Consider the following 115,343-nt stretch of genomic DNA (forward strand, 5'->3'; position numbering starts at 1 on the left):
TCATGCGCAGCGTCGACAACTTCCAGCGACTCCTCGACCTCGTGCCGAGCCCGGTGAACGGCATCACGCTGTGCCAGGGCAACTTCCGGCTGATGACCGACGACATCCCGGCCGCGATCCGGAAGTTCGGCGAACAGGGAAAGATCTTCTTCGTCCACTTCCGCGACGTCCGCGGCACCGTGGAGAACTTCGTGGAGACCTGGCACGACGACGGCCCGACCGACCTGTACGAGTGCCTGCGCACCTACCGCGAGGTGGGGTTCGACGGGCCGATGCGGCCCGACCACGTGCCGACGGTGGAGGGGGACAGCAACGTCAACCCCGGCTACTCGCTGTACGGCAGGCTGTTCGCGCTCGGCTACATCCGCGGGCTGATGGAGGGCGTGGGGCGCGACGGCCGGGTCGGTCAGAACAGCGCCGCGCCGGACCAGGCCGGCGTCGCGTCGGCTCAGGCGGATCAGGACGGGGCCGTGTCGGTGGGCTGACCCGGCCCGCCGGGCACGACCCGGAACAGGTCGCCGGGCTGGCAGTCGAGTGCGTCGCACAGGGCGGTGAGCGTGGAGAAGCGCACCGCCCTGGCCCGGTTGTTCTTCAGTACGGACAGGTTGACGACGGTGACGCCGACCCGGCGGGCGAGCTGGGTGACGGTCATGCCGCGCCGGGCCAGGAGTTCGTCCAGCCGGCACTCGACCCGATGCCCCTCACCAGCGCCACCATCACGGTCGCCGTCACCGCCGCGGGCCGCCCTCACGCCAGCCCCTCCACGTCCCGGCTCATCAGGCGCCCCCGCCGGGGAGGACGGAGACCGTAGCGCGGGTAGTGGGACGTTGGTCCGGCTCGGTGCTTCTGGCACGGATGTCGCGAACACGTTCGGTCATGCTGATCCCCCGTCGGTCGAGCATGGGCGGACCTGTCGACGCTTGCCGTTGACTGGTCGCGGCTGATCGTGACTGGGTGATGCCCGTCGAGACGGCCGGATTGCCGGGTACGACGCATCGACAATCGATAAGGTACGCCGGGAACTGCCCCACCGCCAGACCGCGCGGGGGAGGCGGGTCCGGCGCGCGGGGGACGCCGGGATCGCCGATCGAGCTCCCGTACGCGAGGATGGGGCCCGATGACTGTGCCTTCCCATGTCCACCCGACCGCCGACGCGACCACCACCGTGGCCGTCGTCACCCTCGGCTGCGCCCGCAACGAGGTCGACTCCGAGGAGCTCGCCGGCCGGCTGGCCGAGGGCGGCTTCACCCTCGTCGACGACGCCGAGTCCGCCGACGCCGTTCTGGTCAACACCTGCGGCTTCATCGAGACCGCGAAGAAGGACTCGGTGGACCAGCTGCTCGGTGCCGCCGACCTGAAGTCCGACGGCGGGCGTACGCAGGCGGTGGTCGCCGTGGGCTGCCTGGCCGAACGCTACGGCGAGGAGCTGGCCCGGGAGCTGCCCGAGGCGGACGCGGTGCTGAGCTTCGACGACTACCCCGACATCGCCGACCGCGTACGCACGATCCTGACCGGCGCCCCACACGTGCCGCACGCCCCGCGCGACCGGCGCAAGCTGCTTCCCATCTCACCCGCCGCGCGTGGTTCGGCCGCGGCGGACTCGACCGGTGCCGGCGGCGCGGTCGTCCCCGGCCACCGGGTGGTGACGGCGGACTCTCGCGTGGGAGAACCCGACCTGCCCGCGGGCATCGCGCCGGCGTCGGGTCCTCGCGTACACCGGCGGCGGCTCGGCGGCGGCCCGGTCGCACCTTTGAAGGTCGCGTCCGGCTGCGACCGGCGCTGCGCGTTCTGCGCGATTCCTCGCTTCCGGGGTGCGTTCATCTCCCGGCCTCCCGAGGACGTCCTGGCCGAGGCGGGCTGGCTGGCCGGGCACGGCGTCCGCGAGCTGTTCCTGGTCAGCGAGAACTCCACGTCCTACGGCAAGGACCTCGGTGACCTGCGGCTGCTGGAGACCGGCCTGCTGCCCGACCTGGCCGCCGTCGACGGGATCGAGCGGGTCCGGGTGTCCTACCTCCAGCCGGCCGAGATGCGTCCCGGCCTGGTCGAGGCGATGGCCACCGTGCCGGGCGTCGCGGCGTACTTCGACCTGTCGTTCCAGCACTCCAGCCCCACCGTCCTGCGCCGGATGCGGCGGTTCGGCGACACCGAACGCTTTCTCGGCCTGATCGAGCAGATTCGCGCCGTCGCGCCGGAGGCCGGCATCCGCAGCAACGTCATCGTCGGCTTCCCCGGCGAGACCGAGGACGACGTCGAGGAGCTGTGCGGGTTCCTGGAGGCGGCCCGGCTGGACGTGGTGGGCGTGTTCGGCTACTCGGACGAGGACGGTACGGAGGCGCTGGGCTACGACGGCAAGCTCGACGAGGACGAGATCGCCGCGCGGGCAGCCCGGGTCGGTGAACTCGCCGAGGAACTCACTGCGCAGCGGGCCGAGGACCGGATCGGGGAGGTCGTCGACGTCCTGGTCGAGTCCGTCGACCCGGAGGAGACCGCCGACTCCGCCGAGCCGGCCGGGTCCGTCGAGGGCCGGGCCGCGCACCAGGGGCCCGAGGTCGACGGCACCACCCGGGTGGTCGGTGCGCCCGGCGCCCGGGTCGGCGATTTCGTCCGTGCCCTCGTGGTGGACACCGAGGGTGTGGACCTCGTGGCGGAGGCCCTGCCAGGTGCGGGTGCAGGTGCGGGTCGTTGAGGTCTCGGGGAGGCGTACGGTGACCGAAGTTCCGAAGGCCTCGCCCAGTGTGTGGAACGGCCCCAACGTCCTGACCGCGCTCCGCGTGGTGATGGTCCCGGTGTTCGGCTGGCTGCTGCTGAACGAGGGCGGGGCCAACACGACCTACCGGTTCGCCGCGCTCGCGGTCTTCCTGCTCGCCGCGCTGACCGACCGGTTCGACGGCGAGCTCGCTCGGCGTTACAACCTTGTCACCGACTTCGGCAAGATCGCCGACCCGCTCGCGGACAAGGCGCTGATGGGCATGGCCCTGGTCGGGCTGTCCATCCTCGGTGAGCTGCCCTGGTGGGTGACGGTCGTGGTGCTCGTCCGCGAGGTGGGTATCACCCTGCTGCGGTTTCTCGTGATCCGGTCGCAGGTGATCGCGGCCAGCCGGGGCGGCAAGGCCAAGACCGTGCTGCAGACCGTGGCGATCGCGCTGTACCTCCTGCCCTACGACGGGCCGGTGCGGATCGTGGCGATGGTGGTCATGGCCGCGGCCGTGGTGGTCACCGTGGTCACCGGGGTGGACTACCTGTGGAAGGTGCTGCGGTCCCGCCGGTCGCGGTCCGCGTGACGCTCGACGTCGAGGGGGTTGTCCGGTGGTGTCCGAAAGCGGAGTCGGAACGAGTGCGGCCGGAACGAGCGCGGCCGGAACGAGCGCGGCCGGAACGAGCGCGGCCGGAACGAGCGCGGCCGGAACGAGCGGGTTGAGCGCGGCGTCGGCCGAGGACCTGGCCGGCCGGTGTCACGAACTCCTGAGCCGGCAGCACGCGACCGCCGCCACCGCCGAGTCGCTGACCGGCGGACTTCTGGGTGCGGCGTTCACGCACCAGGCCGGTTCCTCCTCGACCTACCGCGGCGGTGTCGTGTCGTACGCCGTGGATCTGAAGACGTTGCTGCTCGGCGTCGACGCGGACAAGCTGGCCGAACACGGACCGGTGCACCCGAGCACCGCCCGGGCGATGGCCGAGGGGGTACGCGACCGGCTCGGTGCCACCTACGGCCTGTCCACCACCGGAGTCGCCGGGCCCGAGCCGCACGGCGACCAGCCGGTCGGCACGGTCGACGTGGCCTGCGCCGGACCTGGGGGTACGCGGGGCGAACGGCTGCGGCTCCGGGGCGATCGGGAGCAGATCCGCCGGGCCACCGTCACCGCCGCTCTGGAGCTTCTCCTGGACGTACTCCGGGCCACGCCGCGCAACAGCTGATCAATCCGTTCCGTGTCCCGGGCGTGCGGAGTCGTCACCGGGGTACGAAGGCGGGTACGGTGGGTTCAGCCCACAGCCGGATGTCCGGTGTCAGATCATTCGACGCCGGACACCACACCAAGGGGACACCGAGGGGAGCCACCAATGGTCCTGGTTCGTCACCTGCTGGGTGGCGTACTCCGCCGCCAGCGCCTACGCCGCGGGCTCACTCTCCGCGAGGTGTCCCTCGACGCCCGGGTGAGTCTGGGCTACATCTCCGAGATCGAACGCGGCCAGAAGGAAGCCTCCAGCGAGCTGCTGGCCGCGATCTGTACCGCCCTGGACGTCCCGCTGTCCGACGTGTTGCGTGAGGTCAGCGACGAGATCGACAAGGCACAGACCCGCAGCGTCCTCACCGCCGCGCCCCGCCAGCAGGTGATCAGGAAGGTCACCTCCAAGCGGATCGCCGCCAACCGGATCGACGGGCCCCGACTGGACACCTCGAGGATCGAGCCGACCGACGCCCACCGTGACGTCGTCGTAGCCGCCTGATGGCGGCCGGCCCCGACCCAGCCGACCCACCGCACGAGGATCCTCCGCGCGAAGCTCCGTCGCGGGAGGATCCTCCGTACGCCGCGGACGAGCGCGGCATGCTCGACGCCTGGCTCGCCTTCCACCGCGCGACCGTCGCGGTGAAGTGCGCCGGCCTGACCCAGGACGGCGCCCACAACGCCCCGGTGCCGACGTCACCGACGATGACCGCGGCCGGCCTGGTGTCCCACCTGAGGTGGGTGGAGAGCTACTGGTTCGAGCGCGTGCTCCTCGGCGAGGCCGACGCCGCGCCGTCCGACCCCGACGATCCCGACGCCGAGTGGCGCCCGCCCTACGACGTGCCGCTCGCCGACCTGCTCGCCGCGTACGACAAGCAGGTCGCGAGGTCGCGGGAGATCGCCGCGGTGTTCTCCCTGGACCACCGGGCCGCCCCACGCCGTCCCGGCGAGGAGGGCGTCACGCTGCGCTGGATCCTGCATCACCTGATCGAGGAGACGTGCCGGCACAACGGCCATCTCGACATCGTTCGCGAGCTCACCGACGGCGTGACCGGGGAGTAGCGGCGGCAGGCACGGCGCGGACCTGCCGCGTCGTACGGAGGTCAGCCGGCCTCGGAGCTCGCGGGGTCGGGCTGGCAGTGCGGGCACCAGAACGTCACCCGCTCCTGTCCGGGTGGGCCGAGTTCGCCCCGCCGGATCCGGGTCCGGCACCGTCGGCACGGCTCGCCGGCCCGGCCGTACACCCAGTGCCCGCGGCCCCTGCGCAGGTCGCCGGTGGTGGCCTGTTCGGGATGCTCGCGGTTGACCCACAGCAGTTGCCGGGCCAGCCGGACCATCCGGGTAAGGTCACCGGCCGCCGACACCGGGGCGGTCGGCGGAACCCCGCGCAGGAACAACACCTCGGCGCGGTAGAGGTTGCCGATCCCGGCGAGGTTGCGCTGGTCCAGCAGCGCCTCACCGATGGTGCGGTCGGGTTGGTCGGCCAGCCGGCGTACCGCCTCGGCCTGGTCCCAGTCCGGGCCGAGCAGGTCCGGGCCGAGGTGGCCGACCAGCGTGTCCTCCCGCTCGGTGGGTACGAGGTCGACCCGGGCCAGGCTCCGGCCGATCGCGACCGCCCGGGCGTTGGCCAGCACCACGCGGACCGGTTCGCGTGGCCCCGGGAACGCCGTACCGGCCGGGAACAACCGCCACGACCCGTCCATGCCCAGGTGCGTGTGCAGGGTCAGGTCCGGCTCGATCCGGATCAGCAGGTGCTTGCCGCGGGCGAGGACCTCGGTCACCGTCCGGCCGGTGAGGTCGGCGGTGGCGTGCTGGGGTACGCGCAGGTCGGCGTGCGTCAGCGGCTGCCCGGCCAGCGCCACCGCCAGCCGCCGGGCCGTCAGCCAGACGGTGTCGCCCTCAGGCACCGGGCACCACAGCGGGGGCCGCGGGGGCCGCGGTGGAGTCCAGCCAGTCCCACCAGCCCGAGTCGAGGACCCGCCGGGCGAGCAGCTCGTAGCCGACGGCACGTGGGTGGGCGCCGTCGCCGGTGGCCAGCTCGGCCCGCCACCTGGTGTCCTCGGCGAACGCCTGCGTGAGGGGTACGAACGGGACGCCTCGCCGGGCGGTGAGCTCCCGCATCAGCACGGTCAGCCCCAGCAGTCGCTCGTTCCGTGAATCGTCGGTCAGCGCGGGCGGGCCGACCACGAGTGTGGGCAGCCCCCGCCGCCGGGTCCACTCGAGCAGGTCGGCCAGCACGGCGAGGGTGCCGACTCTCGGCACCCGCTCGGCGCCGTCCTCACCTTCCCCGGGCGCGGTGTCGTTGGTCCCGAAGGACAGGACGACCCGGTTGTCGCAGCCCGCGGCCTGGCGCGAGGCGATCTCGCCGGCGAACCTCGCCTGGATGTCGCGGGAGGTGTCCCGGCGGACGCCGAGGTTGTAGAACGTGAGGTCCCGGCCCCTGCGCAGCGTCTCCCGGGCGACCCGCCCCACCCAGCCCAGCCCCTCGGGGTCGCCCACGCCGGCGGTGTAGGAGTCGCCGACGAAACAGATCCGCAGGTCGGTCATGGCCGCATTCTTCCCGACCGCGCTCCGGGCGGACCGAGACCCCAGGCCCCGCCACTCGCTTCACCGGCGGCCCACTTCGAAACACGCCCTCCCTCGTCCGGCGCGCCCCGGTCCGTGGGCCATGCTGGCGGCATGGACTTCGCAGACGTCGTACGCCGCCGCCGGATGGTGCGCAACTTCGACCCCCGGCCCGTGGACCCGGCTGTGGTCGAGCGCATCCTGGACAACGCGCTGCACGCACCGTCGGCCGGCTTCAGCCAGGGCTGGGGATTCCTGGTGCTGGACCAGCCGGCCGACGTCGAGCGATTCTGGGCCGCCACCACACCGGAGGGGGCCGGCACCGACTCCTGGTCGCAGGGCCTGCGCCGGGCTCCGGTACTGGTCGTACCGCTGTCGTGCAAGCGTGCCTACCTCGAGCGGTACGCCGAGCCCGACAAGGGCTGGACCGACCGGGACGAGACACGGTGGCCCGTGCCGTACTGGCACATCGACACCGGCATGGCCGCGCTGCTGATGCTCCTCACCGTCACCGACGAGGGGCTCGGCGCCTGCTTCTTCGGCATCCCGCCCGAACGCATCCCGGCGTTCCGCACGGAGTTCGGCGTACCGGAGGACCATCTACCGATCGGCGTGGTCGCCCTCGGCCACCGCGCACCGGACCGGCGTTCGCCGTCGCTGCGGCGCGGGCGGCGCGATGCGAGCGAGGTGGTGCACCGCGGCCGGTGGTGACCGCGGCGCAACTCCGCCCTGTCCCGCCGAGGGTCAGTCCTCGTCGTCCACCCAGTCGAACGTCCGGGTGACCGCCTTCTTCCAGCGCGTGTAGTCGCGCTCGCGCATCTTGTCGTCCATCTTCGGCGTCCAGCGCTTGCCCTCCTGCCAGTTGCGGCGCAGGTCGTCCTCGCCGGACCAGTAGCCGACGGCCAGGCCCGCCGCGTACGCCGCACCGAGCGCGGTGGTCTCGGCCACCTGCGGACGGACCACCGGCACGTCGAGGATGTCGGACTGGAACTGCATCAGCAGTTCGTTGAACACCATGCCGCCGTCGACCTTGAGCTCGGTCAGGCTGACGCCGGAGTCGGCGTTCATCGCGTCGACGACCTCGCGGGTCTGGTACGCCGTGGCCTCCAGCACCGCGCGGGCGATGTGGCCCTTGTTGACGTAGCGGGTCAGGCCGACCAGGGCGCCGCGGGCGTCCGAACGCCAGTACGGCGCGAACAGCCCCGAGAACGCCGGGACGAAGTACGCGCCGCCGTTGTCGTCCACCGAGCGGGCCAGCGTCTCGATCTCCTCCGCCTGGCTGATCAGGCCGAGGTTGTCCCGGATCCACTGCACCAGCGACCCGGTGACCGCGATCGACCCCTCCAGCGCGTAGACGGGTGCGTTGTCGCCGATCTGGTAGCAGGCGGTGGTGATCAGGCCGTTCTCGCTCATCACGCGTTCGGTGCCGGTGTTCAGCAGCAGGAAGTTGCCGGTGCCGTAGGTGTTCTTCGCCGTACCCACCTCGAAGCAGACCTGCCCGAACGTCGCCGCCTGCTGGTCGCCGAGGATGCCGGCGATCGGCACACCGGGCAGCGAGCCACCGCGCCGGCCCTCGGCGTACACCTGCGACGACGGCCGGATCTCCGGCAGCATCGACATCGGGATGCCCATCTCCTCGGCGATGTTCTCGTCCCACCGCAGGGTGGCGATGTCCATCAGCATCGTCCGGGACGCGTTCGTCACGTCGGTGATGTGCAGGCCGCCGTCGGTGCCGCCGGTCATGTTCCACAGCAGCCAGCTGTCCATCGTGCCGAACAGCAGCTCGCCGCGCTCGGCGCGTTCGCGGACGCCGTCCACGTTGTCCAGGATCCAGCGCACCTTCGGACCGGAGAAATACGTTGCGAGCGGGAGACCGGTGCGGTCGCGGTAGCGCTCGGCCCCGCCGCCGAGCGCGCCGAGCTGCTCACAGATCCGGTCGGTGCGGGTGTCCTGCCACACGATCGCGTTGTAGACCGGCTTGCCCGTCGCGCGGTCCCACACCAGGGCCGTCTCCCGCTGGTTGGTGATGCCGACGGCAGCCACGTTGGTGGCGGTGAGGTCCGCGCCGGCCAGCGCACCGGCCACGGTCTGCCGGGTGTTGCGCCAGATCTCCTCGGCGTTGTGTTCGACCCAGCCCGCGCGCGGGAAGATCTGTTCGTGCTCCAGCTGGTGCACGCTCACGACCTGACCCGCATGGTCGAAGATCATGCACCGGGTGCTGGTCGTTCCCTGGTCGATGGCTGCGACGTAGTCGGTCATGTGAGCTCCCACTGGGTTGGAAGGGTGCGGGGGTAGCGTACGTAGAACCGGCGTAGGTGGGCCGGGGCCTGGTGGGGAGGTGGCATGTCAGGACGCGACCCGGGCGAGCAGCCCCGCGACGAGGCCTCCGATCAGCGGCGCCACCACCGGCACCCAGGCGTACGGCCAGTCGCTGTCGCCCTTGCCTTTGATAGGAAGAACGGCATGGGCGAAGCGTGGGCCGAGGTCGCGGGCGGGGTTGATCGCGAAGCCGGTCGGGCCGCCCAGGCAGGCGCCGATCCCCACCACCACCAGCGCCACGGCCAGTGGGCCGAGCCCGGACGGCGTGCGCCCGAACACCAGAACGACGTAGACCAGGACGAAGGTCGCGATCGCCTCGGTCACGACGTTCCATGCGTACGCACGATAACGGGGCGCGGTGGCGAACACCGCCAGCTTGTCGGCTCCGACCTCGCTGTGTTCGAAGTGCATGCGGTACGCCAGGAAGCACAGCACCGCACCGACGAACGCGCCCAGGAACTCCCCGACCAGATAGGCGAGGGTGTTGAGGGGCGTTATCGGGATGCCCGGTGCGAAGCTGGGCGCGCCGTCGACGAGGATGCCGAACGTCACCGCGGGGTTCAGATGCGCGCCGCTGGCGTACGCGACGTACACGCCGACGAAGATGCCCAGACCCCAGCCGAGGCTGACCAGCAACCAGCCTCCCCGGTGGCCGAACGTGTTCTTCAGCCGCACGTTCGCCGCCACCGAGCAACCCAGCAGGGTCAGCATCATCGTCCCCAGCGTCTCCGAGACGACGATCGTCCACATCGAGGGACCCTTCCGGGCGGCGGCGTGCGACGGGCGGCGGCGACCGAGCGGTGCCCGGAGACCACGAGCCGGCCGACCGTCCCTGCCCGATCCTGCCCGCCGTCGTACCTGTTGTCGCGAAAGTCCGCGACTTCTGCGATCCTGCGTGATTCCCGGATATCGGGGCCGGCAGGTGTCCGCTTGAGTCCGCTGTCCACGTATGCCTGAGGAGTTGGTTGTGAGTAGTTCCGGGAAGTTGGGCCCACAGGAACGCGCCGAGGCCTGGGACCGGTTCGGTGCCGAGCAGTTCGACGTACTCGTGGTGGGTGGCGGCGTGACCGGTGCCGGCTCCGCACTGGACGCCGTGACGCGCGGGCTGAACACCGCACTGGTCGAGGCGCGCGACTTCGCCAGCGGCACGTCCAGCCGGTCCAGCAAGCTCTTCCACGGCGGCCTGCGCTACCTCGAACAGTTCAACTTCGGCCTGGTCGCGGAGGCGTTGCGCGAACGCGAGCTCATGCTCACCCGGATCGCGCCGCACCTCGTCAAGCCGGTGCAGTTCCTCTACCCGCTGCAGCACCGGCTGTGGGAACGCCCGTACGTCGGCGCCGGCCTGATCCTCTACGACACCATGGGCCGCGGCCGGTCGGTGCCCGCGCACCGGCACCTCAGCCGGACGGGCGCACTCAGGCTCAGCCCCGGACTCCGCCAGGACTCGCTGGTCGGTGCGGTGCGTTACTACGACGCGCAGGCCGACGACGCGCGCCACACGCTGACGGTGGTGCGCACCGCCGTCCGCTACGGCGCCGCGGTCCGCAACTCCAGCGAGGTGACCGGGTTCCTGCACGAGGGCGGCCGGGTGGTCGGCGCGGAGGTACGCGACGTCGACTCCGGTGCGACGACCACGATCCGGGCGAAGGTCGTCATCAACGCGACCGGGGTGTGGACCGACGACCTGCAGCGCCTCACCGGCGGTCGGGGGCGGTTCCGGGTGCGGGCCTCCAAGGGCGTGCACGTCCTGGTGCCGCGGGACCGGATCGCCTCCGAGGTCGGGCTGATTCTGCGGACCGAACGCTCGGTGCTGTTCGTGATCCCGTGGGGCAACCACTGGATCATCGGCACCACCGACACCGACTGGAACCTCGACCGCGCCCACCCCGCGGCCAGCCGGGCCGACATCGACTACATCCTGGCCCACGTCAACGAGGTCCTGTCGGTGCCGCTCACCCACAACGACATCGAGGGTGTGTACGCCGGGCTGAGGCCGCTGCTGGCGGGGGAATCCGAGCAGACCAGCCAGCTGTCCCGGGAGCACGCCGTGGCCCGGCCGCTGCCCGGCCTGGTGTCGATCGCCGGCGGGAAGTACACGACGTACCGCGTGATGGCCAAGGACGCGATCGACGCGGCCCGGCCCGACCTCGGGCACACGCTGCCGCCGTCGGTGACCGAGCACGTGCCGCTGGTCGGTGCGGAGGGTTACCACGCGCTGATCAACCAGGTGGACCGGCTGGCCGAGGATCGCGGACTCCCGGTGTGGCGGATGCAGCGGTTGCTGGACCGGTACGGCTCGATGGTGGACGAGCTGATGGCGCTGGCCCAGGACGACCCGACGCTGCTGGAGCCGCTGCCCGGCGCGGGGGAGTACCTCCGGGTGGAGGCGAAGTACGCCGCCACGCACGAGGCGGCGGTGCACCTGGACGACGTGCTCGCCCGGCGGACCCGGATCTCCATCGAGACGCCGCACCGGGGCACCGAGTCCGCGCAGCCAGCGGCCGAACTCGTCGCGGACGTGCTCGGCTGGGACGACGCGCGCACCCGCAACGAGGTGGAGGTCTACCAGGCCCGCGTCGCCGCCGAACGCGAGTCGCAGACCAAGCCGGACGACCTGGGCGCCGACGCCGAGCGGCTGCTCGCACCGGACACCCGCAAGCTCGCCGTGGGCCGCGCTTTGGGCTGACCCACCTGCTGAGGGGGCCGGCCTGCTGACCGGTGGGTCGCGGGTGTGCGGTCAGCCGCGCATCCGCAAGCCACGCGGCGTGACGTGGAACCCGGCCGCCGCCAGCGCGGTGGCCAGCGGCGTGGTGCCGTCGGGGTGGTTGGCCGGTCGCAGGATCGCCTCGCCGTCGACGCGTTCGACGGTCAGCTTGCCGAGCACCCCGTCGCGGACGGCGAGCGCGAGCGCGTCGACCGCGGGTTGCAGCACCTGGAGATCCTCCGACCAGGTGAGGAACGTGCGGCCGCCGCGTTCGACGTACAGCACCAGCTCACCGTCGACGAGGACGACGAGCGCACCGGCCTTCCGGCCGGGCCGGTGGCCGTGCTGGTCGTCCGGTGCACGGTCGGGTCTGGGCGGCCAGGCCAGCGCGGCGCCGTAGGGGTTGGCCGGGTCGGTGGCGGCGAGCACCAGCGTCCGGCCGGACGCGTCCGCGGACCGGCTACCCGCTCCCTGCCCAACCGGTCTGCCCCGACTGCCCTGCCCAACCGGCCCGCTCTGCTCGGGGGTGGTGTCGGCGTTCGGGTCACCCATGCCGCGCAACCGGTCGACGGCGCCGGGCGCACCGAACTGCGCTGCGCCCAGGCCGGCGACGAAGTAGCCCCGCCGGCAGCGGCCGGACTCCTCGAATGCCGACAGCACCTGGTAGACCGCGGCGAACCCGCCCGGGATGCGCTCGGCGACCACGGCGCCGCGGGTCACCACACCGTGCCGGTCGAGCAGCGCCTCGGCCGCGGCGTGCGCGCGCCGGGTGGCGTCGGGATCGCGTTCGGGCAGCAGCGACCAGCGCCCGGCGGCGGTCGGCGGACCGGTCCGCGACGGCATCGCCGGGCGGCCCCGGCCGCGAAGGCCCGACCGTCCGGCGGCGAACCGCGCCCGGGGCGCGCTGCGCCGGCTCCGGTGCGCCGAGGAGCCGCTGCCCACCAGCGTCCGCAGCGGGGCCAGCGTGTCGCCGGTGACGTGCCCCGCCCACACCAGGTCCCACAGCGCCGTCACCAGCGCCTGGTCGTCCAGCACCGGACTCTCGCCGACCCTGGCCTGGACCGCGCTGGACAGCGGCCGGAAGAAGAACCCTCCGCCGGACTCGAGCACCTCCAGGATCGCCGTGTGCACAGGGCCCGGCTCGAAGTCCGGATCGGGGTCGGGCAGCGTCAGGTCGGCGGTGTCGGCGAGGTGCAGCGACACCCAGCCATCTGTGCCCGGCAGCGTGCCGTGGCCGGACCACACGACCTCGCCGGAGGCGGTCAGCTCGTCCAGCATCGCGGGGGAGTAGTCGGGCACGCGGGTGGCCAGCACCAGGCGTTCGAGCGCGGACGCCGGTACCGCGCACCCGGCCAGTTGCTCGACCACCGACAGCACGCCGTCGGTGCCGCGCTGGCGGCCACCGACCTGCTGCCAGGCGGGAAGGAACCGGGCGAGTACGGCGGGCTCGACCGGCTCGACCTCGCTGCGCAGGACGGCGAGCGAGCGGCGGCGAAGGGTGCGCAGCACCCCGGCGTCGCACCACTCCGTGCCGTGTCCGGCGCCCGCCGACCGGGCGGCCGGGACGACCGGTCCTTCCGTGCTGTCCGTACCGTCCTCGCCAGAAGAGCGGTCAGTGCCGTCCGCTCCCTGTGTTCCACCGTCGGGCACCGACGCCTCACCCGCGGGCCGGAAGGCGCCCTCGACCACCCGCCCCTCGCCGGCCAGTCGGCGCAGGGTGTCGGCGACCACGACGACCCCCAGTCCGAACCGGGTGGCCACCTCCCCGGCGTGGAACGGTCCGTGCGTGCGGGCGTACCGCGCCACCAGGTCACCCATCGGGTCGGCGACCGGCTCGGTGAACGCCTCCGGCACGCCGACGGGCAGCGGAATGCCGAGCGCGTCCCGTAGCCGCGCGGCGTCCTCGACCGTGGCCCAGCGTTCGTCGCCGGCCAGCCCTGGTCCGCGGAACGCGATCACCCGGCGGGCCCGGGCCAGCTCGGCGAGCCAGCCGGCCGCCTGGGTGGGTTCGGTGCAGCGCCGCTCGATTTCTGCCGCGGACAGCGGGCCCAGCAGCCGCAGCAGGTCGGTGACTCCCTCGGCGTCGCGGCACCGGCGGTCGGGTGTCAGCCGCTGCAGCTCGGCCTCGGTCCGCTCGATCACCTCCGCATCGAGGAGGTCGCGCAGCTCGGTGGTGCCGAGCAGTTCCGCGAGCAGCGACTTGTCCAGGGCCAGCGCCGCGGCCTTGCGTTCGGCCAGCGGGGCGTCCCCTTCGTACATGAACGCGGCGATGTAGCCGAAGGTCAGCGACTTCGCGAACGGCGACGGCTCCTGGGTCTCCACCTCGACCACCCGGATCCGGCGGGCGGCCACACCGCGCAGCAGCTCGACCAGCCCGGGCAGGTCGTAGACGTCCTGCAGGCACTCGCGCACCGTCTCCAGGACGATCGGGAACGAGGCGTACTTGCCGGCGACGGTCAGCAGTTGCGCGGAGCGCTGCCGCTGCTGCCACAGCGGTGTGCGGCGGCGCGGGTCGCGACGGGGGAGCAGCAGGGCACGGGCGGCGCACTCGCGGAACCGGGACGCGAACAGCGCCGACCCGCCGAGCTCGTCGGTGACGATCCGCTCGATCTCGTCCGGCTCGAACAACACCACGTCGGCACCGGGCGGGTCCTCGTCGGTGTCGGGGATGCGAAGGACGATGCCGTCGTCGGCGTGCGCTGCCTGGACGTCGACGCCGTAGCGTTCGCGCAGCCGGCCACCGATGGCCAGTGCCCACGGCGCGTGCAGCCCGCCGCCGAACGGCGTGTGGACGCAGACCCGCCAGTCGCCGAGCTCGTCCCGGAAACGCTCGACCACGATGGTCCGGTCGTCGGGCACGTGCCGGGTCGCCTGCTTCTGCTCCTCGAGGTAGGAGACGAGGTTGTCGGCCGCCCACTCGTCCAGCCCCGCCGCGCGCACCTGTGCCCGCGCGTCGCCGGGTGCCTGCCGGCCCAGCTTGCGGACGAACGCGCCGATCGCCTGACCCAGCTCGGCCGGCCGGCCCAGCGCGTCGCCCTTCCAGAACGGAAGCCGCCCGGGCTGTCCGGGCGCCGGCGAGACCAGCACCCGGTCGTGGGTGATGTCCTCGATCCGCCAGGACGAGGCGCCCAGGGTGAAGACGTCGCCGGTGCGCGACTCGTACACCATCTCCTCGTCCAGCTCACCCACCCGGCTGGCCTTCTCGCCGACCAGGAACACCCCGAACATGCCCCGGTCGGGGATCGTGCCGCCGCTGGTCACCGCGAGCCGCTGGGCGCCGGGCCGGGCGGAGAGGGTGCCCGCCACGCGGTCCCACACCAGCCGGGGCCGCAGCTCGGCGAACTCGTCGGAGGGGTAGCGGCCGGCCAGCATGTCCAGCACGGCGTCGAACGCCGACCGGGGCAGGGCGTGGAACGGCGCGGCCCGGCGGACGAGGTCGTACAGCTCGTCCACCGGCCAGGCGTCCACGCACACGGCGGAGACGATCTGCTGGGCGAGCACGTCGAGCGGGTTGGCCGGAACCTTCGTGGCCTCGATCAGCCCGGTGCGCATCCGCTCGGTCACCACCGCGGTGGCGATGAGGTCGCCGCGGTACTTCGGGAAGATCACGCCCCGGGACACCGCGCCGACCTGGTGGCCGGCGCGACCGACCCGCTGCAGGCCGCTGGCCACCGAGGGCGGCGCCTCCACCTGCACCACCAGGTCGACCGCGCCCATGTCGATGCCCAGCTCCAGGCTGCTGGTGGCGACCACGCAGGGCAGTCGACCGGACTTCAGGTCGTCCTCGATCAGCGCCCGCTGCTCCTTGCTCACCGAGCCGTGGTGGGCGCGGGCCAGAACAGGAGCCGCACCTCCGCTCGCACCCGCCTGGCCCATCAGCTCCGCCGGCCGCCCGACCACCCGCGGCCGCACGAGGTCGCCGGGGAACAGGTCGGACAGCTCGCCGGAAACCTCCCCAACCTCCTCCCGGGCACCTTCCGCGGCACGCTCCTCGGCGATCTCGTTCAGCCGCGCGGTGAGCCGCTCGGCCAGCCGCCGGGAGTTGGCGAAGACCAGCGTGGACCGCTGGGCGGCCACCAGGTCGGTGACCCGCTCCTCCACGTGGGGCCAGATGGAGACGCGGCGCTCGGCGCCGGCCGCCGCACCCAGCTGCTCCTCCGGCGGCAGCGGCCGGCCGAGTTCGCTCATGTCCTCCACGGGCACGACGACCCGCAGGTCGAACTCCTTGGCGTACGGCGGATTGACCACCGTCACCGGGTCGGCCCCGCCCAGGAACCGCGCCACCTCCTCGACCGGGCGTACGGTCGCGGACAGCCCGATCCGCTGGGCCCGGCGACCGGACGACGACGGCGCGGTCACGGTCACGGCTCCGGCTACTGCCGCCTTCTCGCCGGTGCCGCCGTCCGCGGCTTCGTCCGTGGTGTCCGTCTCCGGCTCGGTGAGCAACGTGTCGAGCCGCTCCAGCGACAGCGCCAGGTGTGCGCCGCGCTTGGTGCCCGCCACCGCGTGCACCTCGTCCACGATCACCGTCTCCACACCACGCAGCGACTCCCGGGCCTGGGAGGTGAGCAGCAGGAACAGCGACTCAGGCGTGGTGATCAGCACGTCGGCGGGGGTGCGGGCGAACCGGCGGCGCTCCTCGGCCGGGGTGTCACCGGACCGGACGGCCACCTCGATGCGCGGCTCGGGCAGGCCGAGCCGGGCGGCGGTGTGCCGCAGGCCGGCCAGCGGTGCGCGGAGGTTGCGCTCGATGTCGACCGCGAGGGCCTTCAGCGGCGAGACGTAGAGAACCCGGCACCGGCGGGTGCGTTCGGCGGGGACCGGCTCGCGGGCCAGCCGGTCCAGCGCCCACAGGAAGGCCGCGAGCGTCTTGCCCGAACCGGTCGGTGCGACCACCAGGCTGTGGAGGCCCCGGCTGATGGCGTCCCAGGCACCCTCCTGAGCCGCCGTGGGCGCGGCGAAGGAGGACCGGAACCACTCCTGGGTGGCCGGGGAGAAGCGGTCGAGTACGTCGGACACCGCTCCATCGTGCCCCCGCCCACCGACAACCCGGCCCGCGGGCGGCGTCCGCCCAGGTCAGGCGACGTTCACCCCGGTTGGGCCGGTACGCCCGGAACCGGCCCGGCGACAGGGACCGGTGTGCCGTCACGCGGCGAACCAGTCGATCAGCGGATCGTCAAGATCATCTGACCTGGACCGGCTGCCAGGTGCCGCCACCGTCGACGGTGCGGAACAACCCGCCGTCCACGTCGAGGATGTAGCCCACCTGGTCACTGGTGAACCCGGCGTACGTCGGTGTGCCCAGGCCCTCCACCTTCGTCTGCGCCGGCTGGTCCGACCCGCTCACCAGGAGCGCCTTGCCGGGGACGGCCACCACCGCCTGTTGGGCGCTCCGGGCACCGAGCGCGGTCGCGGTACCCGAGATCGCGGGCGTGCCCGAGGACACCGCCGACCAGGATGCGCCGCCGTCTCGGGAGACGTGCACCTGGGCGGCGGTGCCGGTGGGGCAGGTCAACCACATCGAGTCGGCGGTCGCGGAGAGCCGGCCGCCCGAGAGATCCGCGTTGCACGGCGTCGGGTGCTGCTCGAACGTCTTGCCGTCGTCGGCGGAGGTCAGTACGAAGGCGGCGTTGCCGGACCGGTCGGTGACCGCGACCACCTTGCTGGTCACCGCCAGGCTCGCGGGCGTGTGCAGGTCGACGCCGACCCGGCTCCAGGTGTCCTCGCCACTCGGCGAGCGCCACAGCGTCCAGGTGGAGCCGTCGCGCACCAGCGCGTACGTCGTGCCGTTCGCGGTCTCCAGCTGCTCGACCAGCCCGGGCACCGAGCGCACCTGACGCCAGCCCCGGCCGCCGTCGTGGGTGCTCCACAACGCGCCGCCGTACGCCCAGCCGTCCTTGGCATCGGCGGCGAAGCGCAGGTCGTGGACGGTGCCTGCGGTGACCTTGTTGGTGGCGTGTACGACCGGTGCGGCGAACGTCGGCAGGGCGGTGAAGCGGGCTCCGCCGTCACTGGTGACCACGACCGTGGCGCGGCCCGGCCCGGCGGCGGATTCACCGAGGACCCAGAAGTTCTGGTCGTTCGCGGCGGTGAGGGACACCGGGGAGAACTTCGCCGGCACCGCGCCCGCCGCCACGTCGGGCGTCGCGGACTTCCCCGGCGGAGTCGGGGACGGAGGCGCGGTGTGGGCGTCGGTCGTGGGGCGCGGGGTCCGCGTCGAGTTCGGGCGCCGGGTGGACGCCGGTGCGCCGGCGGTGTCGTCATGGGTCGGGCTCGCGGCATCTTCACGTGCGCGCTCGAGTGTCGTGGTGGACTCGCTCTTTCCGGCCACCGTCGTCTGGCCGGGGCCGCGGAAGATGTATCCCACCCCGCCCATCCCGGCGACGAGCAGGAACACCGCCACGGCGGTCACCGCGGCGGTCCGGTGACGCCTGCGCCGCGCGGCGGCGCTGACGCGTACCCGGTCCAGCAGCGCCGTGTCGGCCGGCAACCGCCACGCGTCGTCGCGCAGCGCCTCACGCAGCCGGCCCTCTAGCGGGTCCATCGTGTGTTCTCTCCCTCGCCGGCGGCGGGACGCTTGGCCGGGTGTTCCACGGCGGCGGGGTGGTCGGCCGGGGTCTCCATGACCACGGTGGATTCGACCGGGGACTCGGCGGCGGGCCGGACCGGACGTGGCGCTGGGCCACGGGTGACGGTGCCGGCCGCCTCGGGCAACCGGAGCCGAAGCTTCGCCAGCGCCTTGGAGGTCTGGCTCTTCACCGTGCCGACGGAGCAGCCCAGCATGTCGGCGGTCTGGCGTTCGGAAAGGTCCTCGGCGAACCTCAGCACGAGGACGGCCCGCTGGCGGTTGGGCAGGGAGTCCAGCGCGGCCTGGAGCTCCTGGTCGGGCAGCGGTGGGTCGAGGTGCTGGCCGCTCTCGGGTACGTCGTCGGTGAGGTATTCGCGGCGACGCCGGCGCCAGACGCTGACGTTGCGGTTGACCATCGTCCGACGTACGTAGCCTTCGGGATCGTCGCGGTTGCGCACCCGCGGCCAGGCCGCCAGGGTGCGCTCCAGTGCGTCCTGGACAAGGTCCGCGGCCGCGTCGGCGTTGCCGGTCAGCATGTGGCCGAATCGCAACAAGTCGGACATACGCCCACGAACGAACGCATCGAACGCATCCTCCTCTTCGCGCCGCACGCGGCTCCCCTTCGCCTCTGGCGGTCCGTGCCTTCGGACGCAGGACCGTTCACCGTAGGTTGCCCGGTTCCACGAAATCTTCGCATCCGTCCCGATACTCACGTTGGTACCCATCCCCGCCGAGCCGAGGCGGGCGCTGCCCAGTCCGGACGGCTATGGTGTCGACCCATGCGAGCACTGGTGCTCTCGGGTGGAGCAGGCACACGCCTTCGACCGATCACACACACGTCGGCCAAGCAGTTGGTTCCGGTCGCCAACAAGCCCGTCCTCTTCTACGGACTGGAGGCGATCGCCGAGGCCGGCATCACCGAGGTCGGCATCGTGGTGGGGGACACCGCCGAGGAGATCAAGGAGGCGGTGGGTGACGGGTCGCAGTTCGGGATCTCGGTCACCTACATCCCGCAGGAGGCGCCGCTCGGGCTGGCACACGCCGTCCTGATCGCCCGCGACTTCCTCGGCGACGAGGACTTCGTGATGTACCTCGGGGACAACTTCATCGTCGGCGGCATCAGCTCCCTGGTGGAGTCGTTCCGAGCCGACCGCCCCGAGGCGCAGATCCTGCTCACCAAGGTGCCCAACCCGACCGCGTTCGGGGTCGCCGAGCTGGACGCCTCCGGCTCCGTGGTGGCCCTGGAGGAGAAGCCGCAGCACCCCAAGAGCGACCTCGCCCTGGTCGGCGTCTACCTCTTCACCGACGCCATCCACGAGGCGGTCGACAGCATCGAGCCGTCCTGGCGGGGCGAGCTGGAGATCACCCACGCCATCCAGTGGCTGATCGACAACGGCCACGACGTGCGTTCCACGGTGATCTCGGGGTACTGGAAGGACACCGGGAACGTCGACGACATGCTCGAGGTCAACCGCTCGGTGCTGGAGACGCTCGAGCCCCGCGTCGAGGGCACCGTGGACGAGGTGTCGGAGATCATCGGCCGGGTGGTGATCGAGGAAGGTGCGGAGATCTCCGGGTCGCGCATCGTCGGACCTGTCATCATCGGGGCGGGCACGAAGGTCGTCGACTCCTACGTCGGGCCGTTCACGTCCGTCCAGCACGACTGCCACGTGATCGACTCCGAGATCGAGTTCTCGATCGTGTTGCACGACTCCTCCATCGCGGGCGTACGCCGGATCGAGGCGTCGCTGGTCGGTCACCACGTGGAGGTCACCCCGGCGCCACGCGTACCCAAGGCCCACCGGCTGGTCCTCGGTGACCACAGCCGGATCCAGATCAGTTCATGACCGCATCTCATGACCGCGTCGTGACCAACGTCATGACCGAGCGAGCACCAGGGGAGTTCACCGTGCCTCAACCCGGCGCGACCTCGCGCATTCTCGTCACTGGCGGCGCCGGATTCATCGGCTCCCACTTCGTCCGCTCCCTGTTCTCGGGCGCCTACCCCGGCCTGACCGGCTCGCGGGTCACGGTGCTCGACAAGCTGACGTACGCCGGAAACCCGGCCAACCTCGACCCGGTGCGGGACCGGCCTGGTTTCGCGTTCGTCGAGGGCGACATCACCGACGCCGGGCTGGTCGACAGCCTGCTGGCCGACCACGACGCGGTGGTGCACTTCGCCGCCGAGTCGCACGTCGACCGGTCCATCACCGGTGCCGCCGACTTCGTGGTCACCAACGTCGTGGGCACCCAGACGCTGCTGGACGCCGCGCACCGCCGTGAGATCGGTCCGTTCGTCCACGTGTCGACCGACGAGGTGTACGGCTCGATCGCCGAGGGCTCCTGGCCGGAGACCGACCCGCTCGCGCCCAACTCGCCGTACTCCGCGTCGAAGGCGTCCAGCGACCTGATCGCGCTGGCCTACCACCGCACCCACGGCCTGGACGTCCGCGTCACCCGCTGCTCCAACAACTACGGGCCGTACCAGTTCCCGGAGAAGGTCATCCCGCTGTTCATCACCAACCTGCTCGACGGCGGGAAGGTGCCGCTGTACGGCGACGGCCTGAACATCCGCGACTGGCTGCACGTCGACGACCACTGCCAGGGCATCGCGCTGGTCCTGGAGAAGGGCCGGGCCGGCGAGGTCTACAACATCGGCGGCGGTACGGAGATCACCAACAAGGAGCTCACCGACCGGCTGCTGTCCGCGTGCGGCGCGAACTGGGACAGCGTCAACTACGTCGAGGACCGCAAGGGCCACGACCGCCGCTACTCCGTCGACTGGCGCAAGATCAACGCCGAACTGGGCTACGAGCCGCGGCACGACTTCGAGTCCGGCCTGGCGGAGACGGTCGCGTGGTACCGCGACAACCGCGCCTGGTGGGAGCCGCTGAAGCAGCGGGCAGGTCTCGCGTGAGGTGGCTCGTCACCGGTGCGGGCGGGATGCTCGGCCGGGACGTCGTGGCCCGGCTGCGGGCCGACGGCGCCGACGGCGTTGGTGACGAGGACGTCGTCGGGCTGACCCGCACCGACCTGGACGTGACCGACGCCGCCGCGGTGGCCAAGGCGATGGCCGACCACGCCCCCGACGTCGTGGTCAACTGCGCCGCCTACACCGCGGTCGACGACGCCGAGGAGCACGAGGACGCGGCCCACGCGATCAACGCCGAAGGGCCGCGGGTGCTTGCCCAATCCTGCGCCGAGCGTGGCGGCCGGCTACTGCACGTGTCCACCGACTACGTGTTCGCCGGCGACGGCACCCGGCCCTACGCCGAGGACGACCCGACCGGGCCACGTACGGCGTACGGCCGCACCAAGCTCGCCGGCGAGCAGGCGGTCCTCGCGGCGCTGCCCGAGACCGGGACCGTGGTCCGGACCGCCTGGCTCTACGGCGAGCACGGCGCCAACTTCGTCCGGACGATGATCCGGCTGGAGGGCGAGCGGGACACCCTCGACGTCGTGGACGACCAGCGCGGCCAGCCGACGTGGACGGCCGACGTCGCGGGCGCGCTGGTCGCGCTCGGCGCCCGCCCGCAGGCGCGCGGGGTCTTCCACGCCACCAGTGCGGGGGAGGCTACCTGGTGTGATCTCGCCCGCGAGGTGTTCAGGCTGCTCGGAGCCGACCCGGAGCGGGTCCGGCCGACGACGACCGACAAGTTTCCGCGGCCCGCGCCGCGCCCGGCCTACAGCGTGCTCGGCCACGATCGCTGGGCACAGGTCGGCATCCCGCCACTGCGAGAGTGGCGGGATGCCTTGCGAGCGGCGTTTTCGTCGCTAAGGTGAGGCCACCTTGGTGCGACGCCGAAGAGTAGCGACACGACCGGTGCGCGGTCACAGTCATGGCCGTGTGCGTCACTGTCGGTTTTCAGGCTACGGTCGCTCGCTCAGAAAGCGACCGGCCAGCAGTTCGACCGTCCGTCCGTAAGAGGAGTGTGTTCCTGTGCTTCGCCACGAGTTCCTCCGCACGCTGCACGAGGTCTCCCGGCCGCGTGCCTATTTCGAGGTGGGCATCAACGACGGCCGAAGCCTCGCCCTGTCCCGCGTACCCACCGTCGCCGTCGACCCGGCGTTCAAGGTCGTCAAGGAGCTTCGCTGCGACCTGCACATGGTGCGGGCCACCAGCGACGACTTCTTCGCCCGTGAGCAGCCGTTCGAGCACCTGAACGGCACGGCCATCGACCTGGCGTTCATCGACGGGATGCACCTGTTCGAGTTCGCGCTCCGTGACTTCATCAACGCCGAGCGGCACGCCCACGCGGGCACCGTGGTGGTGTTCGACGACATGCTGCCGCGCAACATCGACGAGGCGGCCCGCGACCGGCACACCGGCGGCTGGACCGGTGACGTCTTCAAGATCGTGCCGGTGCTGCAGCGCTACCGTCCCGACCTGATCCTCGCGCTGATGGACACCGGGCCGACCGGCGTGCTCGTCGTCCTCGGTCTCGACCCGGCCAACACCGTGCTCTCCGACAAGTACGACGAGATCATCGAGACCTACATCCAGCCCGACCCGCAGCAGGTTCCCGACGTGCTGATCGACAGGCGTGTCGCGATGGCCCCGGAGACCGTGCTCAAGGCGGACTTCTGGCCCCGCTTCATCGCCGCCCGGGAGAGCGGCGACGTCGCGGAGCTGGCCGTCGTACGCACCGAGATCGAGAAGGTGCTCGGCGAGGCGCCGGACGTGCCGCTGTCCCTCGCCGGCTGGCAGCCCGAGCCGCGCCCGGCCGCACCGAAGTCGGCGCCCAAGCCCAAGGCTGCCCCGAAGGCCGCGTCGGCCGCCTCCGCGGCACCGGCCGGCGGGAACGGCCAGGCCACCTTGTCCCAGCGGCTGATCCGCGGCGCTGCCGGGCAGCCGGCGGTTCGCGCGGCGGGCAAGAAGGTCGTCGACCGGCTGCCCGACGACGTACGCCAGCTCGTCCGCAACCGCGTACGCCGCAGCCTGCGCGCCGGCCGCTGAGGCGCGCCTGCGCCTCGGCCCACCGGCGAACGCCGAAAGCACCGGGAAGCCCTCATCCGCGTGAAGCCGCGCGGGTGGGGGCTTCTCGCTGTTCCGGCTCAGGTAGGTGCGCTGCCTCCCGGGGCGGTCCGGAGGTCCGCAGGTCCGCCAGCGAGCGGAGTACGTCTGCGGTGGCCCGGTCGGCAGGGAAGAACGTCTCGATGGCGATCTCGTCCAGGGTGACGTCGCGGGGGGACCCGAACACCGTGGCCGTGTAGAGCAGCGCGAGATCGCCGTACGGCGTGGTCATCCGCAGCGGCACAACCAGGTCGTCGGCGGTGGTTCCGTCCGTAGTGGTGATCGGCGCGTCCGGCGGGGGTGGTGGGCCGTAGGCCTCGAGTTCGGCGAGGAGCGCTGAGAGCCCGTCGGCGTCGGTGCGTTCGAGCTGCCGGCGTACCCGCCGCACCACGTGCGACCGCCACTGGCCGAGGTTCGCGATCTGCGCCGCCAGGCCGTCCGGGTGCAGGGTCGCCCGCAGCATGTTGACCGGGGCCCGGCGTAGTTCGCCGGGCAGGTCGCGAAGGAACGCCTCCATCGCCTCGTTGGCGGCCAGCAGGTCCCAGTGCACGTTCACGGCGACGGCCGGGTTGGGTTCCATCCCCGCGAGCACCGCGCGCACCGCCTCCTGGGCCGCCCCGAGATCGGTGAGCGGTCGCTCGCGGTAGACCGGCGCGAAGCCCGCGGCGAGATGGAGGCGGTTGCGCTCGCGCAGCGGCACGTCCAGTTCGTCGCAGATCCGCTCGATCATCGCCGGGCTCGGGTTGGATCTCCCGGTCTCGATGTAGCTCAGGTGCCGAGCCGACATCTCCGCGGCCAGCGACAGGTCCAGCTGGGAGCGGCGACGGCGTTCCCGCCACCGTTTCACCAGCATCCCGATCGTCTCCTCCGGCGCGGTGGCTGTGGCAGTCATGGTGGCCACGATGACGTCCCTCCGTCCGGCCGGGCAATGACGTCTGAGGTTATTGCCCAGCCGCTGCCGGCCGGGTCACCGTGTGGGCGTTGCGACCCGTCGCCGTACGAGCCCCGTGCGGCGACCCACGTCTTTCGAAGCGGAGGACCCTGCACATGACCGAGACCACCGAGACCAACGACACCACCGACTCCACCCACACCGTCGACCGGTACGTCGAGTTCTGGAACGCGGCGTCACCGGAGGACCAGCAGCGGCTCGCCGCGCAGACGTTCGCCGCCGGGGTGAGCTCTCGTACGCCCGTGGCGCTGATGCGGGGAGTCGACGAGCTGGTCGCGTTCCGGAACCAGTTCGCGCAGCACTTCCCCGACTATCGGTTCCAGGCGCGCGAGGTGCCGGAGACCCACCACGAACGGGCTCGGGTGCGGTGGGAGATCGTCGTCGGCGACACGTCGTTCGCCACCGGGACGGACGTACTCCAGCTCGACGGCACGGGCCGGATCACCGAGATCACCGGCTTCCTCGACCAGCCGCCGGAGGGGTTCGGCCACCACGAGCACAACTGAGCGGGGCCGAGCACGACTGAGCGGGGCCGAGCACGACTGAGCCTTGCCGAGCGTGACCGTGGCCGCGCGGACTCCTCCGAGGAGGAGTCCGCGCGGCCACTGGTGAGGTGAAGCGTGTGTCAGCCGGCCTGCGAGCGCAGCTGCTCGCGGTAGGCCTGGCAGTCCGCGTACGACGGCAACAGGCCCTGCTGCTCGGCCTCGGCCAGCGTGGGAGCGGCGGCGTCCTTGTCCGACAGCAGCGGCTCGAGGTCGGCCGGCCAGTCGATCCCGAGGGCCGGGTCGAGCGGGTGGACGCCGTGTTCGCGGGTGGGCGCGAAGCCTTCCGAGCAGAGATACAGCAGCGTCGCGTCGTCGGTGAGCGCCATCACCGCGTGCCCGAGTCCCTCACTGAGGTAAACCGCGTGCCTGGTCTCGTCGTCGAGGCGTACCGCCTCCCACTGGCGGTAGGTCGGCGAGCCGACCCGGATGTCCACGATCACGTCCAGCAGGGCGCCGCGTACGCAGGTGACGTACTTCGCCTGGCTCGGCGGTACGTCGGCGAAGTGGACACCGCGCAGCACCCCCTTGGCGGACACCGAGAGGTTGGCCTGGCGCAGTGCCAGGTCGTGTCCGGTGGCCTTGCGGAACTCCTCGCCGGAGAACCACGGTGAGAACAGGCCTCGGCTGTCGGGGAAGACCGGCGGCTGGGCGAGCCAGGCGCCGTCGATGCTCAGGGGCTGCAACGTTCCACTCCTCGTTCGGTGTCTGCCGTCCGCGCTTCGGCTCTTCGTCGGACTGTGGGGGTTCGGTTCACCGGGGGTGTCAGCCGCGGTTGCGCCTGAGTCGGGTGGCGACCAACCTGCGGGCCCGGCGGCCGAGCCCCTTGCCGGCCCGGCGGCCGAGGCGGCCGCCTGTGCGCAGCCAGGCGAGCAGCTCCGGTCGCAGGCCCTCGACCGATCCCGCGCCCTCCTCGGAGTCCCGGAAAGGCGTCTCGCCGTTCTTCCCGGCCCGCCGGCCGGACTCGTTCAGCACCGGCACGCCGGCACCGGCCGGGACCGTCACGGTCACCGGGAGCGGGACGAACGTGCCGTGTTCGGCCGCGACCAGGCGCACCCGCACCGACCAGCGGCCGGCGCTGAGGGCGTCCCGGGAGAACTGCGCCGTGAGCTGCGAGCAGCCGATCCCGTCGTGGGTGTACGGAGCGAGCCGGCCGGGGACCTGCACCGCCACACCGCTTCCTTCGTGCAGCAGTTGGACGGCGGCCTCGTCGATCTCGTCCGCCACGACGGTGCGCAGCGGGAGCGCGAGCAGGAGCTCGGAGTCACCCGCACCGCCACCGGAACCCGCGTCGGCGTCGGCGGGGCGCAGCGTGGCCGCGCCGGGAATCAGCAGCTGGTTGCCGACGCTGGAGGTCCTCTGGGCGACGTCGATGGACAGGTTGCCCTTGTCGGTCCAGTACGGCGTGATCACCCGCGGCGGTGTGCCCGCCACCGCCGGCGCACGGTGCGCGCCGGCCTGTGCCGTGCGGACCGAGCCCAGCCGGGTGTCCTTTCGCCAGCCGCAGGAGCTGATCCGGGCTACCACGTCCCAGATGCCCCGCTCCAGCGGTGCGCCGCCGGCCGCGGTGCCGGCGTCCAGCGTGGCCTCCGTGCGCAGCTCCAGCGCGAAGGTGGAGTTGCCCGCACCGACCGCGGGCCGGTCGGAGGTGAAGGTCACCGGGAGATAGTGCTCCGCGCCGTTGTCGCGGGAGCGGAGGATGACGTCCACCTTGCTCTGCGTCAGCCGGTCGGTGGCGTCCAGCTCCGTCACGGAGATCCGCTCGGCGGCCTCGGCCGACAGCGGAGGGGCGAGGATGTCGCGCCCGTCGGCGTGCCGGAAGGTCATCGGCTCCCGGCCGGCCAACAGCTGCGAGGTCAACGACATCCGCAGCGCGCCGTCGTGCCAGGCGAGGTCCTCCAACTCGGCGTGGTGCCGGATGCCGCCCTCCCAGTGGGCCAGCCGCACCAGGTCGTCGAGCCGGCGCGCGCGGATCAGGGCAGCGACCACCCGCTGGCTGGGCGGGAGTCCGGCGGCCACCCCGGGCCCGAAGCGTTCGCAGGTGTTCGCGATCTCGTCGAACAGTTCCTGGCGGTAGTCGGGCGGGGCCACCAGGAGCCGGTTGCCGCGCAGGCGCTCGACCATCTCCACCCGTAGCCAGCGGCGGTACAGGCCGTCCCGCAGCCGGCCGGGCTCGGTGTTGGCCTCGACGATGTCCAGGGCCTCGTTGAGATTGGCGAAGTAGCTGTGCGGGTCCAACCGCTGGAAGCCCGCGTTGGAGGAGTCCTCGCGGCGTACGTGGTAGTAGCAGACGTAGTCGCTGAGCACCGAGATCGTCTCGGCGGCGAAGAACGCCGCGGTGACGAAGACGTGGTCCTCCAGCCGCCGCCGACCCTCGGGGAACCGGAGGTTGTTCTCGTCGAGGAACGCCTTCCGGAACATCTTGTGGGGCGTCAGGCTGTCGATCAGCGGCGCGGTGGCCAGAGTCGCCTTGGGGTAGCTACGCCGGAACAGCTCGCGGGGGACCCCGCGCCCCTTGCCGGCCATCTTGCCGATCACGACGTCGGAGTCGTTCTCCCGGGCGAAGGCGTACATGCGCTCGAGGGCCTGGTCGCCGAGCCAGTCGTCGTTGTCGACGAAGAAGACGTACTCGCCGCGGGCCGCGTCGACACCGACGTTGCGCGGCTTGCCGGGCCAGCCGGAGTTCTCCTGGTGGATCACCCGCATGTGCGGATGCTCCGCGGCCAGCGCGTCCAGCCGGGCCGGGGTCTCGTCGGTCGACCCGTCGTCGACGAAGATCGCCTCGAACTCCTGCGCCGGCAGGCTCTGCCGCAGGAGCGACGCGATGCAGTCCTCGACGTAGCGCCCGGGATTGTAGACCGGAACGACTACGCTGACCTTGAGTTCCTCAGCCATCAGCCCCGTCCTCCGCCCCTCTCGCGGGGCCTCGAATGCGTCGGTCGTCACCTGTCGCTGCGCAGTGAGAGGGTAGCCGAGCGCGCTGGGCGCACGGTCCAGGCCGCGCCGGGGGAAATCGGCGTCGACAGGGTGCGCATCCGCCCGATGGCGAGCAGACGACAGGTGGACGGCAGGCGACCGGACACCTGGCGCACCGGCCAACTACCATCCTCGGAACCGTACCTACCGGACCTGGGAGCCGCGACCGGCGGTTCCCGGCCCGCCGGGAGTGGGCGGAGACCCCGCCCGGCTCTGGCAGATCCGGACATGAGGACGCACTGCGTGCGTCGACGGGTACGAAAAGTGACGACCAGAGGGGATGTGACCCGACCGTGGCCGACACGAGGCCCGAGACCACGCCCGCACCAGCGGTGACGGCGCCGGCGCCGGCGACAGGTGAACCACTACGCGCGGTGGGAGTGGTGCTGGCCGGTGGCCAGGGCACCCGGGTGGGCCTTCGCCTCCCCAAACAGCTACTCAAGGTGGCCGGCAAGCCGCTCCTCGAGCACACCCTCGAGGTGTTCGAGACCTCGCCGGACATCGACGAGATCATCGTCCTGATGGCGCCGGGCTGGACCGAGGACGCCGAGAAGATCATCCAGAACGCCGGCTTCCGCAAGGTCACTCGCGTCCTGGAGGGCGGCGAGACCCGCAACGACACCACCCGCCGCGCGCTGGAGGCGGTCGGGCCGGACGAGGCCAAGGTGTTGTTCCACGACGCCGTACGCCCGCTGCTGGACCACCGCATCATCGCCGACTGCGTGAAGGCGCTGGACACGTTCGCGGCGGTCGACGTGGCGATTCCCTCCGCGGACACGATCGTGGTCGTCGACGACGGGCTCATCACCGACATCCCCAGCCGGGCACGGCTGCGGCGCGGGCAAACCCCGCAGGCGTTCCGGCTGTCCACGATCCGCCGCGCCTACGAGGTGGCGGCGGACGACCCGAACTTCGCCGCCACCGACGACTGCGCGGTGGTGCTGCGCTATCTCCCCGAGGTGCCCATCACTGTGGTGGAGGGCTCCGAACGCAACATGAAGGTCACCTACCCGATCGACGTGTTCCTCGCGGACCAGCTCTTCCGACTCGGCTCGCACACCCCGCCCAGCCCGGTGCCGACGGAACACGCCGGCGAACTCCTGGCAGGCAAGACGCTGGTCGTCTTCGGCGGCAGCTACGGCATCGGGGCCGAGATCGGTGACGCCGCGCGCGAGTTCGGTGCCAAGGTGTTCAGCTTCAGCCGGTCCGCGACGGGCACCCACGTGGAGGACCCCGAGCACGTGCGCGCCGCGCTGGAACAGGCGTACGAGGAGTCCGGCCGGATCGACTACGTCGCGGTGACTGCCGGTGTGCTGCACACCGTTCCCCTGGCCGACGCCCCGGACGACCTCATCGCCCAGAGTCTGCAGGTCAACCTGCTGGGACCGGTCTACGTCGCGCGGGCGGCGCACCGCTACCTCGCCGAGACGGGCGGACACCTGCTGCTGTTCACGTCCAGCTCCTACACCCGTGGCCGGGCGGGCTACAGCCTGTACTCCTCGACCAAGGCCGCGGTGGTCAACCTCACCCAGGCGCTGGCCGACGAGTGGGCCGCCGACGGGATCCAGGTCAACTGCGTCAACCCCGAACGCACCCAGACGCCGATGCGCACCCGCGCTTTCGGTGAGGAGCCGCCGGGCACGCTGCTGCCCGCGCGTGACGTCGGCCTGGCCTCCCTCGACGTCCTGCTGTCGGAGCAGACGGGCAACGTCGTCGACGTACGGCGAGACCCCGCCCCGGCGCCGGTCACCACACCGCCCGGTGACCACGACCATGCCCGGGACATCTCGACCGCGCTCGAACACGTGGAGGAACACGCCGCCGACGACGCCGACGAGGTGGACGCGGTGGACGCGGCGGACCCGGCGGACACGGTGAACGGCGGGGAGAGCACACACACGGGCGACGGGAACGACCGGCGCCGCGGATGACGAACCGTCTGGTCCAGGTCACCGAGCGGGCCCCCGCGCCGGACACCGGGCGCCGGGCGCTCGGCCTGGCCGGCGGCCTCGTCCTGGCGTACGCCGGCCTGCTGGTGACCGCGCTGGTCCCCACCGCGGCCGGCCTGCTGGTGACCGCGCTGGCGGTCGCCGCCCTGGAGGTGGCCGGCACGCTGCGGGCGCCGTTCGTCGGCTGGGCCCTGAGCCGGATCGGCCTGGGTTCCCAGTGGCGGGGCCTGCTGCGCGCGGTGGCCGTCCTCGCGTTCCTCGTCCGCACCGAGGCGCCGCGGAGCTGGTTCGTGGTCGCCGTGGCCGGGTTGCTCGCGCTGGCCGCGCTGCGGGCGGCCGGCGCCGGGCTCGGCGAGGTGGTGCACCGGGCCAGGAAGATGCCGGTGCTCAGCCGCGGGCTGGACCTGGGCAGGCTCCGGGTACCCCGCGCGCTGCCGCCGGTGCTGGGCCGGCACGCCGACACCACGCTGGGCTGCCCAGACGTCGCCCTGTCGGCCGGCGCGGCGGTGGCCGTCCTGGCCGGCTCGGCAGGTCCGCTGGTGGCGGGTGCTGTGGTCGCCGCGGCGCTGGTGCTGGCCGGTGTCGCCGTGCTCGCGTACGCCGCGGTGGAGATGCGCCGGCTGAGCCGGGCGCGACTGCGCGCCGCGGTCGACAATGCGCTGGCGAAGGCCGCGCCGGAGGTCGCGGTGCACTTCGGCTCCGGCCCGGACACGCTCTACCAGCTGGAGATGTGGGTCGAGACGCTCGAACGCCTCGACGTGTCGGTCCTGCTGATCCTGCGCGACCGGGAGACCTTCCGCCACCTCGGCCCGACCACCCTGCCGGTGCTGTGCGTCGAGCACGGCACCGTGTTGATGGAGCTTCCACTGCCGCACCTTCGGGTGGCGATGTACGTCTCGCACGCGGTGAGCAACCTTCACCTGCTCCGCCGTCGCGGCGTCCGGCACGTGTTCGTGGGGCACGGTGACAGCGACAAGGCGGTCACCACCAACCCCTTCCTCAAGGCGTACGACGAGGTGTGGGTCTCGGGACCGGCCGCGCGGGAACGGTTCGCGGCCGCCGGGATCGGCATCGACCCCGCCCGGGTGGTCGAGATCGGCCGGCCCCAGCTGGACGAGGTGGCCGGCCGTCCCGACGTGAGCACCGCCGGGCAGCGGGTGGCCGGTCGGCTGACCGTGCTGTACGCCCCGACCTGGGAGGGATACGGCGACGAGCCGCACCAGACCTCGCTCGGTGCCGGAGGACGGGAACTCGTCGAACGCCTGCTGGCCGAGGGCGACGTCCGCGTCCTGTACCGCCCGCACCCCCTGGCCGGCACCCGCGACCCCGGGGTCGCCCGGGCACACCGGGAGATCGTCGCGCTGCTGGGCGGCCACCGGGTGAACCGGCCCGCGTCCCCCGAGCGACTGGCCGTCCCTCGCGACGACCTGGACGCCATGGCGACGCCGGCCACCACCTCGCGGGTGGAGGAGGTCACCGCCCGGGCGGCCTGGGCGGGTGCCCAGCTCGCCGACCGGCCGGGCCCCCCGGTCCACCTCGTGGTCCCCGGACCCGACTTCGACCTGTACGCCTGCTTCACCGCGGCCGACGTCCTGGTGAGCGACGTGTCCAGCGTGATCACCGACTTCCTGGCCCGCGGGCGGCCTTACGCCGTCACCAACCCGGCCGGTCTCCCCGAGGAGCAGTTCATCGTTCGGTACCCTTCGTGCCGCGGCGGCTACCTGCTCGGCGCCGACTGCGCGGGCCTGGACCGGTTGCTGGCGGCCGGGCGCGGGCAGGCTGATCCGGCCGCGACCGAGCGGGCGAAGCTGCGCGCGGAGCTCCTCGGCCCCGCGGAGCCCCCGGCACTGGAACGCATGCGGAAGGCGGTGGCCGGGTCCTGACCACCGTCCTCTGCCGACCGGCCACCAGCCGACCGGCCGCCCACCGACCGGTCGACTGCCGGCCAGCCGCCCGCTGACCAAGCCGCCGTCCACGACCACCTGGGAGAACCACCCGTGCTGCAGACGCTCGTCCGCCGAGGACCGCTGATCGGCGTCCTCCTCGCGCTCGTCGCGAGCTACGCCGCGCTGGTCGTGACCGCGGTCCTGGCCACCCCGCTGATCTTCGCGTTCTTCCTGCTGGTCGCCGCGGTGATGGACATCCTGGTCGAACGCAGGTTCCGCCCGGTGGTGTTCCTGCTGCGCCGGGCGCAGTTCGGCATCTCCCACCGCGCATTCGTGCAGATCTTCCTGTTGCTGCTCCTGATGGCGATCACCGACGCCAACCGCGACATGAGCCGCTCGGAACTCCTGGTGGTCAGCCTGGTGGCGATGCTGGTGCCGATGGGCCGGATCGGCTACCTCGGCCTGCTCACCCTGGTGCGCCGGCGCACCCAGCCGCCGGTGGAGGTGCGCAACGTCGACCTGCCACCGGAGCTCCGGCCGATGTCGCCGCCGGGGATCCTGGTGGACAACCTCACGTTCCGGCTGCTCACCCTGGGCCTGCTGCCGGTGCTCGCGGGTGCGGTGAGCGTACGTCTCAGCGACTTCCGGCCGTTCGGGATGATGATGGTCCTCTACGTCCTGGTCGTCGGCCTGGCCAGCCTGCTGCTGCTGCGGCAGCTGTTCGCGCTCGGCTCCAGGCCGGGGCGCCAGGCGCTCCTGGACGGAGTGAGCGCCGCGCTCCGTGACCAGTACCGCCCCGAGGTCGTGCTGTACTTCAGCGGGTCGGCCACCTCGCTCTACCAGGCCGAGATGTGGCTGCGGACGGTCGAACGTATGCCGCACCAGGGTGTGGTCGTCGTACGGCAGCGGCACGCGATCCGCAACCTCGGGCGCACCACCCTGCCGATCGTGTGCATCCCCAACCAGGTCGACCTGATGAACTTCACGTTGGCCGACGCCCGGATCGCGTTGTTCGTCTCCAACGTCGGCAACAACATCCACCTGCTGCGTGAGCCGCGGGTCAAGCACGTCTTCATCGGCCATGGCGACAGCGACAAGGTGGCGAGCTTCAACCCGTTCAGCAAGGTCTACGACGAGATCTGGGTGGCCGGGCCCGCCGGACGGGAACGCTACGCCCGCGCCCAGGTCGGTGTCCGCGACGACGCGATCGTCGAGGTCGGGCGGCCCCAGCTGGACGTGATCGAACGCCGGACGGGTCCGTTGCCGCCGATCACCCCGGAGCGGCCGCTGACGGTTCTCTACCTCCCCACCTGGGAGGGCTGGACCGACGACGACTTCCAGACCTCGCTGACGGTGATGGGGCTGGAGCTCGTGACCCGGCTGCTGGCCTCGCCGCTGCCCGTCCGCATCATCTACAAGCCGCACCCGCTGACCGGCACCCGCGATCCGCGTGCGGCCGAGGCCGACCGGCGCATCCAGGCGGCGATCACCGCGGCCACCCGGGAGCTGCCGCCGGTGCCCGAGCGGGCCGCCGCCGAGCTTGCCGAGCTGGAGACCAGGCTGGCCGGCGACGACGCGACCGTCGCGGAGGCCGAACGCCTGGAGGCCCGGTGGCACGAGGTGTTCTGGGCGGCGCAGGGCGCGCGGCACGTGCTGGTCGAGGGGATGCTGCCGAACCTGTTCGACGCGTACAACCAGGCCGACGTCCTGGTCGCCGACGTCTCCAGCGTCGTGTCGGACTACCTGGCCACCGGCAAGCCCTGCGTGGTCGCCAACCCCAAGGGTCTGTCCGAGGACGACTTCCGCGCGGCGTTCCCGAGCGCGTACTCCTCCTACCTGCTGAACCCCGATGCGGACATCACCGACCTCGTGGACACGATCGTGCGCACCGACCCGCAGGCGGACGCCCGCGTGCAGGCGCGCGCCTACCTCCTCGGGCCTGACGAGCCGCCCGCGCAGCAACGCTGGAACGCCGCCGCGGACGCGCTGATGGCCGCGGCCGACCTGGAGTGGGACGGCCAGCACGGCGCCGGCCCGGAGCTGGAGCAGGTCACCGCGTTCGTCGAGCCCAGCGCGGCACCGGAGGCGATGGGGGAGAGCCAGCCCGGGTAACCGGCCCGGCCGGCCGCTTCGGCACCCGCTCGGAGCTTTCTCGGAGCCCGCTGTGCACGGGGCCGTGAAACAAAGATCAAAAAGTTCAACTCCCCATGCAACCCGTGGCCGTTTACCGCGGTTTGTCCAGATGAGAAATCGGGAACCTCATCGACACGTGTGCCCTGTAGCGGCCACGGGGACGAGTCTGCACGGGGGATTCAATGATCAAGGCGAGTGTCGTCGTACCCGTCTACAACCCCGGACGGTACCTCCAGCACTGCGCACAGTCACTGTTGGGACAGAGCCTTCCTCCCGAAGAGTACGAAGTCGTCTTCGTGAACGACGGTTCCACCGACGACTCCCCGGCGTGGCTCGACGCGCTCGCCGCCGCCCACCCACAGGTGCGGGTGCACCACCAGGAAAACTCCGGCTGGCCCGGCAAGCCGCGCAACGTCGGCGTCGAGCTCGCGCGCGGTGAGTACGTGCAGTTCGTGGACCAGGACGACGAGCTCGCACCGGAAGCCCTGGAACGCATGTACGCCCTGGGATCGAGCAACGACGCCGACATCGTCCTGGGCAAGGTCGGCGGCACGATGGCAGGCCCCAGCAACGTCTTCGCGCGGACGGTGGCCTCGTGCACGGTCGCGGACGCGCCACTGATCGACAGCGCCACGCCGCACAAGATGTTCCGGCGCTCGTTCCTGCTGGACAACGGCATCCGGTTCCCCGAGGGCAGGGTCCGCCTGGAGGACCAGCTGTTCATGGCCCGCGCGTACACCCGCGCGAAGTCGGTCTCCATCGTCGGCGACTACGTCTGCTACCTCTGGATCCGGCGTGACGACGGCGGCAACAACAGCGGCAACGCCCTCAACCTGCGGGGCTACTACCAGAACCTCCGGCAGGTGATGGACGCCATCGTGGAGGGCACCGAGCCCGGCGAGCTGCGCGACCGGCTTCTCCGCCGCTTCCTCCGGGTGGAGATGATGGGCCGGCTCCGCGAGCCGAAGGTCAACCGCTACTCCGAGGGCTACCGCAACGCGGGCTACAAGGAGGTACGCAAGCTCGCTCTGGAACGCTTCCACGAGGACGACGGGGTGGTCTCCGGCATGCCGCCGATCACGCGGCTGCGGGTGACACTGCTCCTGCGCGACCGGCTGGACGGACTGAGGGAGCTCGCCACCCGGTGCGAGAAGGTGCACGCCGAGCTCTCGGTCGAGCAGGTGGGCTGGCGCGACGGCGCGTTCCGGATCGGCGTACGCGCCGTACTCGTCCATCACGACGGGCGCCCGGTCGTGGTCACCGAACGCGCCGGCAGGTACTACCTCGACGACGAGCTCACCGCCGGTCTGCCCACCCTCCACGACGGGTGGGACGTCGGCGACCCGTGCCAACACGTGCAGGGCGACCTGCGCGTCCACCACCGGGACACCAACACGTGGTGGTTCGCACCCGAGTACCTACACGGCTCGCTGGAGCGCGTCGAGCACGACGGTCCGCAGGTGCGCCACCAGGTGGTCGCCTCGGGCGAGTTCTCCTTCGATCCGGACCGGCTTGCCGGCGGCGGGCCGCTTCCCGACGGCCGGTGCGAGCTGTCGGTGTCGGTCCAGATCCTCGGCCTCGGCCGTCCGCTGCGGATCACCCTGGACGGCGACCCGCGCTGGGAGCAGGCGACGGTGCCGGCGATGGTCGGTGACCCCGCCCGGATCGTCGTACCCAGGCGGACCCTCCCCACCGGACGCCTGACCGTCGAGGTGGGTGACCGTGACCAGGCACTCGCCGGCGCCATCGCCTCGCTGGGGGTGGGCCCGTTGCACCTCCGTGGGTCGCGCCTGCAGTTGTCGCTGCCGGTGCGCACCGGCCCGGGCGTGGGTGCCCACGACGTCGAGGTGGTGGTCGGCCGGGCCGGCAGGGCGCGCACGCTGCCGGGCCGGATCGAGCCCGCGGGGGCGGCGGTGCTGGCGCTGGAGGACGTCCCTGTGCTGCCGGCGGGACGGCACCCGATCGCCCTGCGTACCGACTCCTTCGGCGGGCGGTCGGCCGTCCCGATCGGCGTGGCGGTCGTGCGCGAGGGTCGGATCGTGGCCGTGCGCGGCATCGGCTACCGCGCCCTGCCGCGCCGGCTGCTGACCCGGCTGGCCGGGGACCGCCGGCTGCGCCGCCAGGTGTACCGCCTGCTGGGGAAACTGCCCGACGAGCAGGCGGAGCTGGCGAGGAAGGTGGTGCGGGGAGCGGCTCGCTGGTCACGCCCGAGCTGACACCCGGCCCTTCGTATGACCTCGTGGTTCGAACGCCGATCGCACCGGCCGGCCGAGCGCAGCTGGGCTCCTCGCCGTCGCGGCGGCCGGTCCGCACGTCGGGCGATGGTCGGGCGGCGGTCATACTGGGCCGGTGCGACTGACGGAATTCTGGCAACGAATGGAACACCACCTCGGCTCGTCCTACGCCCGGTCGTGGGCGCGCGACCAGGTCCTGGCGGAGCTGGGCGGTCGCACTCCCCAGCAGGCGCTGGACTCCGGCGTCGACGCGAAGACCGTCTGGCGCGCGGTGTGGCAGGCCCTGGAGCTTCCGGCGTCGGAGCGCTGACCGCCGCGCGGGCGGCCCGGCGCGAGTATCCGGTCCGATCGGCTCGCCTCGGCGTGGCGCACCTCTTCGAACGCGTGTTCGCCATATCGTCGTAGAGTGTCACTGGTGGGCCGCACTCGCCGCCGGCGGGTTTTGTCCACAATGCGGCTCACGGCCGTGGCGTCCACAGGTTTCACCGCCCGGATCCAGGTATGTCGGTGGTCACCTCTAACGTCTCGGGTGTGATGAACGAAAAGACCACGCAGAAGAAGTCCCGGGGCTCACGCCGAGCCCCCGACCTGACCGGGATGGCGAGCATGGCAGCTCAAGACCGCGACAAGTCGCTGGACACCGCGATAGCGCAGATCGAGCGGCAGTTCGGCAAGGGCGCAGTGATGCGCCTGGGCCAGGAGGGCCGCGCCCCGACCGAGGTGATTCCGACCGGAGCGATCGCCCTCGACGTGGCGCTCGGGATCGGCGGCCTGCCCCGTGGGCGGGTCGTGGAGATCTACGGGCCGGAGAGTTCGGGTAAGTCCACCCTCGCGCTGCACGCGGTGGCCAACGCGCAGAAGGCGGGCGGGGTCGCCGGCTTCATCGACGCCGAGCACGCCCTCGACCCTGAATACGCAAAGAAGCTGGGCGTCGACACCGACGCGTTGCTGGTGTCCCAGCCGGACAACGGTGAGCAGGCGCTGGAGATCGCCGACATGCTGATCCGTTCCGGTGCGCTCGACATCGTGGTGATCGACTCGGTGGCGGCTCTGGTGCCGCGGGCCGAGATCGAGGGCGAGATGGGCGACAGCCACGTCGGCCTGCAGGCCCGGCTGATGAGCCAGGCGCTGCGCAAGCTGACCGGTGTCATCAGCTCCTCCAAGACCACCGCCATCTTCATCAACCAGCTCCGCGAGAAGGTTGGCGTGATGTTCGGGTCGCCGGAGACCACGACCGGCGGCAAGGCGCTGAAGTTCTACGCGTCGGTGCGTCTCGACGTGCGGCGGATCGAGACGCTGAAGGACGGCCAGGACCCGGTGGGCAGCCGCGTCCGGGTGAAGGTCGTGAAGAACAAGATGGCCCCGCCTTTCCGGCAGGCCGAGTTCGACATGCTCTTCGGCGAAGGTGTCAGCCGTGAGGGCAGCCTGATCGACCTCGGGGTGGAGCACGGCATCGTCCGCAAGGCCGGCGCCTGGTACACCTACGACGGCGACCAGCTCGGCCAGGGCAAGGAAAACGCGCGGAAGTTCCTTCGCGACAACCCCGATCTCGCCGAGGAGCTGGAGAAGAAGATCAAGGAGAAGGTCGGCATCGGCCCGCGGGTGGACCAGCCCGCGGACGAGTCCGAGCCCGAGCCCGAGGACTTCTAGCGCCGAGGAGCAGACGAACAGGTGAGGCAGAAGTCATCGAGATCCTCGAAATCGAGATCATCCAGGTCGCGGTCGGCTGACGACCAGGAACAGGCCGCGACCGATCCCGAGCAGACAGCCCGCGCCATCGTCCTGCGCCAGCTCACCGGCCAGCCCCGCTCGCGGGCGGAGCTGGAACAGGCGCTGCGACGCAAGGAGGTGCCCGAGGACGTCATCGAGTCCGTCCTCGGGCGGTTCACCGACGTCGGTCTGATCGACGACGCGGCCTTCGCCCGGGCGTGGGTGGAGTCCCGCCACACCGGGCGCGGGCTGGCACGACGCGCCCTGGCCCACGAGTTGCGCCGACGAGGGGTCGGTGACTCCGAGGTAGGCGAGGCACTCGACCAGCTGTCCCCGGATGCCGAGCTGGAAACCGCCCGTGCCCTGGTGGCCCGCAAGCTCGCCGCGACCCGGGGGCTCGACGGGCGCACCAGGGTCCGTCGGCTGGCCGCGATGCTGGCTCGCAAGGGCTACTCACCGGGGCTCGCCGCGCGAGTCGTCCGGGAGGCGCTGGAGGGGGAGTCCGACGAGGAGCACCGCGCCGCCGTAGCCGAGTTCAGCGGTGCCGCCGACTCGATGGAGACCGCGGGTCCGTAGGACGCGCCCGCGGCCTGAACCGGCCGGTGATCCGCCCGGGTCACCGCGGCCGCGAGGCCGGCGCTAGCGTGCGAGCCATGGCGCTTCAGGTGCGGACGGCCCGCGACAACGACCGGCAGGCACTCCACGACCTCAGTCAACTGGCGTTCGCGGCCCGTTCGGCGCCCTACGACGAGGCGAGCGACCGGTCCGCGACCCCGCTCGACCGGCGGCTGCTGGCCACCGAGGGCGCGCGGATCGTGGGACGGCTGGCGGTGTGGGAGCTCGGCCAGTGGTTCGGGGGACGCCGGGTGCCGATGGGTGGCGTCTCCGGTGTGGCCGTCGCCCCCGACGCGCGCGGCAGGGGAGTCGCGAGCACCCTCGTCCACGAGGCCATCCGGACCATGCGCGACCGCGGCGAGGTGGTGTCCTCGCTCTATCCCATGAACCACACCCTCTACCGCCGCCACGGTTGGGAGGTCGCCGGCAGCTATCCGGAGCAGCGGCTGGACCTGCGGGCACTCACCTCCCTGCCCAGGCCGGACACCGAGGTCGAGGTGCGGCCCACCACCGAGGCGGACCTGCCCGCGATCCGCGAGTTGCACGAGGCGGTGTCGCGGGAGGAGCCGGGCAACCTGTCCCACGGCCCCGAGTTCGGCGCCCGCCGACTGCTCGGCCACCCCGGGATCCAGGAGGGATACGTCGCCGAGGCCGACGGTCGCCTCACCGGCCTGCTGGTCGCCGGCCGGACGGACCCCACCGACGACCGCGGCTTCTACACCATCACCGTGCTCCAGTTGCTGGCCGCCGACCTGGCCAGTGAGCTCGCACTGCTGCGCGTTCTTGCCGCTCAGTACCCCGTGGCCGGCACGGTGACGCTGGTGACGCCGCCCCAGTCCGCGCTGCCGATGCTGGTCGGCGAACGCGACCTGCGCCCGGTCGACCGGGGCTGGTGCTGGATGACCCGGTTGGTGGACGCGGCCGGCGCGATCGCCGCCCGCGGCTACGCCCCGGACGCCACCGCCGAGGTCCATCTCCACCTCGACGACCCGGTGGCCAGGTGGAACACCGGCCCCCGCGTGCTGCGGGTCAAGGACGGCGCCGGCCACCTGGAGCCCGGCGGACGAGGTGACGTACGCCTCGGCATCGGCCGGCTGGCCTCGCTCTACACCGGCTGGACGTCGCCGCACAGGCTGGCCCGGCTCGGGCTGCTCACCGGCGCGGACGCGGCCGACCTGGCCGCCCTCGACCGCGTGTTCGCCGGCCGCCTGCCCTGGTCCCGCGACTTCTTCTGAGGGACAAGCCCACTGGTTCGATCAGACCGACTCGGCACGGCATGCCCAGGCGGACGGCCGCCCTTGTCCACCGTCCTTGACCGGCCCCGTACGGCGACTTAGCCTCCAGAGCAGGAAGAGATCACTCTGCGTCAGTCGCCGTCGCCGCCACTCCCATCCGCCGGATCGAGCTTCACCTGCAACTTCCTCGAGAACGCCGCCACCACCACCGTCGAACGGCTCGAAGAGCCGGACCAGTGACAACTCTGCGTCACCGATTCTCGCGCCAGGTGAGATCGGCCGGCGGTAACGACGTGTCACCTCGTCGGCCGATGCCGGGGCCGCGGCAAGGTCGCCGACGGTCCGCAGGCCCACGCGCAGAACGACCTCTTCCGAGGCCAGACCTCCACCCGCGGGTTCGCTGAGCTGGAGGTCGGGGGAAGGGAGTGCTGCCCTGATGTGGTCGCTCGTCCAGGTCGCCCTGCTGCTCGTCGGACTCGCCGTCCTCGTACTCCTCGGTGCCCTCCTTCGTCCCGCGTGGTCCTGGTGGGCCACCGCCCGTGCCCAGCCGGGGGCCCCGTCCGCCGTCGCTCCTGGTACCACCGCGACCCCACCGCCGGAGGAGCTGCGAGCCCGGTCCGACGACCTCGACCGCCGCGAACGCCGTCTCACCGAACGCGAGTCCCGGCTCGACGTGGCCGAACGCGAGCTGGAAACCCGGGCCCGCACGACGTCTGCCGCCCAGGAGTCACTGACCGTCCGCCAGGCCGCGCTCGCCGACCTGGAGACCGAGCGACGGGCGGTCCTGGAACGCACCGCCCGGCTGACCGCCGACCAGGCCAGGGCCCAGCTGGTGAGCTCCATCGAGAACGAGGCCAAGCGCGAGGCGGCGCTGACGGTCCGCGACCTGGAACGCCAGGCACGCGACGAGGGCGACCGCCGGGCCCGGGCCATCATCACCACGGCCGTGCAGCGGCTGGCGACCGAACAGACCACCGAGTCGGTGCTGACCACGCTGCAACTGCCCAGCGACGAGCTGAAGGGCCGCATCATCGGCCGGGACGGGCGCAACATCCGCGCCTTCGAGCAGATCACCGGCGTGAACGTGATCGTGGACGAGACCCCGGAGTCGGTCATGCTGTCCTGCTTCGACCCGGTCCGCCGCGAGGTCGGGCGGATGACCCTGGAGCACCTGGTGCTCGACGGCCGGATCCATCCGCGCCGGATCGAGGAGCTGTACGCCCGAAGCCTCGGCGAGGTCGAGCAGACCTGCCTGCGGGCGGGGGAGGACGCGGTGGCGCAGACCGGGCTGACCGATCTGCATCCCGAACTCGTCCGGCTGCTCGGCACGTTGCGGTTCCGCACGTCGTACGGCCAGAACGTGCTGCGGCACCTGGTCGAGTCGGCGTCCGTCGCGGCCCTGCTGGCCGCCGAGCTCGGGCTGGACCCTGCCCTGCCCAAGCGCTGCGGGTTGCTGCACGACATCGGCAAGGCGCTCACCCACCAGACGGAGGGCAGCCACGCCCTGGTGGGTGCCGAACTTGCCCGCTCGCACGGGGAGAGCGCGGAGGTGGTGCACGCGATCGAGGCGCACCACGACGAGGTGGAGCCATGCACGGTCGAGGCGGTGCTGACCCAGGCGGCGGACGCGATCTCCGGCGGTCGGCCCGGCGCCCGCCGGGAGTCGCTCGCCGCGTACGTCCAGCGACTGGAGCGGCTGGAGGAGATCGCCCGGTCCTACCCCGGCGTGGCCACGGTGCACGCCATGCGGTCCGGGCGGGACGTCCGCGTCATGGTGGTCCCGGCCGAGATCGACGACCTTCAGGCGCAGGTGCTCGCCCGGGACATCGCCAAGCGGGTGGAGACCGAGCTGACGTACCCCGGGCAGATCCGGGTCACCGTGATCCGGGAGACCCGCGCCTCCGAGACCGCGCTCTGACCGGCGACCGGCCGCCGGTCACCGGCGCGCCCCGAGACCCGATGCCCGGCTGCCCGGGGGCGCGGGGAGAGCGGCCGAGCCGCCCGCGGACTCAGCGGGCCGGACCGGAGCCGTCCCCGGACACCCCACCCGGCGCACCGCCGGACACGCCGCCGCTGGGGTCACCGGCGGGGGTGCTGGCCAACGGGACGACGGCGCGGCCCTTCCGCCGCTGCCGTGCCTCCAGCCACTGCGCGATCCGGGACAGCGTGTAGTTGATGACGATGTAGACCGCCGCGGCGATGGCGCCGGCCGCGATCGGGTTGTTGTAGCCGGAGATGACCTGCTTGGTGAACGACGCCAGCTCCTGGGAGCTGATGATGTAGCCGAGCGCGGTGTCCTTCAGTGCCACCACGCACTGGCTGATGATCGCCGGGAGCATCGTGGTGATCGCCTGCGGAACGAGGATCAGCAACATCACGCTGCTCTTGCGCAGACCGAGCGCGTACGCCGCCTCCGACTGCCCGCGCGGCACCGCCTTGATACCTGCGCGGAACACCTCCGCGAGCACCGAGCCGTTGTAGAGCATCAGCGCCAGCACCAGCGCCCAGAAGCGGCCCGTCACATCGCCGAAGCCGAGGAAGACGGCCAGGATCAGCAGCACCAGCGGGATGGCGCGGAAGAACTCGATCACCGCGATCGACGGCCAGCGCAGGATCGCGTGGTCGGACAGCCGGCCGGCGGCGAACACCGCGCCGAACACCAGGGCCAGCACGATGGCGACCGCGGCCGCGGTCAGCGTGGTGAGGATCGCCTCGCCCAGCCCACGCAGGATGTCGGGGTCGGTGAACGGCGCGAAGGCCTTCGGTGTGATCTGGTCGGCGGCCCACAGCTTCCACAGCACGAACCCGAGCAGGGCCAGCAGGACGATCGCGCCGATCACTCCGCCGATGCGGTGCCGGCGCCGGGCGACCGGGCCGGGTACGTCGAAGAGGACTGTACTCATCGGGTCACCGTCCAACGTCGTTCGAGCAGGGAGGCGCCGCCGGCGATCACGAAGACGATGATCATGTAGCCGAGCGCGATGCCGGCGAACAGCCACCACAGGGCGGTCGGGAAGTCGCGTACGAGCGAGTCGAGCTGGTAGCTCGCCTCGGTGACGCCGAACACCTCGGCGATGGCGGTGTTCTTGGTCAGGGCGATGAGAATGCTCGCCAGCGGCGGCACGACGGCGCGGAACGCCTGCGGCAACACGATCAGCCGCAGGCTCTGCCCGAACGTCATGCCGATCGCCCGGGACGCCTCCGCCTGGCCGGCCTGGATGGCGTTGATCCCCGAGCGCAGCGCCTCGCAGACGAACGCCGAGGTGTAGAGCGAGAGCGAGATGATCGCCCGGTCGAAGAAGCTGTACTGCAGTCCGACCGCCGGCAGCCCGGTCACGACGATCAGGAAGACGATCAGCAGCGGGGTGTTGCGGAAGACCGTGACGTACGCCGTGCCCGCGCGCTGCAGGACCGGCACGGGGGAGACCCGCATCCCGGCCAGGACGGTGCCGAGCAGCGTCGCGATCACCCCGGAGACGACGAGCAACTGGACCGTGAGCCAGAAGCCGGAGATGATCTTCGGCAGGTTGTCGATCAGCACGTTCACGTCGGGCTGGTCTCCCTTGGTCGGCGCCCGAAGAAGCGGACGGGTGGGCGACACAGGCCTGCCCGGCGCATGCGGGTGGACCGCGCGCCGGGCAGGCCGGTGCTCACTTGCAGGAGGGGTCCGGCTTGGGCGCCGCCGGCGCCTCCACGTCGGCCTTGCCGAGCGTGGCGTCGAACGCCTTCTTCCAGTCGCCGTCGCTCACCGACTTGTTGATGGTGTCGGTGAGGTACTTGCACATTGCGGTGTCGCCCTTCTTGAAGCCGATCCCGTAACGCTCCTCGGTGAACGGCTTGCCGACGGTCTTCAGGTCACTGTCCTCGGCGGCGTAGCCCTGAAGGATCGCCTCGTCGGTGGTGACCGCGTCCACGGACTTGTTCTTCAGCTGGGTCACGCACTCGGAGTAGGAGCCGAACGGAGCCGGGTTGGCGCCGTACTTCTCCTCGACCTGCTTCAGGGAGGTCGACCCGGTGACCGAGCAGACCTTCTTGCCCTTCAGGTCCGCGCCGGACTTGATCGACTTGTCGTCCTTCCGGATGAGCAGGCCCTGGCCGGTGACGAAGTACGGACCGGCCTGGCCCACGACCTGGCGCCGCTCGGGCGTGATGGAGTACGACGCGAGCACGAGGTCGACGGTGCCCTTCTGCAGGAAGGGCTCGCGGTTCTTCGACACGGTCTCGACCCACTCGATGTTCTTGGGTTCGATGCCCATGCCGCCGGCGATGATCTCGGCCATCGCCACGTCGAAGCCGGTCGGCGTGTCGGTGCCGGGCTTCTTGTAGCCGATGCCCGGCTGGTCGAACTTGATGCCGATCGTGATCTTCTTCGCCTTGGCGAACTTCGCCATCGACGAACCCGCGGGGAACTTGGGGTTCTCGGCGACCTTGACGTCCGTCTGGCCTCCGCCGCTGCCTCCGCAGGCGGTGAGGGCCAGCGCGGCTACCAGGCCGGCTCCGAGCAACCGCAGACTGCTCCTAAGCATGACGTCCCTTTCTTGTGGTGGCCCGCAACCCCGGCTTGCGTGTGGTCCCGGCAGGTCCGGTGGGATCGGCGTTCGGCGTGTGCGGGTTGGGCTCTTCTGCTGCGGGGACGGGGGGCCGCCCCACTGTGGTCGGTGATCCTAGGCGCTCGCGCGGCCTCGGTGCGGCACCATTGACAGTTGAGTGAACAGGTGAGTGCGGCATCGTCACGGTCCGGCGCGGCTCGGATACGGCTGTCAGTGCTGAAGGATCTTCGAGAGGAAGTCCTTCGCCCGTGCCGACTGGGGGTTGGTGAAGAACTCCTCCGGTGTGCGCTCCTCGACGATCCGCCCGTCGGCCATGAACGCGACCCGGTCGGCCGCGCTGCGGGCGAACCCCATCTCGTGGGTGACGACGACCATCGTCATGCCGCCGCGGGCGAGGTCGACCATCACGTCGAGTACTTCCTTGATCATCTCCGGGTCGAGCGCGGACGTCGGCTCGTCGAAGAGGATCACCTTCGGTTCCATCGCCAGTGCGCGGGCGATCGCCACCCGCTGCTGCTGTCCGCCGGACAACTGCGCGGGGTACTTCTCGGCCTGGTTGCCCACACCCACCCGGTCCAGGAGCGTCCGGGCCCGCGTCTCGGCCTCCGCCTTGGGAACCTTGCGGACCCGGATCGGGCCGAGAGTGACGTTGTCCAGCACGGTCTTGTGCTGGAAGAGGTTGAACGACTGGAACACCATGCCCACGTCGGCGCGGAGCTGGGCGAGCTTCTTGCCCTCCTCGGGCAGCTGCTGGCCGTCGAGCCGGATCTCCCCGGAGTCGATCGGCTCCAGTCGGTTGATCGTCCTACACAGCGTCGACTTGCCCGACCCCGACGGGCCGATGATCACCACGACCTCGCCCGCGTTCACGGTGAGGTTGATGTCCTGGAGCACGTGCAGGTCACCGAAGTGTTTGTCGACGTGCTCCATGGTGACCAGCGGGCGTGCGGAGGCCGCGCCGGGAGAGGGCGGTCGCTCGCTCGTGTCTGTCATGACGGGGAAGGTACCTTCCTTCGAGTTCTTACGCGAGACCGACCGGCGGTCTGTAGCCCGACTGGAACATGACGATCACACCGTGGCGGCCGTGATCGTTAGTGGGGCGCTCCGCGGACCTGTCCGGGCGGCGCCGACCGGCCCGGACGTAATGTCGCTTTCGCCACCAATTCCTGGCAGTTACACGCACTTCCGCCCCTGAGGGACGCCTGCCCCCGCCCCGCGGGCACGGTGCGCCGTACCCTTGGACGGTCATGACGCACCGTATCGAATCCCCGGCACCCGACGCTGCCGTCGACGGCTCCGGCACGCGCACGTACGAGCTGCGCACCTTCGGGTGCCAGATGAACGTCCACGACTCCGAGCGGCTGTCCGGGCTGCTGGAGGACGCGGGCTACGTTCGAGCGGCCGCCGGCGACGCGGCCGACGTCGTCGTTCTCAACACCTGCGCCGTACGGGAGAACGCCGACAACAAGCTGTACGGCAACCTCGGCCACCTGGCGCCGTCGAAGGCCAGACGTCCCGGCATGCAGATCGCCGTCGGCGGCTGCCTGGCCCAGAAGGACAAGGGCGAGATCGTCCGCCGGGCCCCGTGGGTCGACGTCGTGTTCGGCACCCACAACATCGGCTCGCTGCCGGCCCTGCTGGAGCGGTCCCGGGTGCTCGGTGAGGCGCAGGTGGAGATCAAGGACTACCTGGAGACGTTCCCGTCCACCCTGCCGTCGCGCCGGGAGTCGCCGGCAGCCGCGTGGGTCGCGGTGAGTGTCGGCTGCAACAACACGTGCACGTTCTGCATCGTTCCGGCCCTGCGTGGCCGGGAGAAGGACCGCCGGCCCGGCGACATCCTCGCCGAGGTGCAGGCTCTGGTAGCCGAGGGTGTCCTCGAGGTCACTCTGCTCGGCCAGAACGTCAACGCCTACGGCGTGGAGTTCGGCGACCGGTTCGCGTTCGGCAAGCTGCTGCGGTCGTGCGGGGAGATCGAGGGGCTGGAGCGGGTGCGGTTCACCTCCCCGCACCCGCGCGACTTCACCGACGACGTGATCGCCGCGATGGCGCAGACTCCGAACGTCATGCACCAGTTGCACATGCCGCTGCAGTCGGGTTCGGACCGCGTGCTGAAGGCGATGCGGCGTTCCTACCGGCAGGCTCGCTACCTCGACATCGTGGCGAAGGTGCGGCAGGCGATGCCGGACGCCGCGATCACCACCGACATCATCGTCGGCTTCCCGGGCGAGACCGAGGAGGACTTCGAGGAGACGCTGCACGTCGTACGCGAGGCGAGGTTCTCCGCGGCGTTCACGTTCCAGTACTCCAAGCGGCCGGGCACGCCGGCGGCGACGCTGCCCGACCAGGTGCCCAAGAAGGTCGTGCAGGCGAGGTACGAACGCCTGGTCGAGTTGGTCGAGGAACTCGCCTGGGCGGAGAACCGCGCGCTCGTCGGCCGCCAGGTGGAGGTGCTCGTCTCCGAGGGCGAGGGCCGCAAGGACGCCGCCACCGAACGCATGAGCGGCCGCGCCCGCGACAACCGGCTGGTGCACTTCTCCGGCGGCCGTCCCGGTGGCGCGGCGCCGGCCGGCGTACGACCCGGTGACCTGGTGACGGTCGAGGTGACCTACGCCGCGCCGCACCACCTCGTCGCCGACGGCCCCTTGCTGGACGTCCGGCCCACCCGGGCCGGTGACCTGTGGGCGGCCCGGCAGTCGGGCACCTCTGACGCGACAGCCATGGGTGCGGCGGCGCGGCAGGCCGGAGCGACGGAGGCCGCGGACGCGGCTGGTGCGCCCGCCGGTGTGTTGCTCGGGATGCCGACCGTCCGTCGCTGACCCGGGGGCTGTCGCAGGACGGACCCCAGGTCGACGACGCCGGCCGCGCCGTCGGCTCAGGGCGCGGGCGCGAGGTTCTCCGAGCGCACCTGCCAGCCGGCGTCCGGGAACCCCGGAGCCGTGCCCGCGGGGGCGCCGTCCCAGCCGGCCGTCATCATCGCCACGGCGTACAGCAGACCGCCGTTGCCGGGGAGGTACAGCGGCAACGTGCCCGGGCGCTGGAAGTTGTGGCCGTTGCCGAGGTAGTGGTTCTTCGGCGTGTCCAGCAGCAGCGCCTCCACCGCGAGGCGGGGCTCGCCGACCCGGCAGGCGGTCATCGCCAGCAGGGGGTAGTCCCAGCCCCACGTGTCCGACCACTCCCAGCGGTCGAGCACGTCGCGCAGCGTGGCCCGCATGCGGTCGACGTCGGCCAGGCCCACGTCGGGCACGAACCCCAGCGCACCCACCATCGTCGGGTGCCCCTCGCGTTCGGTCACCGGGTGTTCCAGCTCGACGTAGCGGCCGTCGCGTTCCGGCAACGGCCCGAGGTGCTTGGCCACCGCGTCCCATGCGGGTACGCGGGCCAGGCCGAGGCGTTCGCGCCACACCTGCGCGGTCTGCAGCCCCCATCGCCAGTACGCCAGCTCGAACGCGGGGTTGCGGGCCTCCCGGCGTAGTGGGTAGGCCTTCTCCTGTGCCGACGCCACCGGGGGGCCGAGGTCGAAGCGTTCCCGGCGCGGATCCCAGGTGGCATACGACGCCATGAACGCCGCCGACTCGAAGACCAGGCGGGCGAACCGCTCGGCCGTACGCCGGGACGGCCGGCGCCGCCAGACCAGCTCGGCGAAGTAGATCGGGTGCGGCTGCTGCCACACCAGCAGGGCGCCGATGTCGCTCGGGCTCTCCCGTGCCTCCGGCCCGACCTGCTTGGGCCAGCGCGCGCCGGAGTAGCCCTGCAGCCGGGCGGTCTCCTGGGCGGCCACCAGCGCCTTGTCGTACCACCCGAGGCTGCGTTCGAGCAGCGCCGGGTGGTTCCAGAGCGCGAAGTGGGCCGAATGCCACCAGTGCATCTCCAGGTGGAACTTCCCCCGCCAGCTGTTGGTGACCAGACCGGTCTCCTGAGGGGGAGTGGAGCCCGCGCAGTTGACCGCGGTGAGGTACTGCGACAGGACGACCCGGCGTTCGAGTTCTCCGGCCCGCGGATCGGTGGAGCCGGACAGGTCGACGATCCCGCCGGTGGACCAGAACTCCGTCCAGGACACCTCGGCCGCGGCCAGGACGGCGGCCGCCGTCGGCGCCTGCTCGATCGGCGCGGGGGAGAAGCCGACGGTGAGTTCGAGGACGCCCACCCCGTCGGCGTGCACGACGAACTCGTGCGGTCCCAGCTGCTTCAGCGCCGCACCGGCGGACCAGGTGAGCGCCGCGTGGTGCACGTCGTCGTCGAGCACCCGGCGGATGTCGGCGCGGTTGCCGCGTACGTGCAGTTCCGAGAGGTGGCTGGTGGGGGAGTCCCAGTCGCACGGCTCGCTCCAGTCGCCCACGGCGTACGGGAAGCGGGTGCCGATCGCGAGCTCACCGCGCGCCAGCAACGGCGACTCGACACGTACGGCGATCAGGTCGAGCTCGGGATCGCAGACCGTCGTCACCTCGACCGGTGTTCCGTCCAGCTCGAACCGGCTCTCGATCCGGCCACGCCACAGGTCCAGCCGCTGGCTGATCGCGCCCAGCTCCGACAGTTGGAGCGGCTGTCCGCCGGGGCGTACGAACCCGATCCGGCCGAGGTCGATCCGGTGTGGGTTCTCCCGCAGCCACTGGCGAGCCAGCTTGGCGCGCGAGTGTGCCGACGGGTCACCGAAGTCCGGGCCGGTGGTGGAGTACGGCACCGAACGGCCGGCCGCCGTCGCGTGGTCCTCGAAGGACTCCTCCAACGCGTAGCTCTCCGGGTTGGGTGCGGTGTGCCAGGCCCACTGCGCCTGGGTGCCGAGGCGCATACCGTCGGCGTGGAACGAGGGGAACGTCTGCAACCCGGTCACGTCGGCGGTGAAGGCGAACTCGCCGTTGCCGACGGTGAGCGGCTCCAGCGGGTCGGCGGAGGTCCGCCGGACGTTGTGGCGCGCGACGATGCGATAGCGGTCCATCAGCATGAGAACGAAGTGAAGTTCCGGTAGTTCGCGAGAGAGAACGCGCGGGTGGGCGTTGCCCAGTCGGCGGCGGCCTCGGAGAACAGCAACGCGTCTCGGGCGCAGCGTTCGATGAGGTCGTCGACGCCCACCAGATGGACCCAGTGCTCGCCGTTCTCGTCATGGACGGTGGTGAAGCGTGGCGAGACGGGGCCGGGTCTGCCTGCGGACTCGTACATGCCGTTGAGGGCGAGGACGAAGCCTCGGGTCATCCTAAGGGCGCACAGGAGCCGATCGTCGTAACCGCGGACGACATTGACCAGATTCGCGAGCAGATCGGGCGACCCTGGGTCACCCGGCGCGCGGCCCGTGCGCTCGGCGTCGGCGGCGAGCGCCTCGACCGCCCGGACGGCCGCTGCCGGCGGTGAGTGGCCGGTGCGCGCGGACTCCAGGGTGAGTTCCCCGGTCGTGTAGTACGCCCGGGCGGTGGCCCGGCTGCCCTTCACGAACACGTACGGCGGAACCTGCGACGGCGCGCACAGCGTGACCGCCGCGACGACGGTGCGGCCCTCGGCGGTGTCGACGCGGACGCTCGCGGTGTCGTCGCCGTCGATGCTGTCCCGGCAGCGGTACAGCTCCGCGTGCACCGTGGTCGGGGTGGCCGGGCTGTCGTCGTGGTCGCCGGCCACGATCAGGGCGTTCATCAGGCCGTGCGCGAACGGGTTGGTGAGCGTTCCGTCCAGGACGTACCTGCCGTCGTGCACGAGCCGGCCGGCCCAGTCGGTGCGCGCGTAGTAGGAGTCGGGACGCGACCAGCGGCCGACCAGCCCCACGTGCTCCACCTCGCCGAGCGCGCCGTCGCGGGCGAGCCGGGCCAGCGCGCGGACGACGGGTGCGCGGGCGTTCTGGAAGCCCACCTGGCACAGCGGCCCGCCGGAGTCCTGCAGGGCCAGCAGCCGGTCGATGTCCTGCACGGTCACCACCGGCGGCTTCTCCACCAGGACCGAGGCGCCGGCGACGAACGCCTCCTCGATCATCCGCGCGTGCAGCGGGATCGGCGTGCCGAGCACCACGATGTCGGGCTGGTCGGCGGCCAGCAGGTCGGTCAGGTCGCCGTGGCCGCGCGGCGTCGGGCCGTCGTACGCCCGGGCGGCGAGGTGCTCGGCGACCACGTCGGCGGCGTCCGGCGCGACGTCGGCGTACCCGACCAGCCGCAGCAGCCCCTGCTCCTGCAGCCGGGCGGCGTTGCGCAGATGGGTGCGGCCGTACCCGTTGACGCCGACCAGTCCGACGCGGGGCGTGGTCAGGGGGTCGGCCAGAGGTGGCGCCTGAGGTGGGGCCTGAGGTGGGGCCTGAGGTGGGGTGGTCACGTTGCCTCCTCGTACCGGCGTGCGAGGTGTGCCGCACACGCTCGGCAGCAATCGTACGAAAGCGCTTTCCCGAGTTCGCCGTCCGCCGGGCGGGCAGAGGCGAAGGGGTGAGCCGGGAGGCCGCGTCAGTACTCGGCGGCGGAGTGCCGCGAAGCTCGATCGGTGCGCTTCGGATGGTCGGCACTGTCCTTGCGGTCGACATCCTCGGTACGGCGGCTTCTCCCGGCCGAGGGCACGGTCAGCGCCGGCACCAGCCGCAGCGTCCGGTGCCGCCTCGCGGGCGATCCGGACAGCGACCGCAGCAGCCAGAACACCGCTCCGAGCGGCACCTCCAGCACGAACGTGAACATCGAGAACAGCAGCACCGCGGCGGTGACCGGTCCGGGCGCCCCGCCCAGGTGGATCATCACCGCCGCCGTACCGGCCTCGGCGATCCCGAACCCGCCCGGCGTGACCACCACGGTGGTGAGCAGCCGGCCGAGCGCGAACGCCGCCACGGCCTCGCCGACGCCCAGGTAGGCGCCGGTGGCCAGGAGGCACGCGCAGAACAACGCGGCCTGCAGCGCGAGGTAGGCGCTCATCCCGAGGGTCATCGGCAGCCACGACGACCTGAGCAGGCCCGAGGTCGTCACCCGCAGCCGGGCGAGCGCGGCGCTGGCCTGGTGCTCGGCGGGCCGGATCCGGCGGGGGAGTGCGCGCAGCGCACGGTCGGCCGCCCGGCCCATGACGTCGGCGGCGCGGTCCCAGCGCAGCGCGACCACCAGCGCGGCGACCAGCCCGAACAACGCCAGCGAGGCGGTGCCGACGGGGACGGCGAGCCAGGCGTCGGGTACGTGCCCCGCGGCCAGCAGGGCGAGCAGCCCCACCGCCGGCAGCAGGAACCGCGCCAGCACGTTGCAGATGCCGGAGGCGACCGTGGACACCGCGATCGCGTGACTGCGGAACCCCCACGACCGGGCCATCGCGAAGTTGACCGCCACGCCTGCCGCCCCGCCGAACGGCATCAGGTTGCTGACCGCGCTGCCGACCGCGTTCAGGGTCAGCGCCTGGCGGTGGTTGAGGCCGGGCAGCGAGGCGGTGAGCACCCAGGTGTACGCCAACAGGCCGAGGCCCCACAGCGCGAACAGGCCCACCACGACCCAGGCGTTCAGCCGGGCGAACTGCGACCAGATGACGCCCCAGTCGATGCCGACGATGTAGGGCAGCGCGACCACCAGTCCGACCGCGACCAGGATCGACACCACCGACAGCGCGGTGCGGACCCACGGCCGGTGGAACGCCGACCTGGTCACCCTCATCGCGCACCGCCGGGGGTGCGGGACGCGGTGAGCCCGGTGAGCCCGGCGAGCGGATGCGTCACGCGGGTGCCGGGTGCGAGGTCACGCTGGACGTACCACTCGGTGCCGAGCACCAGCCGGAACAGCGGCCCGGGCAGCCGGCGCAACGCCGCGACGGTACGCACCGAGTCGCCGCCGGTGGCCTGGGTGGCGTGCGCGGCCAGGCTTGCCCGCTTGGCCCTGGCGTACCGGCGTACGTCGATCCGGTGGGTGATCTCCGCCCGCGGCGCGAACGCACGCTCGAAGCTGGTCACGTCGAACTCCGGCGGGAAGCGGTAGACCCGCCCGACCAGGCGCAGCGCACGCAGCAGCAACTCCCGGTCGACGGTCGCCTCCAGCACCGTCGGTGTTCCGGCGAGCTCGGCGGCCCGGGCGCCCACCTGGTGCACCCGCACGTGGTCGGGGTGGCCGTAGCCGCCGGCCGGGTCGTACGTCGTCACCAGGTCGGCGTGTTCCTCGGCCAGCAGCGTGGCCAGCCGCCCGGCCGCCTCGTCGACGTCGGCGCGGACGAAGGCCGGCGCCCACGTGGGTTCGGCGCGCCCGTCCAGGCCGGAGTCGGCGTAGCCGAGGTGTTCCACGCGAGCGACGCCGAGTGCCGCCGCGGACGCGCGGAGTTCGGCGAGGCGTACGTCGCCGAGCCGGGGAGCGGCGGTGCCGTCACCAGGAGCGGTGGAGCCGTTCGCGGCGTCTCCGGTGGCACCGCGGGCCGTCCCGGCGGTGATCGACTCCGGCGCTGCCAGCCCCTGGTCACCGGCCGTGGCGACCACCAGGACGACACGGTGCCCTTCCGCCGCGAGCCGGGCCATGGTGCCCGAAGTGAACAACGCCTCGTCGTCGGGATGAGCGTGGAAGAACACGCACGTGCGGCCCATCCCCCCACCCTCGCACGAGCGGGTACGGAACCGCCGTGTCCTCAGGGACATCTCCGGGAATCCTCCAGTGGCGACGGCGTGGGCCTGTGCTGATACTCATGGACGGCTCGGATCAGCGCACAGGGCCTGGACGACGTGGACGAAGTGGATTACGCAAACGACATGGCCGACGGAAAACGCGGGGCGGCGGGACGGTTGCACGCCTGCGCGAAGCCCGTCACCGTACACCCGCTGCCCCGCGTCCTCTCCCGAGCCGCACCGGGGGCGGCGTGGATCGCCCCGACGAACGTCGACACGGGGGACGTGTGGTGAAAGTCGTACACGTGAGTGACTGCTTCCTGCCGCGGCTCGGCGGGATCGAGATCCAGCTCGCCGAGCTGACCCGGATGCAGCACCGGGCCGGCCACCAGGTCGAGGTGGTCACCGCCACGCCCGACAGCACCGGTGGGGACGCGGCCTGGGTGGCCGCCGCGGGGGACCGGTCCGGCGGCCCGGGCGTGCCGGTCCACCGGGTGGTGGCTCCGCTGCCGTGGGAGCTGCCGGTTCATCCGCGCACCGGGCGGCACGTCGGCCGGTTGTACGCCGACCTGCGCCCGGACGTCGTGCACGTGCACGTCGGCGCGGTCTCGCCGTTCGGCTGGGCGGCCGTGCGCGCCGCGGCCCGCCGCCGGCTGCCCACCGTGGTGACCGTGCACAGCATGTGGGACCCCGCCACCTGCGCCATGTACCGCGCCCTGGACGCCGGTGCCGGCTGGACCGGCTGGGCGGCGGTGGCATCCACCGTGAGCGAGGCGGCCGCCGTGCCGATCCGCCGGGTCGTCGGCGACCGGGTGCCGGTGCGGGTGGTGGCGAACGGCATCGACACCGCACAGTGGCGGCCCACCGGGCCGGGCGCCGCGATCGAGCTCACCGAGCCGACCGGCCGGGCCGGGCGGCGGCGACCCGGCGTGCACGTGGTCGCGGTCGGCCGGCTGGCCCCACGCAAGCAGCCGTTGACGTTGCTGGCGATCCTGCGGGCCGCCCGGTCCGCGCTGGACCGGCGGGTGCCGATGTACGCCACCGTCGTCGGCGACGGGCCGGCACGTCCGCTGATGCACCGCTACCTCCGCCGGCACGCGATGACCGACTGGGTGGAGCTCACCGGTCGCCTGGACCGTGACCGGGTGCGTGCGGTGCTGGGTTCGGCGGACGTGTTCCTCGCACCGGCGACCCGGGAGTCGTTCGGCATCGCCGCGCTGGAGGCGCGGCTGGCCGGCGTACCCGTCGTGGCCTACGAGCGCGGCGGCGTGGCCGACTTCGTCGTCTCGGAGAAGGAGGGCCTGCTCGGCGGGTCGCCGGCCGAGCTCGCCGCCGCGGTGGCCCGCCTGGCCGGGGACGACGCGTTGCGCGGCACCATCGCGAAGTACAACCGGTCGACGGAGCCGGTGCGCTGCACCTGGCCGGTGGTGCTGGCCGACTTCGACGAGCTGTACGCGCTGGCTCGGCTCCGTGCGGGCCGCTCAGCACCTTAGCGCCCATCCGCAGGTTTCCCCCGCGCCCGCGTTCCCGCACAATGGGGTCCCCACGAACGGCGGACCAGCAGGCGGAGCAGGCGGGAGGAACGCGATGCGTACGACGTTGCGCGACGTGGCCCGGCTGGCCGGGGTGTCACCGAAGACGGTCTCCAACGTCGTCAACGGCTACCTCCACGTCCGGGCGGAGACCCGGGTCCGGGTGGAGGAGGCGATCGTCGCCCTCAACTACCGGCCCAACCTGTCCGCCCGCAACCTCCGCCTCGGCCGCACCGGGGTGATCGCGCTGGCCGTCCCCGAGCTGGACGTGCCGTACTTCGCCGAGCTGGCCCGCCACCTGGTCGCGGCCGCGGACGCGCTCGGCTGGACCGTGCTGGTGGACCAGACCGACGGCGTACGCGAACGCGAACGCCAGGTGATCGGCGGCATCCGCGACCAGCTCATCGACGGCCTGGTGCTCAGTCCGCTGGCGCTCACGGCGGCCGACCTGGCCGAGCGCACCGACGCCACGCCGATGGTGTTGCTGGGCGAGCGGATCCACCGCGGCCCGGCCGACCACGTGCTGATCGACAACGTGGCCGCCGCCCGGGACGCCACCGCCCACCTGCTCGGGCTGGGCCGCACCCGGGTCGCCGCGATCGGCGCCCAACGCAGCGCCGCCGGGGTGACGGCCCGGATGCGGCTGCGCGGCTACCGCTCGGCGCTGACGGCTGCCGGGATCGGCTACGACGAGCGGCTGGTCGCCCCGACCCCGCAGTTCCACCGCGCGGAGGGCGCGGCCGCGATGGCCGAGCTGCTGGACGCCGGCGCCCGCCCCGACGCGGTGTTCTGCTTCAACGACCTGCTCGCCCTCGGCGCCCTGCGCACCCTCGCCGAGCGCGGGCTGGGGGTGCCCGACGACATCGCGGTGATCGGGTTCGACGACATCGAGGACGGCCGGTTCAGCGTGCCGACCCTGTCCACCATCTCCCCGGACAAGCGCCAGATCGCCGGGTGCGCGGTCGACCTGCTGCACCGGCAGTTGCGGACCGGCGCGGCCGGACGCGCCGACGCTGACGGCGGACCGCAGGAGGTGTACGCCGACTACCGCCTGATCGCGCGGGAGAGCACCGGCGCGTCCACACCGCCGGTTCGGTCGGTTCAGGCGGCGCAGGCGGCGCAGGCGGTCCAGACGGTCCAGACGGTCCAGGCGGCGCAGGCGGTTCGGTCGGTTCAGCCGGGTCGGGCGCTCCCTTCCGGGTCCTCGAGCCCTTCGGATCCGTCGACGTCGGCGGTCTCACCGGTCCCGCCGGCGGTGCCCGGAACCCCGTCCATCTGACGACGCCCCGTGGTCATAGGATCGCTGTGCGTCCTTAGCGGTTGCCGTCGGTGGACGCCGCGCGGCGGCTCGGCCAGGCTGGGCTAGCGTCTCTCCCCAGACATTCCTGGCCCGCCGGCCCGAATGTGGGAACGCTCCCATATGTCGGCCTCGGGTGACCGTTCCCGGTTCCTTCGGAGGACCCATGCACGATGACCAGAAGCTGGTGGAGGCCCGGCTGGAACGCGCTCTCCAGCAACGCCTCCGCCCCGCTCTGTACGGCGACACCGTCCCGCTCGACATCGAGGTGTGGCACGCCCCCGGTGAGCCGGTCCCGGTCACCGAAGCCCTCGCGGCCGACTTCAAGCCGGCTGCCCTGGGTGACAAGTGGGGCCCGCCGTGGGGGACAAGCTGGTTCCGGCTGACCGCGCAGGTTCCGCAGGAGTGGGACGGTCGCCGGGTGGAGGCGGTCGTCGACCTCGGCTTCGGCGGCGGTCCCGGCTTCTCCGCCGAGGGGCTCGCCTACACCCCCGACGGTGACCCGATCAAGGGCCTCAACCCCGACAACATCTACCTCCCGGTCAGCGGGCTCGCGGCCGGAGGCATCTCGCCGTCGGAGCACGCGAAGGCCAGGGGTGGAGCGGCGTTCCAGGTCTACCTCGAGGCCGCCGCCAACCCCGCGGTGATCCAGTCCGGCTTCCTGCCGACCGACTTGGGCGACAAGTCCACCGCCGGCACCGAGCCGATGTACGAGATCCGCCGGGCCGAGCTCGCGGTGTTCAACGCCGACGTCTACCACCTGCTGCGCGACATCGAGGTCCTGTCGGAGCTGATGAAGGAGCTGCCGACCGACCTGCCGCGCCGCCCGGAGATCCTGCGCGCCCTCGAGCGCGCGCTGGACGCCCTGGACTACGACGACATCCCGGGTTCGGCCGCGCTCGCCCGCGAGCAGCTCGCCCCGGTGCTGGCCAAGCCGGCGTACGCCAGCGCACACCAGATCTCCGCGGTCGGCCACGCGCACATCGACTCGGCCTGGCTGTGGCCGCTGCGCGAGACGGTGCGCAAGGTCGCCCGTACGGTCTCCAACGTCACCACGCTGGCCGCCGACCACCCCGACTTCAGGTTCGCGTTCTCCCAGTCCCAGCAGCACGCCTGGATGAAGGAGCACCACCCGAAGGTCTGGGACCGGCTGAAGGCCGCGGTCGAGGCCGGCCAGATCATCCCCATCGGCGGGATGTGGGTCGAGTCCGACAGCAACATGCCGGGTGGCGAGGCGATGGCCCGCCAGTTCGTGCACGGCAAGAAGTTCTTCATGGACGAGTACGGCATCGAGACCGACACGGTCTGGCTGCCGGACTCCTTCGGCTACTCCGCGGCGATGCCGCAGCTGGTGAAGCTCGCCGGCAACAAGTGGTTCCTCACCCAGAAGATCTCCTGGAACCAGACCAACAAGTTCCCGCACCACACGTTCTGGTGGGAGGGCATCGACGGGACGCGGGTCTTCACCCACTTCCCGCCGGCCGACACCTACAACGGCCAGCTCACCGGCGAGGAGCTCGCCCGCGCCCAGCGCAACTACCAGGACCAGGGCGGCGGCACCTGGTCGCTGCTGCCGTTCGGCCACGGCGACGGCGGTGGCGGCCCCACCCGGGAGATGCTCGGCCGCGCCGAGCGGCTGGCCGACCTGGAGGCCTCGCCGAAGGTGACCATCGAGCACCCGGCGGAGTTCTTCCAGCGCGCCCACGACGAGTACGCCAACGCGCCGGTGTGGGTCGGTGAGCTCTACCTCGAGCTGCACCGGGCGACCTTCACCTCCCAGGCCAAGACCAAGCAGGGCAACCGCCGCAGCGAGCACCTGCTGCGCGAGGCCGAGCTGTGGTCCGCGGCGGCGGCGGTGACCGGCCGGCTGGAGTACCCGTACGAGGACCTGGACCGGATCTGGAAGGCCGTCCTCCTCAACCAGTTCCACGACATCCTGCCGGGCAGCTCGATCCACTGGGTGCACCGCGAGGCGGAGGAGACCTACGCCCGGCTGGCGGTCGAGCTGGAGGCGATCATCGAGCGGGCCCAGCGGGCGCTGGCCGGCGAGGGCGACGCCACCGTCGTCTTCAACGCCGCACCGCACGACCGGCTCGGCGTGCCCGCCATGGGCGCGGACGTGCAGGCCACCTCGCACGCGCAGGAGGTGTCGGTGAGCCGCGAGGGCGGCGCCGTCGTCCTCGACAACGGCCTGGTCCGGGTGACCGTCGACGAGCGCGGCCTGCTCAGCTCCGTCGTCGAGCTGGAGTCCGGCCGGGAGGCGATCGCCCCCGGCGCTGCCGGCAACCTGCTGCAGCTGCACGTCGACACCCCGAACCTCTGGGACGCCTGGGACGTCGACCCCTTCTACCGCAACAAGGTGCGCGACCTCACCGACGTCGACTCGATCGAGGTCGTGTCGGAGTCGGGGGCCGAGGCCGCGGTGGCCGTGACCCGTTCGTTCGGCGGTTCCACGGTCCGGCAGACGATCCGGATCGGGGTCGGCGAGTGCCAGGTCAACGTCGACAACGAGATCGACTGGCACGAGAAGGAGAAGTTCCTCAAGGTCGCGTTCCCGTTGGACGTGCGCGCCGACCAGTCCGCGTCGGAGACGCAGTTCGGGCACGTGTTCCGGGCCACCCACACCAACACCTCGTGGGAGAACGCGAAGTTCGAGATCTGCGCGCACCGGTGGATCCAGGTGGGTGAGCCGGGTTACGGCCACGCGGTGGTCAACAACTCGACGTACGGCCACGACGTGACCCGCGACGTCCGTGAGGACGGCGGCACCACGACCACGGTGCGGCTGTCGCTGCTGCGGGCCCCGCGGGTGCCCGACCCGGTGACCGACCAGGGCGTGCACAAGCTGTCGTACGCGCTGGTGCCCGGCGCGGGCATCGCCGAGGCGGTCGAGGAGGGCTACCGCATCAACCTCCCGGCGCGCACGGTGACAGGTGCCGAGGGCGTCGCCCCGCTGGTGCGGGTGGACAACCCGGCCGTGGTGGTCGAGGCCGTCAAGCTGGCCGAGGACCAGTCCGGCGATGTCGTCGTCCGGCTGTACGAGGCGCACGGCGGCCGCGCGAAGGGGCGGGTGTCCACGTCGTTCGGCGTCGCGTCGGTCAAGGAGGTCGACCTGCTCGAACGTCCCCTGGCCGACCGCGAGGTGGTCGACGGCGCGGTCGAGGTGGCGCTGCGGCCGTTCCAGATCCTCACCCTGAGGTTCGCTCGCGCCTGATCGACCGGGCGGCTGATCGCCTGATCGACTGATCACCGGTCGTGTCGCCGATCGGCGGTACGACAGCAGAGCCGGTAGGTGGCCGGCCCGGGTTCGCCCGGGCCGGCCACTGTCGTTTCCGCGCCCCTAGCGGTTGTGACACAATCTCGCCCATGAGCGAGGCCAGCCGGGCGGCCGCCGAGGAGGTGGCGGAGGTTCTGCGTGCCCGGCTTCTCGACGGAGCGCTGCCACCGGGCGCGCACCTGTCGGAGGAACAGCTGGCCGCGGAGTTCGGCGTCGGCCGCTACACCGTGCGCGCGGCGCTGCGGGCCCTGGTGACCGCCGGCCTGCTCACCCACGTACGCCATCGCGGTGCGTTCGTTCCCGACCTCACCATCGACCGGGTGGACGAGCTGTTCGGCTACCGCGCCGTCATCGAGCTCGGCGCGCTCCGGCTCGCCCTCGCCGGCGGCCGCGACCTGGCGCCGGTGGAGTCCGCCGTCGCCGCACTGGAAGCCGTCGACCGGCCCGGCGACCCGTCCGCCGCCTGGCACGACGTGACGGCCGCGCACCGGGCCGTGCACCACGCGCTGGTCGCCGCGGCCGGCAACCCTCGCCTGCTCACCGCGTACTCCGCGTGCGAGGACGAGCTGCAGTTCCTGCTCGCCTTCGCCCGGCCGGAGTTCACCCCGGGCCGCCTCGCCCGCCTGCACCGGGAGCTGGTCGCCAACCTCGACCGTGGTGTGGAGAAGGCCCAGCGTGCCCTCGCCGACGACCTGGAGGTCGGCCGGCAGGGGCTGGTCCGCGCGCTCGCCCTGCCCATCGATGCGCCTGCCGATCCGACCGGGTCGCCCACCGACTCGTCCACTGATTCGCCTGTTGATTCGCCCCGACCGAAGAGTCCCGCCGGACAAGGGAGAACACCCCGATGACGACGCAACGCCGACTGCCCCGCTGGTCCGAGCTCCGGCCGCTGGTGCGTACCCGCCGGCCCGAGCTGGACGCCACCAAGCGGCGTCTGGACCGCGCCCTGACCATCGCCGACCTGCGGGCGGTCGCCAAGCGGCGCACGCCGAAGGCGCCGTTCGACTACACCGACGGTGCGGCCGAGGGCGAGGTCACCCTGAACCGCGCGCGGTCGTTGTTCCACCGGCTGCAGTTCAACCCGAGCATCCTGCGGGACGTGTCCAAGGTCGACCCGAGCACGACCATCCTGGGCCGGCCGTCGGCGTACCCCTTCGCGTTCGCGCCGACCGGCTTCACCCGGATGATGCAGCACGAGGGCGAGCCGGCCGTGGCCCGCGTCGCCCAGCGCAGCGGCATCCCGTACGCGCTGTCGACCATGGGAACCACCTCCATCGAGGACGTCGCCGCGGCCGCACCCGAGGCGGACAAGTGGTTCCAGCTGTACGTGTGGACCGACCGGGCCGCCGGCAAGGACCTGATGGACCGCTCCCTGGCCGCCGGATACAGCACGCTGGTGCTCACGGTGGACGTGCCGGTCGCGGGCGCCCGGCTGCGCGACGTACGCAACGGCATGACGATCCCGCCCAGCCTCACGCCGAAGACCATCCTCGACATGGGCATGCACCCGGCGTGGTGGCTGAACCTGCTGACCACCGAGCCGCTGACGTTCGCCTCCCTGTCGGACTGGCCGGGCACGGTGGCCGAGCTGATCAACCACATGTTCGACCCCACCGTGACCTTCGAGGACCTGGCCTGGATGCGGAAGGAGTGGCCCGGATCGCTGGTCGTCAAGGGCATCCAGAACGTCGACGACGCCCGCAAGGTGGTGGACCTCGGCGTCGACGGCCTGGTGATCTCCAACCACGGCGGCCGCCAGCTCGACCGTGCGCCGGTGCCGCTGCAGCTGCTGCCCAAGGTCGTGGACGCGGTGGGTGACCGGGCCGAGGTCTTCATCGACACCGGGGTGATGACCGGTGCCGACATCGTGGCCGCCTGCGCGCTCGGCGCCCGCGCGGTGCTGGTCGGACGGGCGTACCTCTACGGCCTGATGGCCGGCGGCGAACGCGGCGTGCAACGGGCCGTGGACATCCTCGGTGGCGAGATCACCCGCACGATGCAGCTGCTCGGTGCCGCCGACGTCGGCGAGCTGCGGCCCGAGCACGTCACCCTGCCCGCGGTCCCGTTCTGACCCGGTAGCCGCACACGCCTCGGCCGGCCCGGGAGTTCCGCACCGTCGGCGGACTTTCCGGGTCAGCCTGGGGATATCCCCCGTGCTTCCCCGGGGGCTTCGGTGCAGGATGGACGGAGGGCTCACAGCCCATGGGCTGACGCGACGGAAGGTGACTGCGAATGTACGACGACGCGACCTGGTTCCCGGTCTGCGCCGGACTGAGCGCCTTGGGTGTGGTCGCGGCGTTCTTCGCGTTCCGCCGCCGTGGAGCGGCCGCCGGTCTGCGGCTGTTCGGCTGGGCCGTGCTGCCGATGGCGATCTACCTCACCGGCATGGTCCGGCTGCTGTGGACCGTGGGTGCGGCGCTGGTCAAGTGGGTGAGCGGGTTCGCGTTCAGCCCGTACGTCTGGTCCGGGCTCGCGTTGTTCGGTGTCGCGGCGATCTGCCTGCCGGTCGCCGCGGCCATGCGCCGGCGCCAGGCCGGCCGCACGGGCGAGGTCGAGCCCGGGCGTACGGCGACCGGCACCCGCGCCGCCGGTTCGACCGCCGCCGGTTCGAAGGCCGTCGGCGCCAACTCCGCAGGGACCGCCGCGGGCGGCCGGACGAGCACCGCGAAGGGTGCCGACAAGCCCAGGCAGGTCGAGCAGGGCAAGAGCCAGACCAAGGGGCAGGGCAAGGACAAGCCGGAGGACCCGCTCGCGGGCTTCGAGGACATCGACGAGATCCTCAAGCGCCGCGGCATCAGCTGACCCGTGGGTCGGCCGGTCCCGTACAAGCCTGGAACACGTCCCAACCATCCCGCCGGCCCGGAAGCCGACGGCGTTACGCTGCCCGCCGTGATCGCCGCCGCCGTGTGCCCACACCCACCGCTGCTGGTCCCGGCACTCGCCGGCGCGAACGCCGAGGAGCTGGCCGGCCTGCGATCGGTCGCCCGCTCCGCCGTAGGCCAACTGCTGGCCGCCGGCCCCGACGTGGTGGTCTGCGTGGGTGCCGCGCCGGCCGCGCACACCGTGCTCACCTGGGGCAGCACCGCGTCCGGATCGCTCGCCGCGTACGGCGTCGACGTACGCGTGGGTCCCCCCGGCACGGCGGAGCGCTCCGGTGACGAGACGGACCCGGACCTCCCACTCGCGCACACGATCGGCGCCTGGCTGCTGGACACCTGCGGCTACACGGGGGAGCGCTGCTACGTCGGCGTACCCGACTTCTACGACTCCGACCGGTGTGCGGACCTCGGCGCCAACCTCGCCACTTCCCTCACCACCACCCTCACTGGGCAGGCAGCCAGAATCGGCCTCCTGGTGATGGGCGACGGCTCCGCGCGCCGGGGCCAGCACGCCCCCGGAGCCGCCGACCCGCGCGCACCGATGCTGGACGCGCTGGTGGCCACCTCGCTGGGAGCGGGCGACCTCGACGGACTCCGGGGGCTTCGACCCGACCTGGCGCGTGAGCTGCTGGTTGCCGGCCGGGCGGCCTGGCAGGTGCTGGCTGGTGCGGCCGGCGCCGCGGTGGCGAGCGGTCGCCGGCTCGAACCGCGTCTCCTGGCGGACGAGGCGCCCTACGGCGTCGGCTACTTCGTCGCGTACTGGCAACTGCTCGACTGACCACCCGGGGACGCCGGTGTCCCCGGGTGCCGCGAGCGTTCGGCGCAATGGTGGACTTGGGGGTGGTTCCGTGATGGCCCAGGTGATGGTTCTGGTGGTGGTCCGGGGGTGGAACTCGCTCGTGCGAGTCCTACCCGAGGCGAACCAACCGCACACCACGCCGTCATCACGCCGTGCCCACCGGAGAAGGAGACCGAACGCGTGACCAGGCCCTCGGTGCTCGCCGTCGTCGGACCGACCGCGGCCGGCAAGTCCGACCTCGCCGTCGAGCTCGCGCTGCGCCTGCACGGTGAGGTGGTCAACGCAGACTCGATGCAGGTCTACCGGGGGATGGACATCGGGACCGCCAAGCTGCCGCTCGCCGAGCGCGGCGGCGTACGCCACCACGTGGTGGACGTCCTCGACGTCGGTGAGACCGCGACCGTGGCGGAGTTCCAGCAGCGGGCCCGGTCGGCCATCGCCGACTGCCACGATCGCGACGTGCTCCCGGTCGTGGTGGGCGGGTCGGCGTTGTACATCCGGGCCATCCTGGACAGGTTCGAGTTCCCCGGCACCGATCCGGCGATCCGTGGACGACTGGAGGACGAGCTCGCGCGGGCCGGCGCCGAACGCCTGCACGCCCGGCTGGCCGAGCTGGACCCGGCCGCGGCCGCGGGGATCCTGCCGACGAACACCCGGCGGATCGTGCGCGCGCTGGAGGTGGTCGAACTCACCGGGCGGCCGTTCACCGCGAGCCTGCCCGCCTACGAGTACGCCTTCCCGGACGTGTGTCAAGTCGGCCTTGACGTACCCCGGGACGTGCTGGACGAACGCATCCGCGAGCGGGTGGACCGGATGTGGGACGCCGGGTTCGTCGCGGAGGTACGCCGGCTGGACGCAGCCGGGTTGCGGACCGGCCTGACCGCCGCTCGGGCGCTCGGCTACTCCCAGGTGCTCGCGTTCCTCGCCGGTGAGTGCACCGAGCAGGAGGCGAAGGAGTCGACCGTACGCGCGACCCGGCGGTTCGCGCGCCGGCAGGACTCGTGGTTTCGCCGAGACCCGCGGATCCACTGGCTGCCGTACGACGCGCCGGATCTGGTCAATCGCGCCGTCGACCGCGCAGCCGGCCGTGCTGCCGGCAGCACTGCGCACGACGCCGTTGACAACGCCCCCGACCTGGGCTGACACCCTCGCCGCGTAGGTTTGTGACAACCCGCCGACGAGGTGAGCTTCCCCCGGCCGGCGTGCGAATCCCGTGATCCCTGGCATGATCGTCCACCTTCGCCAGCGTGGCTCCGGGCGGGCCTTATCGGCAGATTCGGTCGGAAGCCCCGAGCCGACGAGAAGGGAGCAGTCGATGCGTCGATCCGTCGTCGTCACCGCGGTGGGGGCGCTCGTCGCCGCCACCGCGCTGGGGCCGGCCGCGGCGGCCGATCCGCCGCGTGGTCACCAGCCGAGTAACGAACCGGTCAAGACACCGGTTGCCCGTGGTTACGGCGGTGGTGTCGCGACCGTCGACCTGGACGCGACGCGGGCGGGCATCGACGTCCTCCGCCGGGGCGGCAACGCGGTCGACGCCGCGGTGGCCGCGGCCGCCACCCTCGGCGTCACCGAGCCCTTCTCAGCGGGCCTCGGCGGCGGTGGCTTCTTCGTCTACTACGACGCGAAGTCGGGCAAGGTGCACACCATCGACGGCCGCGAGACCGCGCCGGCGAGTGCCACCGACAAGCTGTTCGTCGACCCGAAGACCGGCAAGCCGTTGTCGTTCCAGGACGCCCGGGTGAGCGGTCTGTCCGTCGGGGTGCCGGGCACACCCGCGACGTGGGACCGCGCGCTGGACAAGTGGGGCACCTGGTCGCTGCGCCGGGCGCTGGCACCGGCCACGAACGTGGCCTCACAGGGGTTCGTGGTCGACGACACCTTCCGTTCCCAGATCCAGGAGAACGCCGACGTCTTCGACGACTTCACGTCCAGCCGCAAGCTCTACCTGCCGGACGGCGCGCCGCCCGCGGTCGGCTCGGTGTTCCGCAACCCCGACCTCGCGCACACCTACCGCATGCTGGCCGGCGAGGGCATGAAGCCGTTGTACGACGGTGAGCTCGGCGCCGAGATCGCGCGGACCGTGCAGCACCCGCCGGTCACCTCCGACGCCGACCGGGTGGTCCGTCCGGGCGCCATGACCACCGACGACCTGGCCGCCTACGACGCACCCCTGCGCGCACCGACCAAGGTCGACTACCGCGGCATGGACGTGTTCGGCATGGGCCCGCCGTCCTCGGGCGGCTCGACCGTCGGCGAGGCGCTGAACATCATCGAGGCCGCCAACCCAGACCACCAGGACAAGGTGGGCGTGCTGCACACCTACCTCGAGGCCGCCGCGCTCGCGTTCGCCGACCGCAACCGCTACGTCGGTGACAGCGACCGGGTGGACGTGCCGCTGCCGCAGCTGCTGTCCCAGGGCTTCGCCGGTGAGCGCGCGTGCGAGATCCGGCCCGACGCCGTACTGAAGAAGCCGGTCGCACCGGGCGTGCCCGACGGCGACTACGGCGACTCCGCCGCCTGTGGCACCAAGGCCGCGGTCGCGCCGGCCGACCAGCGGGAGGGAGTGTCCACCACCCACCTCACCGCGTCCGACAAGTGGGGCAACGTCGTGTCGTACACGCTCACCATCGAGCAGACCGGCGGCTCGGGCATGGTCGTGCCCGGGCGCGGCTTCCTGCTGAACAACGAGCTGACCGACTTCAACTTCGAGCCCACCCAGGGCGACGCACCCGACCCCAACCTGCCCGGTCCGGGCAAGCGGCCCCGGTCGTCGATGTCGCCCACCATCGTCGCCAAGGACGGGCAGCCGGTGCTGGCGCTGGGCAGCCCGGGCGGCGCGACGATCATCACCACCGTCCTGCAGACCCTGGTCAACCGCTACGAGTTGGGGATGAGCCTGCCGGACGCGGTGGCGGCGCCGCGCGCGTCCTCGCGAAACACCGCACTCGAGGCCGAACCGGCATTCCTCGCCTCTCCGGAGGGGAAGGCACTGGTCGCCAAGGGGCACGCGTTCAAGTCCGTACCGGAGATCGGCGCGGAGACCGCACTGCAGTTCGGTGAGCGGGGCGCGGTCGAGGCGGTCGCCGAGCCCACCCGCCGCGGCGGCGGCTCGGCGATGGTCGTCCTGCCCACGGACGGCCGTCACCGCTGACACGAGCACGGGCATCGCGGGCACATTCCGGCGCCGCGGTGATGCGGCCGACCCCGTAGCCTGGGACGGACGTACGTCTGCCCGGCCCGCCGAGGGGCCGGGCCGGGCAGACGTCAGGCGGTACCAGCCGTAGTCAGGCGGTACCAGCCGTCGTACGTCGGGTGAGGGCAGCCGGGTAGAGCCGGTGTCGGGTGCAGGAAGGAACGTTCGCGCGTGAGCACATCCACGGTGGCCTGGGTCAAGGGCCACGGCACGGAGAACGACTTCCTGCTCGTCCACGACCCCGACGGCACCACGTACCCCCACCTGGACGCCGCGGCGGTCCGTCAGCTGTGTGACCGGCGGCGCGGCGTCGGTGCCGACGGTGTCCTGCGGGTGGTGCGCACCGACGCGGTCGAGGACGGCCAGGCCCTCGCCGGTGCGGCCGAGTGGTTCATGGACTTCCGCAACGCCGACGGCTCCGTGGGCGAGATGTGCGGGAACGGCGTCCGCGTGTTCGCGCAGTTCCTGCGCACCCGTGGCCTGGTCGACGGCGCCGGCGAGGTGCCGGTGGCGACCAGGGCGGGCCTGCGGCCGGTGCGATTCGAGGCCGACGGGCAGCTGACGGTCGGGATGGGCGTGCCCGGTTTTCCCGAGTCCACCGGTCTGGTGATGTCGGCCGGCGGGCGTACGTGGGACGCGGTCGCGGTCGACATGGGCAACCCGCACGCGGTGGCGATGGTCGACGACCTCGCCGACCCGGGCGCCCTGCTGGACCCACCGGTCTGGACGCCGGCCGAGGTGTTCCCCAAGGGCGTGAACGCGGAGTTCGCCGTGCGCCGGGGCGATCGGCACGTGGGGATGCGCGTGCACGAACGCGGCGTCGGCGAGACCCGGTCCTGCGGCACCGGTGCGTGCGCGGTGGCCGCGAGCGTGGCCCGTGCCGACGGCGTGACCGCCCCCGCCTCCTACCGCGTGGACGTTCCCGGCGGTACGCTCACCGTCGCCCTGCTGCCCGACGGTTCGGTGGAGATGACCGGACCGGCCGTCCTCACCGCCCGCGGCGAGCTGGACCTGGCCCTGGGCTGAGCGGTGCCGCCGGCGTGGCCGGCATCCGAGCGCTTCCCGGAGTGCTGATCGGACCGCCTTCCCGGGCGCTGCCCCTGAGTGCCGGCACCAGGGTCGGTCTGGGTCACCCCCCTGAGTATCCGACCGGGTTTTCTCCTCCCGAAGACGGAGTCGACGCCCGACCTGTGACGCAGGAGATTGTCGGCGGTCGGGGATACGGTCGAGAGCATGGACACCAGCAGCCCACCAGACGGCGAAGACGTGCTGCGTGCGCAGCGGCGTCGGGCCGTCCTGAGGCAGGTGCGGGCCCGGCAGGCGTCGGCCGTTGCCCGGAGGTCCGCGATCGCCCGGACGGCCGTCCTTCTCCGCTCCGCCAACTACCACGAACGCTGAGGAAGAGCCCGCGCGGCCTCTCCCTCAGCGTTCGGTCATCAGCTCGACCGTCACGGACGCTGCACGGTGCCGTCCGGCAGCCGGGTGCGCGTCCATGCGTCCCTGACCAGCGGCTCCACCGGCGGGAACTTCGCCGCGAGTTCCTCGTCCAGGTCGACGCCGAGTCCCGGCGTGTCGCTCGGCCACAGGTGACCGTCCCGCACCTGCGGGCAGCCGGGGAACACCTCCGCCGCGGTCTCGCTGAAGACGTGCTGCTCCTGGATGCCGAAGTTCGGCGCGGCGAGGTCGAGGGCGAGGTTGGCGGCATGGCCCACGGGGGAGACGTCGCCCGGGCCGTGCCAGGCTGTCCTGATCCCGAACAGCTCCGCGGCGTTGGCGAGGCGCCAGGCCGGCGTCAGTCCGCCGATCGCGGAGATGTGGCAGCGTACGAAGTCGACCAGCCGGTCCCGTACCAACGGCACGTACTCCGCCGGGTTGGTGAACAACTCGCCGATCGCCAGCGGCGTGGCGGCCTGCGCCCGTACCGTCGGCAGCCAGCCGAGGTCCTCCGGTGCCAGCAGGTCCTCCAGGAAGAACAACCCGAACGGCTCCAGCGCCTTGGCCAGCCGGACCGCCTGCGTCGGGTTCAGCCGTTCGTGCACGTCGTGCAGCAGGTGGACGCTCTCACCCAGCTTGTCGCGCAGGTGGGCGAACAGCTCCGGTACGACCCGCAGGTAGGAGTCCGGGTCCCAGGCGTCGGGCACCAGCGCGGCCCGGGTCGATCCGGTGCCCGAGCCCACCGGCCCACGCTCGGGAGCGCCGGGTGCCGAGGACACGCCGTACGTCAGCGCACCGGGCACCGCGACCTGGCAGCGGACGTACCTGTAGCCCTTCTCCGCGAACTCGCGTACGCCGTCCTCCACCTCCGCCGAGTCCCGCCCCGAGGCGTGCCCGTAGACGGGGACCGCGCTGCGGCACCGGCCGCCCAGCAGCTGCCACACGGGCAGCCCGGCCTGCTTTCCCTTCAGGTCCCACAGCGCCATGTCGACGCCGGACAGCGCGTTGTTGAGGACCGGGCCCGACCGCCAGTACGAACTCACGAACAACGAACTGGCGATGTCGGTGACGTCGGCGGGGTCGCGACCGACCAGCTGGGGAGCGAGGTAGGAGTCGACCGCCTCGGCGACCGCGCGGGCACGCTGGGTGAACGTCGCGCAGCCCAGGCCGTAGAGCCCGGGGTCGGAGGTCTCGATCTTCACCACGACGAGGGTGATGTTCTCCGGCGCGGTGAGGATGGTCCGAACCCTGGTGATCCGCGTCCCTCCGCTTCCGGGGGCCTGCCAGGGCGGAGCGGCGAGGGGTTCGGGGCTGTGCTCGGGCGAGGTCACCAGGCTTCCTTCCGTTCTGTCCGTACCGTCCAAATGTCCGTATCGTCTGGGCGGCCTGTCAGGCGTGCTCTCGACCGGACTCTAGGGAGCATGGCCGCGTCGGTGCCACCGAACCGGCCCGGGTCGGTCCGGATGGGCTGGTTTCGGTCAGCCGGGCCACCCGGCGGGCGGGAGGCCGGGGTCCGGGCCCGGCCGAGCGGCACGACTCGCGGGACCGGAATCGACGCAGCCGCGACATATCCGGATGCACGACGGGCTAGGAGGTGCCACGATTGGGGAAGCTACGGCCGACCCGTGGCGTTGACTGGAGTTGTATGACACTACGACGCGAAGATCACACCGACGCCGACCGTCTGCCCACGACGGCCCAGACGGCACCGGCGGACGACGCCGACCTGCGCCTCACGGTGGTCGACCGGGAGTATCCGGTGGACGACCCCGCGACAGGCGAGCTGGACCTGGAAGACCGCCAGGCCCTCCGGCGGGTGGCCGGATTCTCCACCCAGCTCACCGACATCACCGAGGTCGAATACCGCCGGCTCCAGCTGGAGCGAGTGGTCCTCGTCGGGGTGTGGACCGGTGGCAGCATCGCCGACGCCGAAAACTCCCTTGTCGAGCTCAAGCTGCTCTCGGAGACGGCCGGCGCGGAGGTGCTGGAAGGACTGATCCAGCGGCGCAGCCGACCCGACCAGGCGACCTACATCGGGCGCGGAAAGGTCGAGGAGCTGCGCGACGAGGTGATCTCCACCGGCGCCGACACCGTGATCTGCGACGGTGAGCTGAGCCCCGCCCAGCTGCGCAACCTGGAGGAGCGGGTCAAGGTCAAGGTCATCGACCGCACCGCGCTGATCCTCGACATCTTCGCCCAGCACGCCAAGAGCCGTGAGGGCAAGGCGCAGGTCGAGCTGGCCCAGCTGTCCTACTTCCTTCCCCGGCTGCGTGGTTGGGGTGGCAACCTGTCCCGCCAGGCCGGCGGTCGTGCCGGCGGCAGCACCGGCGGTGTCGGTGTGCGTGGCCCCGGTGAGACGAAGATCGAGCTCGACCGGCGCCGCATCCGCACCCGGATGGCCAAGCTGCGCCGCGACATCGAGGGCATGAAGACCGGCCGCAGCACCAAGCGGCTGCGGCGCCGCCGCAACGCCGTACCCTCCGTGGCGATCGCCGGCTACACCAACGCCGGCAAGTCCTCGCTGCTCAACCGGCTCACCGGTGCAGGGGTGCTGGTCGAGGACGCGCTGTTCGCCACGCTGGATCCGACGACCCGGCGAGCCACCTCACCCGACGGGCGGCTGTTCACCCTGACCGACACGGTCGGCTTCGTCCGGCACCTGCCGCACCAGCTGGTGGAGGCGTTCCGGTCGACGCTGGAGGAGGTCGCCGAGGCCGACCTGGTCGTACACGTCGTGGACGGGGCGCACGCCGACCCCACGGGCCAGATCAGTGCCGTACGCGAGGTGCTGGCCGAGGCCGGGGCGGGCGACCTGCCGGAGATCGTGGCGATCAACAAGGCCGACCTCGCCGACCCGATCGAGCTGGCCCGGCTGCAGACGTTGCTGCCCCGGTCCGTCGTGGTCTCCGCGCGCACCGGCGCGGGCGTCTCCGAGCTGTTGGAGATGATCGGCGCCGAGCTGCCGCACCCCGAGGTCGAGGTGAGTGCGCTCGTTCCGTACGCCCGCGGCGACCTGGTCGCCAAGGTGCATGAGCACGGCGAGGTGATCGAGGTCGAGCACACCGCCGACGGCACCCGGCTGCGCGCCCGGGTCGATCCTGGCCTGGCGGCGACCCTGAACGGCTTCGCCACCGCCTGAGCGCGCGGACGTGTCACGCGTACCTACGGCTGCAACGCTCTCGCGTCGCCGGGTGTCCTCGGGGGGTTGATCCCCCGAGACACCCGGCCGGCCCGCTAGCCGGGGTAGCTCGCGACGGACGGCGGCCGGCGCCGGCCGTCGCTGAGCAGGCCGGCGGTGAGGACGCCGCCGATGGCGCCGAACAGATGCCCCTGCCAGGAGATGCCGGCCTGGGGGAGCAGTCCGCTCAGCAACGCACCGCCCCACACCAGGATGACCACCAGGCCGATCAGGAGCTGCCCGAGGCTGCGGCTGAAGATGCCGCGGGCGACGAGGTACGACGCATAGCCGAACACCACACCGCTCGCGCCGATCGTCACCGATCCCGGCGGTGACGTCAGCCAGGTGCCGAGGCCGCTGACGAGCGCGATCAGTCCCGTGACCAGCAGGAGGCGGGCCGCGCCGGCGACCGCGATGATCGCGCCCAGCATCAGCAGCGGGATGGTGTTGGAGATCAGGTGGCCGAAGCCCGCGTGCAGGAACGGTGCGAACGCGATGCCGAGCAGCCCCTCGGTCTCGCGCGCCTGGATGCCGTAGCCGTCCAGGTGATGGCCGAGCAGCATGTCGGCGATCTCGCTCACCCACATCAGGCCGATCAGGCCGATGAGCGCCTTCAGACCCGTGACGCCGGGGTCGGGTGCCCGACCGGATCCGCGTCGGTCGGACCACCGGGAGGTCTCGAAGGCCATGTCCCCACCCTGCCTGATCGGTGCAAGGGCGCGGGTGGACGCCCTCGATTCTCAGCAGCTTCTCATGCCAGCAGCTCGCACGCCTGCAGGCGAGCCCGCTGTGCCCGGTACCCAGCGTCTGGGTGAGCCCGCGGGGTAGTGGCATCCGTGGTTCTTCGTCGGACGAGTCCGTGCTCCGTCAGGGGATTTCTCGTCGCCTCGCAGCGTCCGGCCAGTACTCCCGGGCCCGTGTGGACATTAGGATCATCCGGGTATTTCTCTAACGAACCGGGGGGGCCAGTCGAATGATCGTCGTGGGCGTCATCGTCCTGGTCGTCGGGGCTGTGTGCGCGTACTTCGCGCGGTGCGCGCGTGCCAGGCAGCACGCCATGATCACCACCGAAACCCTGAGCGCGCAGGAACTCGGTGTCCTGCAGCAGGCCGCCGCGCAGGCCGCCGGGCCGGGTGCCTTCCGCTACCGGGTCGAGGTGACCGGCCGCCTGTGCGCCGGTGGGGCCGGGCCGCTGAAGTCCGAGCTCGCGAAGGTCGACTGCGTGTGGCACCGGCACGTGGTGACGCGGAAGTACTCGGAGACCCGGCGCGACAGCAAAGGGGGCACCCGGCGGGTCAGCCGTACCGAGGTCATGTCCGAACACGCCTCCGACCAGCCCTTCCTCGTACAGGACGTGACCGGCGTGGTGACCGTCTACCCGGGCTCGGTCGACGTCGACGGCGCACAGAAGGTGCTCGACCGGTTCGAGCGGGACCCCGGCGAGGGCCCGACCACGATCCAGCTCGGGAAGTTCCGCATGAGCATCCCGAGCGATGACTCGGGCACCGAGGGATATCAGTACGAGGAGTGGGTCCTGCGTCCCGGCCGCCAGGTCTACGTTCTCGGCGAGGCGAGCGACGGGAGCGGCGAACTCGCCCTCATCCGGCCCTCGATCGTCAGCACGCGGACCGAGGCCGAGCTGCTCACCAGGTCACGTTCCCGGCAACGGACGTTCACGATCGCGGCCGTGGTCGCGGCGGCAGTCGGCGTCGCCTCGGCAGTGGTCGGCATGTTCCAGTAACCGGGCCGGGCCACGGTGAGCTCACCATGGCCCGGCCGACCGACGGTTCACATGATCGGCGTACGGGCGACCCCGCCGGTGTACGGCGGGAGCGGAGCGATGGGGGCGAGCCTCAGGACTCCGTGCGGCCGCCGAGATGCTCGGACAGGAAGCGCTCGGCCGCGGCGTAGTAGATCTCGCGGTTCTCCGGCCGGGCGAGGCCGTGCCCCTCGTCGGGGAACAGGAGGTACTCGTGGGGGAGTCCCTTCGCCTTCAGCGCCTCCACGATCTGCTCGGCCTCGGCCTGCTTCACCCGCGGGTCGTTGGCGCCCTGGGCGACCAGGACCGGGATGGCGATGTCGTCGACGCGGGACAGCGGGGAGCGTTCCCACAGCATGTCCTTCTCGGTCTCCGGGTCACCCACCTTGGCGTACATCATCGCCACCAGCGGCTTCCAGTACGGGGGGATGGAGCTGAGCAGGGTGAGCAGGTTGGACGGCCCGCACAGGTCGACCGCACAGCGGAACGCCTCCGGGGTGAACGCCGCACCGGCAAGGGCCGCGTAACCGCCGTACGACCCGCCCATGATGCCCACCCGGTCGCGGTCGACGAGGCCCTGGCCGACGAGGTGCTCGACGGCGTCCAGCAGGTCGGTGTGCATCGTCCGGCCCCACTGCTTGTCGCCGGCGTTGCCGAACGCCTTGCCGTAGCCGGTGGAACCGCGGTAGTTGATCTCCACGCTGACGTAGCCACGGTTGGCCAGCCACTGCGCCTCGGCGTTGTAGCCCCAGCTGTCACGGGCCCACGGGCCGCCGTGGACGTTGAGCACCGCCGGCAGGTCGCGGCGTTCGGACTCGGGCGGGAACGTCAGGTAGCCGTGGATCTCCAGCCCGTCCCGGGCGGTGAACGCGAACGGCTCCATCGGAGCCAGCGGATAGCCCGCGAGGTCCGGCTTGTGCGAGAACAGGAACTTCAGGCTCTTCGTCGGCCGGTCGTACAGGTAGTAGCGCACCGGGCCGTCGGAGGGCACCACCGAGATCAGCCAGGTGCGTTCGCTGCGTTCGGACCGGGTGATCCCGAGCTCACCGTCGATCCCCAGCGCGGATCGCACCTCCTCCACGGCCAGGCCGAAGTCCTTGTCGATGTACTCCCAGACCTCGCGGTCCTTGTCGAAGATCACCGCCTGCGGCGCTCTGGTCTGCGGGTCGAACTCGACCCCGCCGACGTCGTAGGCGTCGTCCCCGGCGAGCACCGTCTGCGTGCTGCCGTCGCCGCCCGTCTGTCCGTTGCCCGGTCCGTCGCCCTGCTCGGCTTCCCGCTCGGCCCCGGCCAGGTCGACCTCGACCAGCCGGGCGGCGTTGACCCCCACCGACGACACGAGGTAGAGAGTGCGGCCGTCGCGGGAGAAGCCCAGCGGGCTGGTGGTGTTGGTGTCCTCGGCGGACACCTCCAGCCAGGGATGGAAGTCGCCCGATTCATCCGCGAGGTAGTAAATCGAGCCGCCGTCCTCGGTGATCGAGGCCGCGCCACGCACCTCCAGGTCGGTGTCGGCCAGCCAGCCCACGAAGCCGGGGTTCTCGATCCGCTTGTGCAGTTCGTCGGTCTCCAGGTCGAGCTCGTAGACGTCGTGCAGCTCGGGCCGGTCCCTGTTGATGCCGAGCAGCATCGTCGTCGGGTGCCAGCGGTTGTGGCCGAGGACGCGGACCTGAACATTGTCGTACGGCGTGACACACCGCTCGCGGCCGTTGGTGAGGTCGAGCAGGTGCAGCCGCCAGTTTTCGTCGCCGTCGGCGTCCTGGAGGTAGAACAACGTCCGGTCGTCGTGGCAGAAGCCGAAGACCCGGATGCCCTGGCCGCGATCGTGGGTGAGCGGCACCGCCTCCTGCGGGCGGTCGACCGGGCCGACCCAGACGTTCAGCACGCCGTCCTCGGGAGCGACGAAGCCGAGCAGTGTGCCGTCGGGGGAGACCGTGGGGCTCGCGTAGGTCGGGTTCCCGAACAGGACCGCGCGGGGGATGAGCGGAACGGCGTCGTAGGTCATGCAGCGATCCCACCACATCCCGGGGACATCTGGCAGGCCGGTACGTGCCCGAGCGCCCGGCCGAACCGAGCCGTGTCCAGCTGGATCCAGATGTGTGGTGCCGTCGGTTCGGCCCGGACCGCCGCCGGTATAGCCTCGCGGGATGGCCGACGCAGCGCGGGGTTCCGCCGACCAGCAACGTCCTGACCACCGCGTGCGAGAGTTGCTCCACGACGCCGTCGATGCCCTCGCCGGCATGGAGCGTCCCGGCCAGTTGGTGATGGCCGACGCGGTCGCCCGGGCGATCGCCACCGGCGAGCACCTCGTGGTCCAGGCGGGTACCGGCACCGGGAAGTCCCTCGCGTACCTCGTCCCGGCGTTCCTGAACCCCGGTGGCCGAAAGCGTCCGGTCGTGGTGGCCACCGCCACCCTCGCGCTGCAGGCCCAGCTGGTCGGGCGCGATCTTCCGCAGCTCGCGGAGGCGATCGAGAAGCGGCTCGAACGCCGTCCGGCGTACGCCATTCTCAAGGGACGCAACAACTACGCCTGTCTGCACCGCGTCCGCGACGGCGTGCCCGACGAGCAGGGCGCGCTACTGGAACGCGTACCCAGCGGTCCGCTCGGCCGGCAGGTGCTGGAGCTTCGGTCGTGGGCGACCACGCAGTCACAGACCGGTGGCGAGGGTGACCGGGACGCCGCACCCACTCACCAGGACCGCGCCTGGGCGCAGGTCTCGGTCTCCTCGCGGGAGTGCCTGGGGGCGCAGCGCTGCCCGTACGGCGGGGAGTGCTTCGCCGAACGCGCCCGCGAGCGCGCGCACTCGGCCGACGTGATCGTCACCAACCACGCGCTCCTCGCGATCGACGCGCTGGAGAACATCTCGGTGCTACCGGACTACGACGTGGTGATCATCGACGAGGCGCACGAGCTCGCCGCCCGGGTGACCGGGACCGCCTCGGCCGAACTCTCCCCGGGCATGATCGAACGCGCCGCACGGAGGGCACACCCGTTCTGTGAGGGCGGCGAGGCCGATCCGCTGGAGGACGCGGGGGAGGCGCTGCGCTCGGCGCTGGCGTCCGCCCCGCTGGGCAGGGTGGAGACTCCCAGCTCCGAGCTCGCCGCCGCGGTCGCGCTGGTCCGCGACTCCGCGCGCGCGGCCTGGTCGGCGTTTCCCAGCGAGAAGAAGGACTCCGACGCCGAGTCGGGTCGTCGGCAGGCGCGGTCCTACGTCGAGCAGATCCGCGACGTCGCCGAACGCGTCAGTGTGCTGTCGCCGTACGACGTGGTGTGGGTGGCCGAACGCGAGCGTGGCGGTCCGGAGCTCCGGGTGGCGCCGCTGTCGGTCGCGGGACTGCTGCGGGAGAAGCTGCTCGCCGAACGGACCTGTGTCCTCACCTCGGCGACGCTGAAGCTGGGAGGGGACTTCGACTCCGCCGCCCGGTCGGTGGGTCTGCGTCCGGTCGACCGGATTCCGGAAGGGGAGGACGGTCAGGCCGACGGCACCGGCACCGGCACCGGCGGAACCGGCGGGACAAGCGGGACCGGCCGGAAGGCCCGTGGCGGGAGTGAGAAGGACGGGGACTCGGCGACCGAGCGCTCCGGGGAAGATGACCGCGACTCGGAGAGTGAGGGTGGCAAGGACGTCGTGGAGCCGCTGCCGTGGCGTGCTCTGGACGTCGGCTCGCCGTTCGACTATGGCCGGCAGGCGATCCTCTACGTCGCCCGCAGGCTGGCTCCGCCGGGACGAGGCGGGATCTCTCCACGGGTCCTGGACGAGGTGAGTGAGCTGGTCGAGGCGGCCGGCGGCGCGACGTTGGGGTTGTTCTCGTCCCGCCGGGCGGCGGAGGAGGCGGCCGCGGCGGTGCGGGACCGGCTGGGAGTCGAGGTGCTCTGCCAGGGCGAGGGGCAGCTGAGCGAGCTGCACCGGAGGTTCGCCGCCGAGCCGGACACGTCGTTGTTCGGAACGCTGTCGCTGTGGCAGGGCCTGGACGTGCCGGGTGACGCCTGCCAGCTGGTGATCATCGACAGGATTCCGTTCCCGCGCCCGGACGACCCGCTGACCTCGGCGCGTCAGCGCGCAGTCGACGAGGCGGGCGGAAACGGCTTCATGTCCGTGGCCGCCACGCACGCCGCGCTGCTGCTCGCCCAGGGAGTAGGTCGCCTGATCCGCAGGTCGAGCGACCGTGGAGTGGTGGCGGTGCTCGACCCGCGGCTGGTCACCGCGCGGTACGGCACCTTCCTGCGGGCGTCGCTGCCGCCGATGTGGTTCACCGGCGACCGCGACGTCGCGATCGGTGCGCTGCGCAGGCTGCGGTCGGCTCGCGAGGAGTGAGGCCGCGGGCCGGGCAGGCGGTTGCAGGCTCGGTCAGGGGCGGTGGACGCACACCGCGACGGGTGTCTGCTGCCGGCCCTGGCCGAACGGGTTGTCGCGGAAGAGTTCGGCGAAGAACTCGATCGGCTGGCTGGTGTCGTGGCCCAGGACGTCCCGCCCCAGGTCGTTGGAGTCGATCACCACGGTGCCGCCCAGCGTGCCCGCCGGGCCCGGGGGGAGCACCTTACGAAGCGCCGCGGTGATCTCCGCAGCCATCTTGTCGGGGGCCTTCGGCGGCAGCTTCGCGGAGACGTTGGACGGGAACGCGGAGTAGGGAGTGGGGCCGTCGATCGCGTTGACCCGGTGGCCGGCCACTCGGTAGAACCAGCCGCGCCGGCCCACTGCCTTGCCCACGATGCTCGCGCCGGCCGCGACCAGGATGCGCGGAAGGCCCGCCTCCTTGATCGCCAGCTGCATGGTCCACGGGCTGCCGAGTCCGATGCCGTGCGGTGTGCGCTGCACCCACTTCGACAGCACCCTGGCCGCGGGAGTCGGGTTGATCTCCCAGGTGAAGTAGGACCGCCCCTGGGAGATCGCCACGATCTTCTCGCTCACCACGACGTACCAGGGCTCGCCGAACGCACCCTCGAACCTGGTGTCGTCCTCGGCGAGCCGGACCGTCTTGACCACGTAGTCGCTGAGCTTGTCCGCCACCTGGTCGCCCCGACCGAACAGGGCGGTCTGGATCGGGACGCGTGCCCATCGCGCCCCGTCCACCTCGATGGTGAGACTCTTCCCCGCGTTGGGGTCCAGCGGCTCCTTTGGCGGGGGCCCCGGACGCCCGGACTCCGTGGCCCCCACGTTGACGGGTGCCTGATTGGATCCGGGCATGGTGCCTGTCTCCGCCGCTGGGTCGGACATGTCACTCCCGGTGATAATTCCTGTGACGAGCGTCGCCTCCTGCTCAGACGCGACGTAGGACGGCGACGACCTTACCGAGAATTACCGCGTCGTCTCCAGGGATGGGCTCGTACGCCGGGTTGTGCGGCACCAGCCAGACCTTGCCGTCGCGGGGGCGATAGGTCTTGACGGTCGCCTCGCCGTCGATCATCGCCGAGACGATCTCGCCCGACTCCGCCTCGGGCTGCTGGCGTACGACCACCCAGTCGCCGTCGCAGATGGCCGCCTCCACCATGGAGTCGCCTCGCACGCGGAGCAGGAAGAGCTCACCCTCGCCGACGAGCTGGCGCGGCAGCGGCATGATCTCCTCGACCGACTGCTCGGCCAGGATCGGGCCACCGGCGGCGATCCGGCCCACCACCGGCACGAACGCCGGCACCGGGCGGTCCTCGCCGCTGTCGGTCTCGTCGTAGGCCGGCACGCCCGACAGGGACGGGCGCCGGGTGGACGAGGACGGTGCGAGCACCTCGAGCGCCCGGGGCCGGTTGGGGTCGCGGCGGATGAAGCCCTTCGTCTCCAGGACTCTGAGCTGGTGGGCGACAGACGAGGACGACGTGAGGCCGACGAGGTCACCGATCTCGCGCATCGCGGGGGGATATCCGCGCGTCTCGACCGAGTCGCGGATGACCTCGAGGATGCGTCGTTGGCGAGGAGTGAGTCCGGTAGCGTCCGGAGGTCCGTCGGGTAGCTCCCGGACGGTCGCCGTGGTGGACTCGGTCGCCGTGTTTTTCCGCTTGGGCATAGCGGCTGTCTCCTTCCACAGATTTCGGGTCGCGACTCTGCCGACCCTCGGAAGTGAGCCTAGAGCCTGGTCAGGGCACTTTCAAACATCTGTTCGACGCGTGTCGCGATTGGTTTACCGGAACACGAAACGCCAGGTAAAGGAGTCTTCGGACATCTGTGTCGAACGTGTTTTCGAGCGAACTCTGGTGCTTGTCGGTGGGCTGGTGTAGAAATCCATCAGTGAGAACGTCGAACAGTCGTTCGAGCGCCGGTGTGGAAGTGGTGACGCGGAAGTGCGAAGCGACCGGCGGCGAGGTGACGGTCGGCGAAGGCATGACAGAAGTGAATCGGTGTTCGTGGGAGGTCGGACGATGAGCAACAGCGCGTCGGTGGTCTATCTCGAGGACTTCGTGTCCCGTCGGACCGGCGGTGCTCCGGGCCGCGGCCGCAGGCATCTCAGCCCGGTCGCGCCGCCCGTAGGCCCAGGTGGCGGCCACCCGGGTGACGGCCAGGCCCGTGACGTCCAGCCTCATGACGTCCAGCCTCATGACGTCCGGCCTCGTGACGTCCAACCTCATGACGTCCAGCCCTTCCTGCGGATGCACCCGCGCCGGATGCCGGAGGCTGCCGCCCGGACGGAGGTGCCGGGCATGGCTCGGCACGACCTGCGCGAGGTGGCGCCCGGGCCGATGCGCCCCGCGCCGCTGTCGCCGCCGGTTCGTCGCCGTCCGCCGCGCCCGCGAGGTGTGCGGTCGTGCGTGCTTCCGGCCGGTGGTCAGGGCGGCGCATCCACCCTCCGGCTGACCAGGCGGGGCCGGCTGGTGCTGACCACGTTGTCGGCGCTGGCGGCGCTCGCACTCGTCGGCGTCCTCGGGCTCCTGGCGCAGGCCGCGTTCGACGCGCCCGCCGGTGGTTCGGCCGGCTCGACGGCCACGACCACCATCACGGTGGAGCCGGGGGAGACGATGTGGGGGATCGCCACTCAGCTCACTCCGAACGCCGACCCGCGGGCTACTGTCGACGAGATCGCCCGGCTCAACGACCTGTCCCGCGCCGGCGACCTGCGGGTCGGCCAGCGGCTGGTCGTCCCCGTTCAGGCCCGCTGACCTGCAGGCTCTGCCCTGCCGTCAGGCCTTGCCTGCCTGCTGCCCGCCCTGCCGGTGCTGCCGGCTGAACGCCGACGGGCTGCGAGGGCGTGTGTCCGTATGCCCCTGCGTTCCGTGCACTCCTGTGTGCTGCCATGCCGGCGGGCGGTCATGCCTCCCATTCGCGACATCTCCGGGCCGACACGCCGAGCCGGAAACTTGCTTTCGAATCGCGCCGCGAGCCTGACCTGCGGGGACGCCGACACGTGTGCGCGGCGACACGCGGTGCGCCTTGCGTGCCTGGGATGAGCGACGTAGCGTACCCCTAGATGTGGTAGTTACAGACCTGTAAGTCATCCACAGGTTGTGATTCGCAAGGCACAGGTTCTCCCCAGGTCATCCACAGGTTCGTCCCCAGGGGAGGCGGTGCCGGCGAGTGGTCGGACGGAGATCGGCCGGGCGTCGTGCCCGCCGGCGGCGAGGGGAGTCACGAGGCGATGCACTGCCCGTTCTGCCGGCATCCTGACAGTCGGGTGGTCGACAGCCGCACCGCCGATGACGGTGCCGCCATCCGGCGTCGGCGCCAGTGCCTGGACTGCGAGCGCCGGTTCACCACGGTCGAGCAGGTGACGCTCGCGGTGGTCAAGCGCAGTGGCGTCACCGAGCCGTTCAGCCGCGAGAAGGTCATCACCGGGGTCCGCAAGGCGTGCAAGGGACGCCCGGTCACCGAGGACTCCCTCGCGCAGCTGGCGCAGCGGGTGGAGGAGGCGATCCGGTCCACCGGTTCGGCGGAGATCCCCTCCCACGAGGTGGGGCTCGCCATTCTCGGCCCGCTGAGGGAGCTGGACGAGGTGGCCTACATGCGCTTCGCCAGCGTCTACCGGAGTTTCGACACCCTGGCCGACTTCGAGTCCGAGATCGCGGTGCTGCGTGCCGAGCACGACGAGACGGTGCCCGAGCCACGGCCGGGTCGGCAACCCACCCGGCCCTAGACAGAGCCGAACACCTGGACAGCGCCAAACACAACGGCCGGGCACGACGGCCGGACAGAAGCGGCCCCGGACACACCGGCCCGGACCCACCCGGCCGTGAGGCCGCCACGACGACGGAACGAACACAGGAAAGTCCACGACCTGCCCGGGTGGACGAGGGGAAGCGTCCCGCCCGGACCACGAGGCTGATCCGCGCAGACGATCAGCAGGACAAGGAGAACCAGCATGACGGAGACGGTCAGCGGTCCCAGCACCCGCGGGGGCGCCAAGGGGCGCTCGGCGAAGGGACTGAAGGTCAACCGGATCTTCACCACTCCCGGCACCCATCCGTACGACGAGGTGACCTGGGAGCGCCGGGACGTCGTTCAGCAGAACTGGAAGACCGGCGAGACCGTCTTCGAACAGCGCGGTGTGGAGTACCCCGACTTCTGGTCGGTCAACGCGTCCACCATCGTCACCACGAAGTACTTCCGCGGCGCGGTCGGCACCCCACAGCGTGAGTGGACCCTGAAGCAGCTCATCGACCGGGTGGTGAAGACCTACCGCGCGGCCGGTGAGGAGCACGGCTACTTCGCCACCCCCGGTGACGCCGAGGTGTTCGAGCACGAGCTGGTCTGGATGCTGCTGCACCAGTACTTCAGCTTCAACAGCCCGGTGTGGTTCAACGTCGGCACGCCCTCGCCCCAGCAGGTCTCGGCGTGCTTCATCCTTGCCGTCGACGACTCGATGGACTCGATCCTCAACTGGTACAAGGAAGAGGGCCTGATCTTCAAGGGCGGCTCCGGTGCGGGAGTCAACCTCTCCCGCATCCGCGCCAGCCGGGAGTTGCTCTCCTCCGGCGGCACCGCCTCCGGTCCGGTGTCGTTCATGCGTGGTGCCGACGCCTCCGCCGGCACGATCAAGTCCGGCGGTGCCACCCGACGGGCGGCGAAGATGGTCATCCTCGACGTCGACCACCCCGACGTCGAGGAGTTCATCGAGACCAAGGCGCGTGAGGAGGACAAGATCCGCGCGCTGCGCGACGCCGGGTTCGACATGGACCTCGGCGGTGCCGACATCCACTCCGTGCAGTACCAGAACGCCAACAACTCCGTGCGGGTCTCCGACGAGTTCATGCGTGCGGTGGAGGGCGGCACGTCGTTCGGCCTCCGTGCCCGGCAGACCGGCGAGGTGCTCGAGGACGTCGACGCCAAGAAGCTGTTCCGCCGGATCTCCGAGGCCGCGTGGGGCTGCGCCGACCCCGGTCTGCAGTACGACGACACGATCAACGACTGGCACACCTGCCCCGAGACCGGGCGGATCACCGCGTCCAACCCGTGTTCGGAGTACATGCACCTGGACAACTCCTCGTGCAACCTCGCCTCGCTCAACCTGCTGAAGTTCCTGCGCGACGACGGTCAGTTCGACGTGGAGAACTTCGCCAAGGCCGTCGAGCTGGTCATCACCGCGATGGACATCTCGATCTGCTTCGCCGACTTCCCGACCGAGGCGATCGGGGAGACGACCCGCGACTACCGCCAGCTCGGCATCGGCTACGCCAACCTCGGCGCGCTGCTGATGGCCACCGGCCACGGCTACGACTCCGACGGCGGCCGGGCGATGGCGGCCGCGATCTCCTCGCTGATGACGGGCACCGCCTACAAGCGGTCGGCCGAGCTGGCCGGCATCGTCGGCCCGTACGCCGGGTACGCCCGCAACTCGGTGCCGCACCAGCGGGTGATCCGCAAGCACGCTGCGGCCAACGACGCCGTGCGCTCGGTCGGCGAGCTCGACCGCTCGGTCCTGTCCGCTGCCGGGCGGGCCTGGCAGCGCGCGCTGGAGGTCGGCGGCAAGCACGGCTACCGCAATGCCCAGGCGTCGGTCATCGCACCCACCGGCACCATCGGCCTGGCGATGGACTGCGACACGACCGGCATCGAGCCCGACCTCGCGCTGGTGAAGTTCAAGAAGCTCGTCGGCGGCGGGTCGATGCAGATCGTCAACAACACGATCCCGCGCGCGCTGGCGGGCCTCGGCTACCAGCAGGAGCAGGTCGAGGCGATCGTCGAGTACATCGCCGAGCACGGCCACGTCGTCGACGCGCCCGGCCTGAAGCCCGAGCACTACGAGGTGTTCGACTGCGCGATGGGTGCCCGGGCGATCCGACCGATGGGCCACGTGAAGATGATGGCCGCGGTGCAGCCGTTCGTGTCCGGAGCGATCTCCAAGACGGTCAACATGCCGGAGACGGCGAGCGTCGAGGAGGTCGAGGAGATCTACTTCCAGGGCTGGAAGCTGGGTCTGAAGGCGCTCGCCATCTACCGCGACAACTGCAAGGTCGGCCAGCCGCTGTCCGACGCCCGGGCCAAGAAGGCCGAGGTGAAGGAGGAGGAGACCGCTCCCCAGGTGGTCGTGGAGTACCGGCCCACCCGCAAGCGGCTGCCGAAGTCGCGGCCGTCGCGCACCACGTCGTTCACCGTGGGCGGCGCCGAGGGTTACATGACTGCCGGCTCCTACCCCGACGACGGGCTGGGCGAGGTGTTCCTGAAGCTCGGCAAGCAGGGTTCGACCCTGGCCGGGGTGATGGACGCGTTCTCGATCGCCATCTCGATCGCGCTGCAGTACGGCGTTCCGCTGGAGACGTTCGTCCAGAAGTTCACCAACCTGCGCTTCGAGCCGGCCGGGATGACCGACGACCCCGACGTCCGGATGGCGCAGTCGATGATGGACTACATCTTCCGGCGGCTGGCGCTCGACTACCTGCCGTTCGAGAAGCGGTCGGCGCTGGGGATCTACTCCGCCGACGAGCGCCAGCGTCAGCTCGAGACCGGGTCGTACGAGCCGACCGAGGTGCCGATCGACACCGGTGACGCGTCCTCGCTCCGCCAGGTGGACGAGGTCGAGGAGGCCGCCGCGTCCGCCCCGGCCGCCAAGCCGGCACCGGTCGAGGCGCACACCTCGACCGAACTGCTGGAGGCGATCCAGGGCACGACCGCCGACGCGCCGCTGTGCTTCACCTGCGGTACGAAGATGCGCCCGGCCGGAAGCTGCTTCGTCTGCGAGGGGTGCGGCAGCACCAGCGGCTGCAGCTGAGTCCGCGCACGAGCGACCGGTAGCAACCGGCTGTCCCCCGAAAGTCCGGTTTCGGGGGACAGCCGGTTGCGGGTATTTCCAGGCCGTGGTCAGGTGGACGTCAGTTCACTCGGCAACAACCTGTCCACGTCCTCCGCGAGCGGGACCGGGGTACGCGCGCAGGAGAGGTGACGACCTTCGGCGGCGCAGGAGTTCGGCGACGATCGAGCGCGGCTACCAAGAGCACGGCGACTGACGAGTACCGCGACCCGCGGGTACGGCGACACCCGGCAACACACGGCGACACAGGAGGAGGCGGCGACGATGCGCGTCGTACTGGCTGGTGCCCACGGCAAGGTCGGGATCCGGCTCGGGACTCTGCTGGCGCGGCGCCGGGACGAGGTGGTGGGGATCATCCGCAACCCCGCTCACGCCGCCGACCTGGAGGCCGTCGGCGTCCAGCCGGCCGTCCTCGACCTCGAGCACGCCGACGTCGACGAGGTGTCCGACCTCCTGGCCGACTCCGACGCCACGGTGTTCAGCGCGGGTGCAGGGCCAGGCAGCGGGGTAGCCCGCAAGGACACCGTCGACCGGGGCGCGGCAGTCCTGCTGGCCACCGCGGCCGAGCAGGCCAGGGTGCGGCGGTTCCTCCAGGTGTCGTCGATGGGTGTCGAATCTGTCCGCGACGGGGCCACCCCCGAGGGCGTGGACGAGGTGTTCGTGGCCTACCTGCGGGCCAAGCTCGCCGCCGAGGAGGACCTGCGCCAACGTGACCTGGACTGGACGATCCTGCGGCCGGGGCACCTCACCGACGAGCCGGGCACCGGGCGGGTCCGGCTCGCGCCGCGGGTCGACCGCGGGTCGGTCAGCCGGGACGACGTGGCCGCCGTCCTCGCCGCGTTGCTGGACGCCCCGGCGACCGCCGGGATGGTCCTCGAACTCGTCGGTGGCGACGAGTCGATCGAGGACGCGGTGGCGCGGATAGCCCGGGAAGGCTGACCGACCACGAAAGTCGCCGGCGCCGGACGGCGCGTTCTGCCTGTCCGGCCCGACGGGAATCCTGCGTCTCGCGTTAACTCCGGTGAACGCGATGTGAAAAGTTCCGGCCCGCCACGCCTGAGCCCCGCCGTTGTGACGTGAGTCACTTCGACGACGTGGAATGCTCCAGGGTATCGATGTAGCTGAGGCACGATGTGGGCAGCGTCGCCCGGCCGATCCGCCTCACCGTCCGCCTTCTTCGCTGATCGTCCCGTCACCGACCACGCCCCGCGCTCCTTGTTGGCCGCGGACGGCGTGCCGTGAACAGACGCTCGGCCCTGCGTATACCCGCTCGCCCGTGCCACCCACGATTCGTTCGGAGTCCACTGTGCGTACCTCCGCCGGCAACGCCGGCGTGCCCCGGATGCCTCTGCTTGTCCTGCTCCTCGGCTCGATCACCGCGATCGGCCCGATGTCCATCGACCTGTACCTCCCTGCGTTCCCCGAGCTCGCCCGCTCCCTGCACACCACCGAGCCGTTGGTGCAGCTCACCCTCACCGCCTGCCTGGTGGGCCTGGCGATCGGCCAGGCGCTGATCGGCCCGCTGTCGGACGCGATCGGCCGCCGCCGGCCCTTGCTGGTCGGGATGGCCGGGTACGCCGTCGCCTCGGTGCTCTGCGCGCTCGCGCCCTCCGTGGAGGCGCTGGCCGTCGGCCGGTTCCTGCAGGGCCTGGCCGGCTCCGCCGGTGCGGTGCTCGCCCAGGCCCTGGTGCGTGACCTCGTGGACGGCCCGATGGTCGCCAGCATCCTGAGCCGGCTGCTGCTGGTGATGGGTGTGGCGCCGGTCATCGCGCCGACCCTGGGCGGCCAGCTGCTCGGCCTCACCGGCTGGCGCGGGCTGTTCTGGCTGCTCGCGGTGTTCGGGCTGGTGATGACCGGTGTCGTCGCGTTGTTCGTACGCGAGACGCTGACCGTCGAGCGTCGTCGCTCGGGCGGGGTCGTGGGGACGCTGCGCACCTACCGCAGGCTGCTGTGCGACCGGCGCTATGTGGGGTACGCCGGGATGTCGGCGTTCGGCTTTCTCGCCATCTTCGGCTACGTCTCCGGCTCGCCGTTCGCCTACCAGGTGGTGCACGGGGTGTCCCCGCAGACGTACGGCCTGCTGTTCGGCATGAACTCCGTCGGCCTGGTCGCCGCCAGCCAGTGGAACGCGCGGCTGGTGCTGCGGATCCCGCCGTTCCAGATCCTGCGCAGGGCGCTGTGGCTCAGCGTCATCGCGGCGGTGGCGCTGGTGTTCACCGCCACGACCGGAGCGTTCGGGCTGGCCGGCCTCGCGGTCCCGCTGTTCGCGCTGATGACGAGCATCGGCCTGGTGCTGCCGAACGCCGGTGCGCTGGCGCTGAACCGGCACCCGGAGTCGGCGGGCACGGCGGCCGCCATGGTCGGCATGACGCAGTTCATGGTGGGCGCGGGCGCCGGCCCGTTCATCGGCTCACTCGGCTCGCACACCGCCGTCCCGATGGCGGGGGTGATCGCGGCCGGAGTGCTCGGCGTCCTCGCGATCGCGCTCGCGCTCGCACCGTCCGAACCCCGCACCCGTGGGTCCGGCGGGTCACACACCGAAGGCGCGACGGTCGTGGACGAGGGGATCGCCACGACAGTGGAGCGCGAGCAGGCCGCGCCGCTCCCGCACTGACCGGCAGGCGGCCGGGCAGACTGGGGGCGTGGACACCCACCGCTGGGTCCTGCACGTCGACCTCGACCAGTTCATCGCCGCCGTCGAGGTGCTTCGCCGGCCCGAGCTCGCCGGCCGGCCGGTGGTGGTCGGTGGTTCCGGCGACCCGACCCAGCGCGGGGTGGTGGCCACCGCGTCGTACGAGGCCCGCGAGTTCGGGGTGCGGTCGGGGATGCCGCTGCGGACCGCCGCGAAGCGGTGCCCGGACGCGGTGTTCCTGGCCGCCGACCACCCGGCGTACGAGGAGGCCTCGGCACGGGTCATGGACACCCTGCGGAAGTTCCCTGCGGTCGTCGAGGTGATGGGCTGGGACGAGGCCTTCCTGGAGGTGCACACCGACGACCCGGAGTCGGTGGCCCGTGAGATCCAGGAGGCGGTGCGGGAGCGGACCCGGCTGAACTGCTCGGTCGGCATCGGGGACAACAAGCTGCGCGCGAAGCTGGCCACCGGTTTCGGCAAGCCCGCCGGGGTGTTCCGGCTCACCGAGGACAACTGGTGGGCGGTGATGGGTGACCTGCGTACCGACGCGTTGTGGGGGATCGGGACGAAGACCGCACGCAAGCTTGCCGACCTCGGCATCGACACGGTTCGCGGGCTCGCGGCCGCGGACCCGCACCTGCTCGCGGACCGGCTGGGTCCGACGATGGGGCCGTGGTTTCGCCGCCTCGCCCGTGGTGCGGACACCTCGCCGGTGGTCGGTACGCCGTACGTGCCGCGCTCACGGAGCCGGGAGACGACGTTCCAGGAGAACCTCACCGACTGGGCGGCCGTTCGGGCCGAGGTCGTCCTGCTCGCCGCGCGGGTGGCGCAGGACGTGCGGGCGGAGGGGCGGCCCGCGGCACGGGTGGGGATCAAGGTGCGCTTCGCGCCGTTCGTGACGCTGACCCGCAGCGTGCGGCTGCCGGCACCGACCGGCGACCCGGCCGCGATCGAGGAGGGCGCGCTCGCGGCGCTGGACAGGTTCTCGGCGCAGGAGCGGACGGACCGGCGCGGCGGTGACCGGGCGGTCCGGCTGCTGGGGGTGCGGGCGGAGTTCGCCGAGGAGGCGGAGTCCTGACGCCCGCGGGTCGGCAGCCGGCGGGTCCGTAGATCGGGAGTCGGCAGGCCGTGCGGTCGGCGGCCAGCGGGTCACACCGGCAGGAGGTACCTGCGTTCACGTCCGTACGCGGTGAAGCCGGCCCGGCGCAGGATGGGACCCGACGTGGCGATCCGCCCCTTCACCAGGCCCAGGGTCGCGCCGTGGTCGCGGGCGATGGCCAGCCTGGTCAGCAGAACGGCGCGGTAGGCACCGCCGCCACGCAGTGCGGGCCGGGTCGCGGCACCCCACAACCTGGCCGTCCCGCCGGCGAGGGTGCAGCCGCCGGTCGCAGCCGGCTCGTTCCCGGCGTACGCCACGACCCGGAACTCCCCGCGCTCATCGATCGGCCGCGCGCAGTCGGCGAGCTCGCGGTCCAGCTGGTCCGACGGCGGCTGGTCTCCTCCCCACACCTCCCCCGCCACGAGGTGCGCGTCGGCCAGGGTGCGGGCGTCGTCGACGGGCACGCACCGGACGTCCACCGCGCCGACGTCGGGGAGCGGGCCGGTCAGGTCGTACGCGAGGACCTCCACGGTTTCACTGAGCGCCGCACCGGCGGTTCGCAGCCAGGACTCCAGGTCGGCGGGCCGGCTCGCCGACGACAGCCACCAGCTCACCTGGTCCCGGCCCCACCGGCGTACCTGGCCGGCAACCTCGTGGACGAGCGCGTCGGGCGGACGCTCCGACCGGCACCACGCGACCTGGGCGCCGGAGGAGAACCATTCGGGGTAGGCGATCAGGTGGTAGTCGTCGGTGCGTACTTCCGTGGCGTCGTCGGGCACCCACACCCAGTCCGTGGCGACGGCCAGGATCCGGTCCCGCGTCCACTCACCCGCGAGGTCGCTCCCGGGCAGCGGTGCACCGGAGGCGGTTGTCATGACGAGCGACCCCGGTCGGGACGGCCGGCAGCGGAGCCCGGAGCCGACGGCCGCGTGGGCGCGGGTGTCGGTGTGGCCGGTCCTGCGGTGGCCGGTCCTGCGGTGGTCGGTGACGCCGACCTGGTCCGCCGGAGGGCTTCCACGGGCTGCTCGAAGCGGGGGCGCTGGTGCGAGTGGTCGGAGTGATGGCGCGACCAGGGACCCAGGCCGCCGCCCAGCCGGTGTGGGTACCCGTTCGTCTCGTGGCCGGGCAGGGCGCCAGGACCGGGCACGCGGGATGGGCTCCTACCGGGGGAGGGCGCGCGCTGCCCGTTCGCCGCGTCGGGCGGAGTCTCCCTCGGGGACGCCGCCGGCGCACCCGGTCGGCCGGAACCCTCTCCCGGCGAGGCCGGCGTCCGCGGTTTCCGGGTCGGCGGCGGCGTGTCCACGTTCGGCGGGGAGACGCTGTAGGGCACGGGATCCTGCCGGGAGACGTCGACCTCGGTGCCGGGTGCGGCGGGACCGGCACCTTCGCGGGAGGTGGGCGCCGGGCGCTCGGCGGCCGGCTTGCCGGCGTCCTCGGTGTTGGTGGTGAACGTCGCGGGGGCGGGCTCGGGTGCGGAGAAGGCCTGGACGTAGCCGAGCATGCTGCCCAGACCGGCGACGACCCCGAACGCGACCAGCACGTGGCGGCGTCGGCACGCCGAGCGCGACGGCGACTCCTCGACCCACACCTGCCAGCCGTAGGGCGGTGGGCCCCACGCGGGGTCCGGCTTCCAGTGGGGAGGCGGAGTCCAGCCTGACGGGACCGGCCAGTTGGGCGGCGCGTTGAACCGTGCGGGCATGACGTACTCCTCCGACAAACCGATCGCGAGCATAAAGCCTCGCGCGGTCGGCCGCAGGCCATCGGTCACATGATGGAAGCCCGGACGAAATCTCCCCCGCGCACGGAGCTCAGGCCACCAACGCGGGCAGGAACCCGACCCGCTTCTTGTCGGCGCACATCCATCCCTGGTCGGTCAACAGCACCAGCGTCCCGTCCAGCACCGGCAGCCGGTGCTCGGCCTCCCGCCAGCCGTCGAACCACCGCTGGTCCTCGCTGGTGACGACCAGCGGACCACGGCGTACGACAACAGTCAGGAAGGTATGTCGCGGCTGGCCGAGGATGAGTCGCGGCCCGAACAACCGCTCCGCCGCCCGCTGGATCAGGACACCGCAGTGGCGGGCCTGCTCCGGCGCCTGTGCGGCGTCGTAGAGCACAGTCGTGTCGAGCAGGTGCTGGATCGTGCTGGGGTGCTCGACCAGCCCGATGATGACCATGCCGGGCCGCAGCTGGTGGCGCCGGGCGATCCCGGCGAGAGCCGCGGCCGGATCGCGAAGGTCCGACCTGGAATTGGCCATACCTGATAGTGCGCCATTTTCGCCACCCGGGTGAGTGTTTTCCACAGGTGGATACCCTCATGTTGCTTTCTGTCGCACCCTTCGTCCGTTACAGCCAGCGAGGCCGTCGTGGTGCTGGTCGGCGGCGGTTCTGGCCCGGGCCAGGACGTCGTACCTGTCGCCGCGGTAGAGAGAGCGTTCGGCCTCCAGTACCTGCCCGGCTCCGTCCCGGGTCACCGCCTCGATGAGCAGGCAGGGCTGGTCGGAGCCGACCTCCAGGAGTTCGGCGTCGTGCGGTTCCGGCAGCACCGCGAGGATGCGAGCCTCGCTGGTTGCCGGTCGTACGCCGAACCGTTCCTCCAGCGTGTCGAACAGCGACTGCCGCTCCCACTCCACCTCGTCCAGGCCCGGAAACCTGGCGAGGGACACGTCCGTACTCTCCCGGGCCATGGGATCCCCGTCGGCGGTCCGCAGGCGTACGAGATGCAGTACGGCTGAGCCCGGCTCGACCTCCAGCCGTGCGGCCATCCTCGGCCCGGCTGGCTCCACCGACGAGGACAGCACCCGGGAGCCCGGGGACAGGCCGCGGGCTCGCATGTCCCGGCTGAACGACGTGAGCAGGTCGGTGTGCGCGGGCCGGGGCTCGGCGACGACGGTCCCGTGTCCGTGCCGCCGGAACAGGACACCGTCGGTGACCAACCGTTGGATCTCCTGGCGTACGGTCGTCCTGGAGATCTCGAAGTGGTCGGCGAGGACGCGTTCGGACGGCAGCAGCGCGCCCGGCGGCAAGCGTCCGGCAAGGTCCTCCAGTATCTTGCGCAACTGGTGGCCCTTGGGTCGGCCGGCCGACAGGGCGCCGGTCGTCAACGTGCTCGGGTCGATCTCGTGACGGGTCCGCGACATGGTCCAGTATCGACCTGAGGAACCGCCCGAGATCGTCTCGTCCTCGATCGGCACCTTGTGTGATCCTGGAGACGCCAGTGATCATCAGCTGGAGAGGATGTTGCCGGATGGGTCGCCACGACATGCTGTTGGCGCGAATGCCCGAGGATCTCGTCGACGACGCGCGCAACGTCGTCGACCTCCTGGTGGGCGATCTCCGGGACTTCAGCGAGGTCGGCCAGATCGAGATCCAGCGGTTCCTCTGGATCCTGCTTCCGGTCACGTGGGGATTGCCCTCGCACGAGTGGCCGCGAGTTGCCGAGGCGGCCGCCCAGCTCCTGGAGCTCGCCAGCCGGCCGACCCTCGCCGGGCTCGCCCGGTCGGAGGAGACCGAGCAGGTGTTCGGGGCGTACGCGCGTTCGCGCGAGGAGGGGATCGAGGCGGCCAACGCCGCGATCGAACGCACCGGCACCAACCCACCCGACACCGACCTGCTCACCTGGCGCCGAAGCGTCAGCAGCGCCGAGGCGAGCGCCTACGACGAACTGCAGCGGGTGCTGGAGACGGCCGTCGTCGCCGGTGAGTACGAACCCGGCCACCCCGGCTGGCGGCGCCGTCAGCAGGCGCTGACCGAACGCTGGCTCACCACGCCGTCGCGGTACTTCGACGGCGAGCGTCCCCTCGACGTCATCCACAAGGACCGCCGGCAGACCTGGATCGACGCGGGCCCACAGATACGCGGGCGCGTCCTCGGCCTGGTCGAGCCGCTGATCCACCGTCCGGTGACGGTGCCCTCCGCCGAACCCGAGCCACTGGTGTGGCTGCTCGCCCGGATCGGCGACGGCGTGCGGCTCACCCAGCGCGGCTACCTCCCGCCGGAGATCGCGCGCGAGGCCGACGAGCTGTTCGGCTGGAAGCCCACGCCCGGTCGGGTGAGCCGTGAGCTGGACCTGCCTCAGTTGCGGGACCTGCACCTTCTGCTCCGCCATCACAAGCTGGTCGCCAAGCGGCAGGGGATGCTCCGCCTGTCGGCGCGGGGCCGGGCCGCGCTGGAGGAGCCGGTCAAGCTGTGGGAGCTCGCGGCGCGGGCCTGGCTGGGTGACTCGCCGTACGACCAGGCGGTGAACGAGGTCGCCGCGGCGATGCTGCTGACCAAGCCGACGTACTGGGTTCAGGTGGCGGCGGCCGCCCACGAGATGGTCTCGCCGATGTTCCGTACGCCCGAGGGCGAGCCGGTCCACTGGCGGCTGACCCAGGCGGCGATCTGGATCTGGCTGCGGCGCGGGTCGATGTTCGGGTTCGTGACGTACGACCCGGAGGGCTGGGAAGGCGACCTGGAGGAGGACGCCGCGGAGGACGAGATCTGTCCGGACTGCGGGGGCACCATCCAGAGTGGGTCGGATCTCGATGACGCCGACGACGCCGACGAATCCGGTGATCCGGATGACTTCGACGGGCCCGACCCGGCCGGTGACGCCGCGGCGGAGATCGCCGCGGGTCGCCTGCCCCTCGTGGTCGCCGCGGACAAGGGCGTTCACCTGCTGAGCGAGACCGGGCGGTCGGCGGCGGTGACGGCGCTGCGGCTGCGCGCCAACGACCCGCACGACTGACCGGCCCAGTACGCCCCGGCCGTTCGAACGACTGACCCCCGAGCGATGGGCCGCGCCGTACGACCCGGCGAGGTCACTCCTCCAGGGGCGGGCACACCTCGTCGGCGAAGCGAGTCACCGCCTGCAGCCACCGGTCGGGAACGTCGCGGTGCAGGTGGTGGCCGCCGGGCAGCACGACGAACCGTTCGGCGGGTACGCACCGCTCCGCGGCCAGCCGGTCCAGCCCGCGCAACGTGCTCAGCCGGCCGGTTCCGGACGGGTGCGGTTCGTCAGGGGCGACGAGGAACAACGCGGGGACGCGCAGCGTGCCGACCAGGGCCGGCAGGTCCCACGGGCGCGGCTCGCGCAGGCCGGCGAGGAGTTGTTCGGCGTCGGTGGCGGCGATCGCCTCGGTCGCGTGGGAGACGTCCTCCGGGTGCCACTGGGGATGGTTGGTGCGGAGCTGGAGTTCGAGGTGTTCGAGGTCCGAACGTGCGACCGTGGTCGCCGCGACGACCGCCTCGACGAGGGCGCTGCGGTCCTCCTCGCGGGAGCTGAGCGGTTCCTCCAGGACGACGGCCTGGGCGAGGTCGACGAACCGGTTCGCCAGCGCCAGCGCGACGACCGCGCCCAGCCCGTGGCCTGCGATGACGTCGACCCGGCCGGGCAGGCGTTCGGCGACGCCCTGCACCAGGGTCGGCAGGTCCAGCGGGCGCCCGTCGTGCGGCATGTCGCCGTGGCCGGGCAGGTCGACCGTACTCACCTGCCAGCCCTGGTCGGCCAGCGCCGGGCCGACCCACCACCACGTGGAGGACTGGGACAGCTCTCCGTGTACCAACAACATCCGGCCGCGCACAGGTCCGGGGCGCTCCCACCGAGTGGTCATGCCGCATATGTAAGCGGACTGGCGATCTTTCGCCACGCCTTCCCCGCCTGACCACCGCTTTTGGCCACTGGCAGGAGCGGCGCCGGAACGCACTGGCGCGAGAGCCGGACGAGGCAGGTGTCCGGAGCGCCCACCTGCCGGGCCTGCGGGGGTTCGTCCCAGCCGTTCGCCGTCGTACCGCCCCTCTATCTTGACGGGGAGCGATCGGGCTCGGCGCGCACTTCGCCCGCGGGCCTGGTCGAGGACTCCGGCGGCCGGGCGCCGCCGGCCCCGAGCGAAGGAGGCGTCCGTGCGGTCGCGGACCTACCGTCAACGAGACCTTGCGTGCACCGAGTACACCCTCGACGTTCCGCTGGACCACACCCGACCCGACGGCGAGCGGATCGAGGTCTACGCGCGCGAGGTCGTGGACCCGGCCAAGGCGGACGCCGACCTGCCGCGGCTGGTGTACCTGCAGGGTGGACCCGGCGGCAAGGGGCACCGCCCGACCAGCCGCAGCGGATGGCTCGCCCGAGCGCTGCGGGACTACCGCGTGGTCCTCCTCGACCAGCGGGGCACCGGCCTGTCCACCCCCGCCAACCGGCAGACCCTGCCGCGACGGGGCGACGCTCGGGCCCAGGCGGAGTACCTCACCCACTTCCGGGCCGACTCGATCGTCGCCGACGCCGAACTCCTGCGCCGCGAACTTCAGGGCGACCAGCCCTGGAGTGCGCTCGGTCAGAGCTACGGCGGCTTCTGCGCGCTGACGTACCTCTCGTTCGCGCCCGAGGGACTCAAGGAGGTGTACGTCACCGGCGGGCTGCCGCCACTGGGCGGCGGCGCGGACGAGGTGTACGCGCTCACCTACGTGCGCACCGCGGAGAAGAACGCGCGCTACTTCGACCGCCATCCCGGCGACCGTGACCTGTGTGCACGGATCGTGGAACACCTGCGCCACAACGAGGTTCACCTGCCGACCGGTGAACGCCTGACCGCCCGGAGGTTCCAGACCGCCGGGATGGGGCTGGGTATGCGCGGCAACTTCGACGGCCTGCACTACCTGCTGGAGGAGGCGTTCGTCGACGGCGTGGGCGGACCCGAGTTGTCCGACACGTTCCTGACCGGTGTCGCGAGCGGAGTGAGCTTCGCGACCAACCCGTTGTACGCGGTGCTGCACGAGTCGATCTACTGCCAGGGAACGGCTTCGGACTGGTCGGCCGAACGTCTGTACGCGCAGCGGCCGGAGTTCGCCCTCGGTGTGGACACGCCGTTCCTGTTCACCGGCGAGATGATCTACCCGTTCGTGTTCGACGCCGACCCGGCTCTGATTCCGTTGCGGGAGGCCGCGGACCAGCTCGCGGCCAAGGACGACTGGCCGGCGCTGTACGACCCGGATCGCCTTGCCCTCAACAAGGTTCCGACGTACGCCGCGCTCTACTACGAGGACATGTACGTCGCTCGCGAGCACTCGCTGGCCACCGCCAACGCCGTCGCCCGGCTCACGCCGTGGATCACCAACGAGCACGAGCACGACGGCCTGCGGCTGGGTGGTGTCTTCGGGCGGCTGCTCGACCTCGCCCGCGAGACCCCGTGATCCGTCGAGGTCCTTGATTTTGTCCGCAGGATGGTGGGTCGGGGTGACCCTAGTAGGCGGACCCGCCGCGGCGAAGGAGCTCGGAGAACGCGGTTGCGGGATGCCCGGTCAGCCGGGGGATGTCGTCGGTTACGCCGGCGACCTCGCCGTTGGCGATGGCGGTGTAGGTCGACACCCAGGCGTCGACCTGCCACCGGGGTGCCCCATAGCCGGCGCGGGACGCGTACGCCTCCTCGATCGTCTCGTCCTGGTATCTCACCGGGCGTCCCAGTTCAGCGGTCAGCGTGGCCGCGACCTCATCCAGTGACAGGGCCTGCGGTCCGGTCAGCGAGTAGGTCGCTCCCACGTGCGCGCCCGGGTCGAGTAGTACCGCGGTGGCGGCGTCGGCGATGTCGTCCTGGGCCACCGCCGCGACGCGCCCCTCACCCGCCGGGCCCCGGATCACGTCGTCCTCGTCGACCATGGCCGCCAGGAAATCGGCGTAGAGGTTGTCGCGTAGGAAGGTGAACCGAAGACCGGACGCGCGGATGTGCTGCTCGGTCGCATAGTGGTCGCGGCCGAGGGTGAACGTGCAGTCTGGTGCGGCTCCGTAGAAGGAGATGTACACCAGATGCTCGACGCCTGCGCTTGCGGCCGCGTCGACGAACGCCTGGTGCTGTGCCACCCGGTCCGGAGTTTCCGACGCCGACACCATGAGGACGGTGGGCACGTCCTTCAGTGCAGTGCGCACAGCCTCACGGTCACCGAACGCTCCACGCACGACTGACGCGCCCAGCAGCTGCGGCGCCCGCGCCGGGTCGCGGACGACGAGTCGCTGACGGGCACTCGCGGCGGCCAGCCGACGTGCGACACGGCCACCGAGCCGGCCGGTCGCGCCGGTGACGCCGATCAGGCTCGCGGTAAGGGGGCTCGACATCAGGAGTCGGTGCGTTCAGCTGCGCACGGCCGGCGGCCGGAGCACCGCGAACGGGTCGGTGATGAACATGTCCCGGCAGGTGAACCGGAACAACGCGGCGGGGCGCCCGCCGGTCGGCCCGGACACGGCCGTCTGGCCGGTGGCCTCCAGCTGCCCGCGCCGGGTGAGCACGCGCTGCAGGTTGGTCGCCGACACCCGGTGCCCGAGTGCGGCGGAGTAGACCTCGCGAAGCTCGGAGACGGTGAAGGTCGGGGGAGCGAGGGCGAACCCGAGGTTGGTGTAGGAGAGCTTGGACCGCAGCCGGTCGCGGGCGCGCAACACGATGGCCCGGTGGTCGAACGCGGTCTTCGGCAGGTCGTCGATCGGAAACCACCGGGTGTCCTCGGGGATCTCCGGGTCGGCGTCGCTCGGCACCAGGCCGAGGAACGCCGTGGCCAGTACCCTCGGCCCGGGCGTCCGGTCGGGTGCGCTGAACACCGCGAGTTGCTCGACGTGGGAGAGCTGGCGTACGTCGACCTTCTCGGCGAGCTGCCGGCGTACCGAGCTCTCGACGTCCTCGACGGCACCCAACCGGCCACCGGGGAGTGCCCACGTGCCTACCTGGGGTTCGCGGGCACGCTGCCAGAGCAGGACCTGCAGTGACCGGGACCGGACCTGGAGGACCGCTGCCAGCACCTCATGCCCCAGTCGGCTCACGCGGTGATAGTATCTCGGGAAGTTTTCGCTCGTAAGTCGAAAACCCCAGGCGCCGGAAGCCTGGACGAAGACCCGGAGCACCCGCTCTGGGTGAGGAACCCTGCCGGGAGGGTCACATGACCCCTGTCACTGAAGCGGTCCGCGCGGACACGGCCTACGACGAGGTGGTGCCGGACGAAGCGTGGCGAGAAGAAGTACGCCGGCTTGCCGCCGAGCGCGACGCGGTGCTGCTCGCGCACAACTACCAGATCCCCGAGATCCAGGACATCGCCGACCACACCGGCGACTCCCTCGCGCTCAGCCGCATCGCCGCGGCCAGCGAGGCGTCCACCATCGTCTTCTGCGGCGTGCACTTCATGGCGGAGTCGGCGAAGATCCTCAGCCCCGACAAGACGGTTCTCATCCCGGACGCCCGGGCCGGTTGCTCCCTGGCCGACTCGATCACAGCCGACCAGCTGCGGGCCTGGAAGGCCGAGCACCCGGGCGCGGTCGTCGTGTCGTACGTCAACACCACCGCCGAGGTGAAGGCCGAGACCGACATCTGCTGCACGTCCGCGAACGCGGTCGAGGTGGTGGCCTCGGTCCCCGCCGACCGGGAGGTGCTGTTCCTGCCGGACATGTTCCTCGGCGCCCACGTCAAGCGGGAGACCGGCCGGGACAACCTGCACATCTGGGCGGGGGAGTGCCACGTGCACGCCGGCATCAACGGCGCCGAGCTCGCCGACCGCGCCGCCGCCCAGCCCGACGCGGAGCTGTTCATCCACCCCGAGTGCGGCTGCGCGACGTCGGCGCTCTACCTCGCCGGCGAGGGTGTGGTCGCCGCGGACCGGGTGAAGATCCTGTCCACCGGCGGAATGCTCGACCAGGCGAAGGAGACCAAGGCGCGGTCGGTGCTGGTGGCCACCGAGATCGGCATGCTGCACCAGCTCCGCAAGGCCGCGCCGGGTGTCGACTTCCGTCCGGTGAACGACCGGGCCTCGTGCCGCTACATGAAGATGATCACGCCGGGAGCGTTGCTGCGCAGCCTCCGCGAGGGCACCGACGAGGTGCACGTCGCGTCGGAGATCGCGGCGCGGGCGCGGGGAGCGGTGCAGGCGATGATCGAGATCGGCAACCCCGGCGGCGGGGAATGAGCAGCCGTTGGGAGGCGGCCGCCGATCTGGTCGTGGTGGGTACGGGCGTGGCCGGGCTGAGTGCCGCGCTGGAGGCGGTGCGCGCCGGCCTGCGGGTCGTCGTCGTCACCAAGGCCGAGGCCGACGCGGGCAACACCCGCTGGGCGCAAGGCGGGGTTGCGGTCGTACTCCCGGGCGAACACGAGCCCGGCGACAGCGTCCACAGGCACGTCGACGACACCCTGGTCGCCGGAGCCGGTCTGTGCGATCCGGCCGCCGTGGCGACGATCCTCGCCGAGGGGCCGGACGCGGTGGCCAGGCTGCGCGCCGGTGGTGCGGTGTTCGACCCGGCCGGTGACGACCAGCCCGACCGGCGGGGCCGGCTGGCACTCGCCCGGGAAGGCGGCCACACCGCGTTCCGGGTGGTGCACGCCGGCGGTGACGCCACCGGCGCCGAGGTCGAACGCGCACTGCTGGCGGGCGTACGCAACCAGCGGTTGACGCTGCTCGAACGCCATGTCGCCGCCAGGGTCGTGCGTACCGAAGCCGGGGCGGTCGCCGGGCTGCTGGTGCTCGCCGACGACGGTGTGGCGGGCATCCTCCGGGCCCCCGCGGTGCTGCTCGCCACCGGCGGGCTCGGTCAGCTCTACGAGGCCACCACCAACCCCGACGTCGCCACCGCCGACGGGATCGCGCTGGCCCTGCGCGCGGGCGCTTCGGTGGCCGACCTGGAGTTCGTGCAGTTCCACCCGACCGTGCTCTACCCCGGCAGGGGTGCCACCGGTTCGCGGCCCCTGGTCACCGAGGCGGTCCGTGGCGAGGGCGCGGTGCTGATCGACGCCGCGGGCGAACGCGTCATGGAGGGCGTGCACCCACTCGGGGACCTCGCGCCCCGGGACGTGGTCTCGGCGGCGATCATCCGCCGGCTGGCCGAGGTGCCCGGCGGCGTGGACGACCACGTGTTCCTGGACGCCACCCACCTGCGGGCGGAGGTCTTCCGGACGCGGTTCCCCACGGTGTACGCGGCGTGCCGGGCGATCGGCGTCCACCCGGCGTCCGAACCGATCCCGGTGGCACCGTCGGCGCACTTCGGCTGCGGCGGCGTGGTGACCAGCGTCGACGGCCGGACCGCGGTGCCCGGCCTGTACGCGGCGGGGGAGGTCGCCCGCACCGGCCTGCACGGCGCCAACCGGCTGGCCTCCAACAGCCTGCTCGAAGGGCTGGTGACGGGGCGCCGCACCGCCAGGGCCGTGGTGGCGGACCTGTCCGCCGGCAAGGCCGCGAGACAGTCGGCGGGCCGGCTCGGCGACGAAGGAGACGGAGCCGACGTGCTGACGGCCGAGCCGGTCGCGGACCGACCCGGACTGCAGCAGCTGATGAGCAGGCACGCGGCGATCGGCCGGGACCAGGCCGGCCTCGCGATCGTGGCCAAGTCGCTGGACGCGATGGCGTCGCGCACGCTGCCTGCCGGGCGGGCCGACGTCGAGGACGCCGCACTCCACCTGGCGGCCCGGGCGCTGGTGCTCGCGGCGTCCACGCGTACGGAGTCCCGTGGCTGCCACGTCCGGCACGACCATCCCGTACGAGACGACCAACGGTGGCGGCGCAGTCTGGTCGTGGGCCTGGACGAGTCCGGTGAGCCCACCCTGCTGCCCGCCCTCGACCTGGGAGGTGTGGCATGACGGCGCCCACTGGTCCGCTGCACAGTTCGCTCCACGGTTCGGACGCCGCGGATGCTCCGGAGGCCGCACATGGCTTCTCGCCCGGTGTGGCCGAGGCGCTGGCCCGGGCAGGGCTGGATGTCGACGACACCTTGCGGGTGCTCAGCACGGCGCTGGCGGAAGACCTGCGCTACGGCCCGGACGAGACGACGGCGGCGACTGTTACGGCGGGCGCGGTGGCCGAGGCGGAGCTCACGCCACGCGTGCCGGGCGTGCTCGCCGGAGGGGCTCTCGTGCCCGCCGTGTTCGACCTGCTCGCACCCGGCGAGGTGGAGGTGCTCCACCGGGTGGAGGACGGAACCCGACTAAGGGCGGGCAAGCCCGCGCTGGTCCTGCGAGGGCCGGTTCGGACGCTGCTCATCGGGGAACGCACGGCACTCAACCTGGTGTGCCACCTGTCCGGTATCGCGACGGCCACCGCCGCCTGGGTGGACGCCGTCTCCGGCACCGGGTGCGCGGTCCGCGACAGCCGCAAGACGCTGCCCGGCCTGCGGCTCCTGCAGAAGTACGCCGTACGAGCCGGTGGCGGCGTCAACCACCGGCTCGGGCTGGGTGACGCGGTGCTGGTCAAGGACAACCACGTGCTCGCCGCCGGGTCGGCGGTCGCCGCGCTGGAAGCGGCCCGCCGGCACGCCCCGCAGCTACCCGCCGAGGTCGAGGTGACCACGCTGGCCGAGCTCGACTCGGTGCTGGACGCCAAGGCGGAGCTGGTGCTGGTGGACAACTTCACGCCGGAGGAGTGCGCGGAGGCGGTTCGGCGTACCCGAGCAGCCGGCACCGGGACGCTGCTGGAGGCCTCCGGCGGGCTCACCCTCGAGGTGGCCAGGGCGTACGCGGAGACCGGCGTCGACTACCTCGCGGTGGGTGCGCTGACGCACTCGGCGCCGGCCCTCGACCTCGGCCTGGATCTGCGGACCTGAGCCGTCCCGCGAGGGAACGAGACGCCGGCGGCGGGCCGGTCCGGCGGAGGACGCGCGGGGCCGGCCCGCCGGTGTCCACCGCCGCGTCCTCGAACCGCCATCCCACCGCACGTAGCCTGGCAGCGACGCGCCGACAGCGAAGGCCGGGTACCGGAACGAGGGGATGAGGCGTATGACCACGACCGTCCACACCGACTACCGGGTCGTCGACCCCGCCACCGGCGAAACCGTCCAGGAGTACCCACAGGCGACGAACGAGCAGATCGCGGGAGCGCTGCGGCAGACGCACGAAGCCTTCGAGGCCTGGCGCCGTACGCCGGCGACCGAACGGGCCGCGGTGCTGACCCGCGTGGCCGAGCTGTACGAGCAGCGCAGGGACGAGCTCGCCGCCGTGATCACCCAGGAAATGGGCAAACCGATCGCGCAGGCGGCCGCGGAGATCGGCATCGTGGTGTCGATCTACCGTTTCTACGCGGACAAGGGGCCGTCGTTCCTCGTCGACGAGGAACTCGACGTGGCCTCCGGCGGCCGGGCGGTCGTACGCAAGGAACCGGTGGGCACGCTGCTCGGCATCATGCCGTGGAACTACCCCCACTACCAGGCCGCGAGGTTCGCCGCCCCGAACCTCATGCTGGGCAACACGATGCTGCTCAAGCACGCGCCGCAGTGCCCGCGGTCCGCACTCGCGATGGAGCGAATCCTCGCCGACGCCGGCCTACCGGACGGTGCGTACGTCAACATCTTCGCGAGCAACGAACAGGTCGCCGAGCTGATCGCCGACCCGCGACTCCAGGGCGTCTCGCTCACCGGGTCCGAGCGCGCGGGTGCGGCGGTGGCCGAGGTCGCCGGGCGCAACCTGAAGAAGGTCGTCCTCGAACTCGGCGGCTCCGATCCGTTCCTCGTTCTCGGGACCAACGACCTGGAACGCGCGGTACGGCAGGCGTTCGTCGGCCGGATGGGCAACGCCGGGCAGGCCTGCAACGCCGCCAAGCGCATCATCGTGCTGGACGAGCACTACGAGCCGTTCCTGGAAGGCTTCGCCGCCGCCACCCGGGAGGTGCGTCCCGGCGACCCGGCCAGCGCCGACACGTTCATGGGCCCGCTGTCGTCGGAGAACGCGGTGCGGATGCTGGCCGAGCAGGTGGACGACGCGGTCGGGAAGGGCGCCACCGTGCTGGCCGGCGGGCGGCGGATGGATCGGCCGGGTGCGTGGTACGAACCCACTCTGCTCACCGGTATCCGGCCGGGGATGCGCGCCTACACCGAGGAACTCTTCGGGCCGGTGGCGATGGTCTACCAGGTGGGCTCGGAGGAGGAGGCGGTCGAGCTCGCCAACACCACGCCGTACGGTCTCGGCGCGTGCGTCTTCAGCGACGACGAGCAGCAGGCACGGCGGGTCGCCGACCGGCTCGACGCCGGCATGGTGTTCGTCAACGCCTTCGTCGGCAGTGCGGCCGAGCTCCCGTTCGGTGGCGTGAAGCGCTCGGGGTTCGGCCGGGAGCTCGGGCGCCACGGCATGGAGGAGTTCGTCAACCACAAGCTGATCCACTTCAGCGGCTGAGCGGTCCGGCTCGGTGTTCGCGGGTCAGGTGGTCGCCTGGTCAGGTCAGGCCAAGCAGGTGGAGCGCCTCGGCGCCGAGGCGCTCCGCGGTGCCAGGGGCGAACGCGGCCTGCTCGCCGTAGTAGAAGTGCGCCTGCTCCACCTCGTACCCGCCGGCGGCGTACTCCTCGCGGGTGGGGAAGTAGCCGGGGCATCCGTCGGCGTACCCGAACACCACAAGGGGTTCCGGCGCCGCGGCGGCTCGCAGCGCCAGCGCGGTGGCCGCGAACGGTTCGCCGGGCAGGGCGACCAGCCGGACGCCGGACCAGTCGAGCACGCTCACCCGGGCGGTCCAGCTGCTGCCGTCCAGGCGTTGGAGGTCCAGCTCGGCCGAACGCGAACCGACCGGTCCGTCGACAGGTCCGGTCCCGGTGTCAAGGACCGCTTGCGCGATTGCCGTACCGGCGCGTTCGCACGCGGGGTAGGTACGGGCGTCGTCGGAATGGAGCGTGGAGGCGCTCGCGGAGTGGCCGGTGTTGGCATCACCGCAGCAGCCGGTGAGGAAGACCGCGACGGCACCAGGATGGGCAAGTTCGAGTTGACGGCGGACCACCCCGGGATAGTCGGCCGTCCACAACGTGTTGTCCGCGCCGAGTACGACCGGATGGCAGGCGTAGGCGGTGACGACCGCGACGGTCGCACCGGCCTCGTCCGACCACACCAGCACCGGCAGGGCGGGGTCGGTCGGGCCGTCGGGACGTCGCCGGTTGCGGGCCACGCCCGGGTCCGCGCCGGTGCCGAAGCGCAGCCGGGCCGGTCGGGCGTCGCGAAGCGCCGTCCGTACGGCGTCGACGCAGGCGTCCTCCAGCATGCGGAGGTGACCGGGGTCGACCGGCCCGCCCAGCCGGCCCGGAACCACGGCGGGACCACCGTGGGTGTGGGTGGCGGCGACGACAACTTCGGTGAGCTCGGTGAGGCCGGCTGCACCAGTGAGGTCGCCGCCCAGCAGGCGTTCACGGATCCGGCTGCAGGTGTCCTCGTGTAGCCCGCAGACGTCCACCGTGACGACCGCGGTGCCGTCGACGGTCACCGCGCGGACGGTCAGCGGGTCGTGCGTGCCGGTCGCGGGGGAGGTACGGGCGAGGAAGCCGGACATCGCCAGCCCCGACGGCGGGGTGACGTCCACCGTCGCCGCACCGACCCGGCTCACCCCACCACCGGAGTTCCGGCGACGACGACGCGGTCCACCGTCAACGTCGGGTTGCCCGGGCTCCAGTCGAACGTCACCAGGTCCGCGGGCGCACCCACCTCCAGCCGGCCGCGTCCACCCACGAACCGTCCCGGTGAGCTCGTCGCCAGCGCCAACGCCTCGGCGAGGGAGAACCGCCCGAGGTTCGCCACGTGTGCCACGCCGTCGGTGACCGGGCGCGCCGCACCGGCGAGGTAGGGCGTACCGACGTGGGAGAGCCGGCCTTCGGCGGACAACTCCACCGCACCGCCCACCGGCGTCTGGTAGACCCCGGGTGGAGAGCCGGCGAGGGTGGTGGCGTCCGACACCAGGATCGACCGCGCCGGGCCCTTGGCCGCGAGCATGGCGACCAACGTGTCGGCGGGCAGGTGGTGCCCGTCGGCGATGAAACCGGCGGTGAGGCGATCGTCGGCGAGCTGTGCCCACACGTAGTTGGGATGACGGGGGAGCACCGCGTGCGCGCCGTTGCCGAGGTGCGTCGACAGGCTCGCGCCGGCGTCCGCGGCCGCGTGGATCTGTTCGGGGGTGGCGCCGGTGTGCCCGACCGAGACCCGCACCCCGCGGTCGACGAGCGCGCGGATGTACGACGCACTGCCGTCAAAGTGCGGCGACAGGGTGACCATGCCCACCAGGCCCTCACCGGCCCGCTGCCAGCGGTCGAACTCCGCGATGTCCGGCGGGCGGATCTGGTCGGCGTCGTGCACGCCACGCGGCCCGTCCTCCGCGGACAGGTGCGGGCCTTCCACGTGGACGTACGGAACGACGTGCCGCACCATCGGGTCGCTCGCCCGAGCCGCCGCCACCCTGCGCAGGCAGGTGACGACGTGCTCCTCGGCCGCGGTGACGATGGTCGGCACCACCGTGGTGACCCCGACCTTCCACAGCGCCCGCACCATCGCGCCGATCGTGTCCGGACCGGCGTCGGCGGCGTTCACGTCGAATCCCGCGAAGCCGTTCACCTGCAGGTCGACCAGGCCAGGGGCCAACCAGGGTTCGGTTTCCCCTGTGCCCGTGGAGCTGTCGGTGCTCCCGGCGCTGTCGGCACTGTCAACGTGGACTTGCACGATCAGACCGTCGGCCACCTCGACCGTGCACCGCCGGCCGGTCGCGGGGTCTCGGCCGGTGAGCTCGAACGCGTGTCGCGGGTTCTCCGGTCCCGCTCCGGGTTCAGTCGAGCGCACCGGCGGAGTCCTGGTCGAGGTAGAGGACACACGAGGGGTGCGTACGCAACGCTGTCGCGGGGCAGGCCTCGCCGATCGGGTCGTTCAGCGTACGCCGGACCGCCTCCGCCTTCGCCTGTCCCGGCACGACGCAGAACAGGCGGTCGGCCTCGAGCAGCCGGGGCACGGTCAGCGTCAGCGCTCGCGGCGGAACGTCGTCGAAGGTGGGGAAGCAGCCGTCGTCGACCTGCTGTTGGCGGCAGGTGTCGTCGAGCTCGACCACCTTCACCGCCGCGGGGTCGGCGAAGTCGGCGACCGGCGGGTCGTTGAAGGCGATGTGCCCGTTGACGCCGATGCCCAGGCACACCAGGTCGATCGGGTCGGCCGCCAGCAGGTCGGCGTACTCCCGCGCCCGCCGGTCGGGGTCGCCGTCGGTACGCATCAGGTGCACCTCCTTGAACGGCACCCGGTCGAAGATCGCCTGCCGAAGCCACTGCCCGAACCGCTGCGGCGCGTTCTGCGGCAGTCCGATGTAGTCGTCCATCTGGAACGCGGTCACCCGCGTCCAGTCGATGCCCACCTCGGCCACGAGCGCGTCCAGGGTTTCCTGCTGGCTCGGCGCCGCGGCGAACACCATCCGCACGGAGTTCTGGTAGCTCAGGCGCTCACGCAGCTGCGCGGCGACGTCGGCCGCGGCCGCGTAGCCGAGGCTCACGCGGTCGGGAAAGACGCGGACGATCGGTTCGGTCACTGGTGGTTCCTCTCGACGTCGTTGGGTGTTCGGTGGCCGTCGCCGGGCGCGGCGAGGAGTTCGGCCTGCAGCAGCAGCGCGCGGGCGATGTGGAACGGGTCCTTCACCGGCAGGGCGACCGTGCGGTCCAGCGGTGCGCCGTCGCGTGAGCGGATCTGCACCCACTCCTTCCCGCGGCCGGCCGGGAACGTGCCGTATGTGTAGCTTCGCAGCCGCTCGTGCCACCGCGAGAGTTCCGGTGCGTACGCCGGAAACCGTGCGGCCAGCAACCGCGTCGCGTACAACGCCTCGGCGTGCGGCCACCACAGCTTGGTGGCCCTCTCGCGGACCAGCACCTCGTAGGGGTCGTCGAGCGTCCGGCCACGCGGCTGGCCACCGTCACGGTCGACGTAGCGGAACAGCCCGCCGTGCTCGTCGTCCCAGCCGACCCGCAACGCGTGCAGGGCCGCCTCGGGAATCCAGGCCCGGTCGCCGTCCGCGCCGAACGCGTCGGCACCCAAGGCGTCGGCCACACCTGGCACGTTGTCCGCCGCGTGCACCAGGAACCACAGACACTCCAGGGCGTGCCCCGGTGTGCGGTGCCGGGCCAGCAGGGTCTCGTCGCGGCCCGGGACGCGCGGAACCAGCTCCCGCAGGTCGGCGCCCTCGCGCACTTCGCGCGCGATCGTGGCCGCCGCCTCGGCGGCGATCGCGGCGGCCGGGCCGCCGACGGTGCCGTCACCGGCGTCGCTGCCGGTCGCCCGGTGGACCTCCGTCGCCGTTCCCACACAGATCATCGGCAGCGACAAGGCGGTGAAGTCCGGGTGGATCGGGTACGGGTCGGTGCGCGCGTGCCCGCTCCGGGCCCGCTCCGCGGCGGACTCGAGCAGTGTCAACGCCAGCTTGCCCGCCTCGGCGGGATCGGCTCCGTCCGCGCCCTCATCGCCCTCAGCGCCCCGGCCGACCCGTGGTTCGCCGATCCGTGCCCAGGCGGCCAGGCCGAGCGCGACGAAGCAGTCGGCGAAGACGCTGGTGTGCAGGCCGGCCCCGGGGGTGGGTTCGTACGGAGTTCCGGCGGCGTCGGTGACGTACGCCGTGGTCGCGTCCGGCAGGACCGCGTGCGTACGAACGAAAGCCGCGCTCTGCCCGGCGAGCTCCCGCAGGTCCGCGGCGTCAAGCACACCTTGCGCGGGCAGCACGCCACGTTCGACCGCGTCGGCGGCGCTTGCCAGCAACCAGATCCAGCGCCCCTGGGACCAGGTGTACTTGTCGGTGGACAGCAGACGGTCGCCGGAGTTGTCCCAGCAGGTGAAGACGCCGCCGTGGGTGCGGTCCGGTGCGTTTCGCAGCCACCAGGCCAGCACGTCGTGCACCAGGTGGTCGACGATTCCGGCGTACTCACCGGACTCCGCGACACCGGCGCCGTGCGGACCGGGACCGTCGGGGCCGGCCGGCGGAGGTACCTCAGGCATGCGCGGTCACCTCGCCCTTCTCCTGCGCCGGGCCGGAGTCCTCCTCCGACAGCGCCGCGACCAGGGCCGCGCTGTCGGGGTCGTGCCAGGGTCGTACCAGGCCGACCACGACGAAGACAACGAACGAGCACAGGACCGGCCCGGCCACCGTGAACGTCGTACCCAGCGAGCCACCCAGCCCGGCGATCGCGTCGGCGAGGACGTACTTCACCAGCGCGAAGACCGCGAGACCGACTGCCCAGGAGGCGATCGCCGCGCTCGGCCCGCACCGCCGGAAGGCCGGCAGCAGTCCCAGCAGCATGGGAATCGCGATCGGCCCCACCAGCGCGCCGAACCACAACACGATCAGGCCGAGTACGCCGCCGAAGGAGTCCGCCGCCAGCGCGATGGCCATCGACAACGCGATGAACGCGAACACCGCGAACCGGCCCAGCGCGAGCTCGGCCCGCCCGCTCAGCGTCCGCGCTCCTCGCCACACCGCCGGCAGAATGTCGCGGAGTACCACCGCGGAGATCGCGTTGGCGTCGGAGGAGGTCATCGCCATCGTGTGCGCGAACATCCCGGCCAGCACCAGCCCGACCAGTCCCTGCGGCAGCAGGCTGGTGGCCAGCAGGGCGTACGACTGCGACGGGTCGGGGAGGTCCGGCAGCAGCACCGGCGCCGCCCACATCGGGAAGAACAGCACCAGCGGCCAGATGAGGTACAGCACGGCCGAGGTGAGCGCGGCCTTGCGGGCCTGGCCGCCGGTCGGCGCGGCGATGAACCGCTGGGCGAGGTTCCACGTGCCGCCGTTGTAGGAGAGCGTGGAGATGACGACGTAGGCCAGCACGAACCCGACGGTGTAGTCGCCGTGGAACGCGTCGCCGTGTCCTTCCGGCAGCCGGTCCCACAGCTGCCAGATCGCCGGAACGCCACCCAGTTTGGCGAGGACGACCACGAACATCGTCACCCCGGCGACCAACTGGATGAGGAACTGCCCGAAGTCGGTGAGCGCGTCCGCCCACAGCCCGCCGATCGTGGAGTAGACGAGGGTGACGCCTCCGGTGAGCAGGATGCCCCAGCCCAGCGGAACGCCGGCGAACACCTGCAACAGGATCGCGGTCGCCGCCCACTTCGCGCCCACGTCGAAGACCTTCAGCGCGGTGCCGCTCCAGGCGAGCAGTTGCTGGGCCGGCACGTTGTAACGCGTGGAGAGGTACTCCAGCGGGGAGATGATGCCGAAGCGCCTGCGCAGCCGGGGCCACCGCGGCGCGAACGTGAACGACCCGACGAGCATCGCGACGGTGATCGCCAGCGCCCACCAGACGTACAACGTGAAGCCGTCCTGATAGGCCACCGCGGCGTATCCCACGAACACCGCGGCGCTGTAGCCGGACATGTGGTGGGAGATGCCGGCGAGCCACCACGGCATCCGGCCACCGGCCACGAAGAAGTCCCGGGCGTCGTGGATGCGACGCCTGGCCCAGACCCCGATCCCGACCATCACCACGAAGTACGCGCCGAGCACCAGCCAGCCGAGCGTCCCCACCGTCACTCCTCCCGCACGGGGCATGGAATGACCGACGAGTCTTCCCTGCAAGCGGTTGCACGTCAATCGCGGACCGGGCGGGGGCGGTTGCCGATATCGGCAACCTGGCGGCGTTGTTCGTCCGTACGTCGTGTGCAACCGTTTGCAGGCATGACGGAGAACGCGCGCACGCCGATCGGTGCCGGTGCCGGTGCCGGTGCCGGTGCCGATGCAGGTGTCGGTGTCGCGGTCGTCGGCGCCGGCGTGATGGGCGCGGCGCACGCCGCGGTGGTGGCCGCCGATCCGCGCGCGAGGCTGGTCGGGGTGGCGAGCGTTCCCGACACGGCCGCGCGCGAGGTTGCCCGCCGCCACGGTGCGGAGCTGGCCACCGACGACTACCGCACACTGCTCCGGCGTACCGACGTCGACCTGGTGATCGTGGCCACACCGGACCACCTGCACACGCCGATCGCGGTCGAGGCCGCGCTGGCTGGCAAGGCGATCCTGGTGGAGAAGCCGCTGGCCACCAGCCTGGCCGACGCCGACGAGGTGATCGCCGCCGTCGAGCGGTCCGGCGTCGCGGCGATGACGTCGTTCAACCACCGGTGGATCCCGAGCTACGCGCAGGCCAAGGCCGCGATCGAAGCGGGCCGGATCGGCCGGCCACGGATGGCGTACGCACGCAAGAACGACCGGATCCACGTACCCACGCGGATGTTGTCCTGGGCGGCCGACACCACGCCCGCGTGGTTCCTGTCCAGCCACGACATCGACCTGGTGTGCTGGTTCTTCGGCGAGGACCGGGCGGTCGAGGTGTACGCCACGGCGGTGCGTGGAGTACTCGACGGGCACGGCGTGCACACCCCGGACGCGATCCAGGCGCAGGTGCGGTTCGCCTCCGGTGCGGTGGCGACGTTCGAGTCCTGCTGGACCTATCCCGACACCTACCCGACGATGACCGACTCCTTCGTCGAGGTGGTCGGTGAGCACGGCGTGGTGCACCTGGACCGCAAGGACGACCAGGTGGAGGTGGCCACGCCGACGGAGTTCGAGTACCCCCGTATCTCGATCATGCCGGTGCTGCACGGGGTGCCGGCGGGCGCGCTCGCCCACGCCGTCGGGCACATGGTCGGTTGCGTCGCCGACGGGACACCACCGTTGGTCAGCCTCGCGGAGAGCCGGCGGGTGACCGCGATCCTGGCCGCGGTGCACGAGTCCGTCGCCGGTGGCGGCCCGGTCCCGGTCGCGAGCTGAGCCGGGCGTCGTGGGACGAAGCGGCGAGCCACCGACGAGCGACGTATGAGCAACGGATGAGCGAGTCCACCCGGCGGCGGGGTGCGGCGCCGACGATCCGTGAGGTCGCCGCGGCGGCCCGGGTGTCACGCGCCACCGTCTCCCGCGCGTTCGGCCGGCCCGAACTGCTGCGCCCGGCGACGGTGGCGCACGTCCGCGCGGTTGCCGCCGAGTTGGGCTACCTGCCGAACGCGGTGGCGCGCGGGCTGTCCACCGGCCGGTACGCCACCATCGCGCTGGTGGTCCCCGACATCGCCAACCCGTTCTTCCCGCCGCTGGTGCGCGGCGCGCAGCAGGCGGCCGACCTGGCGGGGTACGGCGTCTTCCTCGGCGACTCCGACGAGGACCCCGCCCGCGAGGACGCGCTGCTGGCGAGGTTCACCGGGCAGGTCGAGGGGGTGGTGCTGGTGTCGTCGCGGCTGCGGGCCGCGAGGGTACGCGAGCACGCAGAGCGCCGGCCGGTCGTCCTGGTCAACCGCGACCTCGCCGGCCTGCCCCGGGTGCTCGTCGACCCCACCCGGGGGATGACCGAGGCGGTGGACCACCTCGCCGCGCTCGGCCACCGCCGGATCGCCTACGTCAACGGCCCGAGAACGTCGTGGGCGCACCAGCAACGGCGCCGCACCCTGCGGCGGGCCACGGACGCCCGTGGGCTGGAACTGGTGACCGTGGACGCGCGGCGGCCGACCTACGACGCCGGCATCGCGTGTGTGCCCGACCTGCTCGCCGGCGGCGCCACCGCGGCGGTGGCCTTCGACGACGTACTGGCGCAGGGAATCCTCGCCGGGCTCGCCGAAGCCGGCGTCGACGTGCCGGGAGACCTCAGCGTCGTCGGCTGCGACGACGTGGTGGCAGCGACCACCGCGCCGCCCCTCACCACCGTCTCGGCCCCGGCCGGGCAGGCCGGCCGCGCCGCGGTGGACCTGCTGCTCGGCCTGCTCGGCAACGACGACCTCCGGGACGCGAGGTACGTCGTGGACACCCGGCTGGTGGTCCGGTCCAGCACCGGCCCGGCCGGCGCCGGGTAGGCCGGGTCGCTACCGCGTAGGCCGGGTCGGTGCTGGACCGGGTGCGCCGGGTCAGTGCTCGGTGGGCCGGGTCAGCTCGACGGGGAGTTCCTTCGCGGCGGAACGGTCCAGCAGCCACAGCGTGCGCTGTCGGCCGTGTACGCCCGCCGCGGGGATCTGCACAGGTCCGGCACCGCCGAGGGCGAGGCGTACCGCCCCCGCCTTCTCCTCACCGGACGCCAGGAACCACACCTCGCGGGCGGAGTTGAGCGCGGGGAACGTCAGCGACAGCCTGGTCGGAGGCGGCTTCGGCGAACCGTGCACCGCCACCACCGAGCGCTGGTCCTCGTGCACCGCGGGATGTTCGGGGAAGAGGGACGCGACGTGCCCGTCGGGTCCCACGCCGAGCATGAGGACGTCGAACCGCGGGACCGGCCCGTGGTCCTCCGGCCGGGTCGCCGTGCGCAGTTCCTCGGCGTACCTGCTCGCCGCGTCTTCGGGACGCTTGCCGTCGGACCCGTTCGCGGCCGGCATCGGGTGCACGCGGTCAGCGGCGATGGGCACGTGGTCGAGCAGTGCCGCCCGCGCACCGGTCTCGTTGCGTTCGGGGTCACCGTCCGGCACGAAGCGTTCGTCGCCCCACCAGATGTCCAGGCGCGACCAGTCGATGGCGTCCCGGGCCGGTGCGTCGGCGAGCGCGGCGAGGACGGCGGTGCCGATGCCACCGCCGGTGAAGACCACGTGTGCGGTGCCGCCACCGGCCTGGCCGTCGACCAACCGGGTCACCAGGCGGGCCGCGACCGCGCGGGCCAGGAGGTCCTTGTCGGCGTGGACGACCACCTCGGGCGCGCTCATCAGGAGCCGTCCGAGTCGGTGCGGCGGCGCGTCGCCCGGCCGGCGCCCTTCGGGGCCCGCTCGGCAGCCGCTTTCTTTGCCGGTGCCTTCTTCGCGCTCGCCTTCTTGGCGGGTGCTTCCTTGGCCGCCACCTTCTTCGCGCCGGCCTTCTTCGCGCCGGCCTTCTTGGCGGGACCTTGCTCGGCCGCCACCTTCTTCGCGCCGGCCTTCTTCGCGCTCGCCTTCTTGGCCGGTGCCTTCTTGGCAGCCGCCTTCTTTGCCGGCGCCCGCTCGGTGGCTACTTTCTCCGCCGGGTCGGCCGCTCCGGCGGCCTCGTCAACGTCGGCCCCGCCGGTGGGATGCCCGTTCGCGGACGTACGCGCGGACTCGGAGGCCGAACCCCGGCCGTTGCCGTGGGCTCGTTCGAGGAGTTCGGCGACGGTCTCGGCGTACACGTCGTCGGGGTCGAGGCGACGCAGTTCCTCGGCCAGCAGCTCGAAGGTGTCCCGCCGCTTCAGCGCCACGTGGCGTTCGGGCTGGCCGGGCACGGAGTAGCGCGCCAGTCGCCCGTCGGGCCGGGTGATGGCGATGTCGCCCGCGTCGGTGTGCAGCACGGCCGCGGTGATGCCGGGTCCCCGGCTGGACTTCACCTTGGTCGGCACCCGCAGCCGCCGGCACAGCCACGCCGCCAGCAGGTCGGCGCTGGCGTTGCCGCGCTCGGCCTCGACGGTCGCGCCGGTCACCCGGCTGTGCGGCTGGTCCAGGGCGGCGGCCATCAGCGCCCGCCACGGCGTGACGCGGGTCCACGACAGGTCGGTGTCACCCGGCTGGTAGCTGCCGCAGTGGGAGACCAGCGTCTCCAGCGACCGGCGCGAGGACGCCGCGTCGGTCACCCGCCGCTGGGCCAGTCGGCCCACCGCATCCTGCGAGGGCACCTCGGGCGCCTTGTTCGGCCACCACACCACCACCGGCGACTCCGGCAGCAGCAGGGGCATCACCACCGACTCGGCGTGCCGGGCGAGGTCGCCGTACAGGCGGAGCAGGACGCTCTCACCGGACCCGGCCTCGCCGCCGACCCGGACCTCGGCGTCCAGCCGGGCCGAGCCGCGACCGCCGCGGGGGATGACGCCGAGGATGCGGGACGGGTGTTCCTTCGCCGCCTCCATCGCCGCCCTGAGCGCGTCGTAGTGGCTGCTCTCGTCGGCGACGACCACCAGCGTGAGCACCATGCCCATCGCCGGGCTGCCCGAGCTGGCGCGCGCCCTGACCAGCGCGGAAGCGATCTTGCTCGCGGTGGTGTCGGACAGGTCGATGATCACGGACGCCTCCAGGCCCGGCCGTCGCGGGCCAACATCTCGTCGGCGGATGCCGGCCCCCAGGTGCCGGCGGGGTACTGCTCGGGCTTGGCGTGCTCGGCCCAGTAGTTGACGATCGGGTCGAGGATCCGCCAGGACAGCTCCACTTCCTCGTGCTGCGGGAAGAGGGGGGAGTCGCCGAGCAGCACGTCGAGGATCAGTCGTTCGTACGCCTCCGGCGAGGACTCGGTGAACGCGCCGCCATAGGCGAAGTCCATCGTCACGTCGCGGATCTCCATCTGGCTGCCCGGCACCTTCGAGCCGAACCGCAGGGTGATCCCCTCGTCGGGCTGGATCCGCATCACCAGGGTGTTGTTGCCCAGCTCCTCGGTCGCGGTGGACGCGAACGGCAGGTGCGGGGCCTTCTTGAACACCACGGCCACCTCGGTGACCCGGCGGGCGAGCCGCTTGCCGGTCCGCAGGTAGATCGGGACGCCTGCCCACCGCCGGTTGTCGATGTCCAGCTTGACCGCGGCGTAGGTCTCGGTCCGGGACTCCGGCGAGATCCCCTCCTCCTGGAGGTATCCGCGTACCTTGATCCCGCCGGCCCAGCCCTCGGAGTACTGCCCGTGCGCGGTGTGCAGGTCGAGCCGGCGGGGCAGCTGGATCGCCGCGAGCACCTTCTGCTTCTCCAGCCGCAGGCTCGCCGCGTCGAAGCTCACCGGCTCCTCCATCGCGGTCAGCGCCACGAGCTGGAGCAGGTGGTTCTGGATGACGTCGCGGGCCGCGCCGATGCCGTCGTAGTAGCCGGCCCGGCCGCCGATGCCGACGTCCTCGGCCATGGTGATCTGCAGGTGGTCGACGTAATTGGAGTTCCAGACCGGTTCGAACAGCTGGTTCGCGAAGCGCAGCGCCAGGATGTTCTGGACGGTCTCCTTGCCGAGGTAGTGGTCGATCCGGAAGACCTGCTCGGGGGAGAAGACCTCCGAGACGATGGCGTTCAGCTCACGTGCGCTGGTCAGGTCGTGCCCGAACGGCTTCTCCACCACGACCCGGCGCCAGTGGTCCTCGCTCTGCTCGGCCAGGCCGTGCTTCTTCAGCTGGCGTACGGTCACCGGGAACAGCTTCGGCGGCACCGAGAGGTAGAAGACGTGGTTGCCGTTGGTGCCGCGCTCGCGGTCGAGGTCGTCGATGGTGGCGCGCAGTCGCTCGAACGACGCGTCGTCGTCGAGCTCGCCGGGTACGAACCGGAAGCCCTCCGACAGCTGCTTCCAGACCTCTTCGCGGAACGGCGTACGGGCGTACTCCTTGACCGCGTCGTGCACGACGCGTTCGAAGTCCTCGTGCGCCCAGTCGCGCCGGGCGAACCCGACCAGGGCGAACCCCGGCGGCAGCAACCCGCGGTTGGCGAGGTCGTAGACGGCCGGCATCAGCTTCTTGCGGGCCAGGTCGCCGGTGACACCGAATATCACCAGGCCGCACGGGCCGGCGATGCGCGGCAGCCGGCGGTCCTGCGGGTCGCGCAGCGGGTTGGTCTCGGCCGCCGACACCGCCGCCATCGGCCAGTGCAGGGGCTCGGTGTCGGCCGACACCCCCACGACGTTGGAGCCGGCGCCCCGCTGGGAGCCGGCTTCGGTCGTTCCTCCTGCGTCGGTCATGTGCGCACCTTTCCGGCCGCGTCCAGCAGCTGGGCGAGACCGGCCTTCCGGTCGGTCAGGTGGAATCGCAGGGTGGGGAATCCCTTGTCCCGCAGGACGCCGAGGTCGCCGGCGGCCTGGGCGGTGATCAGGTGCCCGAAGGTGTATGGCCGGCCGGGGACCTCGAGGTCGTCGGTGACGGCCCCGGTGATTTCCACGAACGCGCCGTTGGGGTGCCCACCCTTGTGGTACTGCCCGGTCGAGTGCAGGTACCTCGGCCCGAAGCCGAAGGTCACCTGGAACGGCACCGAGGCGGCGAGGACGGGACGCAGCCGGGCGGCCCCGGCGTCGGCGTCCCGGTCGAGGTAGGCCAGCAGCGCGAGATAGCCGTGCTCGGGCACAGCCTCGACGATGGTGGCGAGGGCCTGTTCGACGGTGCTCGCACCGGCCAGCAACTTGTCGTCGTCGTAGACCTCGACCGCGCCGTCGACGAAGGCGGGGGAGGAGGCGGACTCCTGCGTGGGCGGCTGGTCGAGCAGCGAACGGGCGGCCTTCTTGGCCTCCTCGACGTTGGGCTGGTCGAAGGGGTTGATCCCGATCAGCCGGCCGGCGACAGCGACCGCCGTCTCCCACAGCTGGAACAGCGCGCCGAGCGAGCCGTCGGTCACGACCAGGCCCGGCACGGCGAGCTCCGGGGTGCCGATCGCCACCGGGGTGACGTCTGCTCCGGCGGTCGCCCAGCCGGGGGTGGTGTCGGAGGTGCCGCCGACGTCGACCGGCAGCAGGCCGCGGCCGAGCTTTCCGGTCGACTCGGCGATGAGCTGCTCGGCCCACGCGCCGAACCCGGTGACGGAGGTGCTTCCCTCACCCAGCACGACCTTGTCCCGCCCGGTCTGGTGCCCGGCGCCCAGTGCGGCGCCCAGTGCCAGGGCGGGGTTGTCGGCGCCGTCCTGCGACAGCACCGGGAGCACCGCCTCGGCCTGGTCGAGCAACTCGGCCACGTCGGCGCCGGCCAGCCCCGCCGGGACCAGCCCGAACGCGGTCAGGGCGCTGTAGCGGCCACCGACGTTCGGGTCGGCGAGGAACACCTTGCGGTAGCCCTCGGACTCGGCGAGCTCGGCGAACGGCGAACCGGGGTCGGTGACGACGACGATCCGGCTGGGGCCGTCGATCCCGGCGTCGGCGAACGCCTTGAGGTAGGCCCGCCGGTGGCTGTCGGTCTCCACGGTCGAGCCGGACTTGCTGGACACCACCAGCACGGTGCGGTCGAGGTCCTGGGCGATCGCCCGGCTGATGACCGACGGATCGGTGGAGTCGAGCACCGTCAACGGGACGTCGGCGGTGGCGGTGATCACCTCCGGGGCCAGCGAGGAGCCGCCCATGCCGGACAGGACGATGTGGTCCAGGCCCTCCTGGCGCAGCTGCGCCTGCAGTGCCTCGATCTCGGCCAGCAGCGGCCGGGACGTACGGGGGAGGTCGACCCAGCCCAGCCGGATCGACGCCTCCGACTCCGCGTCCGGCCCCCACAGCGTGGCGTCCTTGGCGGCGAGCTTTGAGGCCACCTGGTCCTCGACCAGCCGGCTGACCGTGGCCTCCTCGGGCCGGGTGACCTCGACGGTGAGCCCTTCGGCGCTCACTTCTTGTTTCCCCCCTCGAGTGCGGTGCGTACGGTGTCCAGGAGTTCCTTCCAGCTGGCCGCGAACTTCTCCACGCCCTCGACCTCGAGTTGCTCGACCACGTCGTCGTAGGCGATGCCGAGCTTCTCCAGGTCGGCGATCAGCTGGCGGGCCTCGTCGTAACGGCCGCGCACCGTGTCCCCCCGTACCTCGCCGTGGTCGGCGAACGCGTTCAGCGTGGCCTCCGGCATCGTGTTGACCACACCGTCGGTGACCAGCTCGGTGACGTAGATCGTGTCCGGCAGGTTGGGGTCCTTGGTGGAGGTGGACGCCCACAGCGGCCGCTGCGGCTTGGCCCCGGCGGCTGCCAGCGCCTTCCAGCGGTCGGAGGAGAACACCTCCTCGTACGCCTCGAACGCCAACCGCGCGTTGGCGATGGCCGCCCTGCCCTTCAGGGACTTGGCCTCGTCGGTGCCGATCTTGTCCAGCCGCTTGTCGTACTCGGTGTCGACCCGGCTGACGAAGAACGACGCGACGCTGCCGATGCGGCTCAGGTCGAGGCCCTTCTCCTTGGCCTTCTCCAGGCCGGTCAGGAACGCGTCCATCACCTCGCGGTAGCGCTGGAGGGCGAAGATCAGCGTGACGTTGACGCTGATGCCCTCGGCGATCGCGGCGGTGATCGCCGACAGCCCCTCGCGGGTGGCCGGGATCTTGATGAAGAGGTTGGGCCGGTCGACCAGCCACCACAGGGCGCGCGCCTCGGCCACGGTCTTCAGGGTGTCCTTGGCCAGGCGCGGGTCGACCTCCAGCGACACCCGGCCGTC

General features: G+C 71.9%; 93 protein-coding genes and 1 pseudogene (2 of these 94 cut by a window edge). 52 read left to right on the forward strand and 42 right to left on the reverse strand.

All coding sequences use genetic code 11. The features are described from left to right. Window positions 1–485: the 3' end of a mannonate dehydratase gene (locus F4554_RS10555; RefSeq protein WP_179787218.1), read on the forward strand. 586 nt of this gene lie to the left of the window's left edge; 485 of the gene's 1,071 nt are visible here — the last part of the coding sequence; its start codon lies beyond the left edge, outside the window; its stop codon occupies window positions 483–485. Here the strand turns inward: F4554_RS10555 and F4554_RS31490 are convergent. Further along, a complete protein-coding gene (locus F4554_RS31490) occupies window positions 458–751 on the reverse strand; it encodes a helix-turn-helix domain-containing protein (protein WP_425546732.1) in 294 nt (97 codons plus the stop codon). The two genes, F4554_RS10555 and F4554_RS31490, sit on opposite strands and share 28 nt — an antisense overlap. 366 nt (window positions 752–1,117) lie before the next feature. Here F4554_RS31490 and rimO point away from each other — a divergent pair, with 366 nt between their 5' ends. The 5 genes and pseudogenes from rimO to F4554_RS10585 all read left to right on the forward strand — a co-directional run bounded on the left by rimO (window position 1,118) and on the right by F4554_RS10585 (window position 5,006). Beyond that, window positions 1,118–2,686, forward strand: coding sequence for a 30S ribosomal protein S12 methylthiotransferase RimO (gene rimO / locus F4554_RS10565; RefSeq protein WP_179787219.1), 1,569 nt, complete (start codon window positions 1,118–1,120; stop codon window positions 2,684–2,686). A gap of 19 nt (window positions 2,687–2,705) precedes the next feature. After that, window positions 2,706–3,281 (forward strand): CDP-diacylglycerol--glycerol-3-phosphate 3-phosphatidyltransferase, encoded by a 576-nt coding sequence (pgsA, locus tag F4554_RS10570; protein WP_179787220.1) that lies wholly within the window; start codon window positions 2,706–2,708, stop codon window positions 3,279–3,281. A 133-nt stretch (window positions 3,282–3,414) separates the two neighbouring features. After that, window positions 3,415–3,915 (forward strand): CinA family protein, encoded by a 501-nt coding sequence (locus tag F4554_RS10575; protein ID WP_179787221.1) that lies wholly within the window; start codon window positions 3,415–3,417, stop codon window positions 3,913–3,915. 144 nt (window positions 3,916–4,059) lie between these two features. Then, window positions 4,060–4,293 (forward strand): annotated as a pseudogene (locus F4554_RS34220) (helix-turn-helix domain-containing protein); the annotation flags it as partial. 251 nt (window positions 4,294–4,544) lie between these two features. After that, on the forward strand, window positions 4,545–5,006 hold the full coding sequence (locus tag F4554_RS10585) for a DinB family protein (protein WP_202889238.1): 462 nt from the start codon (window positions 4,545–4,547) through the stop codon (window positions 5,004–5,006). A 41-nt stretch (window positions 5,007–5,047) separates the two neighbouring features. Here the strand turns inward: F4554_RS10585 and F4554_RS10590 are convergent, their stop codons facing one another. Together F4554_RS10590 and F4554_RS10595 are read right to left on the reverse strand one after the other, a co-directional pair. Next, the gene (locus F4554_RS10590; protein ID WP_179787223.1) at window positions 5,048–5,851 is read right to left on the reverse strand and encodes an Fpg/Nei family DNA glycosylase; all 804 of its coding nucleotides are present in this window, start codon (window positions 5,849–5,851) and stop codon (window positions 5,048–5,050) included. Further along, a complete protein-coding gene (locus F4554_RS10595; RefSeq protein ID WP_179787224.1) occupies window positions 5,844–6,491 on the reverse strand; it encodes a DUF459 domain-containing protein in 648 nt (215 codons plus the stop codon). Before F4554_RS10595 ends, F4554_RS10590 begins: the two co-directional genes overlap by 8 nt. A 132-nt stretch (window positions 6,492–6,623) precedes the next feature. Here F4554_RS10595 and F4554_RS10600 point away from each other — a divergent pair, with 132 nt between their 5' ends. Next, on the forward strand, window positions 6,624–7,220 hold the full coding sequence (locus F4554_RS10600; RefSeq protein WP_179787225.1) for a nitroreductase family protein: 597 nt from the start codon (window positions 6,624–6,626) through the stop codon (window positions 7,218–7,220). Window positions 7,221–7,253: 33 nt separating this feature from the next. Here the strand turns inward: F4554_RS10600 and glpK are convergent, their stop codons facing one another. Both glpK and F4554_RS10610 read right to left on the reverse strand, forming a co-directional pair. Beyond that, window positions 7,254–8,768, reverse strand: coding sequence for a glycerol kinase GlpK (glpK, locus tag F4554_RS10605; protein ID WP_179787226.1), 1,515 nt, complete (start codon window positions 8,766–8,768; stop codon window positions 7,254–7,256). An 87-nt stretch (window positions 8,769–8,855) separates the two neighbouring features. After that, window positions 8,856–9,578, reverse strand: a complete 723-nt coding sequence (locus F4554_RS10610) for an MIP/aquaporin family protein (protein WP_179787227.1) — start codon at window positions 9,576–9,578, stop codon at window positions 8,856–8,858. Window positions 9,579–9,777: 199 nt separating this feature from the next. On the opposite strand from F4554_RS10610, the gene F4554_RS10615 reads away from it, so the two are divergent. Beyond that, entirely contained in the window at window positions 9,778–11,514 is a 1,737-nt protein-coding gene (locus F4554_RS10615; protein WP_179787228.1) for a glycerol-3-phosphate dehydrogenase/oxidase, read from the forward strand. Window positions 11,515–11,565: 51 nt separating this feature from the next. On the opposite strand, the gene F4554_RS10620 is transcribed toward F4554_RS10615, so the two are convergent. From F4554_RS10620 to F4554_RS10630, 3 genes are all read right to left on the reverse strand, one after another. Beyond that, window positions 11,566–16,551, reverse strand: a complete 4,986-nt coding sequence (locus F4554_RS10620) for an Lhr family helicase (RefSeq protein WP_179787229.1) — start codon at window positions 16,549–16,551, stop codon at window positions 11,566–11,568. A gap of 163 nt (window positions 16,552–16,714) precedes the next feature. Then, window positions 16,715–18,076, reverse strand: a complete 1,362-nt coding sequence (locus F4554_RS10625; RefSeq protein ID WP_179787230.1) for a sialidase family protein — start codon at window positions 18,074–18,076, stop codon at window positions 16,715–16,717. Continuing rightward, on the reverse strand, window positions 18,064–18,711 hold the full coding sequence (locus tag F4554_RS10630) for a SigE family RNA polymerase sigma factor (protein WP_337795961.1): 648 nt from the start codon (window positions 18,709–18,711) through the stop codon (window positions 18,064–18,066). Before F4554_RS10630 ends, F4554_RS10625 begins: the two co-directional genes overlap by 13 nt. 168 nt (window positions 18,712–18,879) lie before the next feature. On the opposite strand from F4554_RS10630, the gene F4554_RS10635 reads away from it, so the two are divergent. The 4 genes from F4554_RS10635 to F4554_RS31495 all read left to right on the forward strand — a co-directional run bounded on the left by F4554_RS10635 (window position 18,880) and on the right by F4554_RS31495 (window position 23,057). Next, a complete protein-coding gene (locus F4554_RS10635; protein ID WP_179787231.1) occupies window positions 18,880–19,947 on the forward strand; it encodes a glucose-1-phosphate thymidylyltransferase in 1,068 nt (355 codons plus the stop codon). Continuing rightward, window positions 19,944–21,017 (forward strand): dTDP-glucose 4,6-dehydratase, encoded by a 1,074-nt coding sequence (gene rfbB / locus F4554_RS10640; RefSeq protein WP_425546731.1) that lies wholly within the window; start codon window positions 19,944–19,946, stop codon window positions 21,015–21,017. Before F4554_RS10635 ends, rfbB begins: the two co-directional genes overlap by 4 nt. Beyond that, on the forward strand, window positions 21,014–21,883 hold the full coding sequence (gene rfbD, locus F4554_RS10645) for a dTDP-4-dehydrorhamnose reductase (protein ID WP_179787232.1): 870 nt from the start codon (window positions 21,014–21,016) through the stop codon (window positions 21,881–21,883). The genes rfbB and rfbD overlap by 4 nt, the downstream gene beginning before the upstream one ends. Window positions 21,884–22,040: 157 nt before the next feature. Next, window positions 22,041–23,057, forward strand: a complete 1,017-nt coding sequence (locus F4554_RS31495; protein ID WP_202889240.1) for a class I SAM-dependent methyltransferase — start codon at window positions 22,041–22,043, stop codon at window positions 23,055–23,057. Window positions 23,058–23,109: 52 nt separating this feature from the next. Here F4554_RS31495 and F4554_RS10655 read toward each other — a convergent pair whose 3' ends face one another. After that, on the reverse strand, window positions 23,110–24,006 hold the full coding sequence (locus F4554_RS10655) for a helix-turn-helix domain-containing protein (RefSeq protein ID WP_179787233.1): 897 nt from the start codon (window positions 24,004–24,006) through the stop codon (window positions 23,110–23,112). A 155-nt stretch (window positions 24,007–24,161) separates the two neighbouring features. On the opposite strand from F4554_RS10655, the gene F4554_RS10660 reads away from it, so the two are divergent. Next, complete coding sequence (locus tag F4554_RS10660; RefSeq protein ID WP_179787234.1) at window positions 24,162–24,572, forward strand: nuclear transport factor 2 family protein; 411 nt, start codon at window positions 24,162–24,164, stop codon at window positions 24,570–24,572. Window positions 24,573–24,691: 119 nt separating this feature from the next. Here the strand turns inward: F4554_RS10660 and F4554_RS10665 are convergent, their stop codons facing one another. Further along, window positions 24,692–25,294, reverse strand: a complete 603-nt coding sequence (locus F4554_RS10665; protein ID WP_179787235.1) for a dTDP-4-dehydrorhamnose 3,5-epimerase family protein — start codon at window positions 25,292–25,294, stop codon at window positions 24,692–24,694. 79 nt (window positions 25,295–25,373) lie between these two features. Further along, window positions 25,374–27,503, reverse strand: a complete 2,130-nt coding sequence (locus F4554_RS10670) for a glycosyltransferase family 2 protein (protein ID WP_179787236.1) — start codon at window positions 27,501–27,503, stop codon at window positions 25,374–25,376. Window positions 27,504–27,877: 374 nt separating this feature from the next. Between F4554_RS10670 and ispD the strand changes: the two genes are divergently transcribed. The 9 genes from ispD (at window position 27,878) to rny (ending at window position 41,264) form a co-directional block, all read left to right on the forward strand. Beyond that, window positions 27,878–29,515, forward strand: a complete 1,638-nt coding sequence (ispD, locus tag F4554_RS10675; protein WP_337795962.1) for a 2-C-methyl-D-erythritol 4-phosphate cytidylyltransferase — start codon at window positions 27,878–27,880, stop codon at window positions 29,513–29,515. Continuing rightward, window positions 29,512–31,416: a hypothetical protein gene (locus F4554_RS10680; protein WP_179787237.1), complete on the forward strand. Its 1,905-nt coding sequence runs from the start codon at window positions 29,512–29,514 to the stop codon at window positions 31,414–31,416. Before ispD ends, F4554_RS10680 begins: the two co-directional genes overlap by 4 nt. Window positions 31,417–31,530: 114 nt before the next feature. Beyond that, window positions 31,531–33,531 carry a glycerophosphotransferase gene (locus tag F4554_RS10685; RefSeq protein ID WP_179787238.1) on the forward strand — a complete coding sequence of 667 codons (2,001 nt, stop codon included), beginning with the start codon at window positions 31,531–31,533 and terminating at the stop codon, window positions 33,529–33,531. Between the two features lie 203 nt (window positions 33,532–33,734). Continuing rightward, the gene (locus F4554_RS10690; RefSeq protein ID WP_179787239.1) at window positions 33,735–35,768 is read left to right on the forward strand and encodes a glycosyltransferase family A protein; all 2,034 of its coding nucleotides are present in this window, start codon (window positions 33,735–33,737) and stop codon (window positions 35,766–35,768) included. 133 nt (window positions 35,769–35,901) lie between these two features. After that, window positions 35,902–36,096, forward strand: a complete 195-nt coding sequence (locus F4554_RS10695) for a DUF3046 domain-containing protein (RefSeq protein ID WP_179787240.1) — start codon at window positions 35,902–35,904, stop codon at window positions 36,094–36,096. Window positions 36,097–36,392: 296 nt separating this feature from the next. Beyond that, a complete protein-coding gene (recA, locus tag F4554_RS10700; RefSeq protein WP_202889241.1) occupies window positions 36,393–37,436 on the forward strand; it encodes a recombinase RecA in 1,044 nt (347 codons plus the stop codon). 21 nt (window positions 37,437–37,457) lie between these two features. Beyond that, window positions 37,458–38,072, forward strand: coding sequence for a RecX family transcriptional regulator (locus F4554_RS10705; RefSeq protein WP_179787241.1), 615 nt, complete (start codon window positions 37,458–37,460; stop codon window positions 38,070–38,072). Window positions 38,073–38,149: 77 nt separating this feature from the next. After that, the gene (locus tag F4554_RS10710; RefSeq protein WP_179787242.1) at window positions 38,150–39,346 is read left to right on the forward strand and encodes a GNAT family N-acetyltransferase; all 1,197 of its coding nucleotides are present in this window, start codon (window positions 38,150–38,152) and stop codon (window positions 39,344–39,346) included. A gap of 436 nt (window positions 39,347–39,782) precedes the next feature. Continuing rightward, window positions 39,783–41,264: a ribonuclease Y gene (gene rny / locus F4554_RS10715; protein ID WP_179787243.1), complete on the forward strand. Its 1,482-nt coding sequence runs from the start codon at window positions 39,783–39,785 to the stop codon at window positions 41,262–41,264. A 91-nt stretch (window positions 41,265–41,355) separates the two neighbouring features. On the opposite strand, the gene F4554_RS10720 is transcribed toward rny, so the two are convergent. From F4554_RS10720 to F4554_RS10735, 4 genes are all read right to left on the reverse strand, one after another. Next, window positions 41,356–42,249 (reverse strand): amino acid ABC transporter permease, encoded by an 894-nt coding sequence (locus F4554_RS10720; RefSeq protein ID WP_179787244.1) that lies wholly within the window; start codon window positions 42,247–42,249, stop codon window positions 41,356–41,358. Then, window positions 42,246–42,893, reverse strand: a complete 648-nt coding sequence (locus F4554_RS10725) for an ABC transporter permease subunit (protein ID WP_179787245.1) — start codon at window positions 42,891–42,893, stop codon at window positions 42,246–42,248. The genes F4554_RS10720 and F4554_RS10725 overlap by 4 nt, the downstream gene beginning before the upstream one ends. Before the next feature lie 103 nt (window positions 42,894–42,996). Then, window positions 42,997–43,872, reverse strand: a complete 876-nt coding sequence (locus tag F4554_RS10730) for a glutamate ABC transporter substrate-binding protein (protein WP_179787246.1) — start codon at window positions 43,870–43,872, stop codon at window positions 42,997–42,999. 234 nt (window positions 43,873–44,106) lie between these two features. Then, window positions 44,107–44,826 carry an amino acid ABC transporter ATP-binding protein gene (locus F4554_RS10735; protein ID WP_420360748.1) on the reverse strand — a complete coding sequence of 240 codons (720 nt, stop codon included), beginning with the start codon at window positions 44,824–44,826 and terminating at the stop codon, window positions 44,107–44,109. 317 nt (window positions 44,827–45,143) lie between these two features. Here F4554_RS10735 and miaB point away from each other — a divergent pair, with 317 nt between their 5' ends. After that, window positions 45,144–46,712: a tRNA (N6-isopentenyl adenosine(37)-C2)-methylthiotransferase MiaB gene (gene miaB / locus F4554_RS10740; RefSeq protein WP_179787247.1), complete on the forward strand. Its 1,569-nt coding sequence runs from the start codon at window positions 45,144–45,146 to the stop codon at window positions 46,710–46,712. A 56-nt stretch (window positions 46,713–46,768) separates the two neighbouring features. On the opposite strand, the gene F4554_RS10745 is transcribed toward miaB, so the two are convergent. From F4554_RS10745 to F4554_RS10760, 4 genes are all read right to left on the reverse strand, one after another. Beyond that, window positions 46,769–48,835 (reverse strand): hypothetical protein, encoded by a 2,067-nt coding sequence (locus tag F4554_RS10745; RefSeq protein WP_238341262.1) that lies wholly within the window; start codon window positions 48,833–48,835, stop codon window positions 46,769–46,771. Next, a complete protein-coding gene (locus tag F4554_RS10750; protein WP_179787248.1) occupies window positions 48,829–50,181 on the reverse strand; it encodes a Gfo/Idh/MocA family oxidoreductase in 1,353 nt (450 codons plus the stop codon). Before F4554_RS10750 ends, F4554_RS10745 begins: the two co-directional genes overlap by 7 nt. Before the next feature lie 125 nt (window positions 50,182–50,306). Continuing rightward, window positions 50,307–51,479, reverse strand: a complete 1,173-nt coding sequence (locus F4554_RS10755) for a lysylphosphatidylglycerol synthase transmembrane domain-containing protein (protein WP_238341264.1) — start codon at window positions 51,477–51,479, stop codon at window positions 50,307–50,309. After that, complete coding sequence (locus F4554_RS10760; protein ID WP_179787249.1) at window positions 51,476–52,390, reverse strand: PIG-L deacetylase family protein; 915 nt, start codon at window positions 52,388–52,390, stop codon at window positions 51,476–51,478. Before F4554_RS10760 ends, F4554_RS10755 begins: the two co-directional genes overlap by 4 nt. A gap of 162 nt (window positions 52,391–52,552) precedes the next feature. Here F4554_RS10760 and F4554_RS32050 point away from each other — a divergent pair, with 162 nt between their 5' ends. From F4554_RS32050 to F4554_RS10815, 12 genes are all read left to right on the forward strand, one after another. Then, window positions 52,553–52,702, forward strand: a complete 150-nt coding sequence (locus tag F4554_RS32050; protein WP_238341265.1) for a hypothetical protein — start codon at window positions 52,553–52,555, stop codon at window positions 52,700–52,702. Between the two features lie 11 nt (window positions 52,703–52,713). Then, window positions 52,714–53,901: a glycosyltransferase family 4 protein gene (locus tag F4554_RS10765; RefSeq protein WP_337795963.1), complete on the forward strand. Its 1,188-nt coding sequence runs from the start codon at window positions 52,714–52,716 to the stop codon at window positions 53,899–53,901. A 94-nt stretch (window positions 53,902–53,995) separates the two neighbouring features. Beyond that, window positions 53,996–55,219 (forward strand): LacI family DNA-binding transcriptional regulator, encoded by a 1,224-nt coding sequence (locus tag F4554_RS10770; protein ID WP_202889243.1) that lies wholly within the window; start codon window positions 53,996–53,998, stop codon window positions 55,217–55,219. 184 nt (window positions 55,220–55,403) lie between these two features. Further along, window positions 55,404–58,451, forward strand: a complete 3,048-nt coding sequence (locus tag F4554_RS10775; RefSeq protein ID WP_179787251.1) for a glycoside hydrolase family 38 N-terminal domain-containing protein — start codon at window positions 55,404–55,406, stop codon at window positions 58,449–58,451. Window positions 58,452–58,603: 152 nt separating this feature from the next. Continuing rightward, the gene (locus tag F4554_RS10780) at window positions 58,604–59,362 is read left to right on the forward strand and encodes a GntR family transcriptional regulator (protein WP_179787252.1); all 759 of its coding nucleotides are present in this window, start codon (window positions 58,604–58,606) and stop codon (window positions 59,360–59,362) included. Continuing rightward, window positions 59,359–60,585, forward strand: a complete 1,227-nt coding sequence (locus F4554_RS10785) for an alpha-hydroxy acid oxidase (RefSeq protein ID WP_179787253.1) — start codon at window positions 59,359–59,361, stop codon at window positions 60,583–60,585. Before F4554_RS10780 ends, F4554_RS10785 begins: the two co-directional genes overlap by 4 nt. A gap of 161 nt (window positions 60,586–60,746) precedes the next feature. Continuing rightward, window positions 60,747–61,316: a hypothetical protein gene (locus tag F4554_RS10790; protein WP_179787254.1), complete on the forward strand. Its 570-nt coding sequence runs from the start codon at window positions 60,747–60,749 to the stop codon at window positions 61,314–61,316. A gap of 87 nt (window positions 61,317–61,403) precedes the next feature. Then, complete coding sequence (locus tag F4554_RS10795; protein ID WP_179787255.1) at window positions 61,404–62,171, forward strand: class III extradiol ring-cleavage dioxygenase family protein; 768 nt, start codon at window positions 61,404–61,406, stop codon at window positions 62,169–62,171. A gap of 201 nt (window positions 62,172–62,372) precedes the next feature. Beyond that, entirely contained in the window at window positions 62,373–63,335 is a 963-nt protein-coding gene (gene miaA, locus F4554_RS10800; RefSeq protein WP_179787256.1) for a tRNA (adenosine(37)-N6)-dimethylallyltransferase MiaA, read from the forward strand. Window positions 63,336–63,507: 172 nt separating this feature from the next. Then, entirely contained in the window at window positions 63,508–65,343 is a 1,836-nt protein-coding gene (gene ggt / locus F4554_RS10805; protein ID WP_179787257.1) for a gamma-glutamyltransferase, read from the forward strand. Between the two features lie 213 nt (window positions 65,344–65,556). Continuing rightward, the gene (gene dapF, locus F4554_RS10810; RefSeq protein ID WP_179787258.1) at window positions 65,557–66,411 is read left to right on the forward strand and encodes a diaminopimelate epimerase; all 855 of its coding nucleotides are present in this window, start codon (window positions 65,557–65,559) and stop codon (window positions 66,409–66,411) included. 207 nt (window positions 66,412–66,618) lie between these two features. Continuing rightward, window positions 66,619–66,783, forward strand: coding sequence for a hypothetical protein (locus tag F4554_RS10815; protein WP_179787259.1), 165 nt, complete (start codon window positions 66,619–66,621; stop codon window positions 66,781–66,783). A gap of 50 nt (window positions 66,784–66,833) precedes the next feature. Here F4554_RS10815 and F4554_RS10820 read toward each other — a convergent pair whose 3' ends face one another. After that, the gene (locus F4554_RS10820; protein ID WP_179787260.1) at window positions 66,834–68,150 is read right to left on the reverse strand and encodes an enolase C-terminal domain-like protein; all 1,317 of its coding nucleotides are present in this window, start codon (window positions 68,148–68,150) and stop codon (window positions 66,834–66,836) included. A gap of 314 nt (window positions 68,151–68,464) precedes the next feature. On the opposite strand from F4554_RS10820, the gene hflX reads away from it, so the two are divergent. After that, window positions 68,465–69,958, forward strand: coding sequence for a GTPase HflX (hflX, locus tag F4554_RS10825; protein WP_179787261.1), 1,494 nt, complete (start codon window positions 68,465–68,467; stop codon window positions 69,956–69,958). A gap of 95 nt (window positions 69,959–70,053) precedes the next feature. Here the strand turns inward: hflX and F4554_RS10830 are convergent, their stop codons facing one another. Continuing rightward, window positions 70,054–70,686, reverse strand: a complete 633-nt coding sequence (locus tag F4554_RS10830) for a rhomboid family intramembrane serine protease (RefSeq protein WP_179787262.1) — start codon at window positions 70,684–70,686, stop codon at window positions 70,054–70,056. A gap of 293 nt (window positions 70,687–70,979) precedes the next feature. Here F4554_RS10830 and F4554_RS32985 point away from each other — a divergent pair, with 293 nt between their 5' ends. Further along, on the forward strand, window positions 70,980–71,738 hold the full coding sequence (locus F4554_RS32985) for a GIDE domain-containing protein (RefSeq protein WP_179787263.1): 759 nt from the start codon (window positions 70,980–70,982) through the stop codon (window positions 71,736–71,738). Window positions 71,739–71,850: 112 nt separating this feature from the next. Here F4554_RS32985 and F4554_RS10840 read toward each other — a convergent pair whose 3' ends face one another. After that, entirely contained in the window at window positions 71,851–73,758 is a 1,908-nt protein-coding gene (locus F4554_RS10840; RefSeq protein ID WP_179787264.1) for a S9 family peptidase, read from the reverse strand. A gap of 142 nt (window positions 73,759–73,900) precedes the next feature. Between F4554_RS10840 and F4554_RS32990 the strand changes: the two genes are divergently transcribed. Continuing rightward, on the forward strand, window positions 73,901–76,069 hold the full coding sequence (locus F4554_RS32990) for an ATP-dependent DNA helicase (protein ID WP_179787265.1): 2,169 nt from the start codon (window positions 73,901–73,903) through the stop codon (window positions 76,067–76,069). Between the two features lie 33 nt (window positions 76,070–76,102). On the opposite strand, the gene F4554_RS10850 is transcribed toward F4554_RS32990, so the two are convergent. From F4554_RS10850 to F4554_RS10860, 3 genes are all read right to left on the reverse strand, one after another. Then, window positions 76,103–76,939 (reverse strand): hypothetical protein, encoded by an 837-nt coding sequence (locus F4554_RS10850; protein WP_179787266.1) that lies wholly within the window; start codon window positions 76,937–76,939, stop codon window positions 76,103–76,105. Between the two features lie 73 nt (window positions 76,940–77,012). After that, window positions 77,013–77,750: a transcriptional repressor LexA gene (lexA, locus tag F4554_RS10855; RefSeq protein WP_179787267.1), complete on the reverse strand. Its 738-nt coding sequence runs from the start codon at window positions 77,748–77,750 to the stop codon at window positions 77,013–77,015. A 70-nt stretch (window positions 77,751–77,820) separates the two neighbouring features. Beyond that, window positions 77,821–78,264, reverse strand: a complete 444-nt coding sequence (locus tag F4554_RS10860; RefSeq protein ID WP_179787268.1) for a hypothetical protein — start codon at window positions 78,262–78,264, stop codon at window positions 77,821–77,823. Window positions 78,265–78,381: 117 nt separating this feature from the next. Between F4554_RS10860 and F4554_RS10865 the strand changes: the two genes are divergently transcribed. The 6 genes from F4554_RS10865 (at window position 78,382) to F4554_RS10890 (ending at window position 86,629) form a co-directional block, all read left to right on the forward strand. Then, on the forward strand, window positions 78,382–78,837 hold the full coding sequence (locus F4554_RS10865; RefSeq protein WP_202889244.1) for a LysM peptidoglycan-binding domain-containing protein: 456 nt from the start codon (window positions 78,382–78,384) through the stop codon (window positions 78,835–78,837). A 476-nt stretch (window positions 78,838–79,313) separates the two neighbouring features. After that, window positions 79,314–79,808: a transcriptional regulator NrdR gene (nrdR, locus tag F4554_RS10870; RefSeq protein WP_179791437.1), complete on the forward strand. Its 495-nt coding sequence runs from the start codon at window positions 79,314–79,316 to the stop codon at window positions 79,806–79,808. Between the two features lie 225 nt (window positions 79,809–80,033). After that, window positions 80,034–82,880 (forward strand): vitamin B12-dependent ribonucleotide reductase, encoded by a 2,847-nt coding sequence (locus tag F4554_RS10875; protein ID WP_179787269.1) that lies wholly within the window; start codon window positions 80,034–80,036, stop codon window positions 82,878–82,880. 303 nt (window positions 82,881–83,183) lie between these two features. Next, window positions 83,184–83,858, forward strand: a complete 675-nt coding sequence (locus F4554_RS10880) for an SDR family oxidoreductase (protein WP_179787270.1) — start codon at window positions 83,184–83,186, stop codon at window positions 83,856–83,858. Between the two features lie 367 nt (window positions 83,859–84,225). Continuing rightward, entirely contained in the window at window positions 84,226–85,533 is a 1,308-nt protein-coding gene (locus F4554_RS10885; RefSeq protein WP_179787271.1) for a Bcr/CflA family efflux MFS transporter, read from the forward strand. Window positions 85,534–85,561: 28 nt separating this feature from the next. After that, window positions 85,562–86,629: a DNA polymerase IV gene (locus F4554_RS10890; RefSeq protein ID WP_179787272.1), complete on the forward strand. Its 1,068-nt coding sequence runs from the start codon at window positions 85,562–85,564 to the stop codon at window positions 86,627–86,629. A gap of 71 nt (window positions 86,630–86,700) precedes the next feature. Here the strand turns inward: F4554_RS10890 and F4554_RS10895 are convergent, their stop codons facing one another. The 4 genes from F4554_RS10895 to F4554_RS10910 form a co-directional block, all read right to left on the reverse strand. Continuing rightward, window positions 86,701–87,525: a hypothetical protein gene (locus F4554_RS10895; protein ID WP_179787273.1), complete on the reverse strand. Its 825-nt coding sequence runs from the start codon at window positions 87,523–87,525 to the stop codon at window positions 86,701–86,703. Beyond that, window positions 87,522–88,349, reverse strand: a complete 828-nt coding sequence (locus F4554_RS10900) for a hypothetical protein (RefSeq protein WP_179787274.1) — start codon at window positions 88,347–88,349, stop codon at window positions 87,522–87,524. The genes F4554_RS10895 and F4554_RS10900 overlap by 4 nt, the downstream gene beginning before the upstream one ends. 109 nt (window positions 88,350–88,458) lie before the next feature. Then, a complete protein-coding gene (locus F4554_RS10905) occupies window positions 88,459–88,905 on the reverse strand; it encodes a hypothetical protein (protein WP_179787275.1) in 447 nt (148 codons plus the stop codon). 57 nt (window positions 88,906–88,962) lie between these two features. Further along, entirely contained in the window at window positions 88,963–89,787 is an 825-nt protein-coding gene (locus F4554_RS10910) for a GntR family transcriptional regulator (RefSeq protein ID WP_179787276.1), read from the reverse strand. A 107-nt stretch (window positions 89,788–89,894) separates the two neighbouring features. Between F4554_RS10910 and F4554_RS10915 the strand changes: the two genes are divergently transcribed. Next, the gene (locus F4554_RS10915) at window positions 89,895–91,376 is read left to right on the forward strand and encodes an antitoxin Xre/MbcA/ParS toxin-binding domain-containing protein (protein WP_179787277.1); all 1,482 of its coding nucleotides are present in this window, start codon (window positions 89,895–89,897) and stop codon (window positions 91,374–91,376) included. Between the two features lie 73 nt (window positions 91,377–91,449). Here the strand turns inward: F4554_RS10915 and F4554_RS10920 are convergent, their stop codons facing one another. Beyond that, window positions 91,450–92,241 (reverse strand): alpha/beta fold hydrolase, encoded by a 792-nt coding sequence (locus F4554_RS10920; protein WP_179787278.1) that lies wholly within the window; start codon window positions 92,239–92,241, stop codon window positions 91,450–91,452. A 289-nt stretch (window positions 92,242–92,530) separates the two neighbouring features. Here F4554_RS10920 and F4554_RS10925 point away from each other — a divergent pair, with 289 nt between their 5' ends. Continuing rightward, complete coding sequence (locus F4554_RS10925; RefSeq protein WP_179787279.1) at window positions 92,531–93,814, forward strand: alpha/beta fold hydrolase; 1,284 nt, start codon at window positions 92,531–92,533, stop codon at window positions 93,812–93,814. A 49-nt stretch (window positions 93,815–93,863) separates the two neighbouring features. On the opposite strand, the gene F4554_RS10930 is transcribed toward F4554_RS10925, so the two are convergent. Together F4554_RS10930 and F4554_RS10935 are read right to left on the reverse strand one after the other, a co-directional pair. Beyond that, window positions 93,864–94,730 carry an SDR family oxidoreductase gene (locus F4554_RS10930; RefSeq protein ID WP_179787280.1) on the reverse strand — a complete coding sequence of 289 codons (867 nt, stop codon included), beginning with the start codon at window positions 94,728–94,730 and terminating at the stop codon, window positions 93,864–93,866. Between the two features lie 15 nt (window positions 94,731–94,745). After that, window positions 94,746–95,426 carry an NUDIX hydrolase gene (locus tag F4554_RS10935; RefSeq protein WP_337795964.1) on the reverse strand — a complete coding sequence of 227 codons (681 nt, stop codon included), beginning with the start codon at window positions 95,424–95,426 and terminating at the stop codon, window positions 94,746–94,748. A 116-nt stretch (window positions 95,427–95,542) separates the two neighbouring features. Between F4554_RS10935 and nadA the strand changes: the two genes are divergently transcribed. From nadA to F4554_RS10955, 4 genes are all read left to right on the forward strand, one after another. Further along, complete coding sequence (nadA, locus tag F4554_RS10940; RefSeq protein WP_179787281.1) at window positions 95,543–96,559, forward strand: quinolinate synthase NadA; 1,017 nt, start codon at window positions 95,543–95,545, stop codon at window positions 96,557–96,559. Further along, window positions 96,556–98,220 (forward strand): L-aspartate oxidase, encoded by a 1,665-nt coding sequence (locus tag F4554_RS10945; protein ID WP_179787282.1) that lies wholly within the window; start codon window positions 96,556–96,558, stop codon window positions 98,218–98,220. Before nadA ends, F4554_RS10945 begins: the two co-directional genes overlap by 4 nt. Next, complete coding sequence (gene nadC / locus F4554_RS10950; protein WP_179787283.1) at window positions 98,217–99,179, forward strand: carboxylating nicotinate-nucleotide diphosphorylase; 963 nt, start codon at window positions 98,217–98,219, stop codon at window positions 99,177–99,179. The genes F4554_RS10945 and nadC overlap by 4 nt, the downstream gene beginning before the upstream one ends. Before the next feature lie 172 nt (window positions 99,180–99,351). Continuing rightward, window positions 99,352–100,740, forward strand: coding sequence for an NAD-dependent succinate-semialdehyde dehydrogenase (locus F4554_RS10955; RefSeq protein ID WP_179787284.1), 1,389 nt, complete (start codon window positions 99,352–99,354; stop codon window positions 100,738–100,740). Window positions 100,741–100,780: 40 nt separating this feature from the next. Here F4554_RS10955 and F4554_RS10960 read toward each other — a convergent pair whose 3' ends face one another. Genes F4554_RS10960 through F4554_RS10980 form a run of 5 tightly spaced genes read right to left on the reverse strand, consistent with a single transcriptional unit; the run spans window position 100,781 to window position 106,858 of the window. Beyond that, on the reverse strand, window positions 100,781–101,929 hold the full coding sequence (locus F4554_RS10960; protein ID WP_179787285.1) for an alkaline ceramidase: 1,149 nt from the start codon (window positions 101,927–101,929) through the stop codon (window positions 100,781–100,783). Continuing rightward, on the reverse strand, window positions 101,926–103,149 hold the full coding sequence (locus F4554_RS10965; RefSeq protein ID WP_179787286.1) for an amidohydrolase family protein: 1,224 nt from the start codon (window positions 103,147–103,149) through the stop codon (window positions 101,926–101,928). The genes F4554_RS10960 and F4554_RS10965 overlap by 4 nt, the downstream gene beginning before the upstream one ends. Next, window positions 103,136–103,879 carry a 6-phosphogluconolactonase gene (locus tag F4554_RS10970; RefSeq protein WP_179787287.1) on the reverse strand — a complete coding sequence of 248 codons (744 nt, stop codon included), beginning with the start codon at window positions 103,877–103,879 and terminating at the stop codon, window positions 103,136–103,138. Before F4554_RS10970 ends, F4554_RS10965 begins: the two co-directional genes overlap by 14 nt. After that, entirely contained in the window at window positions 103,876–105,330 is a 1,455-nt protein-coding gene (locus tag F4554_RS10975; protein ID WP_179787288.1) for an AGE family epimerase/isomerase, read from the reverse strand. The genes F4554_RS10970 and F4554_RS10975 overlap by 4 nt, the downstream gene beginning before the upstream one ends. Continuing rightward, window positions 105,323–106,858, reverse strand: coding sequence for a sodium:solute symporter family protein (locus F4554_RS10980; protein WP_337795965.1), 1,536 nt, complete (start codon window positions 106,856–106,858; stop codon window positions 105,323–105,325). The genes F4554_RS10975 and F4554_RS10980 overlap by 8 nt, the downstream gene beginning before the upstream one ends. Before the next feature lie 150 nt (window positions 106,859–107,008). Between F4554_RS10980 and F4554_RS10985 the strand changes: the two genes are divergently transcribed. Both F4554_RS10985 and F4554_RS10990 read left to right on the forward strand, forming a co-directional pair. Next, window positions 107,009–108,091, forward strand: a complete 1,083-nt coding sequence (locus F4554_RS10985; protein ID WP_179787290.1) for a Gfo/Idh/MocA family protein — start codon at window positions 107,009–107,011, stop codon at window positions 108,089–108,091. A 56-nt stretch (window positions 108,092–108,147) separates the two neighbouring features. After that, complete coding sequence (locus tag F4554_RS10990; protein WP_179787291.1) at window positions 108,148–109,158, forward strand: LacI family DNA-binding transcriptional regulator; 1,011 nt, start codon at window positions 108,148–108,150, stop codon at window positions 109,156–109,158. 51 nt (window positions 109,159–109,209) lie between these two features. On the opposite strand, the gene pgl is transcribed toward F4554_RS10990, so the two are convergent. The 5 genes from pgl to tal all read right to left on the reverse strand — a co-directional run. After that, window positions 109,210–109,992, reverse strand: coding sequence for a 6-phosphogluconolactonase (pgl, locus tag F4554_RS10995; protein WP_179787292.1), 783 nt, complete (start codon window positions 109,990–109,992; stop codon window positions 109,210–109,212). Beyond that, window positions 109,992–111,290 (reverse strand): glucose-6-phosphate dehydrogenase assembly protein OpcA, encoded by a 1,299-nt coding sequence (locus tag F4554_RS11000; protein WP_179787293.1) that lies wholly within the window; start codon window positions 111,288–111,290, stop codon window positions 109,992–109,994. The genes pgl and F4554_RS11000 overlap by 1 nt, the downstream gene beginning before the upstream one ends. Next, entirely contained in the window at window positions 111,287–112,825 is a 1,539-nt protein-coding gene (zwf, locus tag F4554_RS11005; protein WP_179791439.1) for a glucose-6-phosphate dehydrogenase, read from the reverse strand. Before zwf ends, F4554_RS11000 begins: the two co-directional genes overlap by 4 nt. Window positions 112,826–112,920: 95 nt before the next feature. Continuing rightward, on the reverse strand, window positions 112,921–114,540 hold the full coding sequence (locus F4554_RS11010) for a glucose-6-phosphate isomerase (protein WP_179787294.1): 1,620 nt from the start codon (window positions 114,538–114,540) through the stop codon (window positions 112,921–112,923). After that, window positions 114,537–115,343 carry the 3' portion of a transaldolase gene (gene tal, locus F4554_RS11015; RefSeq protein WP_179787295.1) on the reverse strand. It continues 306 nt past the right edge of the window, so only the last 807 of its 1,113 coding nucleotides appear in the window; its start codon lies beyond the right edge, outside the window — the gene reads right to left on this strand; its stop codon occupies window positions 114,537–114,539. The genes F4554_RS11010 and tal overlap by 4 nt, the downstream gene beginning before the upstream one ends.

Origin of the sequence: Actinopolymorpha rutila (assembly GCF_013407855.1) — a bacterium.
In the GTDB taxonomy this organism is placed as follows: Bacteria; Actinomycetota; Actinomycetes; order Propionibacteriales; family Actinopolymorphaceae; genus Actinopolymorpha; species Actinopolymorpha rutila.

Bases quoted from the DNA above. Each gene is read 5' to 3' on its own strand.
- F4554_RS10785 (WP_179787253.1), top strand. From the start codon at position 59,359: ATGACGACGCAACGCCGACTGCCCCGCTGGTCCGAGCTCCGGCCGCTG.
- F4554_RS10655 (WP_179787233.1), bottom strand. From the start codon at position 24,006: ATGACTGCCACAGCCACCGCGCCGGAGGAGACGATCGGGATGCTGGTG.
- F4554_RS10900 (WP_179787274.1), bottom strand. From the start codon at position 88,349: ATGCCCGCACGGTTCAACGCGCCGCCCAACTGGCCGGTCCCGTCAGGC.
- F4554_RS10860 (WP_179787268.1), bottom strand. From the start codon at position 78,264: ATGAGGCTGGACGTCACGGGCCTGGCCGTCACCCGGGTGGCCGCCACC.
- rny (WP_179787243.1), top strand. From the start codon at position 39,783: ATGTGGTCGCTCGTCCAGGTCGCCCTGCTGCTCGTCGGACTCGCCGTC.
- F4554_RS10735 (WP_420360748.1), bottom strand. From the start codon at position 44,826: ATGGAGCACGTCGACAAACACTTCGGTGACCTGCACGTGCTCCAGGAC.
- F4554_RS10850 (WP_179787266.1), bottom strand. From the start codon at position 76,939: ATGCCCGGATCCAATCAGGCACCCGTCAACGTGGGGGCCACGGAGTCC.
- F4554_RS10730 (WP_179787246.1), bottom strand. From the start codon at position 43,872: ATGCTTAGGAGCAGTCTGCGGTTGCTCGGAGCCGGCCTGGTAGCCGCG.
- F4554_RS10815 (WP_179787259.1), top strand. From the start codon at position 66,619: ATGGACACCAGCAGCCCACCAGACGGCGAAGACGTGCTGCGTGCGCAG.
- F4554_RS10975 (WP_179787288.1), bottom strand. From the start codon at position 105,330: ATGCCTGAGGTACCTCCGCCGGCCGGCCCCGACGGTCCCGGTCCGCAC.
- F4554_RS10990 (WP_179787291.1), top strand. From the start codon at position 108,148: ATGAGCGAGTCCACCCGGCGGCGGGGTGCGGCGCCGACGATCCGTGAG.
- lexA (WP_179787267.1), bottom strand. From the start codon at position 77,750: ATGCCCAAGCGGAAAAACACGGCGACCGAGTCCACCACGGCGACCGTC.
- F4554_RS10680 (WP_179787237.1), top strand. From the start codon at position 29,512: ATGACGAACCGTCTGGTCCAGGTCACCGAGCGGGCCCCCGCGCCGGAC.
- recA (WP_202889241.1), top strand. From the start codon at position 36,393: ATGGCAGCTCAAGACCGCGACAAGTCGCTGGACACCGCGATAGCGCAG.
- F4554_RS10600 (WP_179787225.1), top strand. From the start codon at position 6,624: ATGGACTTCGCAGACGTCGTACGCCGCCGCCGGATGGTGCGCAACTTC.
- F4554_RS32050 (WP_238341265.1), top strand. From the start codon at position 52,553: ATGGCCGACGGAAAACGCGGGGCGGCGGGACGGTTGCACGCCTGCGCG.
- F4554_RS10720 (WP_179787244.1), bottom strand. From the start codon at position 42,249: ATGAGTACAGTCCTCTTCGACGTACCCGGCCCGGTCGCCCGGCGCCGG.
- ggt (WP_179787257.1), top strand. From the start codon at position 63,508: ATGCGTCGATCCGTCGTCGTCACCGCGGTGGGGGCGCTCGTCGCCGCC.
- F4554_RS10615 (WP_179787228.1), top strand. From the start codon at position 9,778: ATGCCTGAGGAGTTGGTTGTGAGTAGTTCCGGGAAGTTGGGCCCACAG.
- F4554_RS10635 (WP_179787231.1), top strand. From the start codon at position 18,880: ATGCGAGCACTGGTGCTCTCGGGTGGAGCAGGCACACGCCTTCGACCG.
- F4554_RS10595 (WP_179787224.1), bottom strand. From the start codon at position 6,491: ATGACCGACCTGCGGATCTGTTTCGTCGGCGACTCCTACACCGCCGGC.
- hflX (WP_179787261.1), top strand. From the start codon at position 68,465: ATGACACTACGACGCGAAGATCACACCGACGCCGACCGTCTGCCCACG.
- nadA (WP_179787281.1), top strand. From the start codon at position 95,543: ATGACCCCTGTCACTGAAGCGGTCCGCGCGGACACGGCCTACGACGAG.
- F4554_RS10955 (WP_179787284.1), top strand. From the start codon at position 99,352: ATGACCACGACCGTCCACACCGACTACCGGGTCGTCGACCCCGCCACC.
- F4554_RS32990 (WP_179787265.1), top strand. From the start codon at position 73,901: ATGGCCGACGCAGCGCGGGGTTCCGCCGACCAGCAACGTCCTGACCAC.
- F4554_RS10760 (WP_179787249.1), bottom strand. From the start codon at position 52,390: ATGGGCCGCACGTGCGTGTTCTTCCACGCTCATCCCGACGACGAGGCG.
- F4554_RS10910 (WP_179787276.1), bottom strand. From the start codon at position 89,787: ATGTCGCGGACCCGTCACGAGATCGACCCGAGCACGTTGACGACCGGC.
- miaB (WP_179787247.1), top strand. From the start codon at position 45,144: ATGACGCACCGTATCGAATCCCCGGCACCCGACGCTGCCGTCGACGGC.
- rfbB (WP_425546731.1), top strand. From the start codon at position 19,944: ATGACCGCATCTCATGACCGCGTCGTGACCAACGTCATGACCGAGCGA.
- F4554_RS10755 (WP_238341264.1), bottom strand. From the start codon at position 51,479: ATGAGGGTGACCAGGTCGGCGTTCCACCGGCCGTGGGTCCGCACCGCG.
- F4554_RS10690 (WP_179787239.1), top strand. From the start codon at position 33,735: ATGATCAAGGCGAGTGTCGTCGTACCCGTCTACAACCCCGGACGGTAC.
- F4554_RS10985 (WP_179787290.1), top strand. From the start codon at position 107,009: ATGACGGAGAACGCGCGCACGCCGATCGGTGCCGGTGCCGGTGCCGGT.
- pgl (WP_179787292.1), bottom strand. From the start codon at position 109,992: ATGAGCGCGCCCGAGGTGGTCGTCCACGCCGACAAGGACCTCCTGGCC.
- F4554_RS10920 (WP_179787278.1), bottom strand. From the start codon at position 92,241: ATGACCACTCGGTGGGAGCGCCCCGGACCTGTGCGCGGCCGGATGTTG.
- F4554_RS10830 (WP_179787262.1), bottom strand. From the start codon at position 70,686: ATGGCCTTCGAGACCTCCCGGTGGTCCGACCGACGCGGATCCGGTCGG.
- F4554_RS10660 (WP_179787234.1), top strand. From the start codon at position 24,162: ATGACCGAGACCACCGAGACCAACGACACCACCGACTCCACCCACACC.
- F4554_RS10930 (WP_179787280.1), bottom strand. From the start codon at position 94,730: ATGTCGAGCCCCCTTACCGCGAGCCTGATCGGCGTCACCGGCGCGACC.
- rimO (WP_179787219.1), top strand. From the start codon at position 1,118: ATGACTGTGCCTTCCCATGTCCACCCGACCGCCGACGCGACCACCACC.
- F4554_RS10865 (WP_202889244.1), top strand. From the start codon at position 78,382: ATGGCTCGGCACGACCTGCGCGAGGTGGCGCCCGGGCCGATGCGCCCC.
- F4554_RS10880 (WP_179787270.1), top strand. From the start codon at position 83,184: ATGCGCGTCGTACTGGCTGGTGCCCACGGCAAGGTCGGGATCCGGCTC.
- nrdR (WP_179791437.1), top strand. From the start codon at position 79,314: ATGCACTGCCCGTTCTGCCGGCATCCTGACAGTCGGGTGGTCGACAGC.
- F4554_RS10840 (WP_179787264.1), bottom strand. From the start codon at position 73,758: ATGACCTACGACGCCGTTCCGCTCATCCCCCGCGCGGTCCTGTTCGGG.
- F4554_RS10670 (WP_179787236.1), bottom strand. From the start codon at position 27,503: ATGGCTGAGGAACTCAAGGTCAGCGTAGTCGTTCCGGTCTACAATCCC.
- F4554_RS10585 (WP_202889238.1), top strand. From the start codon at position 4,545: ATGCTCGACGCCTGGCTCGCCTTCCACCGCGCGACCGTCGCGGTGAAG.
- F4554_RS10745 (WP_238341262.1), bottom strand. From the start codon at position 48,835: ATGCTGATGGACCGCTATCGCATCGTCGCGCGCCACAACGTCCGGCGG.
- F4554_RS10775 (WP_179787251.1), top strand. From the start codon at position 55,404: ATGCACGATGACCAGAAGCTGGTGGAGGCCCGGCTGGAACGCGCTCTC.
- F4554_RS10610 (WP_179787227.1), bottom strand. From the start codon at position 9,578: ATGTGGACGATCGTCGTCTCGGAGACGCTGGGGACGATGATGCTGACC.
- glpK (WP_179787226.1), bottom strand. From the start codon at position 8,768: ATGACCGACTACGTCGCAGCCATCGACCAGGGAACGACCAGCACCCGG.
- F4554_RS10895 (WP_179787273.1), bottom strand. From the start codon at position 87,525: ATGACAACCGCCTCCGGTGCACCGCTGCCCGGGAGCGACCTCGCGGGT.
- F4554_RS10780 (WP_179787252.1), top strand. From the start codon at position 58,604: ATGAGCGAGGCCAGCCGGGCGGCCGCCGAGGAGGTGGCGGAGGTTCTG.
- F4554_RS10915 (WP_179787277.1), top strand. From the start codon at position 89,895: ATGGGTCGCCACGACATGCTGTTGGCGCGAATGCCCGAGGATCTCGTC.
- zwf (WP_179791439.1), bottom strand. From the start codon at position 112,825: ATGGCGGCGGTGTCGGCGGCCGAGACCAACCCGCTGCGCGACCCGCAG.
- nadC (WP_179787283.1), top strand. From the start codon at position 98,217: ATGACGGCGCCCACTGGTCCGCTGCACAGTTCGCTCCACGGTTCGGAC.
- F4554_RS10790 (WP_179787254.1), top strand. From the start codon at position 60,747: ATGTACGACGACGCGACCTGGTTCCCGGTCTGCGCCGGACTGAGCGCC.
- F4554_RS10945 (WP_179787282.1), top strand. From the start codon at position 96,556: ATGAGCAGCCGTTGGGAGGCGGCCGCCGATCTGGTCGTGGTGGGTACG.
- F4554_RS10710 (WP_179787242.1), top strand. From the start codon at position 38,150: ATGGCGCTTCAGGTGCGGACGGCCCGCGACAACGACCGGCAGGCACTC.
- F4554_RS10905 (WP_179787275.1), bottom strand. From the start codon at position 88,905: ATGGCCAATTCCAGGTCGGACCTTCGCGATCCGGCCGCGGCTCTCGCC.
- F4554_RS10625 (WP_179787230.1), bottom strand. From the start codon at position 18,076: ATGGACCCGCTAGAGGGCCGGCTGCGTGAGGCGCTGCGCGACGACGCG.
- F4554_RS10770 (WP_202889243.1), top strand. From the start codon at position 53,996: ATGCGTACGACGTTGCGCGACGTGGCCCGGCTGGCCGGGGTGTCACCG.
- F4554_RS10875 (WP_179787269.1), top strand. From the start codon at position 80,034: ATGACGGAGACGGTCAGCGGTCCCAGCACCCGCGGGGGCGCCAAGGGG.